Annotated in this window: 101 protein-coding genes (2 of these 101 running past the window's edge); 33 read left to right on the top strand and 68 right to left on the bottom strand. The window is 64.0% G+C overall.

The genetic code is table 11. From position 1 onward, the window contains the following. From V3388_RS08440 to V3388_RS08460, 5 genes are all read right to left on the bottom strand, one after another. Positions 1-458, bottom strand: partial view of a type VI secretion system Vgr family protein gene (locus tag V3388_RS08440; RefSeq protein WP_336367085.1) — the 5' portion only. It extends 1672 nt beyond the left edge of the window; 458 of the gene's 2130 nt are visible here — the first part of the coding sequence; its start codon is at positions 456-458; its stop codon lies beyond the left edge, outside the window. Positions 459-548: 90 nt separating this feature from the next. Next, positions 549-1214, bottom strand: coding sequence for a response regulator transcription factor (locus V3388_RS08445; protein WP_336367086.1), 666 nt, complete (start codon positions 1212-1214; stop codon positions 549-551). A 37-nt stretch (positions 1215-1251) separates the two neighbouring features. Next, positions 1252-3201 carry an acetate--CoA ligase gene (gene acs, locus V3388_RS08450; RefSeq protein ID WP_336367087.1) on the bottom strand — a complete coding sequence of 650 codons (1950 nt, stop codon included), beginning with the start codon at positions 3199-3201 and terminating at the stop codon, positions 1252-1254. Between the two features lie 274 nt (positions 3202-3475). Further along, positions 3476-5014, bottom strand: coding sequence for a fatty acyl-CoA reductase (locus tag V3388_RS08455; protein WP_336367088.1), 1539 nt, complete (start codon positions 5012-5014; stop codon positions 3476-3478). Between the two features lie 224 nt (positions 5015-5238). Then, entirely contained in the window at positions 5239-6576 is a 1338-nt protein-coding gene (locus V3388_RS08460; protein ID WP_336367089.1) for an AAA family ATPase, read from the bottom strand. A gap of 161 nt (positions 6577-6737) precedes the next feature. Here V3388_RS08460 and V3388_RS08465 point away from each other — a divergent pair, with 161 nt between their 5' ends. From V3388_RS08465 to V3388_RS08480, 4 genes are all read left to right on the top strand, one after another. Then, positions 6738-8726, top strand: a complete 1989-nt coding sequence (locus tag V3388_RS08465) for an HDOD domain-containing protein (RefSeq protein WP_336367090.1) — start codon at positions 6738-6740, stop codon at positions 8724-8726. Positions 8727-8750: 24 nt separating this feature from the next. After that, positions 8751-10925 carry an EAL domain-containing response regulator gene (locus V3388_RS08470; RefSeq protein WP_336367091.1) on the top strand — a complete coding sequence of 725 codons (2175 nt, stop codon included), beginning with the start codon at positions 8751-8753 and terminating at the stop codon, positions 10923-10925. Positions 10926-11149: 224 nt separating this feature from the next. Further along, positions 11150-11803, top strand: a complete 654-nt coding sequence (locus tag V3388_RS08475; protein WP_336367092.1) for a class I SAM-dependent methyltransferase — start codon at positions 11150-11152, stop codon at positions 11801-11803. Between the two features lie 28 nt (positions 11804-11831). Continuing rightward, positions 11832-12839 (top strand): DUF2156 domain-containing protein, encoded by a 1008-nt coding sequence (locus V3388_RS08480; protein WP_336367093.1) that lies wholly within the window; start codon positions 11832-11834, stop codon positions 12837-12839. On the opposite strand, the gene murI is transcribed toward V3388_RS08480, so the two are convergent. After that, positions 12817-13683, bottom strand: a complete 867-nt coding sequence (murI, locus tag V3388_RS08485; protein ID WP_336367094.1) for a glutamate racemase — start codon at positions 13681-13683, stop codon at positions 12817-12819. The genes V3388_RS08480 and murI overlap by 23 nt on opposite strands. Continuing rightward, the gene (nudC, locus tag V3388_RS08490) at positions 13676-14494 is read right to left on the bottom strand and encodes an NAD(+) diphosphatase (RefSeq protein WP_336367095.1); all 819 of its coding nucleotides are present in this window, start codon (positions 14492-14494) and stop codon (positions 13676-13678) included. Before nudC ends, murI begins: the two co-directional genes overlap by 8 nt. Before the next feature lie 157 nt (positions 14495-14651). Between nudC and plsB the strand changes: the two genes are divergently transcribed. Beyond that, positions 14652-17123 (top strand): glycerol-3-phosphate 1-O-acyltransferase PlsB, encoded by a 2472-nt coding sequence (plsB, locus tag V3388_RS08495; RefSeq protein ID WP_336367096.1) that lies wholly within the window; start codon positions 14652-14654, stop codon positions 17121-17123. 41 nt (positions 17124-17164) lie between these two features. On the opposite strand, the gene V3388_RS08500 is transcribed toward plsB, so the two are convergent. The 6 genes from V3388_RS08500 to ppc all read right to left on the bottom strand — a co-directional run bounded on the left by V3388_RS08500 (position 17165) and on the right by ppc (position 24177). Further along, complete coding sequence (locus V3388_RS08500) at positions 17165-18058, bottom strand: class I SAM-dependent methyltransferase (RefSeq protein WP_336367097.1); 894 nt, start codon at positions 18056-18058, stop codon at positions 17165-17167. Beyond that, positions 18058-18423 carry a UDP pyrophosphate phosphatase gene (locus V3388_RS08505; protein ID WP_336367098.1) on the bottom strand — a complete coding sequence of 122 codons (366 nt, stop codon included), beginning with the start codon at positions 18421-18423 and terminating at the stop codon, positions 18058-18060. The genes V3388_RS08500 and V3388_RS08505 overlap by 1 nt, the downstream gene beginning before the upstream one ends. Positions 18424-18535: 112 nt before the next feature. After that, positions 18536-19252 (bottom strand): tRNA (adenosine(37)-N6)-threonylcarbamoyltransferase complex dimerization subunit type 1 TsaB, encoded by a 717-nt coding sequence (gene tsaB, locus V3388_RS08510; protein ID WP_336367099.1) that lies wholly within the window; start codon positions 19250-19252, stop codon positions 18536-18538. Between the two features lie 10 nt (positions 19253-19262). After that, positions 19263-19916, bottom strand: coding sequence for an adenylate kinase (gene adk / locus V3388_RS08515; RefSeq protein WP_336367100.1), 654 nt, complete (start codon positions 19914-19916; stop codon positions 19263-19265). 186 nt (positions 19917-20102) lie between these two features. Further along, complete coding sequence (locus V3388_RS08520) at positions 20103-21485, bottom strand: HDOD domain-containing protein (RefSeq protein ID WP_336367101.1); 1383 nt, start codon at positions 21483-21485, stop codon at positions 20103-20105. A gap of 46 nt (positions 21486-21531) precedes the next feature. Next, on the bottom strand, positions 21532-24177 hold the full coding sequence (gene ppc, locus V3388_RS08525; RefSeq protein ID WP_336367102.1) for a phosphoenolpyruvate carboxylase: 2646 nt from the start codon (positions 24175-24177) through the stop codon (positions 21532-21534). A 106-nt stretch (positions 24178-24283) separates the two neighbouring features. Between ppc and V3388_RS08530 the strand changes: the two genes are divergently transcribed. Then, complete coding sequence (locus V3388_RS08530) at positions 24284-24535, top strand: hypothetical protein (RefSeq protein ID WP_336367103.1); 252 nt, start codon at positions 24284-24286, stop codon at positions 24533-24535. A gap of 64 nt (positions 24536-24599) precedes the next feature. Here V3388_RS08530 and V3388_RS08535 read toward each other — a convergent pair whose 3' ends face one another. The 5 genes from V3388_RS08535 to cysM form a co-directional block, all read right to left on the bottom strand. Beyond that, a complete protein-coding gene (locus V3388_RS08535) occupies positions 24600-24944 on the bottom strand; it encodes a pilin assembly protein (protein WP_336367104.1) in 345 nt (114 codons plus the stop codon). Between the two features lie 124 nt (positions 24945-25068). Further along, on the bottom strand, positions 25069-25935 hold the full coding sequence (gene mazG / locus V3388_RS08540) for a nucleoside triphosphate pyrophosphohydrolase (protein WP_336367105.1): 867 nt from the start codon (positions 25933-25935) through the stop codon (positions 25069-25071). After that, the gene (gene relA / locus V3388_RS08545) at positions 25932-28169 is read right to left on the bottom strand and encodes a GTP diphosphokinase (protein ID WP_336367106.1); all 2238 of its coding nucleotides are present in this window, start codon (positions 28167-28169) and stop codon (positions 25932-25934) included. Before relA ends, mazG begins: the two co-directional genes overlap by 4 nt. 56 nt (positions 28170-28225) lie before the next feature. After that, positions 28226-29575, bottom strand: a complete 1350-nt coding sequence (gene rlmD, locus V3388_RS08550; RefSeq protein ID WP_336367107.1) for a 23S rRNA (uracil(1939)-C(5))-methyltransferase RlmD — start codon at positions 29573-29575, stop codon at positions 28226-28228. A 27-nt stretch (positions 29576-29602) separates the two neighbouring features. Then, on the bottom strand, positions 29603-30496 hold the full coding sequence (gene cysM / locus V3388_RS08555) for a cysteine synthase CysM (protein WP_336367108.1): 894 nt from the start codon (positions 30494-30496) through the stop codon (positions 29603-29605). 182 nt (positions 30497-30678) lie between these two features. On the opposite strand from cysM, the gene V3388_RS08560 reads away from it, so the two are divergent. Continuing rightward, a complete protein-coding gene (locus tag V3388_RS08560; RefSeq protein ID WP_336367109.1) occupies positions 30679-33573 on the top strand; it encodes an ATP-binding protein in 2895 nt (964 codons plus the stop codon). Positions 33574-33597: 24 nt separating this feature from the next. Here the strand turns inward: V3388_RS08560 and pdxJ are convergent, their stop codons facing one another. The 13 genes from pdxJ to rpoE form a co-directional block, all read right to left on the bottom strand. Then, positions 33598-34335: a pyridoxine 5'-phosphate synthase gene (gene pdxJ / locus V3388_RS08565; protein WP_336367110.1), complete on the bottom strand. Its 738-nt coding sequence runs from the start codon at positions 34333-34335 to the stop codon at positions 33598-33600. Continuing rightward, positions 34325-35083, bottom strand: coding sequence for a DNA repair protein RecO (recO, locus tag V3388_RS08570; protein WP_336367111.1), 759 nt, complete (start codon positions 35081-35083; stop codon positions 34325-34327). The genes pdxJ and recO overlap by 11 nt, the downstream gene beginning before the upstream one ends. Positions 35084-35091: 8 nt before the next feature. After that, a complete protein-coding gene (era, locus tag V3388_RS08575; RefSeq protein WP_336367112.1) occupies positions 35092-36009 on the bottom strand; it encodes a GTPase Era in 918 nt (305 codons plus the stop codon). Continuing rightward, complete coding sequence (gene rnc, locus V3388_RS08580) at positions 36009-36698, bottom strand: ribonuclease III (protein ID WP_336367113.1); 690 nt, start codon at positions 36696-36698, stop codon at positions 36009-36011. The genes era and rnc overlap by 1 nt, the downstream gene beginning before the upstream one ends. After that, a complete protein-coding gene (locus tag V3388_RS08585) occupies positions 36695-37084 on the bottom strand; it encodes a DUF4845 domain-containing protein (RefSeq protein WP_336367114.1) in 390 nt (129 codons plus the stop codon). The genes rnc and V3388_RS08585 overlap by 4 nt, the downstream gene beginning before the upstream one ends. Positions 37085-37116: 32 nt before the next feature. After that, a complete protein-coding gene (gene lepB, locus V3388_RS08590) occupies positions 37117-37896 on the bottom strand; it encodes a signal peptidase I (RefSeq protein WP_336367115.1) in 780 nt (259 codons plus the stop codon). A gap of 15 nt (positions 37897-37911) precedes the next feature. Then, positions 37912-39714, bottom strand: a complete 1803-nt coding sequence (lepA, locus tag V3388_RS08595) for a translation elongation factor 4 (RefSeq protein WP_336367116.1) — start codon at positions 39712-39714, stop codon at positions 37912-37914. A gap of 141 nt (positions 39715-39855) precedes the next feature. Further along, positions 39856-42582, bottom strand: coding sequence for a bifunctional diguanylate cyclase/phosphodiesterase (locus tag V3388_RS08600; protein ID WP_336367117.1), 2727 nt, complete (start codon positions 42580-42582; stop codon positions 39856-39858). Positions 42583-42715: 133 nt separating this feature from the next. After that, positions 42716-44188 (bottom strand): DegQ family serine endoprotease, encoded by a 1473-nt coding sequence (locus V3388_RS08605; RefSeq protein ID WP_336367118.1) that lies wholly within the window; start codon positions 44186-44188, stop codon positions 42716-42718. 85 nt (positions 44189-44273) lie between these two features. Further along, complete coding sequence (locus V3388_RS08610; RefSeq protein WP_336367119.1) at positions 44274-44723, bottom strand: SoxR reducing system RseC family protein; 450 nt, start codon at positions 44721-44723, stop codon at positions 44274-44276. Next, entirely contained in the window at positions 44720-45766 is a 1047-nt protein-coding gene (locus V3388_RS08615; RefSeq protein WP_336367120.1) for a MucB/RseB C-terminal domain-containing protein, read from the bottom strand. Before V3388_RS08615 ends, V3388_RS08610 begins: the two co-directional genes overlap by 4 nt. Positions 45767-45786: 20 nt before the next feature. Next, complete coding sequence (locus V3388_RS08620; RefSeq protein ID WP_336367121.1) at positions 45787-46314, bottom strand: sigma-E factor negative regulatory protein; 528 nt, start codon at positions 46312-46314, stop codon at positions 45787-45789. 11 nt (positions 46315-46325) lie between these two features. Further along, positions 46326-47018 carry an RNA polymerase sigma factor RpoE gene (gene rpoE / locus V3388_RS08625; protein ID WP_442915622.1) on the bottom strand — a complete coding sequence of 231 codons (693 nt, stop codon included), beginning with the start codon at positions 47016-47018 and terminating at the stop codon, positions 46326-46328. Positions 47019-47158: 140 nt separating this feature from the next. On the opposite strand from rpoE, the gene nadB reads away from it, so the two are divergent. The 5 genes from nadB to V3388_RS08650 all read left to right on the top strand — a co-directional run bounded on the left by nadB (position 47159) and on the right by V3388_RS08650 (position 51442). Continuing rightward, positions 47159-48766, top strand: a complete 1608-nt coding sequence (gene nadB / locus V3388_RS08630) for an L-aspartate oxidase (RefSeq protein WP_336367122.1) — start codon at positions 47159-47161, stop codon at positions 48764-48766. A 30-nt stretch (positions 48767-48796) separates the two neighbouring features. Then, a complete protein-coding gene (locus V3388_RS08635) occupies positions 48797-49066 on the top strand; it encodes an FAD assembly factor SdhE (protein WP_336367123.1) in 270 nt (89 codons plus the stop codon). Beyond that, on the top strand, positions 49050-49538 hold the full coding sequence (locus tag V3388_RS08640) for a hypothetical protein (protein WP_336367124.1): 489 nt from the start codon (positions 49050-49052) through the stop codon (positions 49536-49538). Before V3388_RS08635 ends, V3388_RS08640 begins: the two co-directional genes overlap by 17 nt. Then, positions 49535-50542, top strand: a complete 1008-nt coding sequence (gene ygfZ, locus V3388_RS08645) for a CAF17-like 4Fe-4S cluster assembly/insertion protein YgfZ (RefSeq protein ID WP_336367125.1) — start codon at positions 49535-49537, stop codon at positions 50540-50542. The genes V3388_RS08640 and ygfZ overlap by 4 nt, the downstream gene beginning before the upstream one ends. A gap of 66 nt (positions 50543-50608) precedes the next feature. Then, complete coding sequence (locus V3388_RS08650; RefSeq protein WP_336367126.1) at positions 50609-51442, top strand: HDOD domain-containing protein; 834 nt, start codon at positions 50609-50611, stop codon at positions 51440-51442. A gap of 240 nt (positions 51443-51682) precedes the next feature. On the opposite strand, the gene ung is transcribed toward V3388_RS08650, so the two are convergent. From ung to ffh, 13 genes are all read right to left on the bottom strand, one after another. Beyond that, positions 51683-52414, bottom strand: coding sequence for a uracil-DNA glycosylase (gene ung, locus V3388_RS08655; RefSeq protein WP_336367127.1), 732 nt, complete (start codon positions 52412-52414; stop codon positions 51683-51685). 18 nt (positions 52415-52432) lie between these two features. Then, positions 52433-53968 carry a lysine--tRNA ligase gene (gene lysS / locus V3388_RS08660; protein WP_336367128.1) on the bottom strand — a complete coding sequence of 512 codons (1536 nt, stop codon included), beginning with the start codon at positions 53966-53968 and terminating at the stop codon, positions 52433-52435. Positions 53969-54030: 62 nt separating this feature from the next. After that, positions 54031-55126 (bottom strand): peptide chain release factor 2 gene (prfB, locus tag V3388_RS08665; protein WP_336367129.1). Its coding sequence is split into 2 segments (ribosomal slippage): positions 54031-55053 and positions 55055-55126, totalling 1095 coding nucleotides; the frame shifts between segments, so codons are not numbered across the junction. Between the two features lie 317 nt (positions 55127-55443). Beyond that, positions 55444-57177, bottom strand: a complete 1734-nt coding sequence (gene recJ, locus V3388_RS08670) for a single-stranded-DNA-specific exonuclease RecJ (protein ID WP_336367130.1) — start codon at positions 57175-57177, stop codon at positions 55444-55446. A gap of 6 nt (positions 57178-57183) precedes the next feature. Further along, positions 57184-58584, bottom strand: coding sequence for a threonine synthase (gene thrC / locus V3388_RS08675; protein ID WP_336367131.1), 1401 nt, complete (start codon positions 58582-58584; stop codon positions 57184-57186). Positions 58585-58595: 11 nt separating this feature from the next. Further along, on the bottom strand, positions 58596-59897 hold the full coding sequence (locus V3388_RS08680; RefSeq protein WP_336367132.1) for a homoserine dehydrogenase: 1302 nt from the start codon (positions 59895-59897) through the stop codon (positions 58596-58598). 90 nt (positions 59898-59987) lie between these two features. Further along, a complete protein-coding gene (locus V3388_RS08685) occupies positions 59988-60743 on the bottom strand; it encodes a DsbC family protein (protein ID WP_336367133.1) in 756 nt (251 codons plus the stop codon). Positions 60744-60906: 163 nt separating this feature from the next. Then, positions 60907-61815 (bottom strand): site-specific tyrosine recombinase XerD, encoded by a 909-nt coding sequence (gene xerD / locus V3388_RS08690; protein ID WP_336367134.1) that lies wholly within the window; start codon positions 61813-61815, stop codon positions 60907-60909. Positions 61816-61893: 78 nt separating this feature from the next. Beyond that, positions 61894-62250 carry a 50S ribosomal protein L19 gene (gene rplS, locus V3388_RS08695; RefSeq protein WP_273135089.1) on the bottom strand — a complete coding sequence of 119 codons (357 nt, stop codon included), beginning with the start codon at positions 62248-62250 and terminating at the stop codon, positions 61894-61896. A 37-nt stretch (positions 62251-62287) separates the two neighbouring features. Further along, positions 62288-63034, bottom strand: a complete 747-nt coding sequence (gene trmD / locus V3388_RS08700; RefSeq protein WP_336367135.1) for a tRNA (guanosine(37)-N1)-methyltransferase TrmD — start codon at positions 63032-63034, stop codon at positions 62288-62290. Between the two features lie 3 nt (positions 63035-63037). Beyond that, a complete protein-coding gene (rimM, locus tag V3388_RS08705) occupies positions 63038-63565 on the bottom strand; it encodes a ribosome maturation factor RimM (protein ID WP_336367136.1) in 528 nt (175 codons plus the stop codon). Between the two features lie 26 nt (positions 63566-63591). Continuing rightward, positions 63592-63831, bottom strand: a complete 240-nt coding sequence (gene rpsP, locus V3388_RS08710) for a 30S ribosomal protein S16 (protein ID WP_336367137.1) — start codon at positions 63829-63831, stop codon at positions 63592-63594. A gap of 163 nt (positions 63832-63994) precedes the next feature. Then, a complete protein-coding gene (gene ffh, locus V3388_RS08715) occupies positions 63995-65377 on the bottom strand; it encodes a signal recognition particle protein (protein WP_336367138.1) in 1383 nt (460 codons plus the stop codon). A 259-nt stretch (positions 65378-65636) separates the two neighbouring features. Here ffh and V3388_RS08720 point away from each other — a divergent pair, with 259 nt between their 5' ends. The 4 genes from V3388_RS08720 (at position 65637) to V3388_RS08735 (ending at position 70966) form a co-directional block, all read left to right on the top strand. Further along, positions 65637-66443 (top strand): cytochrome C assembly family protein, encoded by an 807-nt coding sequence (locus V3388_RS08720; RefSeq protein ID WP_336367305.1) that lies wholly within the window; start codon positions 65637-65639, stop codon positions 66441-66443. Positions 66444-66512: 69 nt separating this feature from the next. Beyond that, the gene (locus V3388_RS08725; RefSeq protein ID WP_336367139.1) at positions 66513-67799 is read left to right on the top strand and encodes an HlyC/CorC family transporter; all 1287 of its coding nucleotides are present in this window, start codon (positions 66513-66515) and stop codon (positions 67797-67799) included. Positions 67800-67942: 143 nt separating this feature from the next. Next, on the top strand, positions 67943-70123 hold the full coding sequence (locus V3388_RS08730; protein WP_336367140.1) for a DUF1631 domain-containing protein: 2181 nt from the start codon (positions 67943-67945) through the stop codon (positions 70121-70123). Between the two features lie 6 nt (positions 70124-70129). Then, entirely contained in the window at positions 70130-70966 is an 837-nt protein-coding gene (locus V3388_RS08735; protein WP_336367141.1) for a TonB family protein, read from the top strand. Positions 70967-70979: 13 nt separating this feature from the next. On the opposite strand, the gene grxD is transcribed toward V3388_RS08735, so the two are convergent. Further along, positions 70980-71306, bottom strand: coding sequence for a Grx4 family monothiol glutaredoxin (gene grxD / locus V3388_RS08740; protein ID WP_336367142.1), 327 nt, complete (start codon positions 71304-71306; stop codon positions 70980-70982). A 232-nt stretch (positions 71307-71538) separates the two neighbouring features. On the opposite strand from grxD, the gene argF reads away from it, so the two are divergent. After that, the gene (gene argF, locus V3388_RS08745; protein ID WP_336367143.1) at positions 71539-72453 is read left to right on the top strand and encodes an ornithine carbamoyltransferase; all 915 of its coding nucleotides are present in this window, start codon (positions 71539-71541) and stop codon (positions 72451-72453) included. 46 nt (positions 72454-72499) lie between these two features. On the opposite strand, the gene glpK is transcribed toward argF, so the two are convergent. The 3 genes from glpK to V3388_RS08760 all read right to left on the bottom strand — a co-directional run bounded on the left by glpK (position 72500) and on the right by V3388_RS08760 (position 76669). Further along, positions 72500-73984, bottom strand: coding sequence for a glycerol kinase GlpK (gene glpK, locus V3388_RS08750; protein WP_336367144.1), 1485 nt, complete (start codon positions 73982-73984; stop codon positions 72500-72502). A 296-nt stretch (positions 73985-74280) separates the two neighbouring features. Beyond that, positions 74281-75855 carry an ATP-binding protein gene (locus tag V3388_RS08755; protein ID WP_336367145.1) on the bottom strand — a complete coding sequence of 525 codons (1575 nt, stop codon included), beginning with the start codon at positions 75853-75855 and terminating at the stop codon, positions 74281-74283. Between the two features lie 76 nt (positions 75856-75931). After that, positions 75932-76669 (bottom strand): response regulator, encoded by a 738-nt coding sequence (locus V3388_RS08760; RefSeq protein ID WP_336367146.1) that lies wholly within the window; start codon positions 76667-76669, stop codon positions 75932-75934. Positions 76670-76915: 246 nt separating this feature from the next. Between V3388_RS08760 and V3388_RS08765 the strand changes: the two genes are divergently transcribed. Further along, complete coding sequence (locus tag V3388_RS08765; RefSeq protein WP_336367147.1) at positions 76916-77665, top strand: GNAT family N-acetyltransferase; 750 nt, start codon at positions 76916-76918, stop codon at positions 77663-77665. 3 nt (positions 77666-77668) lie between these two features. Further along, positions 77669-78550, top strand: coding sequence for a lysophospholipid acyltransferase family protein (locus V3388_RS08770; RefSeq protein ID WP_336367148.1), 882 nt, complete (start codon positions 77669-77671; stop codon positions 78548-78550). Here the strand turns inward: V3388_RS08770 and V3388_RS08775 are convergent. From V3388_RS08775 to V3388_RS08790, 4 genes are all read right to left on the bottom strand, one after another. After that, positions 78468-78965: an FKBP-type peptidyl-prolyl cis-trans isomerase gene (locus V3388_RS08775; protein WP_336367149.1), complete on the bottom strand. Its 498-nt coding sequence runs from the start codon at positions 78963-78965 to the stop codon at positions 78468-78470. The two genes, V3388_RS08770 and V3388_RS08775, sit on opposite strands and share 83 nt — an antisense overlap. Continuing rightward, on the bottom strand, positions 78965-81172 hold the full coding sequence (locus V3388_RS08780; protein ID WP_336367150.1) for an acetyl-CoA hydrolase/transferase C-terminal domain-containing protein: 2208 nt from the start codon (positions 81170-81172) through the stop codon (positions 78965-78967). The genes V3388_RS08775 and V3388_RS08780 overlap by 1 nt, the downstream gene beginning before the upstream one ends. Before the next feature lie 196 nt (positions 81173-81368). After that, positions 81369-81695 (bottom strand): hypothetical protein, encoded by a 327-nt coding sequence (locus V3388_RS08785; RefSeq protein ID WP_336367151.1) that lies wholly within the window; start codon positions 81693-81695, stop codon positions 81369-81371. A 298-nt stretch (positions 81696-81993) separates the two neighbouring features. After that, positions 81994-83031 (bottom strand): NADP(H)-dependent aldo-keto reductase, encoded by a 1038-nt coding sequence (locus V3388_RS08790; protein ID WP_336367152.1) that lies wholly within the window; start codon positions 83029-83031, stop codon positions 81994-81996. Between the two features lie 135 nt (positions 83032-83166). Here V3388_RS08790 and V3388_RS08795 point away from each other — a divergent pair, with 135 nt between their 5' ends. Both V3388_RS08795 and V3388_RS08800 read left to right on the top strand, forming a co-directional pair. After that, positions 83167-84384, top strand: coding sequence for a glycosyltransferase family 4 protein (locus V3388_RS08795; RefSeq protein WP_336367153.1), 1218 nt, complete (start codon positions 83167-83169; stop codon positions 84382-84384). Continuing rightward, on the top strand, positions 84341-84901 hold the full coding sequence (locus V3388_RS08800) for a phosphatase PAP2 family protein (protein WP_336367154.1): 561 nt from the start codon (positions 84341-84343) through the stop codon (positions 84899-84901). Before V3388_RS08795 ends, V3388_RS08800 begins: the two co-directional genes overlap by 44 nt. Here V3388_RS08800 and dinB read toward each other — a convergent pair whose 3' ends face one another. Continuing rightward, entirely contained in the window at positions 84902-85966 is a 1065-nt protein-coding gene (gene dinB / locus V3388_RS08805; RefSeq protein ID WP_336367155.1) for a DNA polymerase IV, read from the bottom strand. Positions 85967-86139: 173 nt separating this feature from the next. On the opposite strand from dinB, the gene V3388_RS08810 reads away from it, so the two are divergent. From V3388_RS08810 to V3388_RS08850, 9 genes are all read left to right on the top strand, one after another. Beyond that, a complete protein-coding gene (locus V3388_RS08810; protein WP_336367156.1) occupies positions 86140-86421 on the top strand; it encodes a DUF1244 domain-containing protein in 282 nt (93 codons plus the stop codon). Then, on the top strand, positions 86418-86804 hold the full coding sequence (locus V3388_RS08815; protein WP_336367157.1) for a HopJ type III effector protein: 387 nt from the start codon (positions 86418-86420) through the stop codon (positions 86802-86804). The genes V3388_RS08810 and V3388_RS08815 overlap by 4 nt, the downstream gene beginning before the upstream one ends. Then, positions 86804-87544, top strand: coding sequence for a septum site-determining protein MinC (minC, locus tag V3388_RS08820; protein WP_336367158.1), 741 nt, complete (start codon positions 86804-86806; stop codon positions 87542-87544). Before V3388_RS08815 ends, minC begins: the two co-directional genes overlap by 1 nt. 62 nt (positions 87545-87606) lie before the next feature. Then, positions 87607-88419, top strand: a complete 813-nt coding sequence (minD, locus tag V3388_RS08825; RefSeq protein ID WP_336367159.1) for a septum site-determining protein MinD — start codon at positions 87607-87609, stop codon at positions 88417-88419. Between the two features lie 3 nt (positions 88420-88422). Beyond that, positions 88423-88674, top strand: a complete 252-nt coding sequence (gene minE / locus V3388_RS08830; RefSeq protein ID WP_336367160.1) for a cell division topological specificity factor MinE — start codon at positions 88423-88425, stop codon at positions 88672-88674. A gap of 25 nt (positions 88675-88699) precedes the next feature. Then, a complete protein-coding gene (locus V3388_RS08835) occupies positions 88700-89467 on the top strand; it encodes an START domain-containing protein (protein ID WP_336367161.1) in 768 nt (255 codons plus the stop codon). 40 nt (positions 89468-89507) lie between these two features. Further along, positions 89508-89999, top strand: a complete 492-nt coding sequence (locus tag V3388_RS08840; protein ID WP_336367162.1) for a CBS domain-containing protein — start codon at positions 89508-89510, stop codon at positions 89997-89999. Positions 90000-90023: 24 nt separating this feature from the next. Continuing rightward, positions 90024-91409 (top strand): PhoH family protein, encoded by a 1386-nt coding sequence (locus V3388_RS08845; protein WP_442915623.1) that lies wholly within the window; start codon positions 90024-90026, stop codon positions 91407-91409. A 157-nt stretch (positions 91410-91566) separates the two neighbouring features. Next, entirely contained in the window at positions 91567-93516 is a 1950-nt protein-coding gene (locus V3388_RS08850; protein WP_336367163.1) for an alpha/beta hydrolase, read from the top strand. On the opposite strand, the gene V3388_RS08855 is transcribed toward V3388_RS08850, so the two are convergent. The 5 genes from V3388_RS08855 to V3388_RS08875 all read right to left on the bottom strand — a co-directional run bounded on the left by V3388_RS08855 (position 93497) and on the right by V3388_RS08875 (position 101832). Further along, a complete protein-coding gene (locus V3388_RS08855) occupies positions 93497-95191 on the bottom strand; it encodes a methyl-accepting chemotaxis protein (protein WP_336367164.1) in 1695 nt (564 codons plus the stop codon). The genes V3388_RS08850 and V3388_RS08855 overlap by 20 nt on opposite strands. Before the next feature lie 132 nt (positions 95192-95323). Beyond that, entirely contained in the window at positions 95324-96676 is a 1353-nt protein-coding gene (locus V3388_RS08860; RefSeq protein WP_336367165.1) for a sigma-54-dependent transcriptional regulator, read from the bottom strand. Further along, positions 96673-98487 (bottom strand): sensor histidine kinase, encoded by a 1815-nt coding sequence (locus V3388_RS08865; protein ID WP_336367166.1) that lies wholly within the window; start codon positions 98485-98487, stop codon positions 96673-96675. Before V3388_RS08865 ends, V3388_RS08860 begins: the two co-directional genes overlap by 4 nt. 87 nt (positions 98488-98574) lie before the next feature. Then, positions 98575-100761 carry a TRAP transporter permease gene (locus V3388_RS08870; RefSeq protein WP_336367167.1) on the bottom strand — a complete coding sequence of 729 codons (2187 nt, stop codon included), beginning with the start codon at positions 100759-100761 and terminating at the stop codon, positions 98575-98577. A gap of 93 nt (positions 100762-100854) precedes the next feature. Then, positions 100855-101832, bottom strand: a complete 978-nt coding sequence (locus V3388_RS08875) for a TAXI family TRAP transporter solute-binding subunit (RefSeq protein WP_336367168.1) — start codon at positions 101830-101832, stop codon at positions 100855-100857. Between the two features lie 307 nt (positions 101833-102139). Here V3388_RS08875 and V3388_RS08880 point away from each other — a divergent pair, with 307 nt between their 5' ends. Further along, on the top strand, positions 102140-103192 hold the full coding sequence (locus tag V3388_RS08880) for a threonine aldolase family protein (protein ID WP_336367169.1): 1053 nt from the start codon (positions 102140-102142) through the stop codon (positions 103190-103192). A 3-nt stretch (positions 103193-103195) separates the two neighbouring features. On the opposite strand, the gene V3388_RS08885 is transcribed toward V3388_RS08880, so the two are convergent. Genes V3388_RS08885 through V3388_RS08910 form a run of 6 tightly spaced genes read right to left on the bottom strand, consistent with a single transcriptional unit; the run spans position 103196 to position 107851 of the window. Continuing rightward, entirely contained in the window at positions 103196-103621 is a 426-nt protein-coding gene (locus V3388_RS08885) for a secondary thiamine-phosphate synthase enzyme YjbQ (RefSeq protein WP_336367170.1), read from the bottom strand. A gap of 26 nt (positions 103622-103647) precedes the next feature. Next, positions 103648-104712, bottom strand: coding sequence for a succinylglutamate desuccinylase/aspartoacylase family protein (locus V3388_RS08890; RefSeq protein WP_336367171.1), 1065 nt, complete (start codon positions 104710-104712; stop codon positions 103648-103650). Positions 104713-104714: 2 nt separating this feature from the next. Continuing rightward, positions 104715-105620: a 30S ribosomal protein S6--L-glutamate ligase gene (rimK, locus tag V3388_RS08895; RefSeq protein ID WP_336367172.1), complete on the bottom strand. Its 906-nt coding sequence runs from the start codon at positions 105618-105620 to the stop codon at positions 104715-104717. Then, the gene (locus V3388_RS08900) at positions 105617-106126 is read right to left on the bottom strand and encodes an ATP-dependent zinc protease family protein (RefSeq protein WP_336367173.1); all 510 of its coding nucleotides are present in this window, start codon (positions 106124-106126) and stop codon (positions 105617-105619) included. The genes rimK and V3388_RS08900 overlap by 4 nt, the downstream gene beginning before the upstream one ends. Then, positions 106107-106997 carry a mechanosensitive ion channel family protein gene (locus V3388_RS08905; RefSeq protein ID WP_442915624.1) on the bottom strand — a complete coding sequence of 297 codons (891 nt, stop codon included), beginning with the start codon at positions 106995-106997 and terminating at the stop codon, positions 106107-106109. Before V3388_RS08905 ends, V3388_RS08900 begins: the two co-directional genes overlap by 20 nt. A gap of 41 nt (positions 106998-107038) precedes the next feature. Beyond that, positions 107039-107851: a hypothetical protein gene (locus V3388_RS08910; protein WP_336367174.1), complete on the bottom strand. Its 813-nt coding sequence runs from the start codon at positions 107849-107851 to the stop codon at positions 107039-107041. A 136-nt stretch (positions 107852-107987) separates the two neighbouring features. Here V3388_RS08910 and phrB point away from each other — a divergent pair, with 136 nt between their 5' ends. Beyond that, positions 107988-109388 carry a deoxyribodipyrimidine photo-lyase gene (gene phrB / locus V3388_RS08915; RefSeq protein WP_336367175.1) on the top strand — a complete coding sequence of 467 codons (1401 nt, stop codon included), beginning with the start codon at positions 107988-107990 and terminating at the stop codon, positions 109386-109388. A 191-nt stretch (positions 109389-109579) separates the two neighbouring features. Here phrB and V3388_RS08920 read toward each other — a convergent pair whose 3' ends face one another. Genes V3388_RS08920 through hemA form a run of 4 tightly spaced genes read right to left on the bottom strand, consistent with a single transcriptional unit; the run spans position 109580 to position 113579 of the window. Beyond that, positions 109580-110329 carry a molybdopterin-synthase adenylyltransferase MoeB gene (locus V3388_RS08920; RefSeq protein ID WP_336367176.1) on the bottom strand — a complete coding sequence of 250 codons (750 nt, stop codon included), beginning with the start codon at positions 110327-110329 and terminating at the stop codon, positions 109580-109582. Next, entirely contained in the window at positions 110319-111215 is an 897-nt protein-coding gene (prmC, locus tag V3388_RS08925; protein ID WP_336367177.1) for a peptide chain release factor N(5)-glutamine methyltransferase, read from the bottom strand. Before prmC ends, V3388_RS08920 begins: the two co-directional genes overlap by 11 nt. Beyond that, entirely contained in the window at positions 111205-112293 is a 1089-nt protein-coding gene (prfA, locus tag V3388_RS08930; protein ID WP_336367178.1) for a peptide chain release factor 1, read from the bottom strand. Before prfA ends, prmC begins: the two co-directional genes overlap by 11 nt. Beyond that, entirely contained in the window at positions 112290-113579 is a 1290-nt protein-coding gene (gene hemA / locus V3388_RS08935; protein WP_336367179.1) for a glutamyl-tRNA reductase, read from the bottom strand. Before hemA ends, prfA begins: the two co-directional genes overlap by 4 nt. A gap of 213 nt (positions 113580-113792) precedes the next feature. Here hemA and V3388_RS08940 point away from each other — a divergent pair, with 213 nt between their 5' ends. Beyond that, positions 113793-115343 carry the 5' portion of a tetratricopeptide repeat protein gene (locus V3388_RS08940; RefSeq protein ID WP_336367180.1) on the top strand. Its footprint extends 198 nt past the window's final position, so only the first 1551 of its 1749 coding nucleotides appear in the window; the start codon lies at positions 113793-113795; its stop codon lies off the right edge, out of view.

A 115343-nucleotide genomic window follows, 5' to 3' on the forward strand; every position in this document is an offset into this window, starting at 1 on the left:
GTCTCCCGGTACTGCACGCAATATTCCCTCGATGCCGGCGGACGCTTGAGATCAAAGCGAACGCCGGGGATACCGCGCTCACTGAGCAAGGTGTGCAGGATGGCCTCGGGGGTCTCGCCCTGGAAAATACGGCTGTTGTGCATCAGACCCAGGCGCCACAACGGAGGGGCAAACGTCAGCTCATAACGGGTTCGATGGTGGCCAGTGCCGCCCCGGGTAAAAGCCCGGGCCACGCCGGAGAAACGCCTCTGGCATTCACCGTCCTGCCAGATGGCCAGCTCAACCGGCTGCTCTAGCACATCGCCTGCCGCTACCGATGGCTCGGTGCTGGCCAGCCACAAGCGGCCTTCCGACACGTCGGATAGCGCTTCGGTAACCTGGAATGAGACAACGGAAAAGCTCGACGGGGGAAGTCCGCCAACGCGGACGGTAAACTGCAATCCATTGGCCTGGGGCATGGCTTCAATCCCTGAAGTCTGAAAAACAAAAGCCGCCTCATCCTGAGGCGGCCTGGTACTACTAAGTGTTACCGATCCGGGTTGACGGGGTCAACTGCCGGACAGGGACTGCTCGGAAGGATCAATCTCCATCTGCTGGATGGCGATGACCGCCTGGGTCCGGTTGCGCACCCCCAGCTTGCGGAACACGGCGGTAATGTGGGCCTTGATGGTGGCTTCGGATACATCGAGATCATAAGCGATCTGTTTGTTGAGCAGACCCTCTGCCAGCATGCCCAGAACTCTGAACTGCTGGGGCGTGAGCGAGGCCAGCCGCTCGGAAAAATCCGTTGAATCGGTCTGCATCCGTTCGAGCCGCTCAGCCACCCCTTCCGGCAGCCAGACGTCCCCTTCAAGCACCGCCCGGATGGCTTCCGTAATGGTAGGCAGGGGCGCGGATTTCGGGATGAATCCGGACGCCCCGTAATCGATGGACCGTCGCATCACCTGCAGCTCCTCGGAGCCCGACACCACTACCACCGGCAAACCCGGGTACTGGCCGCGCATGAACACCAGCCCGGAGAAGCCGTGGGCACCCGGCATGTTCAGATCCAGCAGGATCAAGTCCGCGTCCGGGTGCGACTCTACCGCCGCCTGCAGTGACTTGATGCTGTCCACTTCCACGGTTTCGGCATCCGGTACTGCCTGACTGACCGCCTGCTTCAGGGCAGCCCGAAACAGCGGGTGGTCATCAGCAACGATAATGGTTTGTGCCATTCAACAGATTCCTTACAGGTGGGACCAGCCCCGGGCGTTACTTGAACGCCCGGCTGCTGATCAGCTCGTCAACAACGCCCGGATCGGCCAAGGTGGAGGTATCCCCAAGCTGATCGTGCTCATTGGCGGCAATTTTACGCAAAATCCGGCGCATAATCTTGCCGGAGCGGGTTTTTGGCAGGCCTGGCGCCCACTGGATGACATCCGGTGAGGCAATCGGGCCGATTTCCTTACGCACCCACTGGACCAGCTCTTTCTTCAGCTCGTCGCTCGGATCAATACCCTGCACCAGCGTGACGTACACGTAGATGCCCTGGCCCTTGATCTCGTGGGGATAGCCCACCACGGCTGCCTCGGCGACTTTGTCGTGGGCCACCAGCGCGCTTTCCACCTCGGCAGTGCCCAGGCGGTGGCCGGACACGTTGAGCACGTCGTCGACCCGGCCGGTGATCCAGTAGTACCCGTCCTCATCACGACGGGCACCGTCACCGGTGAAGTACATGCCCTTGTAGGTGCTGAAGTAGGTCTGCTTGAAGCGCTCGTGGTCGCCATAGATGGTACGCATCTGGCCCGGCCAGCTGTCGAGGATCACCAGGTTGCCCTCGGTCTTGCCGTCCAGAATGTTGCCCTCGTTATCCACCAGCGCCGGCTGCACACCGAAGAACGGTACCGTCGCCGACCCCGGCTTCAGGTCGATGGCGCCCGGCAGCGGCGAAATCAGGATGCCGCCGGTTTCGGTCTGCCACCAGGTGTCAACGATGGGGCATTTGCCATTGCCGATCACCCGGTGGTACCACTCCCAGGCTTCCGGGTTGATGGGCTCACCCACGGAACCCAGCAACCGCAGGCTGTCACGGGTGGTGCCATCCATGCAGGACTCACCCTGGGCCATCAGCGCGCGGATCGCGGTAGGCGCGGTGTACAGGATGTTGACCTTGTGCTTATCCACCACCTGCCCCATGCGGGAACTGTCTGGGTAGTTGGGCACGCCCTCGAACAGCAGGGTGATGGCGCCGTTGGCCAGAGGGCCATAAAGAATGTAGCTGTGGCCGGTGACCCAGCCAAAGTCGGCGGTGCACCAGTAGACGTCGCCGTCGTGGTAATCGAACACATACTGGTGGGTCATGGAGGCGTACACCAGGTAGCCGCCCGTGGTATGCAGCACGCCTTTGGGAGCGCCGGTGGAACCGGAGGTGTACAGCATAAACAGCGGGTCTTCCGCGCTCATCGGTTCGGGCTTGCACTCAACGGAGGCGGTTTTCATCAGGTCTTCGTAGCGATGGTCGCGGCCGTCGGTCCAGGGCACCTGGTCGTTGCCGGTGCGGGTGACCACCACCACCTTGTCGACGTTCGCCGCGTCTTCGTTCTTCAGCGCCGCATCCACGTTCTTCTTGAGCGGAATCGCGCGGCCGCCGCGCAGCCCCTCATCGGCCGTGATCACGAACCGGCTCTTGCCATTGACAATGCGGGCCGCGAGGGCCTCTGGCGAAAAGCCACCGAACACCACCGAATGAATGGCACCGATGCGCGCGCAGGCCAACATGGCAACGGCGGTCTCCACGATCATCGGCATGTAGATCGTGACCACATCGCCTTTACGAACACCAAGATCTTTGAGCGCGTTGGCGAACTTGCAGGTTTCCTCGTACAGCTCCCGGTAGGTGACCTTACGGGACACGGACGGGTCATCGCCCTCGAAGATGATGGCCGTCTGGTCGCCACGGGTTTCCAGATGGCGGTCCAGGCAGTTGGCGGACGCATTCAGCACCCCATCCTCAAACCACTTGATGGAGAGGTTGTCATAGTCGTAGGTGGTGTTCTTGACCTTGGTGAACGGCTTGATCCAGCTCAGCCGTTTGCCGTGCTCGGCCCAGAAGGCATCCGGATGATCGACGGACTGCCGGTACATTTCCTCGTACTGTTTCCGGTTGACCAGAGCGCGCTTGGCCACCTCGGGTGCCACCGGATATACCTGTTTACCAGTCATTGTGCTCCCCCTACGGTTTAAGAGTCTGTTGTCGTTATCGGTTATTGAAACAGAGCGTTCGGGCGTCGCAGGCCCTGAGGACGGTTACTCGTAGTTCAACACGCGAACCACCAGGCAATGAATTAGACGAATGTCCTACAGCGACCGCTATTGGCGGCAAACGGACGGCAACGCAGAGGGATCGGGCGATAACGTGGGCGATTTGTAGACCATCTCGCCGGGCAGAAACCGGCCCGGCTACCGGAAAGGGTTCCGGCGGCCGGGCGGCGGGCGGTCAGGCCGCCTTACGCTGGGACTTTCGGGCGCGCAGGCTGTGCAGCTTGCGCTCCTTGAGGGCATATCGGTTCAGGCCGGCCAGGTGAATCTTGCGCAGGTAGATGGACCAATCGATACGACGGGCGTCCACCGGGAACAGCATCTGGTCCAGCTCTCCCATGCGGTCGGAGAGCGCCATCAGTCGATCGTTCTGGAACACATAGTCCGGCGCGGTGTAGAAGCCAAATATGGTTGCCAGGGAACGGGTCGTGTCCAGGTTGCGCAGCAGCTTGAGCTCCCGACTGTGTCCCACCAGCTTCAGCAGCCGATCGGCAATACCCAGCGGAATGCGTGCACCGCCCACCAAGGCATCAAACAGTTTTCGATTGATGGCCAGGAACGGCTTGCTCGGGCGCCGGTAGAACAACTGCTCGTAGCTGGCGTGATTGGCCTTGGCCTCGGCCATCAGCAAATCGATAAAGCGGCCCAGTGACACCGGATTGGAACCGCCACTGCAACACTGATAGACGCGATGGTCCGACGCCTCGGCCAGCGCCTCCGCCAGGGACAGAATGATTGAGTTGGCCACCAGGTCCACCGGAATCACATCAATAATGCCGGAGCGCTTGCCTGGGAAAACGGTGACCTTCTCACGGGCGTAGGCCAGAATAATGGCATCAGCGACCTTCACGCCTTCAATCCAGCCCGGCGCTGGCTCTTCCAAGGCGCTTTCGATGATGGAAGGGCGCAGAATGGTCAGCGCCCGGTCTTTGAGCAGCGCCATCAGCCGTTGCTCGCCCAGCCATTTGGTGAACGTGTAAGTGTCGCTCCAGCCATAGCGGTTGGCCTCGCGGATGCCCAGCTCCACCAGCTTTTTCTCCAGCACCTTACCGGAGTAGCGGGCCCGTACATCGGCGATCTTGTCTTCCAGCAGCCGGATCAGGGCATCGGTTTCATAATGGCCATCCGGGTGCCGGGGTACCGGTTCGCCGGCCGGGGCGATGATGGTTTCCTGCACATCACCGGAGTTCATGCCATTCACGTAGCAGGTGGAGACCTGAATCACCGCCAGCCGGGGATTGCAGGCCGCGAGGCCCGCCACGTTATCCAGGCTCAGCGTGTTGATGGCCAGGGCCTTGTCCAGTTCTTCCCGGAAGTTGACGCTCGCGGCCGAATTGATCACCGCATCCAGGGATTGCGCCAGGTCGGCAAATTCGCCCGCATCCAGGCCAAAGGAAGGCTCGGTGACCTCACCGGTCACGCAATGCACTTTTTGTTCGACGAACGCCTCGAAGCCGTCGTTGTCTTCCTCCCGAAGCCGCTCGAAGACGGACGAGGTGACAATTTCCTCGAGGAACCGGGCGCGCGCGTCCGGGTGCCGCTTGTTGCCCCGGATCAGCAGGTGAATGCCGCCGATGTCCGGCACCGTGCGGATGAGTTTTTCCAGCACGACCTTACCGAGAAAACCGGTGGTGCCGGTAATCAACACGTGTTTTCCGCGCAGGGTGCCGAGCACCGATGATCGGGGATTCGTGGCGGACTCTTGGGTGTGTGTCATGACAGAACTCCTTCTCTATTCTGAACCGTTATCCGGAACCCACCGGGGAAGTTGCATAATGCGGGCCAGCTGGATGCTAAAGCGCCCATCGTTACACAGCTTCGGTGACAGCGCGGTGACATACCGCAAAATTACGATACAAACCCTGACAGCCGGGAAACGGCGCTGAACCCCCGGCCGGGGCGGGCGCACACCCTCGCGATCGAGACGCTCCGCCCCGGCACTCAGCCGTTGTCCGGCCCTCGGGTGACCAGGGAGCGGAGCAGTTGATCCAGCGAGATGTCCGCCGGCTGCTCCCGCAGAACCCGCACCAGGCGGTCCTGTTCACCAAAGCGGAAGCGATCGTAGACCGGCTCCTCCCGGGCGTGAGCGGCGGCAGACCCTGGAGCGACGGACGCCGGCGGCACCGCCTCTGAGGGACGGGCGGGTGCCGGCGGAACCACCCGCTGGTCGGCCAGGTCCGTCAAGTGCCGGGCGAAGTGGAGACGGCTCGCTTCCGGCAGTTGTTCCCAGGGTAAGGACGCCAGGCCGGTCTGCAGGATTTCCAGCGCGTCGGCGTCAAACGTGCCTCCGAGCAGTGCAAAAAACCGGTTGAACGCCTCGTAACGAAGCATGGCGTCGTCCGGGGACTGGGCCAGAGCCTCCGCCAACTGATCCACCGCCGCCAGGCCTCGATCCCTGGGCGCCGCCGGCGGCTCTGACGTTGCCGGCCGCACCGCCAGCGCGGACTCCGGCCGGTCACCCTGCCGACGGCTTACCGAGTGCCAGTACGCCGCCAGCCCCGCCTTCCGGGGCGGCAGCTGGGACAGCCGGACGTCAAGCATATCCACCAGCGTGTGGAACTGACGACAGGACGGATCGGACGCCGGCAACAGGGCAACCGGGCGCTGGTTCAGCACCGATTGCCGCAGGGTCTCATCCCGCCAGATCGCGCCCAGATAATGCAGCCCCTCGCCCTGATGCTTTCGGGCCGCCGCATCCAGCCGCTGGTATACGGACCGTGCCTGACTGGCGCCCTGGGCCATGTTCACCAGAATGCTGGGCTGACGGCGATAGCCACGGCGGCGCAGCACTTTGATCAGGGAGAACGCATCGGTCAGGGAAGCCGGATCCGGGGTAACCACCACGCAGGCCAGCTCCGCCGAGGCGATGGTATGCAGTGCCGCTGACTGCAGCCCCGCCGGGGTATCGATGATGACGTAGTCGTAGCGGGCTTCGAGGCGCCCCAAGGCGCGCAAGAGGCCCAGACTCTCCGCCGGAGACATCTCCAGGCATTCCTGAACCCCGGACGCCCCGGGCACAATGTGTACGCCGAACGGCGCCTCCAGCAGGATGTCGTCGATCCGGCAGTCGCCCCGGATCACATCCGCCAGGGTGCGCTGCGGATACAGGCCCATCAGGATACTGACGTTGGCCAGATCCATATCCGCATCCAGCAGCAGTACGCGCTGGCCCTGGCTGCCGAGGCTCAGGGCCAGGTTGAGGGCCACCGATGTCTTGCCGACCCCGCCCTTGCCACCGGTGATGGCGAGCGTGCGCGTGTGGTGTACTGCCTGCGTCATGAATCCTTAACCCGCATTATTTATACACGTATCACAGTATGGATAAGGCTTTGCTTAAAAAATCACCAGTAACTATTTAATAAAGAGCTGTTATTGTCTACTCTGTTGCAACTATAACAAAGGACGACATGTCGCTCTGCGGCGGACCGGTTCGGCGTGCCATGACCATTGCTACGGATCTTCAGTTACCGAGCTTACCGGAAATCACCCTCCGGGCGCTTGAGGCTTGCCATCAGGAGGCCAGCTATCGCCAGATCAGCGACATTGTCAGCGCCGACACGGCCCTGGTGGCCCGCATTCTGGCCCTGGCCAACTCGGCGCTGTACGGCCCGCTGACCCAGGTGCGATCCGTTGACCAGGCCCTCCTGCGCCTGGGCACCCGGCGCTTCCACACCCTGCTGATGACTGTCGCCCTCGGCCAGCTGCTGTTCGAGCTCGGCGCCGAAGAGTGGCAACAGCTGCGGGACTTCTGGCGCCATTCCCTGACCACCGCACTGACCGCCCGGGCCCTGGCCACCCTGACCGCCTACCCCGAGCCGGACGAAGCCTTTCTGCTGGGCATGCTCCACAACATCGGCGAGCTGATGGCGCTTCGGGCCCGGGACGAGGCCGCGCGGGATTACTGCCTGGAACACCCCGCAGACCTGGCCGCCGACCTGGCCCAGAGCTGGGGCCTGGGCCCTCTGGCCGCAGATGCCCTGCGCTACCAGCAGGCCCTGCCCACCGAGCTTCGCGACGCCAGCCACCTGGTCAAAATACTGGGCTTGGCCACCCGGCTCGCACAATCGGACGCCAGTGGCGTCTCCGCTGCATCACAGATCTTTGGCCTGAACGAAGCCCTGACCCGGGAAATCAGCCGTCGGATCGACCACGAGGTTACCGGGGTGGCATCGTCACTGGGCATCACGCTGGACGAACGGTACAACGGCGACAGCGCGACCCTCAAGTTAAAACAGACCATCCTGCGCCAAGCCATGGCGGGCCAGGCTCTGGCCCTGGCAACGCCCGGCGCCGGTCCCGATGCCCTGCTGGCCGAGACCGTCAGCAGCCTGGCTCTGATCACGGGCTGCCCGGCCCTGTGTTTCGGTTACCGCGACGACGCCCTGGTGCTGCTCTCGGGCAGCGCCGGCGAACTGCCGGCCCTGTCGGTCACCGCGGTGCCCGGCGGCAGCGTCTTGACCGACGCCCTGCACCAGCGCGAACCGGTGCTGCTGCGTGGGCGCACCGCCACGGTGCTGGACCGCCAGTTACTGAGCCTGCTGAGGGCGCCGTCCCTGCTGGCGGTGCCGGTTCTGGCGGGCCAGCACTGCCCGGGGCTGTTCGCCCTGGGCACGGATCCGGCCCACCCGGAAGCCACCCTGGCGCTGTCCCGGCTGTTCTGCCAGCAGCTCGGCACGGCGATTGCTTCGGCCCGGGAGGAGCGCAACCGGGAGTCCGCCAGTACCGGGGACCCGACACTCGAGCAGGAGCTCGCCCTGGAAAGTCTGCGCCGGCAGATTCACGAGGTCAGCAACCCCCTGACCATCATCCGCCAGTACCTGCACCAGCTACACAAGCGGCTGGATGACGCCGAGGCCCGCAAAGACCTGGACGTGCTCAGGGAGGAACTGGATCGGGCCGGCCATCTGCTGATGCGGATGAGCCAGCCGGAGGACGCCAGCAGCGATCCCGGGCCGGTGTCCATCAACCGGGAGCTGGAGCGTCTGCGGACGGTGCTTGAGGATACGATGTTCAGGGATGGAGAACGTCAGCTGGTGCTGACGCTCTGCCAGACGCCCACCGACATTCGGGCCAGCGGTGCCCAGTTGCGACAAATCGTGCTGAATCTGGTACGCAATGCGGCCGAAGCCTTGCCGTCGGACGGCGGGGCGGTGACAATCGAGACGTCGTCTCCGGTGTGGCAGCATGGCCGGGCCTGGGTGGAGCTCGAAATCTCCGATACCGGTCCAGGGCTGCCGGACGCGGTGGCGGCACATCTGTTTTCACCGGTTAAAAGCACAAAAGGAGAGGGGCACAGCGGTCTGGGCCTCAGCATTGTGAAGCGGTTGATGGATGACATGGAGGGCATCATCGCCTGTCGCACGGGCAACAGCGGAACCCGGTTCCGTTTGTTAATACCGGCGGCAGAACAGAACAATAACGACGACTGACCCGATCACACACGGACTCGTACCATGACGCCCGACGACGCCATACTGTCCCATCGCGAAACGGCCATCCCGCACCTGCTGGTGGCGGATGACGAACCCCGGCTGCTTGAGACCCTGTGTGCCCTGCTCCGTGCCGAGGGCTATCGGGTGACCGGAGCCTCCGGCGGTCGGCACGCGTGCGAGCTGGTTCAGAGCGCGAGCTTTGATCTGGCGCTGCTGGATCTGCGCATGCCAGAGGTGGATGGCTTCGGCGTCATGGCCGCCCTGGCGGACCATCAGCCCGACTGCGGCATCATTGTCGTGAGCGGCGAGAGCTCTTTTACCGCGGTCAGCCGCGCGCTTCGCCGGGGCGCCCTGGACTACATCCGCAAACCGTTCGATCCCGAGGAGCTTCTGGCGACCGTGCAATCCGTGGTCGGCAAACAGAACCTGCTGCGGGATCACGAGCATATCCAGATGCGCCTGGAAAAATCCGAGGCCCTGCACCGATACATTGTCAACAGCTCGCCGGACATCGTGTTCATGCTCGATGAGGACGGCCACTTCTGTTTTGTGAACAGCAAGGTTGAGGCCCTGCTCGGGTACCAACCCGCCGAGCTGACCGGACAGCACTTCCGGAACATTCTGGATGACCGGGACGTGGCCCGGGGCACCTACGCCCTGAAAGGCCCGAACATCACCGCCGATAACCCCCGAACGCTGGAAGTCCGGCTGAAGACCCGGGGCAGCCGACGCGCCACCCGTCATTTTGAAATCACCGCCTTCCCCATTGATCCGCAGACCTGGCCCCAGGGAAACGGGCTTGCCGGCGACACCAACGGCCGCACGGCCCGCTACTACGGCACCGCTCGGGACGTGACCGAACGCAAGGAAGCGGAGGCGTTTATCAATTTCCAGGCCTACCACGATCTCTTGACCCGGCTGCCGAACCGGGCCCTGTTCAAGGATCGGCTGGAACTGGCCATCACCCAGGCCCGGCGCAGCCAGCAGCAGCTGGCGGTGATGTTCCTGGACCTGGACCGCTTCAAAGTCATCAACGATACCCTCGGCCACGCCATGGGCGATCGCCTGCTCCAGGCGGTCACCCAACGCCTGGAAAAATGCCTTCGCAAGGGCGACACCCTGTCCCGCTTTGGCGGCGACGAATTCACCCTGCTGCTGCCCTCCATTGGCGGCCACGATGACGCCCGGCAGATCTCCCGAAAGCTGATCAACGCCCTGCGCGCGCCCTTCCAGTTGGGTGAGCACGAGGTCTTCGTGGGTGTGAGCATCGGCATCGCGCTGTTCCCGGAAGCCGGCGAATCCCTGGACCAGCTGATCCAGAACGCCGACATCGCCATGTACCACGTCAAGGCCCGGGGCAAGGACGGCTACCGCTTCTTCTCCCCCAGCATGAGCATCGACAGCGCCCAGCGCCTGAACCTTGAGCGGGATCTGCGCCTGGCCCTGGAGCGGGACGAGTTGAAGGTGTACTACCAACCCCAGGTGTGCTCAACCACCGACCGGATTGTGGGGCTGGAGGCGCTGGTGCGCTGGCAGCACCCCGAGCGTGGCCTGCTTTACCCCCGGGATTTCCTGCCACTGGCGGAGGAAACCCGGCTGATCGGTCTGGTCAGCGAACGGGTGCTGGACCAGGCCTGCCAGGACGTCGGCGAGTGGATTCGCGCCGGCCACCCGGACCTGCGGCTGGCGGTGAACCTCTCTCCCGCCCAGGTCGAGCACCCGCGGTTCGTGGAGACCCTCATGCAGCGGGTAGACGCGCATCGGTTCCCGGCCCGGAACCTGGAAATCGAGATCACCGAGAACGTGATCATGTCCGATCTGGAGCAGATCAGTCAGAAGCTGCGGGAACTGGCCACCCTCGGGGTACGTATCGCCATTGACGATTTCGGCACGGGTTACTCGTCGCTGAATTATCTGCACCGCCTGCCCATCCACACGCTGAAAGTCGACCAGTCTTTCGTCAAGGCCATTCGCAGCAATGACGACGGCGCCTGCATCGTCAATGCCATTGTTGCGATGGCCCATGGCCTGAAGCTGGACATCGTGGCAGAAGGCGTGGAAACCGACGAGCAGCTGGACTACCTGCGGGGGCTGGGTTGCCACCAGGTCCAGGGGTTCTTTTACGGCCCCGCGCGGCCGGCCGAAGAGATTGCCCGGGAGCTCTGCGGCCGACGGGAAAAAGCCGCCTCCTTCTAACCACTCCCCGCTCGTGTGTCTTCAGCCGGGCGCGCCTCATCCCTCTCGCTCCCACCAATTGATTATCAATTGTCCGACACTCCAATAACGATTCTTGACCGGGTTTGCAAAGTGTAGCGTTGTGTTACCTTGTGTATCCGGAAATGCGCAGTGCTGCACATAATTCCCGACACCGCTCTCCTAATCTGCCTGACACAACGAACAACAACACAGGCAGACGAGACATGCGTGACAAGTACAAATACATCGGCCCCGTTTACGACCTGCTGAGCAACCTCTACAGCGGCAAGAACATTCACCGCTGCAAGACGGCCATGCTGGATGTCGAAACCGTTCAACCGGGCGATCGCATTCTCTTTGCCGGCGTCGGCCACGGCCGGGACGCCATTCGCGCCGCCGAACTCGGTGCCGACGTGACCGTGGTGGATCTGTCCGAGACCATGCTGCGCAAATTCGGTGAAGCCCAGGCCAAAGAGGCGCCGCACCTGACCATTCGCCGCATCCACAGCGACATCATGAAAGTGGACGAGTTCGAGCAGTACGACATGGTCATCGCCAACTTCTTCCTGAACGTGTTTGACGAAGACATGATGGTGCGGGTGCTGGAGCACCTGATCCGCCTGGGCAAGGCCGACGCCCGCATTGTGGTGGGCGACTTCTGCTACCCCACCGGCAACCCCCTGTCCCGGGCCTTCAAGAAGCTCTACTGGTACATGGCGGTGTTCGTGTTCTGGCTGATGGCGAACAACGCCTTCCACAAGATCTACAACTACCCCGAGCACATGCAGCGTCTCGGCCTGCAGGTGACGGACAAGAAGCACTTCAAACTGCTGAACATGGACTGTTACTGGTCGATTCTCGGCCGCAAACAGGCCTGATCCGTCCCACCCTGCCAGGAGCGGCGCCATGGCTGACCAGATTCTTGCACTTGACCACGCCCTCGGCCTCGAAAGCGGCCACTTCGGGTTTTCCGAGCGGGTGTCCCTGCTCAAACAGTACGGGGTTCATTCCCAGTCGTTCTCAACCCTCCAGCCCGGGATGCAGTATTTCGACCTGCCGGGCATCGGCTACATCGCGTTCATGCGCAAGTGGGGCGGCACCTTCGTGCTGTCCGATCCGGTTTGCGCGCCGGAGAACTTCCCGGTCATCCTCGAGCGCTTCCATCAGCGCTACCCGAACGCCTGTTACATCCAGGTCTCCCGAACGGTGGTGGACATCCTGCACCTGCGCTTCGGCCTCTACGGCACCCAGTTCGGCAGCGAATCCCGCATTGACCTGCAGAACTGGAGCCTCTCCGGCAAGAAGAAGCAGATCCTGCGGACCGCACTGAACCAGGCGGAAAAGACCGGAGTCACGGTGAAGGAACGGTTCAGCGACGATCACACCCGGGAAATCTCCGAGGCCTGGATTCGCACCCGCAAGTGCAAGAGCAATGAAATCCGCTTCCTGATCCGGCCCATGGAAATGGACTACCGGGAGAACGAACGGCACTTCTACGCCTATGAGGATGGCAAAGCGGTTGGTTTTATCTATTTCGATCCGATCTACCGGAACAACGAGATCATCAGCTACGTGCCCAACATCTCCCGGGCCAACGCCGATTTCCGCCAAGGCATTTTCTACACGCTGATGGCCCACGCCATGGACGTCTTCAAGGCCGAGGGCGTGCCCTACCTGGACCTGGGGCTGATCCCCCTGTCGCTGGACGCCAAACTCGAATCCCAGGAAAGCCGGCTGCTCAAACGGCTGATGCACCTGATCTACGAGAAGGGCAATTTCCTTTATAACTTCAAAGGACTGGAGTTCACCAAATCCCGCTTCCGGGGCGAGAACTTCAAGACCTACTGTTGCCACAAACGAGCAATTCCGGCGCTCGAATTTCTGGCGATGTTCAAACTGACCCGGCTGTTGTAACCGGCGCCGGCAGCCCGCCCCACTCGGCGCGGCACTCCGTCACCGCCAGCCCGAGCCCGGCCATGAACGACAGCAGGCCATCGGGCAGCGGGCCGGACAACAACAGCCGGGAGACCGGCTCGTCCGGGTCCGCGTCGCCGGCAGAGGGGCGACCCGGGCCGAGTAACTGGACGACCCGTCGGGCAATGGCGTCACCGGATTCCACCCAGTGCCGCACCGACGGCAACGCCGCCGCCAGCTCCGCTTTCAGCAGCGGGTAGTGGGTGCACCCCAGCACCACCGTGTCCACGCCGGCCCGCGCCAGCGGCGCCAGCGCGCGACCCAAGTCGTCGGCGGGCACGGCCTGCCCTCGGGCTTTATCCTCCGCCCAGCGAACCAGGCGCGCCTCACCTACCAGGGTCAGCTCACAGTCCCCGGCAAACTGGCGGATCAAATCCTGCAGGTAGGGCCGGCGGATGGTCGCCGGTGTCGCCAGCACGCCCAGCCTGCGATTTTCACTCACGGCCGCGGCCGGTTTGATGGCCGGCACCACACCCACCACCGGCACACCCACCTCGGACCGCAGCCGGGGCAGTACCAGCGTGCTGGCGGTGTTGCAGGCCACCACCACCGCGTCGCAGGGCGTCTCCGCCAGAGCCCGGGCGATCAGCCCGCAGCAACTGTCAAGAACCACGGATTCCGGCTGATTGCCGTAGGGAAACCCGGCGTTGTCCGCCAGGTACACAAAGCGAGCGGTGGGCAGTGCCCGATGGATGCAGGCGGCCACGCTCAGCCCGCCGACACCGGAATCGAACACCAGGAGCCGGGGCGGCCGCCCCACCACCGTGGCCACCGCCTCACTCATCGTCGGGCGCACCGCTGAGAATCCGCCGCTCCATGGCCTGAATCAGGGAGCCGGCAATGGTGGTGCCGGGGGGGACCGGCGGCGTGTCTCCGGGGCGGAACCAGCCAGCGTCAGACAGCTCATCCTCCTGAAGGCGCAGGGTGCCGCCCTGGTAATCGGCAAAAAAGCCCATCATCAGTTGGTGGGGAAACGGCCAGGGCTGGGACCCCTGATAGCGAATGTTGCCCACCGTCAGCCCGGTCTCCTCGAGCACTTCCCGTGCCACCGCCGACTCCAGGTTCTCTCCCGCCTCCACGAAGCCGGCAATCAGGCTGTAGAACGGCCGGCGGGCCCGGGCGTTCTTGGCCAGCAGGTAGCGATCGCCGTCGCGGATCACCACGATCACGCAGGGCGCAATACGCGGGTACCAGGGAATCTGGCAGGTCTCGCACCATTTCGCCCGTTCCCGGGCGTGCAGACCGGTGGGCGCGCCGCAGCGGCCGCAGAACCGGTGGTCCCGCCACCACTGGAGCACCTGCAGGCCGGTACCCAGCAATTCCGCCGGGGCATCCTCCCGCGCCAGCAGTGCCTCCCGGAGGTTCACCGCCTCGGCCTCCGCCGGCGCCTCACTGGCCGAGGCGACGTAAACCGATTGCCCGCCCACCTGTCCGAGTGAGACCGGCTCTGACATCAGCACGCCTTGCGCCGATGACAGCGGGTGCAGCCAGCCTTCAGCCGGCTTGAGGATATCGGTGCCAGACACCAGCAACAGGCGGTCAGACGCCTCCGGTGGCCGGGTGGTCCAGCCAGGCGTCCAGTGGGTCTCGATCATCACAGGCATCCTCGGCAAATCGATGGAACGGGAGTGATTCAATGCCAGAGAATGTACCACATTGCCGCCGGTGCCAAGAATGCCGCCCGCGCTTTCCGGCCCCGGCCCAACCAAGTAAACTGGGCGCCTGTTTTTTGTGTCACCGGAGCGACCGAACATGCGACTTTACCGGGGCTTTCGCAGCCTGATACTGGCATTATTCCGAAAGATCCTGTTTCTCTGGGTCCGGACCGACGTCAGCGGCAACACCGCCGAAGCCCTGGGGCTGAACCCGGACAAACCCGTCTGCTACGTACTCCAGTACAGCTCTCTCTCCAGCCGGCTGGTGCTGGAGCAGGAAGTGATCCGGGCCGGCCTGCCTGGTGCGGACCAGTCCCTGCCGGTGAAAAACGGCCCCGCTCACTCGTTCTTTTTCCTGTACCGCCGCATCGGTGGCCTATTCCGGGGCGGCCGGCAGACGCCGGTGCCCACCAACGAATTCAAGGCGCTGGTACGCTTCGGCCTCGAACACCCGGAGCAGGACGTGCAGATTGTACCGGTATCGTTGTTCTGGGGCCGGTCTCCGGACAAGGAAAAATCCCTGGTCAAGCTGCTGCTCTCGGACACCTGGTCCGTGGCCGGCCGACTGCAAAAGTTCCTGATCATCCTGCTTCACGGGCGCAACACCTACGTTCAGTTCAACCAGCCGCTGTCGCTGCGCCAGGTGATCGACGAGTACCGCCACAGCGAAGACCGGGCCAACCGCAAGCTGGCACGCCTGCTGCGCACCCACTTCCGCCGGGTACGCCAAGCCGTGCTCGGGCCGGACCTGTCTCACCGGCGCACCCTGGTGGAGGGCCTGGTACGCACCCAGGCAGTCAAAGAAGCGATCCGTGAAACCGCCGCGGCCGAGGACCTGGCCCCCGAGAAGGTTCGGGCGCGGGCCTACAAGTACGCCGATGAAATCGCCGCCAGCATGTCCATTGTCACCATCCGGTTCCTGGAGGTTGTGCTGTCCTGGCTGTGGAACCGCATCTACAAGGGCATCGCCGTCAACAACATCCGGGTGGTCAAGGAAGTGGCCCAGGACAGCGCCGTGGTCTACGTGCCCTGCCACCGCTCCCACATTGATTACCTGCTGCTGTCCTACGTGCTGTACAAGAACGGCCTGATGCCGCCCCACATTGCCGCGGGCATCAACCTGAACATGCCCATTGTCGGCCCGATCCTGCGCCGGGGCGGCGCCTTCTTCATGCGCCGGTCGTTCCGGGACAACCCGCTGTACGCCACCGTGTTCAACGAATACATGCACGTGATGTTTTCCCGGGGCTACTCGGTGGAATACTTCGTGGAGGGCGGCCGCAGCCGCACCGGCCGGATGCTCAGGCCCAGACCCGGCATGCTCTCAATGACCGTGCGCAGCTTCCTGCGGGACCACCGCAAGCCCATCGTGTTCGTGCCGGTGTACATCGGCTATGAAAAGGTAATGGAAGGCCGCTCCTACCTGGGCGAGCTGCGAGGCAAGAAAAAGCAGAAAGAGAGCGTGTTCGGGCTGGCCAAAACCGCCCGCAAACTGACCAACTCGTTCGGCCGGGTGTCCCTCAACTTTGGTGAGGCAATCCCCCTGGCGGACGTGCTGGACGGGGTCCGCGACAGCTGGCGGGACGAAGCCTACGACGCCGAATACCGGCCGGAGTGGCTGGGCGAGGCGGTGGACGCCCTCGCCATGAAAGTGGCCACCCACATCAACGGGGCGGTGGCGGTCAATCCCATCGGCATGACCGCCACCGTGCTGCTGGGTACCGAACGCCTTGCCATGGACGAGCGCCAGCTGATTCGCCTGATGGACGATTTTGCCGCGCTGCTGCAGGCCTACCCGTACGCCGGCACGGTGACCTTGCCCGAAGGCTCTGGCAAAGACTGGGTGACCTACTGTGAAACCATGGGCCTGGTGACCCGGCAGCCCCAGACCCTCGGGGACATCATCGGCCTGGAAGGCAGCAACGCCATCCTGATGACCTATTACCGCAACAACATCCAGCACCTGTTTGCCCTGCCCTCGCTGATTGCCAGCCTGTTCGAGAACAAGGACAGCCTGCGCCGGGACAAGATCGTGTTTCTCGCCAGCGTCGCTTACCCCTACCTGCAGTCGGAGCTGTTCCTGCGCTTCCCGGAAGCGTCGGTGGAAGGCGTCATCGAGCAGTGGATTGACGTGATGATCCAGCAGGGGCTGCTGATTGCCCTGGACGACGGGCGCATCGGCCGGCCGGAGGAAGGCACCGATGCCATGCTCCGGCTGCGGGTGCTGTCCCGGTTCATCATCCAGACGCTTGAGCGTTACCACATCGCCCTGGCGATTCTGCGGAAATACGGCTCGGGCAAGCTGTCCGCCAAGGAGCTCGAAGAGCAAAGCACCCTGCTGGCGGAGCGGATGTCCATCCTGTTCGGGCTGAACGCGCCGGAGTTCTTCGACAAGAGCCTGTTCCGTAACTTCATCGACACCTTGCGCCGGCAGGACGTTATCCAGATCGACGGCGAGGGCCTGATTCATTACGGCGAGGGCCTGGATGAGGTGGCCGAGGACGCCCGGCTGGTGCTTAGCGTGGAGAAGCGCCAGGTCATCCAGCAGGTCACCATGATGGGCGCCTGAGGGCGCCGGTGACGGCTCAAGTGACGGGGTAAACGGCCGATTCAGGCCGGCGGAAGGGCCCTGAGAGGGTAAAGATCGTAGCGGCTACTCTTGCCTTCCAGGCGCGTGGCCGGCTCCGGGCCCTCGATGGCCGGCGCCTTGCGGGGCCGCTTGACCACCACCCGATACCGGGCCGCCGCCAGCGCCGCTTCCAGCAGGGCGACGGCGTCGTCGTCGTCGCCGACCACCTGCCGGAACACGGCCATTTCCTTTTTCACCCTCGCGCTTTTGTCCCGATGAGGAAACATCGGGTCCAGATAGACCACATCCACCGAGCCGGGGGCTTGCGACCTCAGCCAGTCGATGCTGCTGCCCCGGGGAACCAGGGTCATGCGGGCAATCGTGTCTGCGCACTCGGCGTTCAACGCCGCACGTGCCAACCCATCCGCCAGCACCGCGTGCACCAGCGGGTTCCGCTCCAGCAAAGTTACCTGACAGCCCAACCCCGCCAGCACAAAGGCATCCTGGCCGAGCCCGGCGGTGGCGTCCACCACCGTCAACGGCGCTTTGGTCTTGTGCAGGCCGACCGCCCGCGCCACCAGCTGGCCGGCGCCGCCGCCGTGTTCCCGGCGATAGCCCATACGACCGGACACAAACTCGGCGCGAACGGGCCCCGGCAGCGCGCCCTTTCCAGGAGGCTTGCCCTTTGCCCTGCCCGATGCCCGGTCGGCGTACCGGCCCTCGCCCGTAACCTGCAAGCCAAGGCCGACCTCGTCAAACAGCAGCAACAACGGCACCTGAGTAACAGCAGATGGCTGCACGGTTCCGAGATCCGCCAGGCCAAGCGTCTGGGCCAGCTCCCGTGCCGCGCGGGCATCGCCGAGCGCGGTACGGGCAACCGCCACCGCCGTGGCGTCCGGAGCGGTCCGTGGGAGCGAAGGGCGCGCGTCCGACATCAAACGCGGATATCAATACCGGTGAGCGTGCCGGTGCGGGCGTCGTCGCCGTCCGCATCCGCGGCGGCCACGTTGGCAAAGGTCGAGAGTGCACGGGCGGTGGGCAGGGGCAGATCGCCGTCGCGAAACGATTCCAGCCGGGCATCTTCGGCGGCCCGACGGGCCTCAACGCGCCGTTGCAGCGTGGCTTCGTCGCTGGCCCGCTGGCCGGTGCGGGACCCGACGTTGCGAAGGTCGTCCCGGGGCAGGCTGTTGGGATTGGAGGTATCCGGTGCGCTGGTCCGGCCGGCGTCAACCCGGCCGCGAGCCTGGGGCGAGCCGTTTGGGGTAGGAAGAAGATTGCCCGGGGGCAGGCCAGCCATCATGATCGGAGTCTCTGCTGCTGTTCTCTTGTCGTACGCTTATTGTTCTCGGGTGCAGGTACGCTCGCCACCCAACCACGGGACGAAGCCGGTGGCGTTTACCTGAGCGGTCAGTCTAGCCCCGCCCAGGCAGTTTTTTCCAGGCCACTTCGTCCCGCAGGTACATTGGCTGGGCCTGCTCCGCTGGCACACCTCCGCCCTGTCGCACCATCGCCTCGGCCAGCTCGGCCACCCAAGCCGCCCGCAGCAGCAAATCCGGCTCGGTCACGGACATCGCCTCCCGGACGGCCGCCGGCATCTGCGCCTGCAACGCCCAACCCGGCCCTGCGGCCACCCAGCGGACCGTGCCGTCCAGCTCGTTATCCGAATGGCCCAGGCTGACCGCCTCCGGCGGGCACACCCGTTCGTCACCCAGCAACACCGGCAGGCCCTGGTCGATCCGGTAGCAGCCCCAGTATACCTCGCCCATACGGGCGTCGAACGCTACCGCGACACGGTCTCCATCCCCCAGGGACAGGGACCGGGCCGCACCCAGGGCCACCGCCGCCAGGGACGACACCGGCACCACCGGCAGGTTCAGTCCCCAGGCCAGCCCCTGTACCACACCGGTGGCAATGCGAACGCCGGTGAACGACCCGGGGCCACAGGCAAACGCCAGCGCGTCCAGATCGGACGGCGCCATCCCCTGCTCATCCAGCAGGCTGCGCACCATCGGCATCAGCAGCCGTGTATGGCCGCGGGGCGCCCGCTCGAAACGCTCGGTGACCGCGCCATCCAGCCGCAGGGCGGCGGAACAGCCTTCGGAGGAGGTATCCAGTGCCAGGAGTTTCAAGAGTGACCGCTTACTTCAGTTTGCTGAGAATCTGGTCGCGGATGCTGTCCAGGGACCCGACACCCTCAACCCGCACATACGCCGGCGCCGCATCCGGATCTGCGCTGGCCCAATCGCGGTAGAAGCCAACCAGCGGCTCGGTCTGCTCGTGGTAGATGCTCAGGCGCTTGCGCACGGTGGCTTCCTTGTCGTCTTCGCGCTGAACCAGCGGTTCGCCGGTTTCGTCGTCCTTGCCTTCCACTTTGGGGGGATCGTACTTGACGTGATAGATGCGGCCACTGCCTTCGTGGACACGACGGCCAGACAGCCGGCTGACGATTTCCTCGTCATCCACCGCAATCTCGACCACATAGTCGATAGCAATACCTTGGTCTTTCAGAGCCTCGGCCTGGGGAATGGTGCGGGGAAAACCGTCCAGCAGAAAGCCGTTGCTGCAATCGGGTTGCTGTATGCGCTCTTCAATCAGGGCGATGATGATCTCGTCGGACACCAGGCCGCCAGAGGCCATCACTTCTTTCACCTGGTTACCCAGCTCAGAGCCGGACTTTACGGCAGCACGGAGCATGTCACCGGTGGAGATCTGGGGGATACCAAAGCGCTCGGTGATGAATTGCGCCTGGGTCCCCTTACCCGCGCCTGGCGCGCCTAACATGATGATTCGCATACGTTGTGCTCCCGTTGTCGTCATTATCGTTTGAAAAACTGCGGCAAAAACCGATGCTTTTGCGGCAACCTCTCACAACGGCGGCGGGCACCACGAGGGGCCAACGCCGAGGGCGCATTATACGAACTCGGGTGCTCCAGAGAAAGTCGACCTCCGTCTGATCGGCTCGGGGAGATCGCGCTGGCGCTACGATGCCAGGGAGAGGGCGAGGCTGTCCAGATCGGGCGCGACCCGGTCAGTTTCCTCGTTGAGGGATACCAGAACGTCCGGGGAGAGCTGCAGAGCCCGGACCAGGCCGGGGACATCGTCGGCGTTCAGCTCGTCGCCGATGCCACGCTCCTTGAGCAGCGCATTGGCCAGTTGGACCATCAGCACGAACCGCTCCCCGTCTCCCTGGTAGCCGGCATGCTGGTGCAGGCCGGCCGCCTTGATAACCGGGTCCGGCAGTTGCCAGAGGCGATGCAGGATGCCGCCGATGGCACCGTGCCCGACCGACAGAATGCCGTCCGGATCTTCCCGGCCGAACACCTGCTGTTCCAGCGAGTGCAGGCTGGCGTCCGGGTTACTGTCCCGGAGCTGGTTGAGCTCCTCGAACTCGGCGGGGAACAGGTGGCCCACCAGCAGCAGGCCGAAGTTGTGCAGCAGGCCGCACAGATAGGCCAGGCCCTTGTCGATACTCAATGGCTTCGCGAGGGCCTGGCACATAAAGGCGCAGTAAAGCGAGTGTCGCCAGAACGCATCGAGGCCCAGCGGGCCATTTCGTGGCACATCGAACGCCCGCACAGAGGCGATACCCAAGGCAATGTGGGCCACGCGGTCGAAGCCCAGCACCCGGGTGACGGCGTCCTGCACGGTGTTGATCTGCCCCGGATAGTGGAACAGCGCGGAGCGGGCATAGCGCATGATCTGCGCGGTCAGGCTCGGGTCCAGCTCGATCAGCTCGGACAATTCCCGGGCAGTCGCCTCGCTGTTGGCGGTCAGGCGCAGGATGCGCAGAGCCAGGGCCGGCATCGGCGGCAGGCGGTACAGCTTCTGTAGCCGGTCGGCCACTTCCTCGAGACTGAGCGCCTTGCGCCCGGCCCGGCCTGGGCCGCGAATCACCAGGTGCCCCTTGCGAGCCCCCGCCATGGCCAGCCGGAAGTCCCGGCCAGACATCACGACCACGCCACCAGACCGGCCACCGGAGAATACCACCGGGTCCAGGTCGGCCACGTCGGCATCCAGCAGCACCGGCATATCGAAGGCCGCACCCAGGGGCGGGGTGAAATCCGGATCGCATTCCGGCATCAGGCGGGCTGACTGCTGGCCGCTCAGGGGCTGCAGGCGGCGACCGGTAAGCTGGGCCAGGGCATCCGGGTCCAGCGCAGCGTCAAACCGGTGGACCACCATGACCACACCCTGGATATCCACCATCAGGTTGGCTTCCAGACACTGAGTCTGGGGATAACCGGATGCCATCATCGCGGCTTCCAGCGACGGGGCCGACTCGATGGAACGCACCTCCCAAGCCAACCCCTTGCGCTGGAGAAACGCCTCCAGCGTCGGGGCTATCGGTAACGCCGCTGCCACAATAACGCTCCTGTCTGTTGCCAAGACCGTGCTGCCGATGCCGGGCTTAGCCGGTGTTGCGCATGCCGGCGGAGATGCCCGCCATGGTGACTTTAAGCGCCCGCTCAACTTCCTCGGGCACCACGCCCTTACCTTCCCCGGCGCGGTCCCGCTTGAGCAGTTCCGCCTGCAGGTAGTGCAACGGGTCGGTGTACGGGTTTCGTACCCGCATGGAGTGGGCAAACACCGGCTCGTGCTCCAGCAGCTCGTTCTGTTCCTTCAGTTCCAGCAGCCGCTCGATGCATTGCCCCAGTCGCGCCCGCAGGCTGCGCCCCAGGTCCCGCAGCGGGCCATCATCCACCAGCGTATCCTCGTAATAGGCGGCAATGCGCAGGTCCGCCTTGGCCAGCACCATTTCCAGCATGTCGACATACGTGCGGAAGAACGGCCAGCCGGCCATCATTTCTCTCAGTAGCGGCAGCTTCTGCGCTTTCGCCGCTTCCTCGAGCGCCACGTCGCTGCCCAGCCAGCTTGGCAGCATCAGGCGCATCTGGGTCCAGGCGAAAATCCACGGAATCGCCCGCAAGCTTTCCACGCCGCCGGAGGCTTTGCGACGTGCCGGACGGCTGCCCAGGGCGAGCTTGCCCAGGGCCTGTTCCGGTGTCACCTGCCGGAAGTACGGGACAAAGTCCGGATTCTCCCGAACCACCGCCCGATAGCCCGCCAGGGAATGGCCGGTCAACCAGTCCATGGCCTCGCGCCAAGCAGGCTCCGGTTTGGGGGGCGGCGCCAGGGTGGCCTCGATCACCGCGGTGGTGTAGAGCGTCAGGCTCTGGACCGCCAGCCTCGGTAGACCGAACTTGAAGCGGATCATCTCGCCCTGCTCGGTGATGCGGAAGCTGCCGTTCACTGAGCCAGGGGGCTGGGACAGAATCGCTCGGTTGGCGGGACCACCACCACGACCGACGGTGCCGCCCCGGCCGTGGAACAGGGTCAGGTGCACGCCGTAATCACCGGCCACACGGGTCAGCGCCTCCTGGGCCTGGTACTGGGCCCAGGCGGCCATCAACTGGCCGGCGTCCTTGGACGAGTCCGAATAGCCGATCATCACTTCCTGACGGCCCTGACAGTAGTCCCGGTACCAGGGCACCTCGAACAGCGCTTTCATGGCGTCCGGCGCGCCGGTCAGGTCGTCCAGGGTCTCAAACAGCGGCACCACCCGCATCGGGAACGCCATGCCGGCCTCTCGCAGCAGCAGGATCACGCTCAGCACGTCGGACGGCTTGCTGGCCATGGAGATCACGTAGGAGCCCAGAGCTTCCGGGGTCTGGCGCGCGACCACTTCGCAGGTGGCCAGCACCTCGGCCACGGCCTCCGAGGGCGCCCAGTTCCTGGGCACCAGCGGCCGCCGGCTCTGCAGCTCTTTCACCAGGAATGCCTGGCGCTCGGCCTCGGACCAGCTCAGGTAGTCGCCCAGTTCCAGGAAACTGACCATTTCCGCCACCGCCTCGGCGTGGCGGGACGCCTCCTGGCGGATGTCCAGGCGGATCAGAGGCAGACCAAACGTATGGGCACGGCGCAGGGTATCGAGCAGGGGCCCGTTGGCGATGCTCTCGAGGCCACAGGCCACCAGGGAGCGGTAGCACAGCTCCAGCGGGCCGGTCAGGTCCTGGTTTTCAAACAGGATGCCCCGTGCGTCACCGCCCTCACCGTTCACGCTGGCTTCGGCCCAGTCTCGGGTCCGGATAAGCCGGTCACGCAGGTCACCGAGGATCTGGCGGTAGGGCTCGCGGCTGTCGCCGACCTGCCCGCGCAGCTCCTCGCTGGCCTGCCACATGGAGAGTTCCGCCCGCAGCGCCTGAATGTCCCGCAGGAAAAGGTCAGCCGCCATCCAGCGGCCCAACAAAAAGACTTTACGAGTCACCTCATGGGTCACGTTCGGGTTGCCGTCCCGGTCCCCCCCCATCCAGGAAGCGATGCGGATGGGTGCGGCGTCCACCGGCAACCCTTTACCCGTCGCCTCTTCCAGAGAATGGTCCAGGCTGCGCAGGAAGTCCGGCAACGCCTGCCAGAGGCTGTTCTCAATCACCGCAAAGCCCCACTTGGCCTCGTCCACCGCCGTGGGCCGCTCATGGCGAATTTCGTCGGTGTGCCAGGCTTCCGCCACCAGGCGCGACAGCCGCTCAACGATCTGCTCCCGTTCGGCGGGCATCAGATCGTCGTGGTCGAGGGCCGCCAGGCATTCGGACATGTCGTCGTACTTCATGATCAGGGTGCGGCGGGCCACTTCCGTGGGGTGCGCGGTCAGCACGAACTCGATGCGCAGGTCCGCGACCCGGCGATGCAGCTCCTCCGGGGAAACGTTGCCGGCTTTCAGGCGGCTGAAGACCTCCCCCAGGGACTCCACCATCAAATCGGACTGGTGGCCGCGCTTGCGGCGGATACCGTGGTACTGCTCGGCCAGGTTGGCCAGATTCAGGAACTGGTTGAAAGCGCGGGTGACCGGCAGCAGCTCGCTGTCGTCGAGCTTGCCCAGCAGGTTGACCAGGCGCTGGCCGGAACCGCTTTCCTGCCGGCGATCGGCCTTGGCGGCAGCGCGGATTTCCTCAATCAGGTCAAAGCATCGTTGGCCGGGGGTGTGGCGGATGTTCTGGCCCAGCAGTTCACCGAGAAGCCGTACGTTTTCACGCAGGTCGGGATGTAGCTCAGTCACATTAACGTCCTTTTGAATTGACGGAGACGAAGGAAACTTACGATACTAAGATTTGATTGAGAAAGTCTATCGTCGCGCCCTGCGACCATGGCCGCAAGGAGTTTCCATGAAAGTGACCGACCTGCCCAAACACTGGGCGCAGAAAAAGCAGCCTGTCGAGCGAACCCACGATTACAACCTGCGGTTGCCGCTGGAAGATGCGGCGCGGGTGTCAGCCCTGGCGGAACTCTACCCGGACCGTTCCGAGGCGGACATTCTGAATGACATGATCGCGGCGGCGCTGGACGATCTGGTTCGCCAGTCGCCGATCAAGGATCGCCTGGAGAAGCGGGACAGACAGGGATCTGATCAGGGCTGAAACGCCCTGGGGGAAGGTAAAACAAACGGGCCGCGCCGGAACAACCGGCGCGGCCCGTTTTGCGTCAGGCGACGGACTCGAGCTGCCGTGCCTTGAGGCGCTGGATGTGCTTCTGGCTAAGGCTGATGAACTTCGGCGTCAGACCCTGGTCTTCGTAAATCTCAAAACCGTCCTCATCGTAGGCCACCACCTTGGTGCCCTGCTCGTAGGGGAAACTGGTTTCGAGTTCGTCCAGGGCAGCGGAAATCAGGTCGCGCATGAGGTCCTGGGGCGACTTCATCGGGTAAAGGGCCGCCAGTTTCTCCAGCCGCTTGTGATGCTGGTCGGACAACGCCATGAAGTACGGATCCCGGGTGACCCGGCCCCGTGCGTGCTTGTCCCAGTAGTTGACCAGATCCTTGATTTTCATAGTGCCTTCACTCCTGCATCTTCTCGCTGGCAATCGGTGCGTCCGATACCCGAAGTGTAGACGAAGCCCCCGCATCGGGGGCCAGAAAATTGGTAACGGATTGTACCTACCGGAACCCCCGCGGTTAGCGGCCTGGCGGGGATTTCTCGACGCCCTTGACCGACTGCCAGATGGCGTCCAGCGCCTCCAGGCTTTCTTCATCCATATCCCGGCCCTCGGCCGCCAGATGGGCCTCTATGGCGCGGAACCGCTGCTCAAACTTGTGGTTGGTGCGTTTGAGCGCCTGCTCCGGGTTCTGGCGCAGGAAGCGGGCCAGGTTGACGCAGGCAAACAACACGTCCCCCAACTCGTCTTCCACGTCGTCCTCGCTGCCCTCACCCGTGCCCACTGCCGCGCAGGCGGCCTTCAGCTCGTCGATTTCCTCATGCAGCTTGTCAAATACCGGCGCGATGTCCGGCCAGTCGAACCCATGCCGGGCGGCGCGGCGCTGCAACTTTTCTGCCCGGGCCATCGCGGGCAGGGTCCGGGCAATGCCGTCAAGACGACTGTCCGGGGCATCGGCAGCCGCGGTCGGCTGCGCCGCCTTCTCGGCCCGCTCCTCGGCTTTGATCCGCTCCCAGCTTTCCTTGATCCAGGCTTCGGACGGCCGGTTGTCCGGATCAATCCGACTCTCGAGCGTGCCCTCGGGAAACACGTGGGGGTGGCGTCGCACCAACTTGTGAACGAGATGGTCCACCACGCCGTCAAAATCAAAATAGCCGTCTTCCCGACCCAGTTGGGTGTAGAAGATGACCTGGAACAGCAGGTCCCCCAATTCGTCCTTGAGGTGCGGAAAATCCTCCCGCTCAATGGCGTCAGCCACCTCATAGGCTTCCTCCAGGGTGTGGGGGACGATGGTCTTGTAGGTCTGCTTCGTATCCCACGGGCACCCAATCTCCGGATCCCGCAGCCGGGCCATCAGGGTCTTCAGGTCGTCGATGGTGTAGCTCATCCGCGCTTTCGCCTCACGTCGATGATGTTCGGCAGGTTCCGGATCTGGGCCAGCAACCGGGCCAATTGGTCCAGGCTAGAGATTTCCACCGTCACGGTCATGGTGGCGGTGTTGTCATCCTTGTTACTGAGGGTGTTCAGGGCCAGTACGTCGCTCTTGGACGCCGACAGCACCTGGGTGATGTCCCGCAGCAGGCCGGACCGGTCATAGGCCTCGATTTCCACCTCCACCGGGTACACCGCCGCCGGCTGGCCACCCCAACTGACCTCAATGATGCGGTTGGGCTCGTACTCCCGCAGGTGCAGGAAGGTCAGGCAGTCCTGGCGGTGCACGGTGACGCCCCGACCGACCGTGATGTACCCGCCGATGGGGTCGCCCGGCAGCGGCTTGCAGCAACCCGCCACCTGGGTCTTGAGCTTGCCGACGCCGCGGATCTGGATATCCGTTTCGGTGTCGTAGGGCTTTTTGCGCTGGGCGGTGAGCTTGAGGTCAAGCTGTTCGCTGCGAGGCTCGAGCATCTGCTGGGCCACGTTAGCCACGTGGGTCGGGCGCAAATCGCCGGCGCCCACCGCCGCGAACATGTCCTCGGCCCCCGGGTAGTTGACCTTACGGGCCAGCTCATCCAGGTCCACGTCGTACAGCGACAGCCTCTTGAACTCGTCCTCCAGGATGGCCCGGCCGTCGATGATGTTGCGGCCCCGGTCCTGCTGCTTGAACCAGTGGGTGACCTTGGCCCGGGCCCGGGAGGTCTGGATGTAGCCCAGGCTCGGGTTCAGCCAGTCCCGGCTCGGCGCCGGGTTGTTGGAGGTGAGAATAAATACCTGGTCGCCGGTCTTCAGCGGATACGTCAGCGGCACTATCCGGTTGTTGACCCGGGCACCCCGGCAGGCGTGGCCAATTTCGGTGTGCACCCGGTAGGCAAAATCCACCGCCGTGGCGCCCTGAGGCAGATCCACAACATGGCCTTCGGGGGTGAACACGTACACCCGGTCCGAGGCCACGTCGGATTTCAGATGATCCGCCAGCCCGGACAGGTCCCCCAGCTCTTCCTGCCACTCAAGCACCTGCCGCAGCCAGTTGATCTTGGCCTCGTAGCCGGTGGACTTGTTGTTGCGGTCGGTGCCCTTGTACAGCCAGTGGGCGCAGACCCCCAGTTCCGCTTCGGCGTGCATCTTGTGGGTGCGGATCTGTACCTCCATGACCTTGCCTTCCGGGCCGATCACGGCGGTGTGCAGGGACTGGTAGCCATTTTCCTTGGGGTTGGCGATGTAATCGTCGAACTCGTTCGGGATGTGCCGCCAGAGCGTGTGGACAATGCCGAGGGCGGCATAGCAATCCCGCACTTCCGGCACCAGGATGCGTACGGCACGCACGTCGTAGACCTGGGAAAAATCGATGCCCTTGCGGCGCATCTTCCGCCAGATGCTGTAGATGTGCTTGGCCCGGCCGGACAGCTCGCCTTCAATGCCCGCGTCCTTCAGCTCCGCCTGCAGGCTGGCGATTACCCGCTGGATGTAGCTTTCCCGGTCCAGGCGCTTTTCATCCAGCAGCTTGGCGATTTTCTTGTAGGCGGTTTCGTGAAGGTACCGGAACGACAGGTCTTCCAGCTCCCACTTGATGTGGCCGATGCCAAGGCGGTGGGCCAGCGGGGCATAGATGTCGAACACTTCCCGGGCCACCCGCAGCCGTTTTTCTTCCGGCGCGTTCTTGACCGCGCGAATGGCGCAGGTGCGTTCCGCCAGCTTGATCAGAGCCACCCGGACATCGTCGATCATGGTGACCAGCATCTTACGGACGTTGTCGAGCTGGCCTTCACTCTGGCCCAGCACGTTGCCCTTTAGCGGATGGTGAACAGAGGAAATGGCAGCCATCTGCAGGACGCCCTGAATCAGCGCCGTCACTTCGTCGCCGAATTCCTTCCGGATCTCCTCCAGGGGTACCCGTTCCTCCCGAACGGCGCGGTACAGCACCGCCGCCACCAGGCTGGCCTGGTCCAGGTGCAGTTCCGCAAGCACCTGGGCCATTTCAATGCCGGTGCGGAAACTGCTGGCACCGGGCGCCCACAGGCGATCCTCCCGGAACGCCTGCAAATCGATGCGGGCGGCTTTCTCGCAGGCGCGCCGGAACTGGTCCACGTCCTCGAGGTGGGTCTGCCCGGCGATCAGTTCGACGCACTTCTCGATATCGACTTCACCGGTCCCGGTGACCGCGTAATCTTCCCGTACTTTCACCATAACGATCTTGTTCTTCCTGTTGCGGGTGGCGGCCATCCCTGACCGGCACCAGGCGGTCAGGCGTCGGCGCGCTCAAACAGAGCGATGGACTCCACGTGGGTGGTGTGGGGGAACATGTCCATCACACCAGCGCGCACCAACCGATAACCGTTCTGCACCATCACGCCGGCATCACGGGCCAGGGTGGCGGGGTTGCAGGAAACGTACACAATCCTGCGGGCGCCGAACGCCGTCAGGTATCGGCACACCTCTTCCGCCCCGGACCGGGGCGGGTCAATCAGAATCTTGTCGAAGCCTTCCCGGGCCCAGGCCTGGCCGGTGAAGTCCCCGTGCAGGTCGGCGCCGTGGAAGGCCACGTTGTCGATGCCGTTGAGCGCCGCGTTTTCCCGGCCCCGGACCACCATGGCGTCGTCCCCTTCCACGCCCACCACCTGGCCGGCCTTGCGGGCCAGCGGTAGGGTAAAGTTGCCCAGGCCACAAAACAGGTCCAGCACTCGCTCATCGGGCTGCGGGTCCAGCCAGTCCACCGCCCGGGCGACCATGTCCCGGTTCAGGCCCGCATTCACCTGGGTAAAGTCCATCGGGTGGTACTGGAACGTCAGGTCAAACGCCGGCTGGCGGTAGCTGAGCCGTTCGCTGGCGGGGCCATCGGACGCCGGCCAGATCCGGTGCACCGTGTCCGGGCCTTTCGGCTGCAGATAGATATGCAAGTCGTGGGCCTGACCAAAGGCGATCAGCTTGTCCCGGTCACAGTCGGAGAGAGGGTCCAGGTTCCGGAACACCATCACCGCAACGTCATCGCCGCAGGCGACTTCCACCTGGGCAATGCGGTCATAGGCTTCCAGCCCGTGGAGCAGGTCCCGAAGCGGCCGGATGCGCTCGCCGATGCGGGGATCGAGCACGGCGCAGTGATCAATGTCCGCCAGGAAACTGTTGCGTTTCTCCCGGAACCCCACCAGCACGGACTCCCGGGCCTTGACGTAACGAACCCCGAGGCGGGCCTTGCGGCGGTACCCCAGGCTCGCCTCAGAGCGAAGCGGCGGCTCCCAGTGCTCAGGCTCAATGCCCCCGAAATGGGCAAAGTGCTCCCGCAGGGTGTTTTCCTTGAACCGGATCTGGGCATCCCCATCCATGTGCTGAAGGCTGCAGCCCCCGCACAGGTCGGCGTATTCGCAGGGCGGCGTCTGGCGCTCGGCCACCGGCGCCAGAACCTCGAGGGTTCGCAGTTCGTCAAACTTGCTGCGGGTGGACACCACCTTGGCCATCACCGTCTCGCCCGGCAGCGCGCCGTCCACGAATCCGGTCTTGCCGTTGTTGCGGGCAATGCCCCGGCCGTCGTGGCTCAGGGCAACAATCTCGCAACGCATCGGTTCCTGCGGCAGGGGCTTCCTGCGTCGTCTACTCATAATCGATCTCTAGGTAAAGCCCGGGAATCAGGCCCCGGGGAACACGCCGGTGGAAAGGTACCGGTCGCCTCGGTCACAAATGATGGCCACAATCACCGCGTTTTCAACCTGGCGGGACAGGTCAAGGGCCGCTGCGATGGAACCGCCCGAGGAGACCCCGCAGAAGAGGCCTTCTTCCGAGGCCAGCGCGCGCATGGTGTGCTCCGCCTCGTCCTGGCCAATGTCGATCACCTGGTCCACCCGGGTGGCATCGTAAATTTTCGGCAGGTACGCCTCAGGCCAGCGGCGAATGCCCGGAATGGATGCACCCTCTTTCGGCTGGAGCCCGACAATCTGCACGTCCGGGTTGCGCTCTTTGAGGTAACGGGACACCCCCATGATCGTGCCAGTGGTCCCCATGGAACTGACAAAATGGGTGACCCGGCCGCCGGTCTGTTCCCAGATTTCCGGGCCGGTGGTGCGGTAGTGGGCCAGGGGATTGTCCGGGTTGCTGAACTGGTCCAGCACCGTGCCCCGACCTTCCGCCTGCATTTTCAACGCCAGGTCCCGGGCGGTTTCCATGCCCTCAGCCTGGGTCACCGTGACGATCTGCGCGCCGTAGGCCCGCATGGACGCCCGCCGTTCCTCACTCATGTTCTCCGGCATGATCAGCACCATGCGGTATCCCTTGATGGCCGCGGCCATGGCCAGCGCAATGCCAGTGTTGCCACTGGTGGCCTCGATCAGCGTGTCACCGGGGCGAATGTCTCCCCGACGCTCGGCTTCCTGGATCATGCTCAGGGCCGGGCGATCCTTGACCGAGCCGGCCGGGTTGTTCCCTTCCAGTTTCGCCAGCACCAGGTTGCTGGTTTGACCGGGCAAGCGCTGAAGGCGGACCAGGGGCGTATGGCCCACATAATCTTCAATGGTAGGAAAATGCATATCAGGACCCTGTGGTACACTTTTGGGGCAGAATAATACGCGTTATAGCCGCAGCATCCCAATACGGCTTCTCGCTATATCCATGACGGGGGGCTATATCATCCCCGGATTCCTCGGGGCACGGGTGGCCTACCCAACGACATCCCCGGTGGGCATAGACGCACACAGCACGGACCTATCGTATGCGGCGCTGGGGTATTCGTAAAAAAGTTCTGGTGGTGACGCTGGTCCCCACCCTGCTCACCACGGTGATTCTCGGGCTGTTTTTCACCTACAGCTGGGTGACCAACATCGAGCAACTGCTCCGGGACCGGGGTGAATCCCTGTCACGCCAGCTCGCCGCCGGCGCCGAGTACGGCCTGTTCACCACCAATCGCTCCCTGCTGAGCAACCTGTCCAACGCCCTCCTCGAGGAGCGGGACGTCCGCTCCATTACCTTCTATGGCAGCAACGGCCAGCGCCTGCTTCACACCGGCCCGGGCAGCAGCGAAGCACTCACCGGAGATACCCTGCCCCGGGACGAGGCGGTGCGGGTGACCAACAACGACAGCACCCGTTTCGTCACGCCGGTGTATCTCCAGGACCTGATGATCGAGACCATGCTCGATCCGGAGTTCCGAAACCATCAGGCAAGCCAGAAAGACCCCCTTGGCTGGGTGTCCGTGGAGATGTCCCACGTCCGCACCGAGAAAGAGACCTACAAGGCCATGTTCATCTCCCTGCTCATGGTGCTGGGGGGCGTGCTGGTGAGCCTGGCCATTGCCCTGCGCCTGAGCCGGGCCTTTACCGACCCGATTTTCGACCTGAACGCCGCCGTGGCCAAGTTCAAGGAGGGGCGGCTCGACACCCGGGTGCATACCGAAGCCGGCCCCGAGTTTGAACAGCTGGAATCTGGCCTGAACGACATGGCGGCAGCCCTGAGCAAGGCCCAGGCAGACATGCAGCAGAACATTGACCAGGCCACGGAGGATCTTCGGGAAACCCTGGAGACCATCGAAATCCAGAACATCGAACTGGACTTCGCCCGCAAGGAAGCGTTGGAAGCGAGCCGCATCAAGTCCGAGTTCCTGGCCAACATGTCCCACGAGATCCGCACGCCCCTGAACGGCATCATCGGCTTTACGGACCTACTGCTGAAGAGCCAGCTGCCCCGCCAGCAACGGGACCACCTGAGCACCATCCGAAAATCCTCAGAAATCCTGCTGACCATCATCAATGACATTCTCGATTTCTCGAAGATCGAGGCGGGCAAACTGATCCTCGACCGGATTCCGTTCCAGCTCCGGGATATCATCGAGGAAGTCATGGTGATGCTGGCGCCGGCGGCCCACGCCAAGAACCTGGATCTGGCGCCCCTGGTGTATTCAGACGTGCCGGACAACGTGATGGGGGACCCGCTGCGGGTCAAGCAGATCATCACCAACCTGGTGAACAACGCCATCAAGTTCACCCAGACCGGCGAGGTGGTGCTGCGGGCGAGCCTGGAGGACGAGAATACCGAGCAGAACCGAGTCACCCTGCGTATCAGCATCACTGATTCCGGCGTTGGCCTGTCCCGGGCCCAGCAGCAATCCCTGTTCAACGCCTTCAGCCAAGCCGATGCCTCAACGGCCCGACAGTATGGCGGCACCGGCCTGGGCCTGGCGATATCCAAGCGTCTGGTGGAAGAAATGGGCGGCACCATTGGCCTGGAGAGTGAGCTGGGACGGGGCTCCACCTTCTGGTTCACCCTGACCACGGAACTGGCATCGGCCCAGGAAGGCACGCCACCCAGGGACGCCCTTCGGGGCGAGCGAGTGCTGTACCTGGAACACCAGAAAACCACTGGACTGGCGGTGGAACACATGCTCCGGGACTGGGGCATGGTCGTGGACCGGGTGTCGTCCCCCGGCGCCATGCAGGAGCAGGTGGAGGAAGCCCAGAAGAGCCAGGCCGGGTACGCGGTGGCGATGGTGGGCATCACCCGGCACCTGGTCCACTCCAGCCACTACAGCAGCCTGGTGCGCACCCTGGAGATTGAGCAGGACTGCCGCACCCTGCTGCTCGCCCCCACTCTGGAGGCTCAGGACCCGGCCATTTTCAGCCAGGTCAGCGGCCACCTGGCCAAACCGGTGTGCCGGGACGCGCTTTATGACGAGCTGGTGCTGCTGGTCCACGGCATCCGGACGCCCCACCCGGCCGACAGCCAGAGCCCGATGCCGCGGCCGGTGCTGCGCAACCAGCCGGTGCCCCGGGTGCTGGCGGTGGACGACAACGACGCTAACCTGAAGCTGGTGATGACCCTGCTGCAGGACTGCCAGGTGGATGCCGAGAGCGCGGCCAGCGGGTTTGAGGCGCTGAGCAAGGCCCGCCAGCGCCGGTTTGACCTCATTTTCATGGACCTGCAGATGCCGGGTATGGACGGCGTGGAAACCACCGCGCGGCTGCGGGAGCTGGACACCGAGGGCCAGCGCCGCCCCACCATCATCGCCCTGACCGCCCACGCCCTCGCCGACGAGCAGGAGCGTCTGGCCCGCCAGGGCTTTGACGGCTATATGGGCAAACCCATCAGCAGCAGCGAACTGGTGTCCATTGTCCGGGAATTTACGGGGTTTGAGCGGACGGACCAGCCCGAGCGCCTGAACCGGCCAGCGCTGGAAGAACGTACGTGGGACAACGGCCTGGCCCGTCGTCCGGTTCGCCCTTCAACCCGGACGTTGCAGCGGGACTGCGTCAGCGTGGAGGAAAGCATCGAGCTGGCGGCAGGCAAGGCGGACCTGGCGGAAGAACTGTTCAGCATGCTGATTGAACAGCTACCGGCGGACCTGGCCCAGATTCGGTCGCTCTGGGAACAGCAGGACCTGAACGCCCTGCTGGAATGCGTGCACAAGCTCCACGGCGCCACCCGCTACTGCGGTGTGCCGGAACTGCGCACGGCGGCGAACCAGATGGAAACCGCCCTGAAACGACAATCGGCGGATACCGAGGCTCACAAGGATGAACTCATCGCGGCCCTGGAGCGGCTTCAGGGCTGGAGCGAGCGAACCGACTGGCAGGCCCTGTTCCGGGCCCGGGCGCCAGGCACCCCAGCCCATTGAGGGGCCAGCGTCGGCGCGGTAAACTCAGCCCCGGCGGGCGTTGTCCAGGATCGCCCGCATATCCGCCACCGCCTGTTTGAGGCCGGTGAATACCGCACGGGCGATGATGGCGTGCCCGATGTTGAGCTCGTTGATGCCGGGAAGGGCGGCCACCCGTTCGGTGTTGTGGTAGTTCAGGCCGTGGCCGGCGTTGACCGTCAGCCCCCGCCGGCGAGCGTGCTCCACCGCCTTGCGCAGCACCTCGAACGATGCCTCCACGTCCGCCGGGGTTTGCGCCTCGGCGTACTCCCCCGTGTGCAATTCAATCACCGGTGCGCCACAGCGAACCGCGGCGTCAATCTGGGCCGGGTCCGGATCAATGAACAGGGACACCTCGGCGCCAATGGCCGCAAGCCGCTCGCAGGCCCGGGCCACCCGAGCCTCCTGCCCTTCCACGTCCAGGCCGCCTTCGGTGGTCAGCTCTTCCCGCTTCTCGGGCACCAGGCAGACGCACTCCGGGCGCACCTGCTCGGCGAACGCGAGCATGGCGTCGGTCACCGCCATTTCCAGATTCATCCGGGTCTGCAGCACTTCCTTCAACAACAGCACGTCCCGATCCTGGATGTGCCGGCGATCTTCCCGGGGATGCAGGGTAATACCGTCCGCCCCGGCCTCTTCCGCCAGCAGCGCGGCTTGCACCGGGTCCGGATAACGGGTACCCCGGGCCTGCCGAAGGGTGGCCACGTGGTCGATGTTGACGCCAAGCAACACTCTAGAGCTCATGGGATTCTCCTTGATCGGATTCGCGTCCCGGGGCATCACCCCGCAGATGCATGAAGAGGTGGCGACTGTTGAGCGGACGCCCCTGCAACAGGAAGTCCACCAGCACCCGCATGACCCGTTTGGCGGTCAGCCGGGCATCGGGATCCTCGAGGTTGCCCGCGGCAATGGCCAGCAGGGCATCCCCCGGAAGGTCCCGCAGCCGGGTGTGTTCGCTGGCCCGGGCCAACAGGCCCTCCTGCGGATCGTAACAGTAGCGCCCGGCCGGCTCGATCGCAGCATCGGTGTCGGAGGTGCGATCCCACGGAAAGCCGTAGCCGAGGGCATTGGCGAGGGCCTGCTCGAAGCGGCGCAGCACCGGCTCCAGGGCCTCAACGCCCGCCAGGGATTCCAGCGCCTGGAGGTAGGCGGCAAAGACCGTTGGGTACGGGTCCGCCACCGGCAGCAGGCGCTGCAACAGTTCGTTCAGGTAAAGACCGCTGTACAGCGCCTCGGTTCGGGCCAGTCTGGGGCCGGAGCGGGTTTCGGTCTGGGTCAGGGTTTTCAGATCGCTGCGGCCAGTCCAGTCCACAAGCAGGGGCTGGAAGGGCTGCAGCTGGGCCTTGAGCGGGCTGCGGGGCCGGTTGGCGCCCCGGGCCACGACCGTGATTCGGCCGTGGTTCAGGGTCAACAAATCCACCATCAGGCCGTGCTCCTGGTACGCACGACGGTGCAGCACGTAGGCCGGTTCCTGGTGCTCTGGCCCGCTCATCGCTGGCCTCAGTGGTCGTTCATGCCCAGGCTGCGCAGGGCCCGGTCACTGTCGGCCCAGCCGCGCTTGACCTTGACCCAGAGCTTGAGCATCACCTTGCTGCCAAACAGCCGCTCCATATCCAGCCGGGATTCCTGGCCAATGCGGCGCAGGCGCTCGCCTTTATCACCGATGAGAATTTTCTTCTGGCCTTCCCGCTCCACCAGGATCAGCGCAGCGATGTGCAGCACCTTGCCTTCGGTACGGAACTGCTCGATCTCCACCGCCACCGAATAGGGCAGTTCTGCCCCGAGCTGGCGGGTGATTTTCTCCCGGACCATTTCCGCCGCCATAAACCGCTCGCTGCGATCGGTGATCTGGTCGTCGGGGTAGAAATGCACGCTCTGGGGCAGATAGCGGCCGACGGCCTCTTCCAGGGGTGCCAGATTGGTCTCTTTCAGCGCCGACAGCGGAATGATCTCGGCGAACGACCGCTTTTTGGAGAGCGCGTCCAGGTGAGGCAGCAGCTCATCCCGGCGCTCGATCTTGTCGACCTTGTTGATGGCCAGGATCACCGGGCATTCCAGGCGCGACAGCTTTTCCAGCACCAGTTCGTCGGCCTCGGTCCAGATCGTCCGGTCCACCACGAACACCACCACGTCTACCCCAATCAGGGCGGAGGTGGCGGCCTTGTTCATGTAGCGGTTCAGGGCCCGGGGCTCATCCTCGTGCATGCCCGGGGTGTCCACGTAGATGGCCTGAACCGGCCCCTCGGTCTTGATGCCCAGCACCTGGTGCCGGGTGGTCTGGGGCTTGCGCGAGGTGATGCTCAGTTTCTGCCCCAGCAGGTGGTTCAGCAGCGTAGACTTGCCCACGTTGGGGCGGCCAACAATGGCGACAAAGCCGCAGCGGCTGTTGGGATCATCGGGGCGGGTTATGTCGTTCATCAGGGAGTCTCCACGCCCAGATCCCGCAATGCCTGGCGGGCGGCCTGTTGTTCGGCGATCCGGCGGCTGCTGCCGGTACCGGTGGTTTTACGATCCAGCGAGGGTAGCGCGCACGAGACGTGAAAGGTCTGGTTGTGGGCCTCGCCGTCCACGGAAATCACATCGTAGCGCGGCAGGGGAAACTGGCGCGACTGCAGGTATTCCTGGAGCCGGGTTTTCGGGTCTTTCTGGGTGTCCTGAAGATCCAGGTTCTCAAGGCGGCGTTCAAACCAGCGCAGCACCTGGGCACGGCAGGTATCGAAATCGCTGTCCAGATAGATGGCGCCGATAATGGATTCCACCGCATCCGCCAGAATGGAATCCCGCCGGTAGCCACCGCTCTTGAGCTCCCCGGAGCCGAGGCGCAGGTAGCGCCCCAGATCGAATTCGCGGCCAATCTCGGCCAGGGTGACCCCCTTGACCATGCGAGCCCGCAGCCGGCTGAGCTGCCCTTCCCGGGCCTTCTCGAAATGCTCGTACAGATATTCGGCGATCACCATGTTGACGATGGAATCACCGAGAAACTCCAGGCGCTCGTTGTTCTGGTTGCCAAAGCTCCGATGGGTGAGCGCCAGCAGCAGTCGGTCCGGCGACGCAAAGGTATACCCGATGCGCCGCTGTAGCTGATCCAGGTCGGGTTGAGAACTCACTTGCCCTTCATCTCGTATTCGTGCTTGAAGTGGACCACGGTGTCCACGTTGCTGAACAGGTTGTTGCGGACCTCGTAGTCGACCCGAACGGTGACACGGTCGTCGTTGGTCTCGACGGTGATGTTCTTGGCATCAAAGCCGCGCACGTTGTTCACGCTCAGGCGCTTGTTGATCAGCGTGCGCACTTCGGCGGGCCCCATCTGTGATAGCCCCTCGGTGCCGTCGAGGCTCTCGAGCGCTTCCTGGATGGTCAGGTCGTCCAGGTAGACCGGCCCGAGCTTGAGCACCAGGGTCAGCAGGGCGCCAAAGAACAGCACCATCACCAGGGTTGTGATTGCCGACGCACCGCGCTGGCCGGCCAGAGTGGCCTGTTCAAGTCTCATCATGCTTCCTGTCTCCCGATTCCTGTCCAGGCCGCTCATTGAATGCCGCCCACCCGATCAAAGGATGGCAGGGACGTGAGGGATTTCCAGTGCATCCAGATCGCGAAGGCCTTGCCCACGATCATTTTCTCGGGCACGAATCCCCAGTAACGGCTGTCGTTGCTGTTGTCCCGGTTGTCACCCATCATGAAATACTCGCCCTCGGGCACAACCCATTCCCCCTCACCGCTGCGGCCATCCACCGCCAGGTTCAGGTAAATGTCGTGGTCGACGGTGCCCAGGTGCTCTTCCCGAAGCTCCACCGGCGGCATGCGGGCGATAAAAGTGGTGTCGATTTTCTCGCCGTTGATGAACAGCTGCTTGTCCTGGTACCGGATGTGGTCACCGGGCAGGCCAATCACCCGCTTGATGTAATTGGTCTCGCCATCCTTGGGGTAGCGGAACACCATCACATCCCCCCGCTGGGGCTCGCCCACCGGCACCACCTTGGTGCCCAGCACCGGCAGGCGCAGGCCGTAGGCGAATTTGTTGACGAGGATGAAATCGCCCACTTCCAGGGTAGGCAGCATGGAACCGGACGGGATCTGGAACGGCTCCACCACGAACGAGCGAAGCACCAGCACCACCAGCAATACCGGGAAGAAGGAACGGCTCAGGTCTACCAGATAGGGCTCTTTGGGTGCCTCGTCTCCGGCGTCGCCCCCGGTGTCTGCGTCCGCCAGCCGGCGCTTTCTCAGGAACAGCCTGTCGGCCAGCCAAATCAGGCCGGTGGCCAGGGTGAGCACCACCAGAATCAGGGGAAAATCAATATCCATCCGGACGCCTTCTGTTTATTTGTCGACTTGTAGAACGGCCAGGAACGCTTCCTGGGGCACTTCCACGTTGCCCAGCTGCTTCATCCGCTTCTTGCCTTCCTTCTGCTTCTGCAGCAGCTTTTTCTTACGGCTGACGTCGCCACCGTAGCACTTGGCCGTGACGTTCTTGCGAAGCGCCTTGACCGTGACCCGGGACACCACCTGGTTGCCAATGGCCGCCTGGATGGCAATATCAAACATCTGTCGGGGGATCAGTTCTTTCATCTTCTCGATCAGCGCACGGCCCCGATAATGAGCCTGGTCCCGGTGCACGATCAGCGCGAGGGCGTCAATCCGGTCGCCGTTGATCAGCACGTCAAGACGCACGAGGTTGGCCGCCTGGAACCGGACGAAATGGTAATCCAGCGAGGCAAAGCCGCGGCTGGCGGACTTGATGCGGTCGAAAAAGTCCATGACCACCTCGGCCATGGGCAGCTCATAGGTCAACTGCACCTGGGTGGACATGAAGTGCATGTTCTTCTGAACGCCGCGCTTTTCCTCACACAGGGCAATCACGTTGCCCAGGTGCTCCTGGGGCACCAGGATATTGGCCTCGACAATCGGCTCGCGCATTTCCTCGATGGAACCAATGTCCGGCAGGCGGGACGGGTTGTCCACGGACACCGTCTCACCGCGCTTGGTGACCACCTCGTAGATCACGGTGGGCGCGGTGGTGATCAGGTCAATGTCGTATTCCCGCTCCAGCCGCTCCTGGATGATTTCCATGTGCAGCATGCCGAGAAAGCCGCAGCGGAAGCCAAAGCCCAGGGCGTCCGAGTTCTCCGGCTCGAAGAACAGCGAGGCGTCGTTCAGGGTCAGCTTTTCGAGAGCGTCCCGGAAGTCGTCATAGTCGTCCGCGCTGACCGGGAACAGACCGGCGTAGACCTGGGGTTTGACCTTCTTGAAACCCGGCAACATCGGCGTCTGGTCGGCAAACTTCTGATGCACGATGGTGTCGCCCACCGGCGCACCGTGGATGTCCTTGATGCCGGCCACCACAAAGCCAACGTCGCCGGCTTCCAGAATGTCGGTGTCGGTGGGCTTGGGATTGAAAATACCCACCTTGTCCGCGTTCCAGGCTTTCTTGGTGGATTTGATCACGATTTTGTCACCCTTACGCAGGGTGCCCTCGGTCACCCGCACAAGAGAGACCACGCCCAGGTAATTATCGAACCAGGAATCGATGATCAGCGCTTGCAAAGGCGCGTCCCGGTCGCCCTTGGGGGGCGGGATCCTGCGGATCAGGTCCTCAAGAACGTCTTCCACACCCATGCCGCTTTTGGCGCTGCAGCGTACCGCGTCACCGGCCTCAATGCCGATGATGTCCTCGATCTCCGCGGCCACCCGCTCCGGCTCGGCCTGGGGCAGGTCCATCTTGTTCAGGACCGGCACCACTTCCAGGCCCTGTTCGATGGCGGTGTAGCAGTTGGCCACGGACTGGGCTTCAACGCCCTGCCCCGCATCCACCACCAGCAGCGCGCCCTCACAGGCGTAAAGGGACCGGGATACCTCATAGGAAAAATCCACGTGACCCGGTGTGTCGATGAAATTCAGTTTGTAGGTCTGCCCGTCCCGGGCGGTGTAGTGGAGAGTGACGCTCTGGGCCTTGATGGTAATGCCTCGCTCGCGTTCCAGGTCCATGGAATCCAGCACCTGTTCGGCCATTTCCCGGTCCGACAGGCCGCCACAGATCTGGATGAAACGATCCGCGAGGGTCGACTTGCCGTGATCAATGTGGGCGATGATGGAGAAGTTACGGATTCGGCTCAGTTCAGTCACAGACGATGAGTACTCACAGATTGACGAAGGATCGAGCCCGGAGAAACCGCAGCCGGGATCCGGGGACGGCGTGATTTTACCGGTAACCGGGCGCCATTGCCATGACCGTACGGCGCCCGGAGCCCTCGGAAAACCGGCCCATCAGGAAATCAGCGGTTTCTCGTACTGCCGGATCAGGAAGCCAATCAGCGCATCCTCGTCGAGCGGGTAGCTGAACAGGTTGCCCTGGCACAGGGTGCAGCCGGCGGACGTCAGGAAGTTCAGTTGCTGGGTGGTCTCCACGCCTTCGGCCACCACCGTCAGGTGCAGCTCGCGGGCAAGTGCCAGCACGGCAGAGGCCACATCGGTGGCGCTGACGTTGTAGGGAATGTCCCGGATGAAGCCGTGGTCAATCTTGATCACATCCAGCGGCAGCTGCCGCAGGGTCACCAGCGAACAGGCGCTGGTGCCGAAATCGTCCAGGATCAGCCGCACCCCGAGGTCACTCAGGGCGACCAGCAGCTCCCGCACGGCGCGTGGTTCTTCGTTGAGCAGGGCCGCTGGCAGCTCCAGCTCGAGGCGATCCGGACTGACGCCGGTTTCGGTCATGATCCGGCGCACCCGGTCGAGAAAGCCCGGTTCCATCATCTGCCGCACGGACAGGTTAACCGCCATGGTCAGGGCGTCGAATCCGGCCCGTTCCAGGGCCTGTACCTGAATGCAGGCCTGGCGCAGGGCATACTCCCCCATACGCACGATCAGCCCCGTTTCCTCCGCGAGACCGATGAACTGCTGGGCCGACACCAGGCCACGATCAGGATGGTGCCAGCGCAGCAGCGCCTCTACGCCGGTCACCCGCTGCGTCTCAAGGCACACCTTTGGCTGGTAGTGCAGGACAAACCGCTCCTCATCAACCGCAGTCGCCAGTTCCTCCTGTTGCAGCAGCCTGCGCGCCGCCTTGATGTTCATGGCCGGGGTGAAAAACCGGAAGGTGTTGCGGCCGGCATCCTTGGCCCGATACATGGCCAGGTCGGCGTATTTCATCAACGTGCCGGGATCGTCGCTGTCCTGGGGAATCAAGGTAACGCCAATGCTGACGGTGACTCCAACGTCGTGATCACTCAGCCGGAGGCGCTGGCACAGCCGTCGAAGCAGCGCCTCGGCCACCTGCCCCGCCGCGTCCGGGCCGCTGACGTGGGACAGCAGCACGACGAATTCGTCGCCTCCCAGGCGGGCCACCGAATCGTCCTCCCGGACGCTGCCGTTCAGCCACTGGGCCACCTGCTGCAACAGCGCATCGCCGGCGTCATGGCCCAGCGTGTCGTTGATGCGCTTGAAACCATCCAGGTCCAGAAACATCAACGCTGCCGGTTCGCCGGAGCGGCGGCAGCGTCGCACGACGGCGTCCAGACGGTCCCGGAACAACTGACGGTTCGCCAGCCCGGTGAGGGGGTCATAGAACGCCAGGCGATGCAACTCGGATTGCGCCGCCTTGAGCTGGGTCAGATCCCGCAGGCTCAGCACCACGCCGTTGACGCCGGGCACGTCCAGCATGGCGGTAAACGAGCCCTCCATGTCCCGCCATCGGCCGTCCGCATCGCGGATGCGGGCGTGCAGGATCGGCAGTTGTTCCCCCGGCTGTCGCAGGGCAGCCTCGAAACCCCGTTGCAGGGACGGCCAGTCGTCGCCGTGCACGAGGGGCTGCAGATCGAGGTCTGGGACCCGTTCCGGATCGAACCCCAGGATGTCCTGGCTGGACGGGCTGGCGTAGCGGGCCCGGCCATCCCGGCCGAGAACCAGGGTTACGTTGGCGGCCCCTTCGGTGATGGCACGGTAATGCCCGGCGGTGCGCTGGGCCATGAGCCGGGAGCGAATCAGCGCCAGCACAAACAGGAACATCAGCAGGCTGATGGCCAGGCCACTGGCCAGGACGATGGGCGGTCGGGGGTCTGACGCCAGGTAATCAAACGCGGGGGTCGAGCGGGTCTGGATCAGCCACTGCCGGCCACCGTGCTCCAGCACCTGGCTCATGGTAAAGCTGAAATCGTTGTCCAGGGAGCCGAGGTTGGAGCCGTACATCAGGCGCTCCCGGCTGGTTTCGTTGCCGTCGTAGATTCGGACATCCAGGAACGGGGCAATCAGCCCGACAATGCCGTCGATCAGGTTGTTCATGCGAAAGGCGCTGAACACGTAGCCGTTGAGCAATACCCGCCGCGCGGCTTTCAACTCAGGTACGTCGCCGCCCCGAAAAACCGGGTAGTACATCAGAAAGCTCGCCTGGTCCTCGTCCACTTCCTCCTGAACCAGAATCACCTTGGCGGTGATGGCGGCTTCAGCCTCGTCCCGGGCCCGCTCCATGGCAACGCGATGGACCGGATCGTTGACCGCGTTGTAACCCAGCGCCCGACGGTTGAGATCGGTGTCCGGCTCCAGATACACGATCGGATAGTAATCCGGTCCCGCGCCAAGAGGTTTGACCCGATAGTGTCGCACGCCTTCGGCCCGCACTGACGCGATGTGGTCGGCCATATCCCGGACGTCAATTCGCCGAACGAAACCAATGCCCTGGATGCCGGGGTAGTAACGGTTCAGGTCAACCTTGGTGATGTAGTCCCGCCACTGTTCGCGGGAGACGTCTCCAGCCACGGAAAACAGCCCTGCGCTGCCTGCCAGCACCTGCTCGTAGTTGAGCAGGCGTTCTTCAATCGCGGTTTTCAGTTGCAGGGACTGGGTTTTGAATCGGGCTTCGGTACGGTCAGAGACGAGCCGGATGGAGACCTGCCAGAGCAGAACCGTCACCAGCAGTGCCAACAGGAGCGTGAGCCAGGCTGACCAGCCGTTGCGGGGCCGAAGCAGCTCGGAGAGGGAGAGTTCCGTCTTGTCCATCATCGGGGCGGTCCTGTCCTTGACCTGTCGTTATTGTAGACGGCGGAGTATAGCAAAAGGCCCCCGGCGTGTCTGCGCACCCCGGGGGCCTTGGATTCCGGGCCAGGGGCCCGGGCGTGTCGGGTTCAGCGCCCGGTCAGGGCTTGATCACAAGGTACAGCGGATGACCTTCCCGGATGATCCGGGCCGACACCGCTTTACCCTTTTTCAGGTCCTTGACCACGTTGGTGTAGTCGTCCACGGACCGGATCGGCTTGCGGTCGATCTCGGTGATCACATCCCTCGGCTGAATGCCGGCCTCAAGTGCGGCGCCAGCACCAATACCGGTGACCACGACACCCCCCTTGATATCCAGGGAGTCCGCCATGCCGGACGGCAGCGGCTGTACGCTCAGGCCCAGTGGCGCGTTGGACGGGCCGGCGCTGTTACCGGGCGCGGCACTGCCCTGGTTGCTGTCTTCGGCGGGCAGTTGGCCAATGGTGACGTCGATGGTTTTCTCATCGCCGCCCCGCAGCACGGTCAGCTCGGCGGTTTCGCCCACGGCGGTGCGGCCCACCAGCGGCGGCAGGTCCGAGGAGAACTGGATCTCCTCACCGTTGTAGGCCAGAACGATGTCACCGGACTGGAGACCGGCCTTGGCCGCGGGCGACCCATCCATGACTTCGGCAATCAGCGCGCCGCGGGGGCGCTTCAAGCCAAAGGACTCCGCCAGATCCCGGTTAACCTCCTGGATCAGCACGCCCAGCCAGCCCCGGGAAACGGTCCCCTTCTCGCGGATCTGCTTGAACACGTTCATGGCGTCATCAATGGGAATGGAGAACGACACCCCCATGAAGCCGCCGGAGCGGGTATAGATCTGGGAGTTGATGCCGACCACCTCACCGTCCATGTTGAACAGCGGACCACCGGAGTTGCCCGGATTGATCGCCACGTCGGTCTGGATGAACGGCACATAGTTCTCGGTCGGCAGCGACCGACCAACCGCACTGACGATGCCTGCGGTCACGGTGTGGTCAAAGCCGAACGGCGAGCCAATGGCAAACACCCACTCACCCACTTTCAGGTCTTTGGATTTGCCGATATCCACCACCGGCAGGTCCTTCGCATCCACCTTGAGAACCGCGATGTCCGAACGGGCGTCCGTGCCGATCACCTTGGCCGGCAGTTCCCGCCGGTCACTCAGGCGAACGATGATCTTGTCGGCGCCGTCCACCACGTGGTTGTTGGTCAGCACGTAGCCGTCCTTGGAGACGATAAAGCCCGACCCGATAGACCGGCGCGGCTCGGCGTTACCCTGGCCCCCGTTGAACGGCGACTGGGGCCCACCGAAGAAGCGTTTGAAAAACTCCGGCATCTGCTCAATCTGGTCCTGGGAGAACGGCATACCCTGCACGCCAGGGCCTCCCTTGGGCTCAGTGGTGGTGCTGATGTTCACCACCGCGTCGGAGTTTTCTTCCACCAGATCGGTGAAATCCGGCAGGCTCCGGGCCGATGCGGCCTGGCTCCAGAGCACCACCAGAAGGCAGCTCAGAAACGCCACCCACCCCGCGCTCCGGACGGACCGGAACGCGGGTGTGCGCTGGCTCTCGATGACATTGGATTCACTCATGATCAACCCCCTGTTCTTTTTGATGAACTCGTCTACAGAGTGTTTCGGTGCAGACGGGGCTTTTCAACTTACGAAACGGTAGGATTTATCGACAGATTACAGGCCCGACAGACTCCACGGCCATCAACACCGGGGCCGCCCGCAAACCCGCACTACGCTGGGCCCGGCGGCTGACGGCGAAGCCCCCGGCCAGCCCCGCCAAGGCCCCGATCAGGGCTCCAGAATCGCCCCCGGGCGCAAGCGCGTTTCCGGCCAGCGTGCCTAACAGCATCGTAATCAGCGGCAGGGCATACACCACCGCCGAGGCCTTCAATACGGCCGACTCTTCGATCCCCAGGGTGACCCGATCGCCAACGGCCGCCGACAACGCGTTGGCCACCCTGACCTGGTTTGCCCGCCCGGCAGACAGCCGCGCCAGCGAGCGCTGACCGCAGCCGCTGCGGGCGGCACAGCTCTGGCAGGCGCTGGTGCGGATGGTCTGCACCCACACATCATCGCCCTGCACGGCCACGACCAGGCCCTGTTCGGTAATCATGATCCACCCGGGCCCCGCATGGTCACCGCCTCGGCGATGCGCCGGGCCGCTTCCGGCGGAATTTCACCGACCACGGTGATGCGGTAACGGTGGTCCTGACTGTCCCTCACACGGCCAAACACCGTGGTGGCCCCGATGCGGGAGACGCCCTCCGGCATGTCCCGCGCCCGGGCCGGTTCAACAAACACGGAGAACGAGGCCAGGCCGTCAGAGTAGGCAACCGCATGCTGGCGAGCACTGGGCGGCGTCGCCGCCGGCTCAAAACCGTCGGGCCGCCAGCCCAGGCGCCAGTCGTCCATCCGGGTCGTCGCGCCGGGACTGCTCTCCCCCGGTGCTGCCGCAGGGCCCGGCACCGCGTTCGTGCCGTCGGTCGGCATCCGACGGGTTTCACGGCCCTTGCCCGGGAGGGTGAAGGCGTCTTCCGGAAAATCGTCGGTCAGTGTCAGGCTGGTGAACTGGAAATGCTCAAGCACTCGGCCGTCGGCGTCCTGAACCTGGCTCTTGACCAGCAGGCCGGTGTCGGATTCCAGCCAGAGTTCGTGGCTGTAGCGGTATCGGTCCCGGGCCGCCAGGGTGATGCGCACGGCCTTGTGCCCGGCGACTCTGTCATGCCCCATCAGGCGGGTATCGTACCAGCGGTCCCCCGGCATGAAAGAGCGGTTCACCGCCTCGGCGAAGGGCCCGGACGGTACCACCTGGTCCAGGCGAACACGCCCTTGGTCCGGCAGCACGCACACCACGTCGGCGCCCCGGCGGACAATCTCGGCGGCGCCGCCGTCCTGCATCACCAGGCGCTCTTCCACCATGCCGTCGCGAAACCGGTGGGCAATCTGCATGGACTGCACCTGATCACCCCGGGCGTAGACAAACACCCCCCGATAGCTGGTGGTGTTCAGGGCCGGGCCAAGCCGCGCCAGCCACTCGGCGGCGGTGCGCGCTCCTTCCGCCCGGGCGCTGACCGGCAGCGCCAGGCACAGAAGCGTTAGCATCAGGGTCGCCAGGGTGGCGCGGGAACGGCAGGGCATCAGCAGCGGGTACGGCATGGTGCGATCAGGCTCCGACGTCAATAGGCATGGCCGGCCACGCTGACCAGGCGGGCATAGCCCATGGAACCACGGCCCGCACCGACGCTGTTGTGTTGGGCGTGCTCCAGCAGGTAGCGATTCATCTGGGCCCACTGTTCCTGGTCCAGGCCTTTCAGGGCAACGTCCTGCACCACAGGATCATCGCCGGATTCCCAGCCGGCACCGGCGCCAAAGCCGACCCCCAGGGACAGCATCACGAGCGCCGCCGCCGACCAGCGCCAGCGGTGCCTTGCCGGTGCCGGCGCGTCCGAGGCGGCGGCCGAAGCCCGGTCCAGGGCGGCGCCGTCCAGAGCTTCCCGAACCCCGGCAATGACGTCCAGCCCATGGGCATCCACGCGGCCGGATGACGCTGGACCGGGGTGCATGACGTCACGGATCTGCTGCCAGCGGCGCCACTGTTCCTGCACCTGATGCTGGTCCGGGTGAGACAGCAGTCGACGAACCGACAGTTCGTCGGCTTCGTCGTCCATCATGGCAGACAGCGTTTCTCTGAGTCGGTCATCCATCGGGTGCCACCTCACATTGACTCGGTGTGATTGAGCAGGGGCCCGAGGTGCCGGTCCACGGCGTCCCGCGCGCGGAAAATCCGGGATCGGACCGTACCGATCGGGCAATCCAGAATTCGGGCAATGTCTTCGTAACTGAGGCCATCGTACTCCCGCAGGAGGAAGGCCGAGCGCAGCTCCTCGGGCAACCCCGCAATGGCCTGGGACAACGCCTGCTGCAGTTGTTCTCGCTGGAGCAGGCGCTCCGGTGACGCCGGGTCCCGCAGCCGCGCGCCTTCCTCGAACGCCTCAGCTTCAGCCACGTCGGCGCTGCCCTGGGGCCGCCGGCCCCGGGCATCGAGATAGTTCTTGGCGGTGTTGACGGCAATCCGGTACAGCCAGGTGTAGAAGGCGCTGTCGCCCCGGAAGCGGCCGATGGCGCGATACGCCTTCACGAACGTTTCCTGGGTGAGGTCCAGCACTTCCTGGCTGTCGTACACATAGCGACTGATGATTCCGGCCACCCGGGACTGATATTTGAGCACCAGCAGATCAAACGCCGAACGGTCGCCGTTCCGCACCTTGCGGACCAGCTGTAGATCGGTCTGGCTGTCGCTCTGTTCTCCCGGGTACTGCGTCTGTTCAGGCGTCATGGACCATGGGCCGGTGCGGGTTCCTTCGGTGTCGGCCAGGGGAATGGCCGGTGCGAGACCTGTCTGTGTCATAGCGGCTGCCCATTGTCCAATGAGATTGCCGGAGCCGCGCCCCAAGCGGGCTGCAGCACCGGCGTTGTCAGGCCAAATAGACAGCAGCAGTAAAGTTTAGTTCAATACACGACCACATTATGGCCTGCGATATCCACCCAATGCCACAGTCTCACGAATTCGATGTGCTCATCATCGGCAGCGGCGCCGCCGGCCTGACGGTCGCCCTTACCCTCCCCGCCCACCTGTCGATCGGCGTCATCAGCAAGACCGACATCAGCAGCGGTGCCACCCTCTGGGCGCAAGGTGGCATTGCGGCAGTTCTGGACGACCAGGACTCGGTGGACAATCACATTGAGGACACCCTCAACGCCGGTGCCGGGCTGTGCCACGAGGACGCCGTTCGCTTCACCGTGGAGCACAGCCGGGAGAGCATCGACTGGCTGATCCGCTCGGGGGTGGACTTCACGCGGGAGACCGACAGCGAGCACTACCACCTGACCCGGGAAGGCGGCCACAGCCACCGGCGGATTATCCATGCGGCGGACGCCACCGGTCACGCGGTGTCCACCACCCTGACCCAGCAGGCCCAGGCCCGGGAAAACGTCCACCTGATGTCCAACCGGGTGGCGGTGGATCTGATCACCAACCGCAAACTGTCCCTGCCGGGCAACCGCTGCGTAGGCGCCTATATCCTGAACCTGGATACCGGCCACGTAGAGCTGTTCCGGGCGCGGTTTACCGTGGTGGCCACCGGCGGCGCTTCCAAGGCCTACCGCTACACCACCAACCCGGACGGCGCTTCCGGCGACGGCATTGCCATGGCCTGGCGGGCCGGCTGCCGGGTCGCCAATATGGAGTTCAACCAGTTCCATCCAACCTGCCTGTACCATCCTCACGCCAAGTCATTCCTGATCACCGAGGCGGTACGGGGCGAAGGCGGGCTGTTGAAACTACCTGACGGTAGCCGGTTCATGGACCGGTTTGATGACCGCGGGGAGCTTGCCCCCCGGGACATCGTCGCCCGCGCCATCGACCATGAAATGAAGCGCCTGGGTATCGATCACGTGTACCTGGACATCAGCCACCAGCCGGCCGACTTCATCCGGCAGCACTTCCCCACCATCTACGAGAAGTGCCTGGGCTACGGCATCGACATCACCCGGGAGCCGATTCCGGTGGTGCCGGCCGCCCATTATACCTGCGGCGGCATTATGACCGACGAGCGCGCCCGCACCGACATCAGCCAGCTCTACGCCGTTGGAGAAGCCGCTTTCACCGGACTGCACGGCGCCAACCGCATGGCCAGCAACTCGCTGCTGGAGTGCCTGGTATACGGACGGGCCGCCGCCGAAGACATTACCCGGCTGGCAACCACCATTCCTGCGCCGCCGGCGGCACCGGACTGGGATGAGAGCCAGGTGCGGGACTCTGATGAGGACGTGGTGATTTCCCACAACTGGGATGAGCTGCGCCACTTCATGTGGGACTATGTCGGCATTGTGCGCACTACCAAGCGGCTACAGCGCGCCAAGCACCGGGTCGATCTTTTGTCCCGTGAGATTGCCGAGTTCTATTCGAACTACCGGGTTTCCAACGATCTGCTGGAGCTGCGCAACCTGGTAACCGTGGCCGACCTGATCATTTGCTCGGCCCTCCAACGCAAAGAGAGCCGGGGCCTGCACTACACCCTGGACTATCCGGGCCTGCAACCGGACGCCCGTGATACCATTCTGGTTCCGACGAGCTACCAGACGCCGTCGTCCTGACCGATTCATCCGATTATTGGCGGAGAAACCATGACCAGCCTGATTCCCTCTGACGACATTGAATCCAAGAAGCTCTGGTGGCACAGCCGCCGAGGCATGCTGGAGCTGGACGTGCTGCTGGTGCCGTTCGTTGAGCAGGTCTACCCGACGCTCGGGGTGGACGACAAGGCCCGCTACAAAAAGCTGCTGAGCTGCGAGGACACCGACATGTTCGAGTGGTTCATGCAGCGCAGCCGTCCCCAGGACCCGGACCTTCAGCGCATCGTCGATATGATCCTCAACCGTGTCCAGCCGGATTGAGCTGACCCTGACACCCTGCCCGGCCGCTGGCTGGCTGGCCGGTCTGCCCTGGCTGGCCCTGGCGGTGACTCTGGCCGCCGCCCTGTTTCCCAACGCTTCCATGGCCGTTGCGGCGCTGCCGCTGGCGGCAGGTCTGCGCCAATACTGGCGAGTTGGCCGGCTGTCCGGCCCGAGCGCCGTGGTTGGACTTTCCGTTCGCGCGGATCAGGTGGAGGCTACCCTGGCCGATGGGCGAGTGCTGCCGGTCGATCCAGCCCCGGACAGCCGCATCGGCCCCTGGCTGGTCGCCTTGAAACTGCGGCCGTCCGGCACAACACTCTCACGTATTCCCGTTGTTCTTCTGGCTCCGTCCCGCGGGTGCCCTGGTAACGTAACCGCGCCGGACCAGCTCAGGCGCCTGCGCCAGTGGCTGCGCCTGGGCCCGCGCCGGACCGAACAACGGCCTTTGTTTCCGGACCAGGAGCCGTCATGACCGATACCAACGAAGCCGGGGCAACACCGGCCAATTCGCCGGTGGACAAGCCCGGCAATGCGATTCTGCCACGGCCAAGTATCGGCGTCGCCCGTTTGGCCAGCCGCACCCTGCTGCGGGTAACCGGGCCCGGCACCGTGGCCTTTTTGCAGGGCCAGTTCAGCCAGCACCTGGACGACGTCAGCGAGACCCGGGCCCCCCGGGCCGCGGCCAGCACTCCCAAGGGACGAGCCTACGCCCTGGCCCGTCTTTACCGCCTTGGCGACGATGTGCTGGTGGACCTGCCGACCGCGCTGGCCGATGACGTGCTCGGCCGCCTGCGCAAGTATCTGATGCTGTTTCGTGGTACCACCATGGCGCCTGTGGACGGCGCCATGGTCTGGGGTCTGATTGGCGAAGACGCTGCCCGCGCACTGGACGCAGCAGCCACCGAGGCACTGGCAGCGCCGGGGGATGCCCGGACACTGGCGGCCGGGGTTCTCATTCGGGTTGAACCGGATGACCGCGGCGTATCCCGCTATCAGTTCTGGCAGTTGCCAGCGGCGGGGGCCGACGCCCCCAACTGGGGCGCATTACCCAGGCTGGAGGAGGCCGACTGGGCCGCCAGCGAGATTGCGGCGGGCATTCCGGAGCTATCGCCCCGCACCCAGGAGGCGTTTGTGCCGCAGATGCTCAACTGGCAGCACCTCGGTGGGGTACACTTCCGCAAGGGGTGCTACACAGGCCAGGAAGTGATCGCACGCATGCACTTTCTGGGGCAGTTGAAGAAGAGCCTGGCGCGGTTTTCTGCGCCGATGCCCGTGGACCCGGAAGCCCCGATCCAGTCCGGCGACCGGACGGTGGGCGACCTGATCACCCAGGTCCGATTTGCCGATGGCAGTGCAGAGCTGTTGGCCGTGATCCGCCACGATGCCCTGGACCAGTCGCTGGCCATCGCAGGAACTTCGCTAACCCGGCAACCGCTGCCCTACGCTGTGCCGGAGCAAGCGGCGGCCGATACATAAGTTGACAGGCAAAGCCGGCAGAATTTGTTATAACGTCTTTAAAGTTACCCGTGGAATACACCGATTATGCCGACCATTATCGAGACCATCAAAACGGATCTGATCGCGGCCATTGAGGCCGATAAACTGGTGCTGCCGACGCTGCCGGAAGTCGCCCTTCAGGTGCGGGATATTGCCGAATCCGAGGATTCCGCCATTGCCGATCTGGTGAAGGTAATCAGCAATGATACGGCGCTTTCTGCCCGCATCATCCGGGTGTGTAACAGCCCACTTTTCCGGGGCGCCCGGGCGATTGAGAACCTGAACATGGCAGTGAGTCGTCTGGGGATGGCCTACACCAGCAATCTGGCGATGGGGCTGGCCATGGAGCAGATGTTCCAGGCGACGTCGGACATGATTGATAAGCGGCTGCGGGCAACCTGGCAGACAAGCACGGAGGTCGCGGGTGTGTGCCACGTTCTGGCACAGCACTATACGAAGTTGAAGCCGGATCAGGCGACGCTGGCGGGCCTGGTGCATCTGATCGGGGTTTTGCCGATCCTGCGGTACGTTGAGGATCAGGACATTCAGATCAGCAGTATCATGCTGGATAATGTGATCGATGAGCTGCACCCGCGCATCGGGTCGCTGATTCTGAAGAAATGGGACTTCCCGAAGGAATTGCAGGACGTGCCGCTGGAGTACGCCAACTTTGGTCGCAAGGCGCCGGCGGCGGATTACGCGGATCTGGTGATGGTGGCCAATCTGCAACTGGTGGCTGGCAGCGAGCACCCGTGGGCGGAAATGGACTGGACGACAATATCGGCTTTCGACCGCGTGGGGCTGGACCCGAACATCGACATGAGCGAGGAGGAGGATCTCAACGCTCAGATGGAAGCGGCGATGGCGTTGCTGCAGTAATCATGCCTGGCTTTTGAGTTTTGGGAGTAAGGCGCCCGCCTTCTCGGCGGGCGTCTTACTCCCAGAACCGCTATAGACACGTTGCGCTGCCTGTCCGTCTTCGAGGCGGGACCGGCTCCCAAAACACGCTGTAAATACATCCTTGTACGCTCGGCTCCGCCATCCATGGCTCCGCACGGTTTTGGGAGCCGGTCCCGCCTCGAAGACTACGTTTCAGTTGCCTTCAAAACCCCGTAACACCTACTTTTTATACCGCTCCAACAACTCCGCCTTGCTCGGCAACGCCCAGTTCACCGGCGCCCTTCCCTGTTGCTCCAGCCACTGGTTTGCCCTTGAGAAATGGCGGCAGCCGAAGAAGCCGCGGTAGGCGCTCAGAGGCGACGGGTGCGGGCCGTCGAGGACGAAGTGGCAGTTGCGGTCGATGCGCTGGCCTTTCTTTTTGGCGTAGCTGCCCCAGAGCAGGAACACCACGCCCTCCCGCTCCCGGTTGATCACGTCGATGACGGCGTCGGTGAAGGTTTCCCAGCCTTTGCCCTGGTGGGCGCCGGCGTTGCCCTGCTCCACAGTGAGCACGCTGTTGAGCAGCAGAACGCCCTGCTCTGCCCAGGGCTGCAGGCAGCCATGGTCCGGGGGCGCGATGCCGAGGTCGGTTTCGATTTCCTTGAAGATGTTGACCAGGGACGGGGGCGGCGGGACGTTCGGGCGTACCGAGAAGCACAGGCCGTGGGCCTGGCCAGGCCCGTGGTAAGGGTCCTGGCCGAGGATGACCACGTTCACCTGGTCCAGCGGGGTGCTGTTCAGGGCGTTAAAGCAGTGGGTGCTGGGCGGGTAAAGCACTTTACCCGACTGCTCCTCGCTCGCCAGGAAGGCGGCGAGCTGTTGCAGGTACGGCTGCTGGAATTCGCCGGCCAGGTGGCTATCCCACCCACGACCGGATTTGAGTTGGCCGGCGAGAATCTCAGCGGGAGTCATGGCCGTATCGGGCTCCGTTCAGTCCTTGTCTGCGTGGGCGTCTGCCTTGTGCTCCGGGCGCATGGCCGGGAACAGGATGACGTCGCGGATGGACGGCGAGTCGGTCAGCAACATCGCCAGGCGGTCGATGCCGATGCCTTCGCCGGCGGTGGGCGGCAGGCCGTATTCCAGGGCCATGACGTAGTCGTCGTCGTAGAACATGGCTTCGTCGTCGCCGGCGTCCTTTTCCGCCACCTGGGCCTGGAAGCGTTCGGCCTGGTCTTCGGCGTCGTTGAGCTCGGAGAAGCCGTTGGCAATTTCACGGCCGCCCACGAAGAACTCAAAGCGCTCGGTGACGAACGGGTCGCTGTCTTTGCAGCGGGCCAGGGGCGAGACTTCCTTCGGGTATTCGGTGATGAAGGTCGGCTGCATCAGGCGATGCTCGGCGGTGGCTTCGAAGATTTCGATCTGGACCTTGCCCAGGCCCCAGCCGTTTTTGATGTAGATGCCCAGGCTCTTGGCAATAGCGCGGGCCTGTTCCGGGTCCGCGATCTGTTCCCGGGTGACGTCCGGATTGTGGCGGAGGATGGCGTCCACCACGGTCAGCCGCTCAAACGGTTTGCCAAAGTCGTAGTCGATGGTCTCTTCGCTGCCGTCCTTGAGCACCCGGGTGTTGGTGACGGTGGTCGTACCCAGAACCGTCCGGGCGATGGTGCGCAGCATGTCCTCGGTCAGGTCCATCAGGTCGTTGTAGTCGGCGTAGGCCTGGTAGAACTCGACCATGGTGAACTCGGGGTTGTGCCGGGTGGACAGCCCTTCGTTGCGGAAGTTGCGGTTGATCTCGAACACCCGCTCAAACCCCCCGACCACCAGGCGTTTGAGGAACAGCTCCGGCGCGATGCGCAGGTACATGTCGATGCCCAAGGCGTTGTGGTGGGTTACGAACGGACGGGCGGTGGCGCCGCCGGGGATCACCTGGAGCATGGGGGTTTCCACCTCCATGAAGTCCCGCTCGGTGAAGTACTGGCGCATGGCGTTGATGATCTTCGAGCGGGCTTGGAACACGCGGCGGCTGTCTTCGTTGACCATCAGGTCAACGTACCGGTGCCGGTAACGGGCTTCGGTGTCGGTGAGACCCTTGTGCTTCTCCGGCAGCGGGCGCAGGGATTTGGTGAGCAGCACGTACTCGTCCATGTTCACGTACAGATCGCCCTTGCCGGACTTGGAAAGGGTGCCGCGCACGCCCACGATGTCACCCAAATCCCAGTGCCGGGAGTCTTTCTGGACGTCTTTGGAGGCGTAAATCTGGATGCGCCCGGTCATGTCCTGGACCACCTTGAACGCCTTTCGATCGAGCATCATGCGGCCAGCGATGGCCACCTGGATGCCGAGGGACTCCAGCTCTTCCTTGCTCTTGTCACCGTACTGTTCCTGCAGCTCGGCGGCGGTGGCGTCGCGGCGGAAGTCGTTGGGAAAGGCATTGCCCTGCTCGCGCAGCGCCGCCAGTTTGGCGCGGCGTTCGGCAATCAGCTTGTTGTCCTCGTGCGTTGCGGCGTTCTGGGTCTGGTCAGTCATCTTGGCTCACTGGAGAGTCGGTTGCTCTGGGTTGGGTTCGAGTGCCGGGTGCAATGGCGCCGTTACAGCGCCATCTTCAGACTGGCTTCAATGAATTTGTCGATATCACCGTCCAACACCGATTGGGTGTTGCTGGTTTCGACCTTGGTGCGCAGGTCCTTCACGCGGCTGTCGTCAAGCACGTAGGAGCGAATCTGGCTGCCCCAACCGATGTCGGACTTGGCGTCTTCCTGCTTCTGCTTCTCGGCGTTGCGCAGCTGCATTTCCCGCTCAAAGAGCTTGGCCTTGAGCTGTTTCATGGCCTGATCTTTGTTCTGGTGCTGGCTTCGGCCGGCCTGGCAGGCCACCACAATGCCGGTGGGGTTGTGGGTCAGCCGCACGGCGGATTCGGTCCGGTTAACGTGCTGACCGCCGGCGCCGGAGGCACGGTACACATCCACCCGCAGGTCCGCCGGGTTAATCTCGATCTCGAAGCTGTCGTCCACTTCCGGGGATACAAACACGGAGGAGAACGAGGTATGGCGGCGGTTGCCGGAATCGAACGGGGATTTGCGCACCAGGCGGTGCACGCCGGTTTCGGTGCGCAGCCAGCCGTAGGCGTAGTCGCCCTGGACGTGGATGGTCGCGCTCTTGATGCCGGCCACTTCCCCTTCCTGCAGCTCGACGATTTCCGCCTTGAACCCGCGGCGTTCCGCCCAGCGCAGGTACATACGCAGCAGCATGTTGCCCCAGTCCTGAGCCTCGGTACCGCCGGAGCCGGCCTGGATGTCCAGGTAGGCGTTGTTGGCGTCCATCTCGCCGGAGAACATGCGGCGGAATTCGAGCTTCTCCAGCTCGCCGTCAAGGCTTTCGAGGTCCCGGACGATGTCCTGGACAGTGCCCTCATCGTCCTCTTCCACGGCCATATCCAGCAGGCTTTCGGCGTCGGCCAGGCCGTTGGTAAGCGTGTCGATGGTGTTGACGATCAGCTCAAGGTCGGAGCGTTCCTTGCCCAGGGCCTGGGCCCGCTCAGGGTCGTCCCAGACGGTGGGGAGTTCGAGTTCGCGCTCTACTTCAACCAGGCGCTCGCTGCGCTGATCGTAGTCAAAGATACCCCCTAAGCGCTTCGGTGCGCTCGCGGAGTTCTTTGATTTTGGTCACGATGGGATTGATTTCCATGAATCCGGGTCTCGCTCTGACGTTTGGGTGCGATAAACAGGGGGCGGATTCTAACCGATTCCGGGTGTTAAATCAGCTATTGCTGACCGGAGGGTGGCCTGCTTCCGGAACTCCGGAGCACGCTCCGGGTGGGGTAACGCTGTCCGGAAGACGCGGTGAATACGTCCCTGTACGCTTGACGAAAACATCCCTGTTTTCGACACTTCCGGACAGCGTTACCCCACCAGGCGCCCAGACTTTTCTCGGGACTTCCAGCGCGTGACCCCAAGGGGTCTGACCCCCTGGGGTCAGACCCCCGCTTTTCTCCCACCTGCCGCCTAGCCCAGCGGCTCCAAATAATCCACCAGCAGTTGCAGGTTGGTCCGCCCCCGGAAGCTGTTGGCGTCGGGTTTGTACACCACCCTTGCCCCACTTCGAGTGTAGTCTGGCACTTCCGGCCCCGTGTTGAAGGCGATGCCGTCAATAATGCCGCCGCCCTCCACCGGCTGGAGTACCAGCTTCAGGTGGTTTTCGCCCACAATCCGCTGGCTTACCACGCGGAACTCGCCGTCGAACACCGGCTCGGGAAAGTGCTGCCCCCAGGGACCGGCGCGCTTGAGCAGGTAGGCGGTGTCCAGGTTCAGTTCGTTCAACGCCAGCGGGCCGTCGGTGACAATAGCGGCTTCCAGGTCGTCCGCGGTCAGGGTATCCCGGACGGCCCGGTCGAAGGCGGCGGTGAAGGCGTCCAGATCCGCTTTGGCGATGGTCATGCCGGCGGCCATGGCATGGCCCCCGTACTTCTTCATCAGGCCCGGGTGCTTGGCGTCCACCACGGCCAGGGCGTCGCGGATGTGCAGGCCGGGAATCGAGCGGGCCGAGCCTTTGAGGTGCTCGCCGTCGTCGTCCGGGGCGAAGGCGATGGTGGGCCGATGGGTCTGCTCCCGAATGCGGGCGGCGAGGATGCCGATCACGCCCTGGTGCCAGTCCGGATCGAACAGCGCGAGGCCCCAGGGCAGGCCGTCGATGTCCAGGGACATGGACGCCAGCAATTCCTGGGCCTGGGCTTTCATGTCCTTTTCTATGCTCCGGCGTTCCCGGTTGAAGGTATCCAGCTCCCGGGCCAGCCGCAGGGCGTCGTCCGGGTCGTCCGCCAGCAGGCAGGCAATGCCGATGCTCATGTCGTCCAGGCGGCCGGCGGCGTTCAGCCGGGGGCCAACGACAAAGCCGAGATCGGTGGCGCTGATCTCCGTGTGATCCCGCCCCGCCACGTTCAGCAGCGCCAGGATGCCCGGGCGCGCTTCGCCCTTTCGGATGCGGCGGATACCCTGCTCCACGAAGATACGGTTGTTGTGGTCCAGGGGCACCACGTCTGCCACTGTGCCCAGGGCGACCAGGTCCAGCAGGGTGCCGAGATTGGGCTCAGGGTCCGGCAGCCGGTTGTGGTCTCGAAGGTATTTTCGCAGGGCGGTGAGCACATAGAACATCACCCCGACGCCGGCCGCATTCTTGCTCAGAAATGGGCAGCCCGGCTGGTTGGGGTTGACGATCGCATCGGCATCCGGGAGTTGGTCGCCCGCCAGGTGGTGATCGGTGACGACCACCCTTACCCCGAGCTCTTTGGCGACACGGACGCCCTCAATCGCCGAGATGCCATTATCAACGGTCACCAGCACGTCCGGCAGGTCGCCGTCGTCCCGGAGGCGGTGGATGATGCCCGGCGTGAGGCCATAGCCATCGGCGAACCGGCTGGGCACCCGAAAATCGATAGCAGCAACCCCGAGCATTGACAGGCCCAGCATGGCCACCGCCGTGCTGGTGGCGCCGTCGGCGTCGAAGTCCCCCAGCACCATCACCCGCTGCCGGCGCTCAATGGCCTCAGCCAGGATCTCGACCGCCCGGTCGATCCCGCGCAGCTGCATCGGCGAAGCCAGGTGTTTCAGGGTGTACTGGAGCTGGTCATCGGACCGCACGCCGCGGGCGGCGTACAGGCGGCGGAGGATCGGGGGCAGATTGTGCCCCCAGCCAGACAGATCAGCAGGCTGGGGGCGGCGCAGGATCTTTTTCGGAACCATGCCGGATCAGGCGTTTTTCCAGTGCTTGGCAATAAAGCCCTGCACCTCGGCCACGTTGTTGTCGAGCACGGTGTAACGCTCTTCCCGCTCGAACAGGTCCGCCATATGGGCGGGCAGTTGGGGCTTAACGCTCAGGCCGGATTCAGCGATCGCGTCCGGGAACTTGGCCGGGTGAGCCGTCCCCAGGGTAATCATCGGCACCGCCGGATCCCGGCGGCAGTTACGGGCCGCGCGCACGCCGATGGCGGTGTGCGGGTCCAGCAGGTACTCGTTACGCTGGTAGATCTCGCGGATGGTGTCGCAGGTGGTCTTGTCGTCCACCGCATCGCTGTCGAACAGTTTCCGGGCGTGCTTCCAGCGGTAGTCCTCGATGCTGACCGGACCCTTGGCGGCGTTTTCTAGCAGGGCTTTGACCGCGGCACCGTCCCGACCGTGCAGGTCAAACAGCAGGCGTTCGAAGTTGCTGGACACCATGATGTCCATGCTCGGCGACAGAGTGTGCTCGAGCTGGTGCTGCTCGTATTTATTGCCGCTCATGAATCGGTGCAGGATGTCGTTGCGGTTGGTGGCAATCACCAGTTGGCTGATGGGCAGGCCCATTTTCCGGGCCAGATAGCCGGCGAAAATATCGCCGAAATTGCCCGTGGGAACGGAGAACGCCATGCTGCGATCCGGCCCGCCCAGCGCCAGGGAGGCCTGAAAGTAGTAAACGATCTGGGCCATGATCCGGGCCCAGTTGATGGAATTCACCGCCGCCAACTGGGTTTTGCCGCCCAGGAAGCCCTGGTTGCCAAAGCTCTCCTTGACCATGCGCTGACAGTCGTCAAAGTTGCCCTTCACCGCGATGTTGTGGATGTTGTCTCCCATCACCGTGGTCATCTGGCGTCGCTGGACCTCCGATACCCGCTGATACGGGTGCAGGATGAAAATGTCCACGTGCTCGCAACGACGACAGCCTTCGATGGCCGCCGAGCCGGTATCGCCGGAGGTGGCGCCCATGATCACCACGTGCTGGTTGCGCTTCTCCAGCACATAGTCCAGCAAGCGGCCGAGCAGCTGCAGGGCAAAGTCCTTGAACGCCAGGGTCGGGCCGCGGAACAGTTCCAGCACCCACTCGTTGCTGTCCAGCTGGACCAGCGGCGCGACCGCATCGTGGCTGAACACCTTGTAAGTGTCGTGGAGCATGGTGCGGAAATCGTCGGCCGGAATGGCGTCCTCCACAAACGGGTACATGACGTTAAAGGCCAGGTCCGCATACGGCAGCCCGCGCCAGCTGCGAATCTCTTCCAGGCTGAAATGCGGCAGGGATTCGGGCACGTACAGGCCGCCGTCGGTGGCCAGGCCGGTCAGAAGAACGTCTTCAAAGCCCAGGGCCGGGGCGTCACCCCGAGTGCTGATGTATCTCACGTCGTTACCTGTCAGTTGAAGTTTTCAGCGCGAATGCGGACGACTTTGCCATCGATCTCGCTCAGGGCTTCCATATCCTCCATGGCGAGGTTCATCTGGCGCTCCTGAACGGTGTGAGTGAGGATGATCACCGGAATCCGGCCATCTTTGAACTCGGATTCCTTCTGCATGATCGACTCGATGTTGATGCCGTGTTCGCTCAGGATGGCGGCAATCTTGGCCAGCACCCCGGGGTGATCAAAGGCCTGGATACGCAGGTAGTAGGCGGACTGCACATCGTCCATGGGCAGCACCGGCAGGTCTTCCATGGACTCCGGCCGGAAGCCAAGATACGGAATGCGCATCTGGCTGTTGATGCTGACCACCCGGGCCACGTCAACGATGTCGGCAATGACGGCAGAGGCGGTGGCTTCGTCACCGGCGCCGGGACCGTAGTACATGGTCTGGCCAACGGCGTCGCCGTCCACCAGGATGGCATTGAGCACGCCGTCCACCTGGGCAATCAGGTGGCTCTGGGGCACCAGCGTCGGGTGCACCCGCAGCTCGATGCCCTCGTCCCGGCGCCGGGCGATACCCAAGTGCTTGACCCGGTAGCCCAGCAGCTCAGCGTGGGCGATGTCGTAGGGTGTGATGGCAGAAATGCCTTCGGTGTAGGCTTTCTCGAACTGAAGCGGCACGCCGAAACCGGAGGATGCAAGGATGGTCAGCTTGTGGGCGGCATCAATGCCTTCTACGTCAAAGGTCGGGTCCGCCTCGGCGTAGCCCAGGGCCTGAGCTTCCTTCAGCACTTCCCCGAACTCCCGGCCGGCACGCATCTCGGTGAGGATGTAGTTGCCGGTGCCGTTGATGATGCCGGCGATCCAGTCGATCCGGTTGGCGGCCATGCCTTCACGAACCGCTTTGATCACCGGGATGCCGCCGGCGACGCCGGCCTCGTAGGCCACCACAACGCCGGCCTTTTCCGCCGCCTCGAAGATCTCATTGCCGTGTACCGCGATCAGCGCCTTGTTGGCGGTGACCACGTGCTTGCCCTGGGCAATCGCGGCCAACACCAGCTCCTTGGCGGCGTCGTAACCGCCAATGAGCTCAACCACTATGTCGATGTCCGGATCGTTGATGACGTCATAAATGTCGGTACTGAACGGCACATCCCCCAGGTCCAGATCGTCCCGATGGCGGCGACTGGCCACCCGGGCAATGCGGATGTTGCAGCCGGCACGGCCGGCAATCAGCCCGGCGTTGCGCGTCAACACAGTGAATGTACCGCCGCCGACGGTTCCCAGTCCGCAGATTCCGACACTGACGTCTTTCAAACTCTCACCTCTGATTCCAATGGGTGCTGGTGGATGGTCCGATGTGGCCGCCTAGTATACCGATTCAGCAGCGCCGTAATAAGTCCCGGATCACAGGAGGCCAAGGCCCCGGGCCAGGGTTTTGGCGGGCACGTAGCCCCGGATCATATTGCCATCCTCCAGGATGATGGCCGGCGTACCGGTGACGCCGACTTTTCCGCCAAGCTCATACTGGGCGCGCACCGGGTTCTCGCAGGTGGCGGAGGGCACGTCCTTGCCATCTTTGGCGCGGGTCATCGCGGCGCGGGAATCGTCGGCGCACCAGACGGACACGTACTTGAAGAACGATGGCGTATCCGGGCCAGAGCGCGGGAAAGCGTAATAGTGCACGGTGATGCCGTAATCGTTGATCTGCTTGATTTCGTGGTGCAGCTTCCGGCAGTAAGGGCAGTCAATGTCGGTAAACACGCTGATTTCCGCTTTCTGCTCGCCGTTGGCCGGGAACGTGATCGCGGCGTCGGTGCCGTAATCGTCGAGCAGTTGCTTGCGCTGGTCCGCACGCGCCTGCTCGGAAACGTTGGCAATACCCGAATCGGTGATCTTGAGCAGGTCACCGGTGAGCAGGTACTGGCCATCGGCGGTGGTGTAGATGATTTCACCGGCGCGGCTGCGTACCTCATAGAGAGCGTCGGTCTCGGTCGGCCGGACCGATTCAACCTGAAACTGCGGCACGGCATCCGCCAGACGTTTGGCGATCCGGTCCTCAACCTCTCCGGCGCTTGCCGGCGCGGCCAGGGCACACAACAGACAGACAGCGGCCAGGACGGCCGCCACAGTGGCGTGTTTGATAGGGGTGGTCTGGGTCATGAAGGACTTCCGTTCGGTAAGTGAAGCCGGGGCACGGGCCCGGCGATACATCAGGTGTTCGCGCAACGCATCAGGGTACACCGGCGATGTTACGATCCGACATCCGTCGCGGATGGAAGTTCAGCAGGATATCACAAGCTCGCCGACCGGCGAGCAGTGCGGGTCAACCTCGGGGATGGTGGGCCTGATGCAGGCTCTGCAGGCGCTGCCGGGCAACGTGGGTATAGATCTGGGTGGTGGAGAGATCGGCGTGCCCCAACAGCATCTGCACCACCCGCAGGTCCGCCCCGTGATTGAGCAGATGGGTGGCGAACGCGTGCCGAAGGGTATGGGGCGACAGCGGCTTGGCGATACCGGCCCGATTAGCGTACTGGCGGATGCGGTGCCAGAAGGTCTGGCGGGTCATGGCGGTGGCGCGGTTGCCAGGGAACAGGGCGTCGCTGGCCTGCCCTTTGAGCAACACGGCCCGGCCCTCTTTCATATAGCGGAGCAACCAATCGACCGCCTCCTCGCCCAGGGGCACCAGACGCTCCTTGTTGCCCTTGCCCACAATGCGAATCACACCCTGGCGCAGGTTCACCTGGTCCACTCTCAGGCCGGTGAGCTCGGACACTCGCAGCCCACAACCATACAACACCTCCAGCATCGCGCGGTCCCGCAGTTCCAGCGGGATAGACGGGTCGGGCGCGGCCAGCAGATCGTCAACCTCGGCTTCGGTGAGCGCATCCGGCAGCCGACGGGGCAGACTCGGGCTGTCGATCCGCAGAGTCGGGTCTTCTGCGATCAGGTTTTCCCGCTTGAGATACCGGTAAAAACGGCGAACACCGGACAGACGGCGGGCGGCCGTTGAGGTTTTCACCCCTTGCGTAAACCCGTGGGACAGCCAGGCTAGCAGCTCCATGCGCCCGGCACCGGTGAGCGTGGGCTCGCCGGGACGTTGAGCCAACCAGCCGGACAGTCGGGCCAGGTCGCCCCGATAGGCTGAGCGGGTCTGCTCGCTCAAACCATCCTCCAGCCAGAGCGCATCGAGGAAACGGGACAGAACCGCTTCATCCTCGGGACGGAGGGTCACTGGCCGGCCACCGGTTCGTCACCGACAAAAAAGGCAGCCCTCAGGCTGCCTCTTTCAGACCAGATCGACACCGGTCGATCAGCCCAGCTTTTCCTTGATGCGAGCCGCCTTGCCGGACAGGTCGCGCAGGTAGTAGAGCTTGGCCTGGCGAACGTCACCGCGACGCTTCACGCTGACGCTATCGATCAACTTGGAGAAGGTCTGGAACGTACGTTCAACGCCCACACCGTAGGAGATCTTGCGCACGGTGAAGGAGGAGTTCATGCCCCGGTTACGCTTGCCGATAACCACGCCCTCGAACGCCTGAAGACGCTCGCGGTTGCCTTCGGTAACACGTACCTGAACGACCACGGTGTCACCCGGCGCGAACGCGGGGATTTCCTTGGTCATCTGTTCTGCTTCGATCTGACTGATGATGTTGTTCTTGCCGCTCATCGTAATGCTCCTGATACCCAATCTTTCTGTGTTCCGGTCAACCGGAGACACCCGGTTCGTTCAAAATTTCTTCCAGCAGCTCCCGCTCTTCGTCCGACAGAGCCCGATGTTCGAGCAAGTCTGGACGTCGCGCCCGGGTACGCCTCAGCGCCTCTTTCAAACGCCAGCGCCGAATCTGTTCGTGGTGGCCACCCAAAAGCACTTCCGGCACCGCCTGACCTTCGTAAACCTCGGGCCGGGTATAGTGCGGGCAGTCCAGCAAACCATCCGCGAACGAATCCTGCTCGGCGGACTGGGCATGGCCCAGCGCGCCCGGGATGAGCCGCGTGACCGCATCCACGACGGCCATCGCCGCCAGCTCGCCGCCGGACAGGACAAAATCGCCCAGCGACACCTCCCGATCCACTTCCGTCGCGATCAGGCGCTCATCGACGCCTTCGTACCGACCCGACACCAGGATCAGGTGTCCGGCCTCCGCCAGCGACTCCACGACCTCCTGGGTCAACGGCTCGCCCTGGGGCGAGAGGTAGACCACACAGGCCTTACCCGGTGACGCTTCCCTTGCGGCGTGGATGGCGTCCCGCAGCGGCTGGATTTTCATCAGCATGCCCGGGCCGCCGCCGTAGGGCCGGTCGTCCACGGTGCGATGGCGATCGTGCGTGTAATCCCGCGGATTCCAGCACTCGAACGTCAGCAGACCCTCACGAACCGCCCGGCCGGTAATACCAAACTCGGTCACCGCCCGGAACATGTCGGGAAACAGACTGACTGCGCCAATCCACACCCGTCAGAACTCCGGGTCCCAGTCCACCACCAGCTTGCCTGCAGCCAGATCCACCGACTGGACCACCTGGTCCGGCAGATACGGGATCAACCGCTCCCGCTGATCAATAGACTGTTCCGTGGCGCGCACAACGAGCACGTCGTTAGCGCCGGTCTCCAGCATGTGATGCACCCTGCCGAGGCACTCACCGTCCGGCGTAAACACCGCCAGACCCTCAAGCTGGAACCAGTAGTACTCCCCTTCCGGCAACTCCGGCAGGGCGCGGGTCGGCACCAGGATGTCCGCGCCCGCGTAGGTGCGGGCAACGTCGCGATCATCGATACCCTTGAGCCTGACGACGATCCCCTGGCCTTGCCGGCGACCTTCCTCAACCTTGACCGGGATACGCTGCCCGTTGAGCGAGAGCGTCCAGTCCGGGTACTCCAGAATGCCTTCCCTGGGGTCTGTGTAGGAGTAGATTTTCAGCCACCCCTTGACCCCGAACACCGAGGTTATCTGGCCAATCACAGTTTCCTGCGACGTTGCTGTCATGCCATGAACCCCGGGTGTTGCGTAATTCAGCCGGCCGCCTTCAGCAGCTGGGCAACGCGATCAGACGCCTGGGCGCCGTTCTGCAGCCAGAAGTTGACGCGGTCACGATCAACGCGCAGACGCTCTTCCTGGCCACGGGCGATCGGGTTGAAGAAACCAACACGCTCAATGAAACGACCGTCACGGGCGTTACGGCTGTCAGTGACTGTCAGATGGTAGAACGGGCGCTTCTTGGAGCCGCCGCGAGCCAAACGGATTGTTACCATTTCGACCAATATCCTGTTCTGTTGTACGAACTTTGTACGATTCGCGCCGCCATACACCGGATGGCGCGAAGACCCATACTCGAAAGGGGCGCTATTCTATGCCAAAACCGCGCCGAAGAAAACAGCAAAACCGGAGCTTTGTCCGTTTTCCCCATACGGCTTTTTACATACGCCCGAACGGAGGCACGCCGCCACCACCAGGTGGCATCATGCCACCCATTCCCCGCATCATGTTGGCCATACCGCCTTTCTTGCCAAACTTCTTCATCATCTTGGACATCTGCTTGTGCTGCTTGAGCAGACGGTTCACATCCTGGATCTGGGTGCCGGAGCCGGCCGCGATGCGACGCTTGCGGGAGTTATTGATCACATCCGGGTAGCGACGCTCTTTCGACGTCATCGAGCAGATAATCGCTTCCATCTGCCCCAGGGACTTGTCGTTGACCTGTTTCTGGGCCATCTGCGCCATCTGCCCCATACCCGGCAGCTTGTCCAGCAGGCCAGCGATCCCGCCCATATTTTTCATCTGCTGAAGCTGATCGCGGAAATCCTCAAGATCAAAGCTCTTGCCCTTCTTGATCTTCTTGGTGAGTTTTTCCGCCTTCTTTTGATCCAGCTTGCGCTCGGCTTCCTCGATCAGGGACAGCACATCGCCCATGCCCAGAATGCGGGACGCCACCCGGTCCGGGTAGAACGGCTCCAGCGCGTCAGTTTTCTCACCAACACCGAGGAACTTGATGGGTTTGCCGGTGATGTGCCGCACAGACAGCGCGGCACCGCCCCGGGCATCGCCGTCGGTCTTGGTGAGCACCACGCCGGTCAGCGGCAGGGCATCGTTGAACGCCTTGGCGGTGTTGGCGGCGTCCTGACCGGTCATCGCATCGACGACAAACAGGGTTTCCACCGGCTTGACGGCGTTATGCAGCCGGCCGATTTCACCCATCATCTGCTCGTCCACGTGCAGGCGGCCGGCGGTGTCCAGAATCACCACATCCAGATGCTTGCGTCGGGCCGCGTCGATGGCGCCTTCGGCAATAGCCACCGGGTCCTGATCCGCCGAGCTCGGGAAGAACTCAACGCCCACGTCTGCCGCCAGGGTCTCCAGTTGCTTGATCGCCGCGGGACGGTAGATGTCAGCACTGACCACCATCACCGACTTTTTCTCCCGTTCTTTCAGGAAGCGGGACAACTTGGCGACGGTCGTTGTCTTACCGGCGCCCTGCAGGCCCGCCATCATGATCACTGCCGGCGGCTGGGCAGCCAGGTTCAGCGACGAATTCGCCTTGCCCATCACCCGCTCCAGCTCCTGCTGGACAACCTTGACGAACACCTGGCCCGGGGTCAGGCTGCGCTGCACCTCCTGGCCCACGGCCCGGGCGCGCACGCCCTCCACGAAATCCTTCACCACCGGCAAGGCAACGTCCGCCTCGAGCAGCGCCATGCGCACCTCGCGCAGAGTTTCCTTGATGTTGTCGTCGGTCAGCCTCGCTTGGCCGGTGATCTTGCGCAAGCTGCCGGATAGCCGGTCCTGGAGATTCTCAAACATGCGTACCTTCCGTACTCCGGGAATACTCTGAGTGCCAATCAGGAAGCCGCGTGGCTCCTTGATTCCTGTTGCATAATCGCGACATTATACCCAGACTAACGCCCTGAAACGACCAACCTGGCCAAATCGACCGCACTTCCGGCCCACAGCCTCGTCGTGGCGACCGCCAGGCACGACCTGGACGGCAGGGGCACCGCCCGATCGCGTTCAGGACCGTTCGGACCCAGACCATTTACGCCCAGGACACGTCAGGATAATGATGGGAACGCTGATCCTCGCGGTCACCTCTCTGCTCTTTTACAGCGTTGGCACCGCACTGCATGCGCTCCATTTCCGTCGCCGCCTCGAGGCCAACCAGGCCATCACCACCCTGATCGGCGTGCTGGCGCTGATCGCCCACGGTCTGCTGATTTTCAAAACGGTGTTCCAGGATGGCAACATCGACCTGAGCTTTTTCAAAAGCGCAATGGTGATCTCCTGGATCATTCTGCTGCTCTTGCTCGCCCTGAATCTCAAGAAGCCACTGCAGAGTCTGTTTCTGGCGGTTTACCCGCTGGCCATACTGACCATCGTGCTGGCGCTGATTACCCATACGCCGTCGCGGCTGGTATCGGAGCAGAGCTACGGCATGCTGGCCCACGTCTCGCTCTCGGTCACCGCCTACAGCCTGTTCAGTCTCGCCGGCCTTCAAGCCATTTTGCTGTACCTGCAGAACCGCCAACTCAAGCACAACTATAACAGCCTGCTGGTGCGCAACCTGCCGCCGCTGCAAACCATGGAATCCGTGCTGTTCGAACTGGTCTGGGCCGGCGTATTCCTGCTGGTGCTGGCCATTAGCACCGGAGCGCTGTTCGTCAAAGACCTGTTCGCCCAGGACCTGGCCCACAAAACCGTCTTCTCGCTGCTGTCGCTGGCCGTATTCGTAGGGCTGCTGATCGGCCGATACACCCGGGGCTGGCGCGGCCTCACCGCCAGCCGCTGGACCCTGGTCGGATGCGTACTGCTGATGATTGCCTTTTACGGCACCAAGTTCGTGCTGGAACTGCTCTTCCATCGGGGCGGCTGAACCGCCCTTGACACCCGGCCCAGCCCGGCCCTATGTTCCCCATTCGTCCGCGATATAAGGATTGCCCCGTTGAACGAAACATCGCTGAGCGCGCTGTTTACTGTCCTGGTCCTGCTGATTCTCCTGTCCGCTTTCTTCTCCAGTTCCGAGACCGGCATGATGTCCCTGAACCGGTATCGGCTGAAGCATCTGGCCAAAACTGGCCATAAGGGTGCTCGCCGGGCCCAGGGCCTGCTCCAGCGGACGGACCAGTTGATCGGCGTGATCCTGATCGGCAACAACTTCGTGAACATCCTGGCGTCCTCCATCGCCACCGTGATTGCCATCCGGCTGTGGGGCGATGCCGGCATTGCCATCGCCACCGTCCTCCTTACCATCGTCATCCTGATTTTTGCCGAGGTCACGCCCAAAAGCCTCGCCGCCCTGTTCCCTGAAAAAGTCGCGTTCCCGGCCAGCCACGTTCTCGGCCCGTTGCTGAAAGTGATGTACCCGGTGGTGTGGGCCGTCAACCTGTTCACCGGCGCCATCCTCAAGGTCCTCAAGGTCTCCCCCGAGGACGCCGCCAGTGACCACCTGAGCCGGGAGGAACTGCGCACCCTGGTGAACGAAGCCGGCGCCCTGATCCCCTCCAAGCACAAGGACATGCTGGTGGGCATCCTGGACCTGGAAAAGGTCACCGTTAACGACATCATGGTGCCCCGAAACGACGTCGTGGGCATCGACCTGGACGACGACGTGGACACCATCCTGCGCCAGCTCCGCAGCAGCCAGCATACCCGGCTGCCCATTTTCCGGGGCGACATCAACAACATCCAGGGTGTGCTCCATTTACGCAGCGCGGCGCGCTTGCTGCAGCAGGAAGAGGTCAACAAGGCGATGATCATGCAGCTGTGCCAGGAGCCCTACTTCGTGCCCGAGAGCACGCCCCTGAACACACAGCTGATCAACTTCCAGAAGGGCCGGCGTCGCTTCGGTATTGTGGTGGACGAGTATGGCGATGTATTGGGCCTGGCCACGCTGGAGGACATCCTCGAAGAGATCGTCGGCGAGTTCACCACCGATTACGCCGCCACCAGCCCGGACATCATTCCCCAGGACGACGGCACCTACATTATCGATGGCACGGCGGCGGTTCGAACCATCAACAAGACCCTGGGGTGGAAGCTGCCCACCGATGGCCCGAAGACCCTGAACGGCCTTATCACCGAGGCCCTGGAAAACATTCCGGACACCAACGTATGCCTGAAAGTCGGCGGCCACCGTGTCGAGGTTCTGCAAATCAAGGATAATGTGGTCAAGGCGGCCATCGTCCACCCCCGAAAACGCAAGAAAAAGGCGGCCCCTGAGCGCAGATAGGCGCACAGCGGGGAATGCCCGAAAAGACTCCCGCGTGAGCATTTATTCATGTTACCTTGGCTGAAAATGGGTTAAATTTAACCAATAAAAAGGAAAGCAGCGCTCGGTTATGTATCCGGTTACGGCAGAGACAGGAGACCGCCATGAACAAGCAGTCCGGCATACATTACCTTCACGGGCACAAGGACGCGGCCAACAGCCTGCCGGTGCCCGCTGAGGTTACCCGCATCCGGGACACGGTGGTGGCCGGGCTCAGCGACCTTTTGCAGGGCGCTTTTGACGCCGTTGATGATTCGCTGTTTGAGCTGGCCAACAACGCCCGCTCCAACAATGAACAGAACCGCTATTTTGAGGCCATGCGGGAGATCCGCATCAAGCGTAAGGGTGTGGAGCGCCAGTTCCAGACCGAAGTTGCCCGCCTGTTCGCACAACCTCCTGTACCTGGGCAGCCCCGGGAAGAGGTCGCCGGCGGCAATCCGGACACCCTGTCTCTGGTGGGCAACGACGACCTTGAAGAACAGGTCGCCCTGAACGCCATGATCACCAAGGCCCGCGCTCACTTCCAGGGCCCGTTGATTCAGCTACAGGCCCGCTTCAGCCAGGTGTATCCGGGCGCCAGCGACGAGGCCCCCGTTAATCCCCTCGCACCTGATGCCCTGTGCCGGGCCTTTACCGACGCCATCCAGACCCTTGAGATCCAGATTCGCGAACGGCTTATCCTGTTGAAGCAGTTCGACCGCTACGTGGTCTCCAACCTGGGCATGCTGCTGGACGAGGCCAACCGCATCCTGATCCAGGCCGGCGTCATTCCGAATTTCCGCTACCACGGCAAGGCGTCGGCAAGCCGGGAAAGCAGCTCCAGCACTTCAGCCACGGGCGCCCAAACCGCGCAGGCCTCGGCAACCGATGCCGATTCCCGGGGCGATAACAGCGCCATTTTCGAACAGATCCATCAACTGCTTGCCCGGCAGCGAGCCAATGCCGGACTGCCGCCGCGCCAGGCCGACCCTGCGTTGCAAGTGATTGGCGACCGGGAACTGCTGAGCCTGCTGGCCAACCTGCCGGCGCCGGCGCCAGCAGCCGGCAACCTCAGTGACGGCGAACCGTTAGTGGTGGACCTGTCCGCGCTGGTCCAGCAGGTTCTGGCCCAGGCGCCGGCACCCAAAGGTAAGACGCCGGCCCTGAGGGAGGTCGACGAGGACCTGATTAACCTCGTGTCCATGCTGTTCGAGTTCATCCTGGACGACTACAACCTGTCGCCGCCGGTGCAGGTTCTGATCAGCCGCCTGCAGATCCCCATCCTCAAGGTGGTGATCAAGGACCGCAGTTTTTTCAGCAAATCCGCCCACCCGGCCCGCAAGCTCCTGAACAATTTGGCCCGCGCGGGTATCGGCTGGAGCAAGAGCGACGATCAGGCCCGGGACAAACTCTACGCCCGCATCCACGGCATCGTGCAGCGCATACTGGAAGAGTTCGACGGAGATGTGTCCCTGTTCGAAACCCTCAACGAGGAGTTTGAACAGTACCTGGCCCGGGAAACCCGCAAAGCCTCGCTGGTTGAGCAGCGCACCCGGGAATCCGAGCGGGGCCGCATCAAATCCCAGAAAGCGCAGGAAACCGTCGACCGGCTGCTGCGGGAGAAACTCGCCCGCCACCCGCTGCCGGAGCCGGTGCGGGACATCCTCCTGAATGGCTGGAGCCGGGTCCTGTTCCTGGCTTACCTCCGGGACGACGTGGAACATCGCTGGCAGGAAGCCACCCGGGTGGTCGACGACCTGATCTGGTGCCTGCACCCGCACCAGGAGGACGACGAGCGGGACCAGTGGGTTCGGGTGGTGCCGGGCCTGCTGAAAACCCTGCGGGCCGGCCTGGAGGAAGTGTCCTACAACGCTGCCAAGCTCGATGACATGATGGGCGAGGTCAAACATGAACTCGCCGAAGCCTTCCGGGCCCGACCGAACCAGGAAGTCCCTGCGCAGCCGGCATCGGCTGACGCCAGCCCGTCTGAGCCGGCGCTGGCCCGGGAGCCGGAGGACGCCGCCGTGGCCGAGTACATTGCCCAGATCGACACCCTGGAAATCGGTGATTGGGTCGAGTTCCGCCTTGTTAACGGCGCGAGTTTCCGGTGCAAGCTGTCCGCCGTCATTGAAGAGGCGGACTGCTTCGTGTTCGTGAACCGCATGGGGCTGAAGGTAATCGAGAAAACCCGCCTGGAACTGGCCCATGAGATGCGCCGCGGCCGGCTGACCCTGCTGGAACAGGGCGCGCTGATCGACCGGGCGCTGGACGCCGTGGTCGGCTCGTTGCGCACCAAGACCGCCTGAGCGTGAATGACTGAAACGGCACACTCTCCGGGCCTGCCTGCACCCTACCGCCTGATACTGGCACTGTCCTCGGCCGTGGCTATCCACCTTGTGGCGTTGTCCCTGTGGTCGTACACGCCGCCGGAGCAAGCGCCCCAGTCCCGGCTGACGGTAGCGCTGGTATCACCGCCGGCGGCACCGTCCCAGCCGGAACCGGCCCACGCCTCCACGGCGGTGCCGGCGCGCACCACCGAGCCCGCCAAAACGCAACCACCCAAAGCCCAGCCCGAGCAGGTGCACGTACCGGCACCCAACGCAACGTTCACCAAGGACCATTCACCGGCGGAAGCCGCCAACGCCCCACAGCCGGCACTCGGCTCGGCCTCGCAGGCGCCGCCTGCCCCGAGCACCCGGCGCGCGCCCCGGGCATCGGACGTGAACAGCGCAGCCGAGGCAACGCAGATTGCAGCCGAGCCCGCGCCGGAAAGTACCGCATCACCGGCGGAGGCGGCCACACCGGTCAATGGCGCGCCGGACGATCTCACCCGGATCACACACGCCCCCGCCGAACAGGATGACTATCTGGTGTCACTGGCCGCGCACCTGGCCCGACAATTGAAATCGTTGCACGCACCAGCGGTGGAGGATCTCAAAGCCCCGAGGCGAATGACCGTGGTGTTGAGACTGATGGAGAATGGCACCCTGACCCGGGCCATCGTTGGCGAGTCAACGGGGCTGCCTGCCCTGGACCGGGCGGTCTACCGGGCGGCGCTAGCGGCGAGTCCGTATCCGGAGCCGCCGGCAGGCCATAAATCGGAAGGCCGCTTCGAAATCGAACTGGTGTTCTCCCCGAAGCGGTTATAGTGGAAAGACTGGCTCAGGCCTCAGCCGACTTGGACGCGCCCTTGATCATCTTGGCCAGCTCGCCGCTTTCGGCCATTTCCAGCACGATATCGCAGCCGCCCACCAGCTCGCCGTCGATATAAAGCTGCGGGAAGGTCGGCCAGCTTGAGTACACTTTCAAACCCTCGCGCAGCTCCTGGTTCTCCAGGATGTTGACAAAGGCGAACCGCTCGCCGCAGGCCATGACCGCCTGCACGGTGCGGGCAGAGAAGCCACACTGAGGCGCCTGAGGTGTACCCTTCATGTACAGGATGATCGGGTTTTCTTCGAGCTGGCTCTTGATGGTTTCGTTGATATCCATGGACACCTACCTCTTGAAGGAAACGGAGTTGCGGGCCAACCGGAGCCGGCCTGCAACCGGATGCGCCTATTGTACACGGGGGACCAACCGCCCAACAAACGGTGAACGTGGCACGTCGTTGTCTTCAATGCGCCGACGGGCTAGACTTGATGGCCTTTTTTCTCAGGTCCGCAGGCGTCGGCAGACACCGCCGCTGGCCGGCCCCAGACACGAATGAGGTAGGTCCATTACCATGGCCCCGAGACACTTTCTGACCCTGAACGACCTGTCCACCGACGAGCTGGAAGCCCTGGTCGACCACGCCAGCTTCCTGCGCCGTGACTGGCGCGCAGGCAACGTTCGCGACACCCTGAAAAACCGCGTGTTGGCGATGATTTTCGAAAAATCGTCCACCCGCACCCGAGTGTCGTTCGAGGCCGGAATGACCCAGCTCGGCGGTTCGGCCATGTTCCTGTCGCCCCGGGACACCCAGCTCGGGCGCGGTGAGCCCATTGAAGACTCCGCCATCGTCATCTCCAGCATGGTGGACGCGGTGATGATCCGCACCTTCGCCCATGACACGGTGGAGCGGTTTGCCGCCGCCTCCCGGGTCCCGGTGATCAATGCCCTGACCGACGAATACCACCCGTGCCAGCTGCTGGCCGATATGCAGACCTACCGGGAACACCGAGGCAGCATCCGCGGCGCAACGGTGGCGTGGATTGGCGACGGCAATAATATGTGCCATTCGTACATCAACGCCGCCGCACAGTTCGACTTTCACCTGAATGTGGCCTGCCCGGAGGGCTATGAGCCGGATGCAGCGCTGATGGAAACCTATGGAGACCGGGTTACGGTGATGCGGGATCCAGCCGACGCGGCCCGCGGTGCCCAACTGCTGGTGACCGACGTGTGGGCGTCCATGGGCCAGGAAGACGAGCAGAAGGCCCGTCAGCGGGCCTTTGCCAGCTACCAGATCAGCCCGTCGTTGATGTCCGTGGCCAACCCGGATGCGCTGTTCATGCACTGCCTGCCGGCCCACCGGGGTGAGGAAATCTCGGTGGACATGATGGAGCACCCGTCGTCCGTGGTGTGGCACGAGGCGGAAAACCGCCTGCACGCCCAGAAAGCCCTGCTGGAATTCCTCATTCTGAACCGCCTGGGCTAAACCAGGCGGTTTCTTCTCACCGGCGGCTCTCCGGCCGCCGGGCGTCTCAGGTGCGGTGGCACACCCGCTCCACCGCGTCCAGCCAGCCGTCGTACAGCGTCTCCCGCACCGCCGGGCGCATGTCCGGCTGGAACTGCCGTTCGCACTGCCAGAGCCGGGCAATGTCATCGAGGCCGGACCAGACACCGGTCTGCAGACCGGCCAGATAGGCCGCGCCCAGAGCCGTGGTTTCGGTGATACGCGGCCGGTCCACGGTGACGTTCAGGATATCGGCCAGGAACTGCATGACCCAATCGTTGACGGCCATGCCCCCATCCACCCGGAGCGTGCCCAACCGGGCGCCGTCGTTCTGTATGGCCCGTACCAGATCCTTGGTCTGGTAGCAGACCGACTGCAGGCCGGCCGTCACGATCTCCGCGATGCCGGTGTCCCGGGTCAGGCCCATAATGGCGCCTCGGGCGTGAGGGTCCCAGTGGGGCGCTCCCAGACCGGTGAACGCCGGCACCAGATACACCGGATTATTCACCCCCACCTGCTCCGCCAGCGCCAGGGATTCGCCGGCGTTGCGAATCAGGCCCAGACCATCCCGCAGCCACTGCATGGCAGCGCCCGCCACAAAAATACTGCCTTCCACCGCGTAGGTGGGCTTGCCGTTGAGCCGGTAGGCCATGGTGGTGAGCAATCGGTTCTCCGAGCGCACCGCCTGATCGCCGGTGTTGACCATCAAAAAGCAGCCGGTGCCATAGGTGCTCTTGGCCATGCCCCGCTCGAAACACGCCTGCCCCACCAGCGCCGCCTGCTGGTCACCTGCGATACCCGCCACCGGAATCTCCGCCCCCAGCCACCGGGCCTCTGCCCGGCCGTAATCGGCGGCGCAATCGAGCACCTCCGGCAGCAGCGCCCGGGGCACCCGGAACAGGTTCAGCAAGTGCTCGTCCCAATCCTGGGTGTGCAGGTTGAACAGCGCGGTGCGGGAGGCGTTGGTGGCGTCGGTGCAGTGGCGACGGCCGCCGGTCAGGTGCCACAGCAACCAGCTATCGACGGTGCCAAAGGCCAGTTCGCCGCGCTCGGCCCGGCTCCGGGCACCGTCCACATGGTCCAGAATCCAGGCGATCTTGGTGGCGGAAAAATAAGGGTCGATCAGCAATCCGGTGCGGTCAACCACCTCGTCTTCGTGACCGTCGGATTTGAGCTTGGTGCAGACTGATGCGGTGCGACGGTCCTGCCAGACAATGGCGTGGTGGATTGGCTCGCCGGTGGCCCGGTCCCACAGGATGGTGGTTTCCCGCTGGTTGGTGATGCCGATGCCTTCAACCTCCCGCCCTTCGATACCGGCCTTTTCCAGGGCCGAGCGGCACACCGCCAGGGTGGACTCCCAGATCTCCCGGGCGTCGTGCTCTACCCAGCCGTCCTTCGGGAAAAACTGGTGAAACTCCTGCTGCGCGAGCGCCACGATACTCCCGGTGTCGTCAAAGACAATCGCTCGGGAGCTGGTGGTTCCCTGGTCAATGGCAAGCAAGTAGCGGGGCATCGGGCGGTCTCCTCTGGTGTTTTTTTCAGTGTACCAGCGAAACGGAGAGCGGCGCAGACAGGGTGCACAGGGCATAAAAAAAGGGCTGGAAATTCCAGCCCTTAAATGACGAATGAAACAAGGAAAGTTCGTAAGAACTACAACCTCAAAAGTCATCCCTTACGCTTTGCAGTATGCGCCCGCCTCGCCGGCACTTCCGTTGGCGTTGTGTATGGCCTCTGTTACAACAGGTGAGGCAGTGAGCACTGGGTCACAGACGGGAACGAACCGGTTCTCATCGCGGCCATTCCGCCTGACTAAGCGCTGGCTTCGGGCGCTTTCCGGCGGGGCCACACCAGGCTGAAGCGGGCACCGCCCAGATCATCGCTGCGGCAAACAAACGCCTGCCCGCCGTGCCAGTACAGGATGCGACGGACTATGGACAGCCCCAGGCCGTAGCCGCCGGACGTCCGGGTCCGGCTGTCGTCCAGGCGGGCAAAGGCAGTGAACACTTTTTCCCAGTCCACCTCGGGAATGCCCGGGCCGTCGTCCTCCACATCAATCCGGCAGGTGTCTTCATCCATACGGCAGCGGACCCGCACCCTGGATTGGGCATAACGGCCGGCGTTACCCACCAGATTCTGGATGGCCCGGTGAATGTACCGCGGCTCAATGTCGGCCTGGGGCCAGCGGTCGGACGCCTCATCGATATCGGCGGACAGCGTCAGATTCGGGCGCAGGATCTGCTGTTCAGACACCACCTGGCGCACCAGGGCCGGCACCGAGGCTTCCGTGAGAGAGAACACCGGGCCGCCCTGCTCCAGCCGGGCGTAGGTGAGGATTTCGTCGATCAGCTCGTCCAGCTCCTGGATATCGCCATCAATGCCGTCGAGTTGCTTGCGCAAGGCGGCGTCGCTCTCGCAGTCCTCAATCATCTGCACCCCGAATCGGATCCGGGCTACCGGCGTACGCAGCTCATGGGATACCGCGTGAATCATTTCCCGCTGGATCTGGACCAGCCGCTGAATGTGCTCGGCCATGCCATTGAAGGCGGCCGCCAGGCGCCCAACCACGGTGCCGGCACTGGCCTCCACCCGGGCCCCCATGTCGCCACGGGCAATCCGCACGGCAACCGATTCCACCTGCCTCAGGCTGTTGTCGGTTTCCCTCAGGGCCAGAAACAGCGCCAACGCCAGTACGCCCCCCACCATCAGGACCAGCAGGATGACCACGGGCCAGGCCCAGGGTGAGAAGGGGGGGGCAAAGCTCAGGCGGACCAGCGTGCCGTCGGAGAGTTTGAGTATGGCGTGTTCGTAGCTCTGGCCGTGATCGCGGTAGAGCGCCAAACCCCGGTCGGAGACCAACTGCAGGGCTGCAGGTGGCGGCAGGTCGCCGGCCTGCTCGGGCGGATCGATCGCGACCCCCAGATCCTGGGCCAAGCGGGCAGCCACAGCCTCACGGCGATCGGCCGGTGTGGCGTCCAGGTGCCAGCGGACGATGGCCGCCAATGCCCAGGTGACGTCCTGGTATGGCTCGGCCAGGTTCAGCGACAGCACCGCTCCGGCCGGCGTTTCGGCCATCAAACGGTATCCGACGGGCGTGGATCGGGACACCACCTGGCCATAACCAAGGCGCTCGAGCGTGACATCCGAAAGGTGTTCGTCCTCGGCGGCCGTAGTGGCCAGACCAAACCGGGCCACCAGCCAGGGGTACTGTTGCTGCGGCGCCGGCGCCATGACCAGCCAGCGCATCAGCGGTTCCGGGAAACGCTCAAGCCAGAACTGGTACCGCACCGCGTTCAGCCCCTGGAAACTGAGTACGCAGGCCAGCAGCACCAGCGCGCACAGGCCGGCCAGGCGGAGATAGAGTTTGAGAAAGTGTGTCGTGGGCATTGAGGGAGTCCCGGCGGATCGTGACCCCAGCCACCCGAAGGTCGGGCGGCTGGCACAGCCAGTGGCGCGATGGCGCTCAGGCTTCCTTGACGAAGAGATAGCCCTTGCTGCGAACGGTCTTGATGCGACGGGGGTGAATCGGATCGTCGCCGATCTTCGGTCGGATGCGGGAGACCCGAACGTCGATGGAGCGGTCCTGGCCGTCGTACTCGATACCCCGCAGCGCCGTAAAGATCTCTTCCCGGCTCAGCACGCGGCCGGCGTTGCTGGCCAGCAGCCAGAGCAGATCAAACTCGGCGCTGGTCAGGTCGATACTCTGTTCGTTCAACCAGGCCTCGCGCATGGAGCGGTCCACCACCAGGTCGTTGAACTGCAGGCGCACCGGTTCTTCGCCGTTAGCTTCGGAGGCCCCGGACTGAGCGGTATCGGACAGCCGCCGCAGCAGGGCGCGAATCCGGGCCAGCAACACCCGGGGCTTGACCGGCTTGCTGATGTAGTCGTCGGCCCCCATTTCCAGGCCAAGCACCTGGTCCAGATCGTCGGTGCGGGCCGTCAGCATGATGATGGGGCCATGGTAGAAGGGGCGGGCCCGGCGGCAGATCGACAGACCGTCTTCCCCCGGGAGCATCAGGTCCAGCACCACCAGGTCCGGCTGCTCGTTGCGGATGCGCTCGACGGCAGCAGCGCCATTGCCCTCCACCGTTACCGTCAGGCCGTTGCTTTCCAGATACTCACGGGTCAGCTCGGCCAGCCGCTCATCGTCCTCTACGATCAGAATTCGCCAACTTTCGTTCGTCTGTTCCACGCCATCCATCTCTGGTCTTGTTATTCCGATTGGGGTCAATGCCACCTGACGATACAGGCAACCTGTTGTAACAGCAATTATACATGCCACTCGGAAATATACATGGAACACCCCTGTGGTTACAGCATGTCACAGGGCGAGTCCGTTGGCCTCGGCGGACAGGGAGCGTCACCGGACCGTCACGGGCCGGTCACCGGACTGTCACAGGGCCTTCCTAGATTGGTCAGGGAACGCACAAGGACAAGAGAGTGAGCCATGACCGCATCCATCGCACGCGCCCGCCAGCTGAGCACGCAGATCACCCGTGATCCCCGACGGATTGAGCAGGCCCAGCGCCTTCGTTATAACGTCTTCTCCGCCGAGTACGGCAGCGACCTCGGGGCGACCACCCCGGGGGTAGACGCGGACGCCTTCGACGCCCTCTGCGACCACCTGATGGTGATGGACCAGTCCACCGGTTTGCCCGTGGCGACCACCCGGGTACTGCACCAGGACCGCGTTGCAGGGCTCTCCGAGTTTTACTCCGCCGGCGAATTTGATCTGTCGGAGATGGCCCGCGTACCGGGCCGCTTTGCCGAACTGGGGCGCACCTGCGTGCACCCGGACTACCGCAACGGCGCCACCCTCAGCCTGCTCTGGGCGGAACTGGCGGCCTATCTGGTGGCGCAGAAGGTGGACTACGTGATTGGCTGCGCCAGCATCAGTATGGCGGACGGCGGCCACAAGGCCTGGCGCATTGCCCGCCACCTGCAGGACACTCACCTGGCCGAGCCCCCGTTCCGGGCCACGCCGCGCAAGGCGCTGCCCCACCTCAGCGGCGTCCCCGCGCCGGAGAAAGCCCCCGCATTGCCACCGCTGATCCGCACCTACATGCGCCTGGGCGCCCGGGTGTGCGGCGAGCCCTGCTGGGACCCGGACTTCCGCTGCGCCGATGTGCTGGTGCTACTGGCGGTCGACCAGCTGGCCGGGCGCTACAGCCGACACTTCCTGCAGCGGGCGGGCTAATTCGTGGCCACCACCCTGCCCCGGGCCGGCGTGCTGGGGCCGCTCCGGCTCACCGTTCGACTGCCGCTGTTCTGTCTGTTCCTGCTGGGGGTTTCGGGGCTGGTCATCGCCCTGAAGCTGACGGATGGCGTGCTGGGACGGACCGTTGACCGCACGCCCTGGGCCGGACGCTGCTTCCGGATCGGCTGCGGCGTGCTGGGTCTGCGCCTGACCGTTGAGGGACGCCCAACGACGGCGCCGGCGTTGATCGCGGCCAACCATATCAGCTGGTGTGATATCCCCGTACTTGGCGCATTGGCGCCGGCGCGGTTCCTCTCCAAGGCGGAAGTGGGCCGATGGCCATTGATCGGCTGGCTGGCCCGGGAAGCGGGCACGCTGTTTATCCGGCGCGGCGGCGGGGAAACCGGCACCGTCAGCGAGCAGATTGCCCGTCGCCTCGGCGCGGGAGAATCCATCCTGTTGTTTCCGGAGGGCACCACCAGTGACGGACAATACGTGCTGCCCTGCCACGGGCGACTGCTGATGGCCGCCGCCGCAACCGACACCCCCGTGCAACCCGTGACCATTCGCTATCTGCGTGACGGCTGCCCCGACCCGGTGGCGCCGTTCATCGGCGACGACACCTTCCAGGGGCACCTGGTGAGACTGCTGTGGTACCCGTCGGCGACGGTCCAGGTGGTCTTCCATCCCACGCTGACGGTAGACGATGGCGACACGGCCCAGATCCTGGGTCGGCGCCTTCGGGCGGCGCTACTGGAGGGCTTTCCCGCGGCCGGTGAGGCGCCGGCAGCGGGCACGGGCATCAGAACAGCGGCTGCCCCTGGGCAATCTCATCGTCCGTCGCTTCCCGCCGACCCACAATTTCCAGATCAAAGTAGAGCGTAAAGCCGGCAAGGGGGTGATTGGCATCAACGCGCACCAGGTTGCCATCGATGCCGATCACCTTGACCACCTGCGCTTCCTCGCCCGTGTTGGTCTGGAACGTCATGCCGACTTTGAGGCTTTCGACCCCTTCAAACAGAGTGCGAGGCACCTTGCGGACCAGATCGTCCCGATATTCGCCGTAGGCCATTTCCGGCGGCACCGTGACTTCGAGGCAGTCACCCACCTTGCGATCGCGGACGGCCTTCTGAATGCCTTCAATGATGTGCGGGCTGCCGTAGACAAAGTGCAGCGGCTCGCCCCCTTCTGAGGTGTCGACCAGCTCGCCAGCCCGGTTCTTCAGAACATAGTGGACGGTAAAAACGTCGGGGCGGTCGGCGGAGGCGCCACCCCCTGCGGGTATGTCAGATTGTTGCATCAGGATTCCGTGTTGGTTGCGTCTGAGCGGGAACGATCTTCCGGCAGATCCAGGCGATTCAGTGCCAGGATCACCAGGCGCCGGTCAAGCCGGTTGCGGGGCGTTCTCGCCCGGTCCAGCCCCATGCGCTTCAGGTAAGGCTGGTAACGCTCCGGCGCCTCGCCGGCCCGAAGGGCCTGCCAGAAAGTTGCCAGTTTACCACGACGGGTGGCCGTTGCCGCCTTCAGCCCGTTAAGGGCTTTCCCCAACGTCAGTTCTTCGTCGGTCAGGTCCCGGCCAAACGGAAACGCCGGGAAGCTGCCGTCTCCGGCCGCAGCCAGGGCGTCACGGACCGACTCCGGCGTGTTGCGCTGCCAATCGTCCGGCAGACGGAACGCCGGGTCCACCTTGCCCGCTTTCTGGGCTTGGCCGAGCAGCTCGGCCTGGAACCGGCTGTCGGCGATGCGGATCAAACGCAGGTACACCTGCTCGTCCGGCTGACCGCGAAGATCGGCGATGCCGTACTCGGTGATCACCAGATCCCGGAGGTGCCGGGGGATGGTGCAGTGGCCGTAGTTGAAGACAATATTGGACACGGTGCGACCGCCGGACTCGCGACAGGCTCGCAGGGTCAGGATCGAGCGGGCGCCGGGCAGCTCATGGGCCATGGCCACAAAGTTGTACTGGCCACCCACACCACTGACCACCCGGCCGTCCTCCAGGCCGTCGGAGACGGCCGCCCCGCTCAAGGTGTGCATCATCGCCGAGTTGATAAAGCGCCCATGCCGGCGCTGGGCCACTTTCAGGGCCTGGCGGCCAAAGCGATGGTCATACAGGTGGTTGATAAAATTCACGCTGGTCATGCAGATACGCTCGCGCTGGACATCGGTCAAGTCCCGGAGTGCCTGATAGAAGGCCGCCGGGCCCAGATAGAACCCACCGTGAAGGACCCTCCCCCCCGCCAGGCGCTGTCCCAGGCAGTGCCGGGCGACGGCCGCGCGGGACCCGTCGTCGTCCAGGTCGCCGTCCAGGCCAATCTCGCCGACCGCGAGGCGCCCGCCCCGCAGGACCACATCGTCCCGGAACACGCCATACTGGACCAGCCACTGGACATCCCGCGCTCTCAGGGGCGAATCGATCACGCCCGCCTCCCGCAAGGCATCCAGGGCCTCCAGGGAGGGGGTCATGCCTACTCTGCCCTCGTTGACCAGGCGCTGGAGATCCTCGTCCTCGAATACCTCCCGGGTGAGTACGCCTGCGGCCATCAGGTGCAAGAAGCCGTCCACCATCATTTCGCTGCAGCCGTAAAGCCCGTGTTCGAAGGGCCCATCGCCGCCCAGGGCGGTCGTCACCGGAAATCGCTCCGCCAGCCGCAGGCGCTGCTGCACGGCCCGCCAGGCGTCCGTGCGCTTGTGGCGCAGAATGGTGCTGTGAACCAGCGCGGCCCCAAGGGAGCCAATGCCCACCTGCAAGGTGCCACCGTCCTTCAACAGGCTGCTGGCGTAAAAGCCGATCAGGTGGTCTTCCGGGCTGATGGCCATTTGTGGCGCAGAGAACAGCGGATAGTCACTCGCGGGGTGTTCATACACCAGGTCAAACGCCGATGCCGGCACCGCCGCATGGTGCCCCAGGAATGGCAACTGCCGGTTGATCTCGGCCACCAGCGCCACCGGCTCCCCTTCTGCTTCCCGCTCCCGTAACAGGGGCAACAGGTCGAGGGTGAGATCCGGGTTACAGCTCAGGCTTAGCTGGTCGCCGTCCCCGGGGGCCACCATCTGGCCGATGACATTGACCCCTAGCGCCATCAGATCCCGGACCGCGTGGGTGTAGTTGGTGCACACGTAATGACGCTGCTGGCTCTGGTTGTTCAGGAACGCGCCGGCCTTGAAGAAAAACTCGGACACGGTAACGTTCGGCGGCAGCCGCCCGGCGGAGACATCCCGGGCGTAGGCCAGCTCGGGGATGTCCCCGTAGAGACGTTTGACGAAAGGCTCAAGGAACCGCCGTTCCAGCGAGGAGCTGCCCCTGGGCACCTGCAGGGACAAAGCCGTAACGATGTGGAGCTGGAGGCTGCTGTCGTGCCGGGCGCGCTCATACAGGGCATTCACAAACCGGACCGGCTTGCCCAACCCGAGGGGCAGCCCCAGCGTTATTCGCTTGCCTACCCGATCAATAACCGCATCAACGCAGGCCTCTAGGTCCTGAATCCGGCGGGTCGTCTCCGACATCACTCCACTCCTTGTGTGTACGCGGTATAGGTGAGGTACGCCGGCCAACGGTATCCGGCGACACGATGATCACACGGCGAGGACGCCCAGACAATGCGGCGGCTCAGGTTCGGACCCTGTCGGGAGTGATTGAATAGATCGGGAGCGTGCCAGAGGGGGGGGGGGCAAATCCGCGGGGCAAGGGCTCCAGGGGGGGTCAGAACTTCCAGCGCAGCCGAAGGCAGGCGCCGTTTTCCAGCAGCGCAATGCCGTGATCGGCCTGGGTGGATTCGTAGGCGTACCGCTTGCTGCGGTCGTGGCTGCGGAACAGAGTCAGGCTCAGCAGTCGGGAGCCAAGTTCCGCGGCGGCGCTGGTGTCGTCTTCATCGAACTCTCCGGACACGCGGCGCTGCATTTGATGGAGCTGCTCAACCGTGTCCAGGGCTTCCAGACTGCCTTCCACATCCAGATCGGCGGCATCGGCACGAAACGCCATGGCCAACAGGTTCAGGGTCAGGAGGATCAGGAACAGGCGAAAAACCATAGCGCCACCCTAGGAAAAGACGGTTACACGGACACACGCTCTAGGATGAAAGTCTAATGACTGCGACTGAAAAAGATGTGAAATCGCACACAGTGGGCGCGGTGGATTTGTCGGGTTTTGAATCAGAATGTGTCAAAAAGTTAACGGCGCTAGAACAAAGGGTCAGGTCAAGGGGTCAGAAAAAACTCATCTGACCCCGGTTGTACGGGGAGCAAGGGGTCAGATGAGTCTCATCTGACCCCAGGGTTTACTGGGAGTAAGGGGTCAGATGAGTTTCATCTGACCCCAGCTTTACCCCTCATGGGCAGGGATAGGTAAACTCCTGATGGATCGCTTCAATCGCCTCCAGCACCGCGGGGCTCAGGGTCAGGTCGGCGGAACCGAGGTTTTCCCGGAGTTGCTCCATGGAGGTGGCGCCAATGATGTTGCTGGTGACGAAACTGCGGCTGTTTACATAGGCCAGCGCCATCTGGCTGGGTGACAGGCCGTGCTGCCGGGCGAGTTCAACGTAGGCGCGGGTGGCTTCCACGCCCTGATGGCCCTTATACCGGCTGAAACGCTCGTACAGGGTCATTCGACCTTTCTCCGGCCACTTTTCCCCCAGGTACTTGCCGGAGAGCATGCCAAAAGCCAGCGGTGAATACGCCAGCAGGCCGGTCTGCTCCCGGTGGGCAAATTCCGCCAGGCCCACTTCGAACGAGCGGTTCAGCAGGTTGTACGGGTTCTGGATGCTCACTGGGCGCGGCCAGCCGTGGCGTTCCGCCAGGGCCAGGTACTGGGCGGTGCCCCAGGGGGTCTCGTTGGACAGGCCAATGTGCCGGATCTTGCCTTGCTGGACCAGCTCGTTCAGGGCCGACAGGGTGTCCTCGATCGGCGTCGCCTGTTCGTCCGCGTTGTGCTCATAGCCCAACGTGCCGAAGAAATTGGTGTTCCGATCCGGCCAGTGCACCTGGTACAGATCGATGTAATCGGTCTGGAGCCGCTTGAGGCTGTCTTCACAGGCCTGGCGGATGTGGTCCCGGGTGAGGCGCGGGCCATTGCGCAGGTAGGTCAGGCCGTTGCCCGGGCCGGCTACCTTGGAGGCAATGATCAGGTCATCCCGGCGGCCACGGCGGGCCAGCCAGTTGCCCAGATACGTCTCGGTCAGCCCCTGGGTTTCGGCCCGGGGCGGCACCGGATACATTTCGGCGGCATCGATAAAATTGATGCCCTGAGACGTCGCATAGTCCAGTTGCTCAAACGCTTCCTGCTCCGTGTTCTGTTCGCCCCAGGTCATGGTGCCGAGGCAGATCAGGCTCACCTCGAGATCGGTCTTACCCAGTTGTCGCGTTTGCATAGTGTCTCCGCAGTGTTGAGGTCACGGGTCAAAGGAATGTCACGGCGGTGTCTCGGGACTGTCACACCGGCTTTCCATAGTGAAACAAGCGTACCGGAAGACGGGAAACGACAGAGGACAACGGGAACCGCCGTGATGGAAACCAAACAGGCCGCTTGGCGCCCGCAACACATTACCATTGTTTCCGAGACGTTTCCGCCGGAAATCAATGGGGTGGCTAATACCTTGGGCTATCTTTGCCGCGGCCTGGTGGACCGTGGTCATCAGGTGACGGTCATCCGCCCGCGCCAGCCCAATCGCCCCAAAGGTACCGAGGCCTCCGCCCTGGACGTCGACACCGTCCGGGTGCCAGGCCTGCCCCTGCCGGGTTATCCGGATCTGCGTTTCGGGTTGGCGCTGCCCTGCCTGCTCCGACGGCGCTGGTCTGAGGACCCACCGGACGTTATCTACGTGGCAACACAAGGCCCGCTGGGAGTCGCGGCTGTTCGGGCCGCCCGGTCTCTCGGGCTGTACGTGATCTCCGGCTTTCACACCCGATTTGACCAGTACAGCCGCTATTACGGCGCTGGGGCCCTTGAGCCGCTGCTCAAACGCTACGGGCGCTGGTTCCACAACCAGACACGAACCACGCTGGTGCCCACCGAACGCATGGTGGCTACGGTCCGTGCCCTGGGCATTCCCTCAGCCACGCTCTGGAGCCGGGGCGTGGACGGCCAGCGGTTCCATCCGCGGCAACGGGACGACGCTCTCAGGGAGAGCTGGGGCCTCGCGCCCTCGGACCTGGCGGTGCTCTACGTCGGTCGTCTGGCAAAGGAAAAAAACCTGTGCCTGGCCCTGGCCTGCTTCGAACGCCTTCGAGCCCTCCATCCCCGCGCCCGGCTGGTGCTGGTGGGCAGCGGCCCTTTGCGCCCCTGGCTGGAGCAGCGCTATCCGCACGCACAGTTGTGCGGCGTGCAGCGCGGTGACGACCTGGCTCGCCACTACGCCTCGGCGGACCTGTTCCTGTTTCCCAGCAAAACCGACACATTCGGGAATGTGGTGCTTGAGGCCATGGCCAGCGCCCTGGCGGTGGTGGCGTTTGACGACGGGGCCGCCGGCGAGCATCTGCGCACCGAGGCCAACGGCATCAAAGTGGCGCTGGACGACGACCAGGGCTTCATCGACGCGGCCCTGCGGCTGGCGGACCAGCCAAGTCTGCTCGAGCGCCTGCGCCGGCGGGCCCGGCAGGATGCCCTGGACGTGACCTGGCCAACCCAGATTGAACGATTCGAACACCTGATGTTCCACCCCGACCCAGAGGTACACCGCCATGGACTCCACCAGCAAAGCGTTACGTCTGTTCGACCGGGTTGACCAGCGGGAATACCGCTTCTGCCGCGCCATCAACCAGCATACCCGCCGGCCTCTGCTGCGGGGTTACTTCCGCCTGATCAGCCGCCTGGGCGACGGCTGGTTCTGGTACGCGCTGATTCTCGCGCTGCCGGCGCTGACACCGTCTAACGGGCTTGACCACGCCCTGGCCATGACCGCCACCGGGTTGTGCTGTACCCTGGCCTACAAGGCGCTCAAGCACCGGCTGGTCCGGGAACGGCCGTTCATTTCCTTTCCGGCCATCGAGTGCGGCACGCCGCCCCTGGATCGGTACAGTTTTCCCTCCGGCCATACCCTGCACGCCGCCTGTTTCCAGACCATGCTGTGCCTGACGTTCCCCGGGCTTGCCCTGTGGGTGCTTCCGTTTACCCTCAGTGTCGCCGCCTCCCGGGTGGTGCTCGGTCTGCATTACCCCAGCGACGTGATCGCCGGTGCGGTGATTGGCGCGGTGATGGGAGCATTGTCCGTGGCCTGGTTTCCGGCGGTGATTGCCGGCTGATCAGTCGAACAGGCGCAACTGTGTGACCGGGGCGTCGTCGTTGCGAAAGCGCACGCCCACCCCGAGCAGCCGCACCGCCCGATCCGGGTTCGCCATCAGCTCGTCCAGCAGCGGCCGGTAATCCGCCTCAGCCGGCTCTGCCACCGACTCGCGCACCCGCTCCAGGGTGTGGGTGGAAAAATCGCTGTAGCGGATTTTCACAAACAGCTTGTGAATGGGTTTCCGGCCCGCCTTGCGGGCCAGACGGGAGGCCAGGTCCGTCACCAGTGCGGGCAGCACCGCCTCGCAGGCGCGCTTGTCCGGCAGGTCCTGGGAAAAGGTCCGCTCCACGCTCACCGATTTGGCCACCCGGGACACCACCACCGACCGTTCGTCCCGGCCGTGGGCCATCTCATGGAGCCGGTAGCCCTGCTTACCGAAGCGCTCGACCAGCACCTCCGCGCCCAGGGCCTGAAGGTCCCCACAGGTCTGGGCGCCCATCTGATGCAGCTTTTCGGCGGTGACCCGCCCCACGCCAAACAGCTTCTCCACCGGCAATGTCTTCACGAAGGACCCCACCTGGTCCGGCGTGATCACGAACAGGCCGTCGGGCTTTTCCCAGTCGCTGGCAATCTTGGCGAGGAACTTGTTGGGGGCCACGCCGGCGGAAATGGTGATGCCCACTTCACGGTAGACGCGCTCCCGCAACGCCTTCGCCATCAGTGTGGCGCTGCCGTGGTGGTCGCTGACGTCGGTAACGTCCAGGAAGGCTTCGTCCAGGGACAGCGGCTCCACCAGATCCGTGAGTTCCCGCAGAATCGTCATCACCTGGCGGGAGACGATGCGGTACTTCGCCATATCCGGCGGTACCGTGACCAGCCCCGGGCACAGGCGGCGGGCTTCGCTGCCCGGCATGGCGGACCGCACCCCGAACGCCCGGGCCCGGTAGTTGCAGGTGGTGACCACGCCCCGCCCCCCGGCACCGCCGACGGCCAGCGGCACGTCCCGAAGGCTCGGATCGTCCCGCATTTCCACGGCAGCGTAGAAGCAGTCACAATCCACGTGGATGATCTTGCGTTGGGGCATGGCGGTTTGGCGGGGATGATGGGTTAGCGATCTGTACGTTTATACAGCCTTGTATCTTACGGTACTATCTAGAGAATGTCAGTTTGCTAGAGAATGTCAGTTTGGCTCGAAAATGTCAGGCTGGCCTGAGAACGTCAGGCAGCCCAAACCACCGTCGCACCCTGCGAGGCACCATGACCAATCCGATTCCCGACGCTGATCGCACCGACATCGAAGCCGCCGCTTTCCGCCGACTGGTTGCCCACCTGCAGAAGCGCACCGATGTGCAGAACATCGATCTGATGAATCTGGCCGGTTTCTGCCGTAACTGCCTGTCCAAATGGTACCGGGCCGAAGCCCAGGAACGGGGGTTTGACCTGGATGATCCCTCCGCCCGAGAGATCATCTACGGCATGCCCTACGATCAGTGGAAGGCGGAGCACCAAAGTGGGCCAAAGCAGGACCACAATCCATGACCGTATGCGAGGCCGTGCGCATTCATCTGGCATCCCTGAAAGGCGGACACGCCCGCTTCCAGGACACACTGGCCCTGATTGATCGGTATTTTGACTATCAGCCGGCCGGGTTCCACAACGGTCCGATCTACAACGCCGCCGGCGACAACGCAGGCTCCTGCCGCGTATTGGCGCTCGGGCAACACTGCAACCTGAACGACACCGACACGCTGCGGCTGTTCGCCGAGCATCATCAACAGGTGCTCGGCGATCCGACAGGCGACAGCCACGCCAACATTCGCCAATTCATGGCAACCGGCTGGTCCGGCGTGCGCTTTGACCAGCCACCCCTGCGGGCCAGAGCCGGCCAGGACACCCATAACAACACGGAAGAAACGCCGTAATGAGCGATACCGCAACATCCGGAGTGACCCATAGCTTTCAATTGAAAAGCGCCAACGTGTCACTGACCGCGCTGGAACTGTACTTTTTCGACGACGCGCAGTTCGAGGCAGACCTGCGAGACAAGATCAGCCAGGCCCCCGGCTTTTTCAAAGACATTCCGCTGGTCATTACCCTCGACCGCTACGAGGGCATCGACAGCGAACTGGATTTCTTCAAGCTCATCGGCACCTGCCGGCGGCACCACATTCACGTGATTGGCGTGCGCGGCGGCACCGATGACCAGCGCCGGCTGGCCCGGGGCGCGTCGCTGGCGCTGTTCCCCGGTCAGGGTCAGCGCGGTGCTCCGCAAGCTGCCGCCGAACCGGACACGGCGACGGCCGAAGCCGAGGCGGTCAGTACCACGGCGCCGGCCCGCGTGATCAGCCAGCCGGTGCGATCAGGCCAACAGATTCACTGCCCGGACGGCGACGTCGTGGTGCTCGGGCCGGTCCAGGCCGGGGCCGAAATCCTGGCCGCCGGCAACATCCACGTCTACGGCCCGCTGCGGGGACGCGCGCTGGCGGGCATCCAGGGGAATGAAGCAGCCCGCATTTTCTGTCAGTCTCTGGAAGCGGAGCTTGTGTCCGTTGCCGGACACTATAAAATCTCCGAAGACTTGCAGGGCAACGGCTGGAAAGAGGCGGTACAGATCCAGCTTTCGGAGGACCTGCTGGTGGTCACGCCACTGAACCGGGGATGAACACCCGGGTGACAACAGGCGCTGGAAACACGACGAATCCACTGTGAAACAGGAATTGAACCTTGGCTAGAATCATTGTCGTAACCTCAGGAAAGGGCGGCGTTGGCAAGACCACCACCAGCGCCTCAATCAGTACCGGCCTGGCCAAGCGTGGCCACAGGACCGTGGTCATCGATTTTGACGTGGGCCTGCGCAACCTGGATCTGATCATGAACTGCGAACGCCGGGTGGTGTACGACTTCGTCAACGTCATCCAGGGCGAAGCCTCACTCAACCAGGCCCTGATCCGGGACAAGCGCGTCGACACCCTCTACATCCTGCCGGCGTCCCAGACCCGGGAGAAAGAAGCCCTCACCAAGGAGGGCGTTGAGCGAGTCATCAACGAACTGTCCCAGACCTTCGACTACATTGTCTGCGACTCCCCCGCCGGCATCGAACACGGCGCGCTCATGGCCCTGTACTACGCCGACGAAGCCGTGGTGGTGACCAACCCCGAAGTCTCCTCCGTCAGGGACTCTGATCGTATCCTCGGCATCCTGCAGAGCAAATCCCGGCGCGCGGAAATGGGCCAGGATCCGGTCCGCGAACACCTGCTGCTGACCCGCTACAACCCGTCCCGGGTCGAGAAAGGCGAGATGCTCTCGGTAGCGGACGTCGAAGAAATCCTGGCCATCCCCCTGCTGGGCGTGATCCCGGAAAGTCAGGTGGTTCTGAACGCCTCCAACCAGGGGGTTCCGGTGATTCTGGAAGAGCAGAGCGATGCCGGCCAGGCCTACGACGACGCCGTCGCCCGCCTGCTGGGTGAGGAGCGCGAGCACCGGTTCATGAGCGCGCAGAAGAAAGGCTTCTTCTCTCGCATGTTCAAGGGGGGCTGAGGGATGAGCTTTCTGGATTACTTTCGCAGCAAGAAAAACGCCAGCGCGAGCGTCGCCAAGGAGCGCCTGCAGATCATCGTGGCCCACGAGCGCGGGCAGCGGGACCAGCCGGACTACCTGCCCCAGCTCCAGCAGGAACTTCTGGCGGTAATTCGCAAGTACGTGCAGATCTCAGACGACATGGTGCAGGTGGAAGTCGACCGTAACGACAACTGCTCGGTGCTGGAACTGAACGTGACGCTCCCGGAGCGTTGATGCCGTTTTCTCAGGGATGAAACCTATGACCGCTCCCACCTGGGCCGCTGCCCAACCGTGGCTGTTCCGCCTCACCCGCACCGCCCTCGCCAGCATGGCCGCCATTTTCCTGGTGTCAGGCGGCCTGGCCAGGGCCGGGGATCTGCCCGCCGAGAACAACCCGGACTGGGCCCTTCAAACCGAATCCGGCAACATCCGCATCTACACCGTGGCCCAACCCGGCTCCAGCTTCGAGGCGTTTAAGGCGGTGGCCGTCCTGGACGCCCCGCTGGAGAATGTCATGGCGGTGATGGCCAACCCGCGCTCCTGCGTCGACTGGGTCTACAACTGCAGCGAATCCTACGGTTTCGGTGGCGGCGAGTTCCGTGACCGCTACGCCTACTCGGTGAACGATATGCCCTGGCCGGTGACAGACCGGGACTATGTGCTGCACATCCGCACCCGCGCGGACCGGGCCACCGGTGAAGTCGTCATGGACCTGAACGCTACCCCTGATCAGCGGGCGGAAGTGGACGGCCGTGTGCGGGTGGACCAGTCGGACACCCTGTACCGGTTTACCCCCGAGGGCGACAAGACCCGCATGGTGTGGGTGCAGCACACCGATCCGAACGGCGCCCTGCCCGGCTGGCTGGTCAACAACCTCCTGGTGGATATTCCGGTGCGCTCCATGGAAGCCCTGGAGACCCTGGCACAGAAGCCCGAGTACCAGGGATTTCATCTGGTCTGGGACGATCAGGACCGGCTCGCGGGTGTGGCGAAATCCGGGGATGACGCTCCGGCAAAGTCACGCTAAGCTTTCAGCAACGACCACCCACTGAGGACCGCCCGGCCTGATGACCGTTCTCGCCCATGAGATCATGACCCCCAGCGTCAAGGCGGTGCCCCAGAACTGGACCATGGAGCGGCTCGCCCGCTTCCTGACCGACAACGAAATCACGGGCAGTCCGGTGGTGGACGACCGCGGTGAGATCATCGGCATCGTCACCCTCAAGGACATCACCGAGTTCCGCTGGAACGCCTCCCGGGGCAAACCGGACGATCAGCTCACCCGGGAGGAAGCCGCCGAGGCCCGGCGCCTGCGCATGGCCATTTTCGAGGAAATGGGCAAGGTGCCGGTGGAAGTTCGGGACATCATGACCCCGGGCGTGCTCTCCGTGAGCGAAACCACGCCGGTGCGGGACATTGCGGATACCATGATGCGCGAGCACCTGCACCGGATCTTTGTCACACGGGGGGAAAAGATTACCGGCATCATCACCACCTACGACATGCTCAAACTGATCTCCCAACCGGACCTGACGCAACGCTGCGCCGGAAGCACCTGAGCCACCAGAGAGGTAGCGCACCCTATGCCCAGAGCACCGCAAGCTCGCAAAAAGATGTACGTCCTCGACACCAACGTCCTGATCCACGATCCCAACGCCCTCCTGAACTTTGAAGAACACGACGTCATCATCCCGATGACGGTCCTCGAAGAACTCGACAGCCTCAAATCCGGCAAACAGTCGGTGGCGGCCGATTGCCGCCAGGCCATCCGTAACATCGACAAATTGCTGGGGGACGCTAGCCCGAAGGACATCGAAAAAGGCGTGCCCATCGTGCGCGGCAAAAAGGCCATCCCCCTGGGCCGGCTGCTGATTCTGATGACCGCCGAGCTGCCGGACGGCCATTCCCTGCCCCAGCACCTGAACGACAACAAGATCATCAACACCCTGGCGGCCCTGCAGAACCGGCATAAATCCCGGGACATCATTCTGGTCAGCAAAGACATCAACATGCGGCTGAAAGCCCGTGGCTTTGGCGTGGAGGCCCAGGACTACCACAACGACCAGTTGCTGGACGACATCGACCTGCTGCCCAAGGGCTACCACGAGTTCGAGAATTCGTTCTGGGACACCATCGAGAAGGTGGAGACTGTCCAGCGCTCCGGCGCCACGGAGCACCTGCTCAAGCGCGAAGGCCGGCTCGCGAAGATCAACATCAACGAGTTCGTGATTGACCAGCTCGGCTTTGTCGGCAAGGTGGTGGACCTGGACGAGCAGCGCATCGTCATCCGCGATCTGCACCAGCACGACCTGATGAACGAGGAAGTCTGGGGCCTGGTGCCACGGGACATTTACCAGGCCATGGCCCTGAACCTCCTGCTGGACCCGGACATCCACCTGGTCAACCTGACCGGGTCCGCCGGCTCCGGCAAGACCATCCTGGCGCTGGCGGCGTGCATTGAAATGACCGTGGCCAGCAAGCTGTACAAGCGTATCATCGCCACCCGCTCCACCCAGGGGCTGGACGAAGACATCGGTTTCCTGCCCGGCACCGAGGCGGAGAAAATGGAGCCCTGGCTCGGGGCCATCGTGGACAACCTGGAAGCCCTGCACGAGGACGATGAGAACATGACCGCGTCCGTGGACTACATCCTCAGCAAGGTGCCCATTCACTTCAAATCCCTGAACTACATCCGCGGCCGCAGCTTCCAGCACAGCCTGATCATCATCGATGAGTCCCAGAACCTGACCCCGCACCAGATCAAGACCATCATCACCCGGGCGGGCAACGGCTCCAAAGTGATCTGCCTCGGCAACCTGGCCCAGATTGACACCCCCTATCTGAGCGCCCTCAGCTCCGGCCTGACCTACATGACCGAGCGCTTCAAGGACTTCCGCCACGGCGCCCATGTGCACCTGCAGGGCGTGCCCCGCTCGCCCCTGGCCGAGTACGCCGAAGCCCACCTGTAAACCGCTGCACCACCGGTCAGCGGCAGGGCCTTCGCACCCTGCCGTTGACCGTCGTGCCCGACCCCGCGGTCGGGCGCGCCATCGCCTGCTTCGTTGCCTGCCGATACTGTGACTCTCGTCACATACCGTTACAAAAAACAACAAAGCAGGCACAACCATGAACCACATCAGCTCTGTCTTGCTCGCGGGCGCGTGCGCCCTCACCCTCAGCGCCTGCGGCGGCGGAGGTGGCGGCAGCTCCGCCACGGCCCCCACCGCGCAGGATGCCACGTCCACCCGCACCGCGCCGCCGGAGAGCGCCGTTGAAGGCGACGTTCAGGTAGCGCGCCCCCTGCCCGCCAGCGACAGCGAACAGGTGGCCGCATCCTGCCAGAAGGGGACCAACCTGGAAGGCGGCCGCAGCTACCGGGTACAGATGCCCTCCCGCGTGGACGGCGCCGCCATTGTGTTCCAGGTGTTTGAGCCAACCCTGTTCGACTGCCAGACCCGCCATCCTCTGATCCTGCAGGGCCACGGTTTCAGCGGTTCCCGGACCACCGAGGCCGGCAACGATCCGCTGGCGCCGATCAAGCCGCTGATCGATGCGGGCTACGCGGTGATCAGTATCGATCAGCGGGGCCACGGCGAAAGCGGCGGCACGGTGCGGGTGATGGACCCGGACTACGCCGGCCAGGATCTGGTGCAGATTGTGGACTGGGCGGAAGCCAACCTGGATTACCTGAAATACAACAACGGCAACCTGCTGCTGGGTGCGGTGGGCGGCAGCTACGGCGGTGGGTTCCAGTACCTGCTGTACAACGTCGATCCGGACCGTCGGATGGACGCGATGGTGCCGCAAATCACCTGGCACGACCTCACCTACAGCCTGAACCCCGGCAACGTCACCAAGAACTACTGGCTGGCGGCCCTGTCGGTCATGGGCGACGCCCGTACCGGGGGTTCCATGGACCCCTATCTGCGGGCCTCCCTGCTGGACGGCATCACCACCGGCTATTTCCCGGAGGACGCACTGGGCTTCTTCAGCTACCACAGTCCGACTTATTTCTGGCAAAACGAGCGCGGGCTGTCCCTGCTGGACAGCGGCAACACCGATGACTATCTGCTGGACCCGGCCCTCAGCCTACTGCCCATCACCAGCGACGGCCGGTTCGTGGTGAAAACCCCGACGCGCTCGCCCTACCCGGTGGACGTGCTGATGTTCCAGGGCATGCGGGATAACCTGTTCCCGTTCAACGAGGCGGCGGAGAACTATCGCATCCTCAAGCAGGCGGGCGGCGACGTGCGCTTGCTCACCTACCCGTTCGGCCACCATTACCTGGCGCCGAACGTGGGGCTGATCGAGGAAACCCTGCAGAACCTGGGCGTTTACGCCGACGCGCTGCCCGAGCTGGCCCAGGGTGACCTGAACGCCCTGAGCAACTGCGGTGACATCAACGTGACCCGGGCCACCGTGGCCTGGTTCAACGAGAAGCTGCTGGGCAAGGGGGACGCGAATAACGTGATCACCACCGGTCAGCAGGTGTGCTACAGCCTGTCACCGGACGATGCCGTCTCGGCGCCGGCCGTCACCTACGGCGGTACAAGCTACCCGGTCGGGTTCCAGGTGGCGGGCCTTGAGACCCCGGCTACGGTTCTCATCGGCGCGGCGGGCGTTGCGCCCACGCTGGTACCGCTGACCACCCTGGACCAGGACGGCGTGATTGCCGGCATTCCGGAAGCCACGCTGACCGTCAGCACCGGCCTGCCCGCGCTGGACGATCAATGTCTGGCCGAAAGCGACCCGCTGCTGCACCTGGGTACCTGCGATTCGATCTTCTTCGTGGGGGTGGGCGTCATCCGCAGCGGCCAACTGGTGCCGGAGCTGATCGACGAGCAGGTCCAGCCGGTGCGAGGGCTGGGGCAACATTCGCTCGACATGACCGGCATCGCCGAGCGGCTGCACGCGGGCGACCGTCTGGTGCTGATGCTCTATGGCCAGCACCCGACCTTTGCCGGCGCTTTCTCCCGGGATCTGGCGGTGCCGCAGGTGCAGGTCAGCGGCACGGTTGCCCTGCCGCTGCTGTCCTCAGACGGCCAGTCGCCGCTGGTTACACCCGATAACGGCTGACCTGGTCGGCCAGTTCGGCCGCCAGGGTCTGCATCCGCTGGGTCACGTCACCGGCCCGGCGGGTGCCACCGGCGGTCTGCTCGATGATCGCCACAATCTCATGAACGTTCTGGTTGATGGTCTCGGAGACGCTGGTCTGCTCTTCCGCGGCGCTGGCAATCTGAGTGTTCATGTCGGTAATCGTGCTCACCGCCTCACCAATCCGCTTGAGGGCCTCGCTCACCTGGCGGGTCTCGTCCACGGTGGCCTCGCTGCGTTCGCTGATGGCACCGATGATCCGCACCGCGTCGTCCGCACCGGTCTGAACCTGTTCGATGGTCTTCTGGATTTCCTGCGTGCTCTGCTGGGTCCGGCTGGCCAGGGTGCGCACCTCATCGGCCACCACCGCAAACCCACGGCCCGCTTCGCCGGCCCGGGCCGCCTCGATGGCGGCGTTCAGGGCCAGCAGGTTGGTCTGGTCGGCGATCTCCCGGATCACCTCCAGCACGCTGTCGATCTTGCGGGAGTCCGCTCCGAGCCGTTCGATCACGCCAACGCCCTGGCTGACCTGATCGGACAGGCCGGCGATGACGTCCGTCGCCTGATACACCAGCCCCTGGGCATCGTTGACCTGGGCATTGGCCCGGCCAGCGGCGTCGGACGCGGCGCTGGCGTTGCCGGCCACTTCCTGGGCAGCGGCGGTCATTTCATTCATGGCAGTGGCCACCTGATCGCTCTCTGAGGTCTGGCGCTCGACGCCCTGCTCCGCCTCGATCATCACCTGCTTGAGCTCCCCGGTGGCCTCATTGAGGGTGCCGGCGGAGGCGCGGATGCGCTCTACCAGCCCGTGTACCTGGTCAGCAAAGCTGTTGAAGGCGCCGGCCAGTTGCCCCAGCTCGTCCCGGGAGTCGACGTCCAGGCGCCGGGTCAGGTCGCCGTCGCCGCTGGCAATGTCGTGCATCGCCGAGACCGCCTGCTTCAGCGGCCGCACGATGGTGCGGACGACAAACAGGGCCAGCAGCACAATCAGGATAAGGGCAATCACCGAGGTGGTGATGGAGCCCATGATCGCCTCGTTCAGGGAGTTACCGACGGTCTGGTCCATGTCTGCCACCTGCCCTTCCAGGCCGTCCACCCAGAAACCGGTGCCGATCATGAGGTTCCACTTGGGCAGCATCTCGGCGTAGCCCAGCTTGGGCGCCACCTTACCGGTCTTGCCGTTTTCCCAGCCGTAGGCCACGTAGCCGCCGCCGTTTTTGGCCGCCTGGATCAGCTCACGAATCAGGTATTTGCCGTTAGGGTCCTTGAAATCCCACAGGTTCTTGCCTTCCAGCTGTGGCTTCACCCCGTGCATCACGTTCACGCCCTGGGTGTCGTAGGCAAAGAGATACCCCTCGCTGCCGGAATCGTTGAACCGGAGGTTGCGCAGAATATCCATGGCCTTGCGGCGAATCTCGGGGTCGTCCGCCGAGCCCGGTTGGTTGTATAGGTCGGAAATGGCGGTTCTGGCCAGTTGCAGGTAGTTCTTCAGCTCATCCCGCTTGCTCGCTTCCATGTCGGCGGCAAACTTGTCCACCGCCGCGCTGCCAATGTGGCTCGCCTGGTTCAGGTTATAGGTGGTGAGAAAGGCGGTCAGGGCCAGCACCGGCACCAGGGCCAGCAAAAGCACTCGGGCTTGGATGGTGAGATTCTTCATGGATTACCGTCGTCTGCGTCTGGAGTGATTCTGGGTATGTCGAAACGAGCGGCAATCCTAGCGGAAAGCCCCCGCCGTTATTATTAGGAAAACGGCCTAGTTTGTATGACAAGTGTTAACGGACGGCCCGGTTCAGTCCTTGAACTGGGCTTTATCGAGACCGTGCTTTTTCATTTTGTCGTACAGGGTTTTTCGGGCGATGCCCAACTGCACCATGGTGTCCTTGATGCTGCCATGGCAGGCGTCCAGCGCGCTGACGATGGCCGAACGCTCGAACCCGTCCACCATTTCCGAGAGCGTTCGGCGCCCGGAAATGTCAGCGGCCTGGCCGGCACCGGCGTCGTCCAGGGCCGCCGGCCCCAACAGCACGTAACGCTCCGCCAGGTTACGCAGCTCCCGCACGTTGCCCGGCCAGTCCCGCTGCATCAGGGCGGCCGCCTGTCCGGCGTCCAGGGGTACGCTCTCCCGGTCGTAGCGGGCGGCGGCAATCAGGACGAAGTGGTGAAACAGCAGCGGGATGTCTTCCTTGCGCTCCCGCAGCGGCGGAATGTCCACCTTCACCACGTTCAGCCGGTAGTACAGGTCCGGCCGGAATCGGCCGTCATCGCTCAGCGTTTTGAGGTCTTCCTTGGTGGCGGCAATCAACCGGACATCCACCTCGCGCACGTCGTTGCTGCCCAGGCGCTCCACCTTCTGCTCCTCCAACACCCGCAACAGCTTCACCTGCAGGGCCATGGGCATGCTTTCCACTTCGTCCAGGAACAGGGTGCCCCGGTGGGCGTGTTCGATCTTGCCGATGCGCTGGCGCTCAGCGCCGGTGAAGGCACCGGCCTCATGGCCGAACAGCTCGCTCTCGATCAGGTTCTCCGGCACCGCGCCGCAGTTAATGGCAACAAAGTTGTGGCTGCGCCGCTCGCTGCTCTCATGGATGTAACGGGCCAGGGCATCCTTGCCGGAACCGGTCTCCCCGTGCAGCAGGATGTTGGCGGAGATGTCGATGATCGGGTTCACCATGGCCATCACCCGCTGCATGGCGGGGGAGTCCCCCAGGATGCGGGGGCCGGGCTTGGCCATCTGCCGCAGCTGAGCCTTCAGGCGCCGGTTCTCCAGGGCCAGGTGGCGCTTTTCCAGGGCGTGGCGGAGCAGCTCGATCAGCTCCTCGTGATCAAACGGCTTTTCGATGAAATCGTAGGCCCCCTGCTGCATGGCGGACACCGCGGTGCTGATGTCGCCATGGCCGGTCAGGATGATCACCGGGATAGCGTCGTCCAGCGCCCGGATCCGGGCCATCAGTTCCAGGCCGTCCATCCCCGGCATGGTGTAATCGCACAGCACCACGCCGGCGAACTCCGGCCCCAGGTCTTTCAGGGCCGACGCACCGTCGGCGTAGCAGGCCACCGGCAGGTCTTCCAGGGAGAGGGTCTGGGCCATGGCCTGGCGGATGTGGGCGTCGTCGTCGACAAACACGACCGAAGGTTGGGTCATTCGGAGGCCTCCCGCCTGGGTAGAGTGATGATGAATTCCGCGCCGAGGCCGTCCCGCCGGTTGTGGCCGGTCAGGCGACCGCCGAGGGCGTCGACAATCTGCCGGGAGATCGACAGGCCAAGGCCAAGGCCCTGCTTGACGGATTTGGTGGTAAAAAATGGCTCGAACACCTGCTCGCTGTCCGCCGGCAGCCCCGGCCCGTTGTCCCGGACCCGGCAACGCCACTCGGCGGGATCGCCGTCGATGTCGATGCACACGGTGGGGGCTTCCACCCCCTCCACCGCCTGCAGGGCGTTGGTGAGCAGGTTCACCAGCACCTGCTCGATGCGCAGGATATCGCCGTGGCAGTTGACCGGGGTATCCGGCCGGTGCCAGCGCAGGTCCAGCGCGTCGTTGCCCTTCTGGGCAGTGACAATCTTGAGAGCCGCATCCACCGCCAGCCGCAAATCCACGGTGGCCGGCGGTCCCTCGGACTTGCGGGCAAACACCTTGAACTGGCGGATCAACTCCGCCATGTTGTCGCACAGGCCGATGATCTCGGCCAGATTGGCATCCACGGTCTCAGTGGCGCCCTTCTCCAGGAACCGCCGGCTGTTGCGGGCGTAGGCCTGGATGGCGGTCAGGGGCTGGTTCATCTCGTGGTTGAGCCCGGCGGACATCTGCCCGAGCACCGCGAGCTTGGCGGCCTGGATCAGTTCCTGCTGGGTTTCCCGCAGCTCTTCCTGGGCCCGCTCCCGTTCCCGCACCTCATCTTTCAACTGCCGGTTGGAGCGCTCCAGGTCGGCGGTGCGCTCCGCTACCCGGCGCTCCAGCTGTTCGCCCCGCTGAGCCAGCTCCGCCTCCCGGCGATAGCGCTCCCGCAGGTACAGCCAGGCCAGCAACAGCGCCAGGAACAGGGCCGCGCCGCCGGCCACAAAGCCCAGGCGGGTCCAGAGCACCCGGTCCGTGGAGACCATCACCCGCAGGGACCAGTCCAGGCGGGGCAGATCGGTGGTCACGCTCAGGTATTGCCGGGTGCCGGCCTTGTCCGCGATACGCAGGGTTTCGGAAGAGCCGGTGACGCCCCAGGGGCGTCCCAACCAGGCCATGTTCATGGGCGTGAGGTCTCGGTCCGGATAGCGCTGGCGCACTTCCAGCGGCAGCGCGCCCTGTTCGTTGCCGGAGAAATCCCGGTACAGCCAGTCCGGCCGGCTGGCCAGGAAACTGACGCCGGCGTCGTCCAGCACCACCATATCCGCGCCACCGAGCGCGGCAGGGCGATGCCACTGGGACTCCAGATCATCCACCTGCACCTTGACGGCAATCACCCCAATGATGCCACCGTTGCGGTCCCCCACCGCGTGGGAAAAATACAGCCCCCGCACACCGGAGGTTGACCCGAGGGCGAAATACACCGCGGAGCCGCCGGTTTCCAGCGCATCCCGGAAGTACGGGCGAAAATCAAAACGCCGGCCCACAAAACTGTCCCGTCGCTGGAAGTTGTTGGCCGCAATGGTCATGCCGGTGGTATCCATCAGATACACATCCGAGCTGCCCACGATCGTCGCCATGCGCTGCATCTGCCGGTTTGCCTGAAGTATCAGGGCCGGGTCGTCGGGGTTCTTCAGGGTCTGCAGCATCAGCGGGTGTTCGGCCATGAGCTCGGGGATGGGCAGGTAACGGCTGAGCTCGTTCGCTACCAACTGACGGTAGCGGAAGGATTGTTCGAGGCTTTCCTGCTCCACCTGGCGATAGCCCACCCAGCCACCCAGACTCCAGGAGGCGGCCAGGGTGACCAGCAGTAGCAGAACAACGCCAACGCGTGCAGACATGAGGTGCGCCCGGGAAAAACCGCTAGCCTAACGAGCCCGCCGGCACGGCACAACTGCCGTTGCCGGGCCGACGGGCTCCGGGCCGGATCAGGACGCTGACGGCGCCAGCTTCAGCCGGCGCTGACGCTGGAGGGCGTAGAGCACGCCACCCAGGACGATGCCGGCCAGATCGGTCCAGCCACCGCCTTCGATCATCAGCAACGCCGCGACGATCAGCAGGATGCGCACCAGCCAGTTGGCCCGGATATCCGCAAACCAGCCCATCACGCCCGCCGACAGCAGGTACACGCCCACGGTGGCGGTGATCAGCGCGCGGCCAATGTCGAACCAGGGCGCGTCCATCAGCAGCGCGCTGTTGTAGAAGAACATGAACGGCACGATGAACGCGGCAATGCCGATGCGGAACGAGGCCACCGAGGTTTCCATGGCGTTGGCCCCGGAGATCCCGGCCGCCGCGTAGGAGGCCAGCGCCACCGGCGGGGTGATCGCAGACACCACGGCAAAGTAGAACACGAAGAAGTGCGCCGTCAGCGGCTCAATCCCCAGGTCCACCAGGCCCGGCGCCACCACAGAGGCGGCCACCGCGTAGGCGGCGGTGGTCGGCATGCCCATACCCAGCAGAATGGAAATGAACATGGCGAAGATCAGCGCCAGCAGGTCACTCTGGGCGGCAATGTCCAACAGCATGGAGGAGAAACGCGCGCCCACGCCGGTCAGCGAAATCACGCCCACGATGACGCCGGCGGCGGCGCACACTACGATGATCTGGATCGCCATGATAGAGGCAATGTCCAACGCCTTGAGCACCCCTCGTGGCCCCATCTTGTTGGGGGACAGCCAGCTCACCACGGTGGAGGCCACCAGCGCCAGGGTGCCGGCCCGGATTACCGAATAGCCCAGGAACAGGGCCACGATCAGAATGATGATGGGGATAAACAGGTAGCACTGTTTGATGAGCTTGGACATCTTCGGCAGCTCATCCTCGCGCATACCCCGCATGCCGGTCTTGGCGGCTTCCAGGTCCACCATGAAGTAGACCGACGCGAAGTACAGGATCGCCGGAATCACCGCTGCGATGGCGATTTCCGTGTAGGGAATGCCGGTGATTTCCGACATGATGAACGCGCCCGCGCCCATGATCGGCGGCATGATCTGGCCACCGGTGGAGGCGGCGGCTTCCACCGCGCCGGCGGTCTGCTTCTTGTAGCCCACTTTCTTCATCAGCGGGATGGTGAGCGAGCCGGTGGACACCACGTTACCCGCGCTGGTGCCGTTGATCATACCCATCAGGCCGGAGGCAAAAATCGCCACCTTGGCGGGACCGCCCCGGGAGCGGCCAGCGGCCGCAAAGGCAAAGTTCACAAAATAGTCCCCCACCTTGGACGCCTGCAGGAAGGCGGCAAAGATGATGAACAGAATGATGTAGGTGGACGACACCGCGGTGGTGGGCCCCAGTATGCCGGCGTCGGTGTAGACCTGGCTGAAGAACCGCTGCACCGACAGCCCCGGATAGCCCAGGAAACCCGGCAGGTACTTGCCCATAAACACGTAGGCCAGGAACACCAGCCCGATGATCACCAGCGCCATACCGGCCACCCGGCGGGTCATCTCCAGAATCAGCGCGGTGCCGGCGACGGCGGCAAACGAAATGCCGATGGGCGCGAACGAGGTGCCCGTGGACATGCGCAGCGGCGTGTTATAGACCGCCAGCAGATAGGTGGCGACGGACAGGGAGCAGACAATCAGCAGCAGGTCCGGCACGCTGAACCGCGACCGGCCGCGCTGGTGGAACCAGCTCACCACAATGCCCAGGGACGTGGCCGCAATCACCGGCCAGCCAAACTGCCACGTCTCCACGGCCGGATCGATGCGCATGGTGCCGCTGTTCAGCAGTTGGTAAAAGTGGAAACCCTGGTACAGGGAATACAACGCCGGCAACAGGCCAATGGCCGCCAGCCAGGTGGTCCAGCGGTGGCGAATACCGCCGCTTTCCTCGGACGCGAACTGCGCGCCGGTGTACAGCAGGAACCCCAGAATCAGCGCGCCCGCCACGTGCACGATGCGGAACGACCAGGTTTCCATGGGTTCAATGTTCAGGGAATACAGGTGGAACGACGAGTAACCAATCGTCAGCACCGTAATCAGTTTCAGTAGCCAGCCCTCATACAGGCGGCGATTCGGCTCTACCGGCTCCTCGTCCACGTTGTGGGCCAGAATGTGATCGTCGTCCTCGGTGACCCGGGGCGCGTTAGGCGAAGTGTATTCAGTGGTCATGATGCAACCTGCTCGAAAAGAACCGGTACCGGCCTGTCATGGAAGGAGCCGGCAACGAAAGGAGGCCCCGAAGGGCCTCCCGATCAACACGGCTTACTGCTTGATCTGGTCAGCGGGAATGGTAAAGCCATTCTCGTTGAACCAGCGCGCCGCGCCCGGGTGCCAGGGCAGCACGTTGTTCTTGCTGTAGTTCTCCGGCACGGAGTTACGGGCGGCCTTGTGGATGGAGACCATCTTCTTGTTGTTCTCCATGGTCAGCTTGGTCATTTCATACACCAGGCTGTCCGGCACGTCGCAGTTGGCCACGGCGAAGTTCCACATGGACACCACGTTGGACGGCTTGTCCAGGGACTTGTAGGTGGATGCCGGAATGGTGAACTTGGCCACCGGCAGCGCGTCCGTCACCTTCTTCAGCTGGGCGTCGGTCATGCCGATGATGTTGATGTCCGCCTGCACTTCCAGCTGGCTCACCGCCGGAATCGGAATGCCCGCCGCGAACGCGACCACGTCGATCAAGCCGTCCTGGAGCTGGCCGGCCAGATCAGACCAGCTGCCGTTGCGGCGCTCGTACTTCACGCCCAGGATGTCCATCATCTTCGGGAAGTAGGTATCGGAGGTGGAACCGGCCGGGCCGAAGCCGATGGTGGCGCCGTCCGGAATGTCCTCAATGCTCTTGATGCCGGAGCTGCTCAGGGTGGTGATGGAGAACGGCGTCTCGTACATCGGGAACATCGCACACACGTTATCCATCTTCAGGCCCGGCGCCAGCGGGCTGTTGCCGTCCATGGACTCCTTGGCGGGGCCAAGGGTGGTGAGGCCGAAGCGGACTTCGCCGGTCTGCACCAGCGCCATGTTCTGCATCGGGCCACCGGTGATTTCCGCGCCGCCAGACAGGCCCAGCTCGTCGGCCATGTAGTTGGCCCAGCCGGCGCCATAGGCGTAGTAGGTTCCGCCCTGGCTGGCGGTGCCCACGGTGAAGGCATCCGGCCAGCCGGCGCGGTCCTGGGCCATGGCCGGGCTGGCAACGGTCAGAGTGGTGGCAACAGCGGCCAGAATCAGTTTCAGTTTCATGGAAGGGGCTCCCTGATATCGTTTTGTTTGTCGGGTGCTTCCGTGGCCGGAGGGCCACAGTGAGCAAAAACGGGAGCAAGGGCCGGGCCAGTTTCGGTAACTACTTACAAAACGGCGACTTAGCAAAAAACGTCTTAAACATTCCCCGGAGAATGGGTGAAAACGTAGACGCGCCCACGCCGGCAATGGGTAGAAATCCACCCATCTGAACACCACCCTGTCGCCCGAGTTGCGCGCGCCTGGAAGGCGGCGGTAGATTGTTGGATTAATCCGGCCAGACACCACCACCCGCACAAGGAGCCAGCCCGTGCCAGACGCCGCGCCCGATTCAGAACAGTTCGCCAGCGACAACTACAGCGGCATCTGCCCCCAGGCGTGGCAGGCCATGGAACGGGCCAACCGAATGGACGAACCCGCCTACGGCGAGGACGCCTGGACCGCTAGGGCCGCCGACCAGCTCCGGGCCCTGTTCGATACCGACTGCGACGTGTACTTCGTGTTCAACGGCACCGCCGCCAACTCCCTGGCCCTGGCCTCCATCGGGCAATCGTTCCACAGCGTGATCTGCCACGAGCTGGCCCACATCGAAACCGACGAATGCGGCGGCCCGGAGTACGCCTCCAACGGCGCCAAGCTGCTGCTGGGCACCGGCGACAACGGCAAGCTCACACCGGACAGCGTCGAACACTTGGTGACCAAACGCAGTGACATTCACTACCCCAAACCCAAGGCCCTGAGCCTGACCCAGGCCACGGAAGTGGGTACCGTGTATTCACCAGACGAGCTGAGGGCCTTGCGGGAGGTGGCCACCCGCCACCGGCTGAACATCCACATGGACGGCGCCCGCTTTGCCAACGCCGTCGCCGCGCTGGACGTTCACCCCGCCGAGATCACCTGGAAGGCCGGCGTGGACGTGCTCTGCTTCTCCGGCACCAAGAACGGCCTGGCCCTGGGCGAGGCGGTGATTTTCTTCAACCGGGCGCTGGCGGAGGACTTCGAATGGCGCTGCAAACAGGCGGGCCAACTCGCCTCCAAGATGCGCTACATCTCCGCGCCCTGGTGCGGCCTGCTGGACAACGACACCTGGCTGGCCAACGCCCGCCACGCCAACGCCTGCGCCGAACGCCTGGAGCGCGGCCTGGCCGGCATTCCCGGCGTCTCCCTGCGCTACCCGCGCCAGGTGAACGGCGTGTTTGTAGACCTGCCGGAACCCATGCAAGCGGCCCTGCGGGCCAAAGGCTGGCGCTTTTACAACTTTATCGGCGGATGTTCCCGGCTGATGTGCTCTTGGTCCACCACTGAGGCGCAGGTGGATCGGTTTCTGGGGGATGTGCGGGGGCTGGTAGCGCAGCGCCAGTAGGCTCTACCACCGCCCCTGTAAAGTCGCCACCACCCGCCGGCTGCCGGCATTATCCCGGTGTTCACACAGGTAAATCCCCTGCCAGGTGCCCAGGGCAAGCTGGCCGTGGGTTACCGGGATCATCAGTGACGGGCCGATCAGCACGCTCTTGATGTGGGCGGGCATGTCGTCCGGGCCTTCGAGGGTGTGTTCGTAGTGGGGCGCGTTTTCCGGAACCATTACGTTGAAGTGACGTTCCAGGTCACCGCGCACGTCCGGATCGGCGTTTTCGTTGATGGCCAGGGAGGCGGAGGTGTGTTGCAGGAACAGGTGCAGCAGGCCCACTTCGCAGTTGGTCAGCTCCGGGGCCTGGGCGAGGATCTGGTCCGTGACCAGATGAAAGCCCCGGGATGCCGGGGCCAGTTCGATGGTGTTCTGGTGCCAGATCATGGCGGGTCCTCAGGCCTGGCGGCCGCTTATTTTTGCAGTTCGTCCCAGGGGTGCACGGGCACCACCGCTTCGCTGGCTTCGGTGTCCAGGGTGCTGCGGAAGTAGTCCATCGCCTTTTCCGCCTCGCTCAGTTCGTCAAACCGGGCGATGTGGTAAATCGCCTCGCCCTCGTTCACCAGCGGCAGGTTGTTCACGCAGATGACGATGCCGGAGCACGGCGAGACAATGGCGGTTTCGGATTCGCCGAACGGGTCCGCCACCATGGCCAGGCGCTGGCCCTTGCGCACCTTCTGCCCGAGGTGGGCCACCGGGCGCATGATGCCGTCGATGTCCGCCCTCACCCACTGGGAGTTGGCGGCGGTTTCCGAGCGCTTGCGTGGGGCTTTCGGGCCTTTCTTGGCGGGCACCATGTCCAGGGAGCGCATCACCCGGATCACGCCTTTCACGCCGCTGCTGATCACCACGTCGTCAAAGCGCAGGGCCTCGCCGCCCTCGAAGGTGATCACCGGAATATCGAGGGAATCGGCGTAGGCCCGCAGGCTGCCCTCCCGCAGACCGGCGTTAATGATGATGGGTGCGCCGAAGGCTTCCGCCATGCGCGCGGTGTCCGGGTTTTTCAGCTCGGCACGGATCTGGGGCAGGTTGAACCGATGGATGGCCCCGGTGTGCAGGTCGATGATATGGGTGACGTTTTCCATGATCTGGGTGCGCAGCAGGTAGGCAATGCGCCCGCCCAGGGAGCCGCTTTCGCTGCCCGGAAAGCAGCGGTTCAGATCCCGCCGGTCCGGCAGATAGCGGGTGCGCTGCACAAAACCGAACACGTTAACGATGGGCACCGCCACCAGGGTGCCCCGCAGGTAACGCAGGGCGGAGTTGGTGAGCACCCGGCGAACAATTTCCACGCCGTTGATTTCGTCGCCGTGAATGGCGCCGCACACCATCAACACCGGGCCGTCGCGGCGACCATGCACCACTTCCACGGGGATGTGCAGCGGGGTGTGGGTGTAGAGTTTGGCAACCGGGACTTCCACGGTCTGGCGGGTGCCGGCCTTCACTTCCACGCCGGCGATGGTGAACGGGGCTCGGGCCACGCTTAACCTCTCCCTTTGGTTCGGGTTTTCCAGGGTTTGTAGTTTTTCTCGGTCCATTGGACGATCAGACTGGCCACGTTCTTGCCGGTGGCGGCCTCAATGCCTTCCAGGCCCGGTGAGGAGTTCACTTCCATCACCAGTGGCCCGCGACTGGAGCGCAGCAGGTCCACGCCGGCCACGTTCAGGCCCATGGCCTTGGCGGCGGAGATGGCGGTGCGCCGCTCTTCCGGGGTAATGCGGATCAGCGAGGCGGTGCCGCCCCGGTGCAGGTTGGAGCGAAATTCACCTTCGGCGGCCTGGCGCTTCATGGCGGCAATGACCTTGTCGCCGATCACGAAGCAGCGAATATCGGCGCCGCCGGCTTCCTTGATGAACTCCTGCACCAGGATGTCCGCCTTCAGGCCCATGAACGCCTCGATCACGCTCTCGGCGGCCTTGCGGGTTTCCGCCAGCACCACGCCAATACCCTGGGTGCCCTGCAGCAGTTTGATCACCACCGGCGCGCCGCCCACCATCTTGAGCAGCTCCGGCACGCTGTCCGGCTTGTTGGCGAAGCCGGTCACCGGCATGCCCACGCCTTTGCGGGCCAGCAGCTGCAGGGAACGCAGTTTGTCCCGGGAGCGGGTGATGGCCACGGATTCATTCAGCGGAAACACGCCCATCATCTCGAACTGGCGGAGCACGGCTGTACCGTAGAAGGTGACCGAGGCACCGATCCGAGGAATGACCACGTCGAATTCCCCAAGGATTTCCTCGTGGTAGTGGATCTGGGGATCGGCGGAGGTGATGTTCATGGAGCAGTGCAGGCAGTCAATCACGTGCACTTCATGGCCGCGATTGATCCCTTCCTCCACCAGGCGCCGGGTGGAGTAGAGGTTCTTGTTCCGCGACAGTACCGCAATCTTCATCGTTCAGTCCTTAAGACCGGCTCGCCGGCAAGATAGGAAGCTTCAGGGTAGACCACGGAGCGGCCCGCCATGGCGGTGCGGCCCAGCAGCATCCGGAATCGCATGGAGTCCCGGTTGGTCAACGTCATTTCAATGGGCCACGCCTGCTGGCCGATCACCACGGTGGTCTCGATCACCAGGCGCAGCTCCCGGTGGCCGCCGGAATCGGACACGCTGCGCTCATCCAACACCCGGGCGTCGCATTCCACCACCTGGGTCAGATCGTGTTGCACCGGATGCACCCAGAAGCGCACCCGGCGCTCGCCGTTTTCGGTGTAGGGCTCGGTACGGAAGGTGTGCAGGCAGGACGTTCGCGCACCTGTGTCGATCTTGGCCTTGATGCGGGCAATGTCCAGGTCCGGCAACCCCACCCACTCCCGCCAGCCGAGTGCAGCTCTCCCAGCAGTTGCGGGCTTTGCCGCAGGCGTTGGCGCGCGTGTGATCGTGTCAGGAGTCTTGCTCGACATCCGATGCGTCCTTTTTATTGTTTGGCGATTCCGGAGCCAGCAACTGCACCCGGAACGGTTCGGAGTGAGAACCCGCATACACGCTGGTGTGCGGGTAAGGAATTTCGATGCCGGCCTCGTCCAGGGCCCGCTTGGCGCTGATCATCAGACGGCTGCGGCCCTCCAGCAGGTTTTCCCGGGCGACCCAGCAGGAGAACTGCATGTCCACCGAGGAAGGCCCGAAGCCGGTCACCTGGATAAACGGCCGGGGCTCCTCGAGGCACAGCGGCTCGCGCTCCGCCACCTCCAGCAGCAGAGCGCTGACTGCCTCGATGTCCTCAGCGTAAGCAATTCCGATCACCAGGTCGAGCCGGCGGATGGGAAAGCGGGACCGGTTGACCACCTGGGTCTTGATCAGCGTTTCGTTGGGAATGCGCACGTACAGGTTGTCCGGGGTACGCAGCTTCACGCTGAGCATATCGATGCCGACCACCTCGCCGATGGTGGCATCCACCTCAATAAAGTCGCCGATTTCAAACGGTTTCTCGACCAGCAGGAACAAGCCGCTGATCATGTTGGACGCGGACGTCTGGGAGGCAAAACCAATGGCCACCGTCAGGATGCCGGCGGCGCCCAGCAGCACGTCCAGGGAGAACCCCACCTCGCGCATGGCGGCCACCACAAACACCGTCACCACCACGTAAAAGACCAGCCGGCGCACCATCACGGTATGGTGACGGGAGGTCCGTTCGGCCATCAGCCGGCCCACGCTTCTGGCCGCAATGGACCCCAGTATCAGCCCCATCACCAGCAGAAACAGCGAGCTGAACCACTGCGCCCAGGGGATACCGGCCAAAACGCCGGTCAGGCCTTGTTCAATGTCGTTGAGCAAAACGGTAATCCTTCAGATCCGCGACCGGCCAGCAACGGCGGTCAGCCAAAGATTCGATCGAACGCCCGCACCAGACGGCCCCGGGACAGGCTTTCCCGGGCCTCAGCCACTTTCCGGCAGGTGCCGGCGGCCGGCGACAACTTGGCGTCTACCCGCAGGCTGGCGGCGTTCATGTCGGTTTCACATTCCACCGTGACGCCAGGCGTCCACAGCTGACCGCGTTCGTTCAAATGCAGTGACAGCAACGGCGTGGGCAGGCTGAAACGCTCCAGCAGCAGAGGCCCGGTGCCACGGTTGATCAGGGTCACCGGGGTGACCGCCCGCCAGGGCCGCTTGGGTACCGCCTCCAACACCAGGCGGGCCACCGTGGATGAGGAGTAGCACAATTCGCCCTCCATCGTGTTGCGGCCGACCCAGGTTTGCAGCGGCGTAGACAGCGGTACTTCCGTCAGAACCCGCCGCTCGGGGCCCACGCAGATCTTCATCCAGATCAGCGTACCGACGTAGATCAGGCAGCGCTGACCCGCCGGAATGGTCAGTGGCTGGAACGGGCGGATTACCGTGGGCCGGTCCGCCACCGCCGGCAGAAAGGTCAGTTGGCCGCCGTCGTCGCTGGAGCGGATGAACCGCTGCAGCGGAACGTCCTGCCCCGGCAACACGTGGCCGACCCGCTCAATCCAGCTGAACGGGTCGCCCTCGGCTTCCAGGTTGCGCACCCGCACCTGCCACTCCATGTCCAGCATGGTGACCCAGAGCTGCACGTGGCCGAGCTCGTGGAACTGGGTTTCCCCGGAGCCAAGCCCGTAAGGCTGGGCCCATACACCGTCCCGCTGGCTCTCGGATTCCTGCTCCATCCCCCTGTCTGCTCCTGTGCTGTATTCGGGCTGCAAAAGTGCGTTAACTATAATCCAAACCTCCGGGCCCCGCGAATACACAAGTCAGTGATTTTATTAGCCCACTGCCCGGTATTTACCCGTACAAGGACACGTCATGACACAACTGGTCTGGTTTCGAAACGATCTCCGCCTGGCGGATAATCCGGCCCTGACGGCGGCCTGCCAATCCGGCGAGCCGGTGCGGGCCTGTTTCATCGTGACGCCAGCGCAGTGGCGACAGCACGACTGGTCTCCGGCGCGGGCGCAGTTTGTGGTGGACCACGCCAACGCCCTGGCGCGATCGCTGGCGGAGCTGGGCATCGCCCTGAGCTTCCTGCAAGCGGACGACTTCACCAAAAGCCTGGTCGAGCTTGAGGCCTTCTGCCGGAAACACGACATCCAGCGGGTGCACTTCAACGAGGAATACGGCGTCAACGAGCGCCGCCGGGACAAGGCCTTCAAGGCCCGGGCCGACGAGCTGGGGCTGGCAGTGAGCAAATACCGGGACCAGACGGTGGCGCCGGTGGGGGAGATTCTCACCGGCCAGAACGAGCCCTACTCCGTATTCACCCCGTTTTCCCGCCGCTGGCGCCAGTGGATCGACGACACCTCCCCCAGCCTGTTTCCCGCGCCCGGCGCCCAGGGCGACCCGGTAACCGCCGAGCAGTTGTCGTCGATGCCGGAGGGCTTTGCCGACGCTCCGCCGCCACTGGTCCCAACCGGTGAGGCAGCCGCCCATGACCAGCTCGAGCGCTTCCTGGCCGAGCGCGGCGGCGACTACAAGGCCCAGCGGGACTTCCCGGCGGTAGACGGCACCAGCCAGCTCTCGCCGTACCTGGCCAACGGCGTGCTCTCCGGCCGCCAGTGCCTGATTGCCGCCCGCCAGGCCCAGGGCCAAGGCGGCAACCAGGAGGGCCTGGGCACCTGGGTTACCGAGATCGCCTGGCGGGACTTCTATGTGAACATTCTGTATCACTACCCGAGGGTGAGCATGCACCGGGCGTTCAAACCGGAAACCGAAGCCCTGCGCTGGAACGAGCCCGGTGAACAGTTTGACGCCTGGAAAGAAGGACGGACCGGCGTGCCCATCGTCGATGCCGCCATGCGCCAACTCAACGCCACCGGCTGGATGCACAACCGCCTGCGGATGATCACCGCCATGTTCCTGACCAAGAATCTGTTCATCGACTGGCGCCTGGGCGAGGCCTATTTCATGTCCCGGCTGGTGGACGGGTTTCTGGCGTCCAACAACGGCGGCTGGCAGTGGAGCGCCTCCACCGGCACCGATGCGGCGCCCTATTTCCGGGTGTTTAACCCGGTCACCCAGAGCGAGCGTTTTGATCCGGAGGGCACGTTCATCCGCCAGTGGGTGCCGGAATTGGCCAAGCTGGACGCCAAGCGCATCCACGATCCGGGCAAAGGCGGGGTGATTCCGGGCGGCTATCCACGCCCGATAGTGGATCTGAAAGAAAGCCGAAAGGAAGCGATTGCCCGGTTTCAGGCGTTGAAGGACTGACCACTCTCCCCAAGTCCGAGGCACGCAGATAGCAGCCCTGCCGGTGGATTTGGCCCCCGAAACCCTGCGGAGCCATGGATGGCGGAGCGGAGCCTACAGGGACGTATTCACGGCGTGTTTCGGGGGCCAAATCCCCCGGCAGGGCGGCCAGGCCAACACTAAGGCTGGTAATACAGCTTTCGGGATGGCCGCTACTGACCACCACACACCGGGCAGGCCGGGTCCCGGGCCAGCCCCATTTCCCGCCACTGCATTTGCCAGGCATCCAGTAACAACAAACGGCCCACCAGCGGTGTGCCGATGCCGCTGATGACCTTGATGGCCTCCATGGCCTGGGTGGCGCCGATCATGCCGACCAGCGGCGCGATCACGCCGGCTTCCGAGCAGGTCAGATCCTCATTGCCCTGCTCCGGGTAGAGGCAGTGGTAGCAGGGGCTGTCGTCGCGGCGGGGATCAAACACGGAGATCTGCCCTTCCCCGCGGATGGCGGCACCGGACACCAGCGGCACGCCAGCGGCCACGCAGGCGCGGTTGACCGCAAACCGGGTATTGAAGTTGTCGCTGCCGTCCACCACCAGGCTCGCCGCCTCAACCGCTCGCATCAGGGCATCGCCTTCCAGGCGGGCCTGGAGCGCCTCCACCTGCACCAACGGGTTGATGCGGCGGACACGATCCGCTAACGCTTCGGCTTTGGATTGGCCAAGCTGGCCGTTGTCAAAGGCGATCTGGCGCTGGAGGTTGGCCAACTCCACGGTGTCGTCGTCCGCGACGGTCAGGTGGCCGACGCCGGCGGCGCCCAGGTAGAGGGCCACGGGACACCCCAGCCCCCCAGCACCCACCACCAGCACCCGGGCGGATTTGAGCGCGGCCTGGCCGGCAATATCGAATCGTGGAAGCAGAATCTGCCGGCTGTAGCGGAGCAGTTCTTCGTCACTGAGCATGGTCAATGTCCTCAGGAGCCGCCGGCCTGGTGGGCCAGCGGCCGAGTGTCATTCGGTCCCGGCGGCCATAGTCCTGCCGGGTATCCACGGTGTCAAAGCCGCGCGCTTGCAGCAAGCCCCGCACCGCCGCGCCCTGATCGTAGCCGTGCTCCAACAGCAGCCACCCGCCCGGGGCCAGCCAGGCCGGCGCGCGTTCTACGATGTGGCGCAGGTCCGCCAGCCCGTCGGGGCCGGCCACCAGCGCGGAGGCGGGCTCAAAGCGCACGTCGCCCTCCACAAGGTGATGGTCGTTCTCCCGGATGTACGGAGGGTTGGCCACGATCAGGTCAAAGCGGGACGCCGGCAGCCCGGAGAACCAGTCGCTGACATGGACCGCGATCGCCAGCTTCAGCCTCCGGGCGTTGTCCCGGGCCAGCTCGACGGCGGCCGGCACCCGGTCGCAGGCGGTCACCCGCCAGGCGGGATGTTCGGAGGCCAGGGCGAGGGCAATGGCCCCGGTGCCGGTGCCCAGGTCCAGCACCTGGGCGCGGTGCGGCAGAGACAGAGTCAGCGCCGTTTCGACCAGGCATTCGGTGTCCGGGCGGGGAATCAGGGTGGCGTCGCTCACCCGCAGCGGCAGGGACCAGAACTCCTGTTCGCCCAGTAAGTGGGCAATCGGGTGGCCTGCTTCACGCCGGGCCACCAACGCGTCAAACGCGCGCGCCTGTTCGGGGGGAACCGGGTGCTCGGGCCAGGCCCGGAATTGAGTGCGGTTGCGGCCGGTCACGTGGGCCAGCAGCAGCTCGGCGTCCAGTCGAGGGGTATCCCCACCCAGCGCAGCCGCAGCCAGGCGGGCAGACGCTGACTGCAGGAGGCCGTCCACCGTGTCTCTGGGATCAGTGGTCATTGGATAGGGCGGCCAGAAGCTCGGCCTGGTGTTCCTGCTGGAGCGGCACCACCACGGCATCCAGGTCGCCGCCAATCACTTCATCCAGCTTGTACAGCGTGAGGTTAATGCGGTGATCGGTCACCCGGCCCTGCGGAAAATTGTAGGTCCGGATACGCTCTGAGCGGTCGCCGCTGCCCACCAGGCTCTTGCGGGTTTCCGCCATGGCCTTCTGCTGGCGTTCGGTTTCGGCGTTCTGCAGGCGCGAGGCCAACAGGCTCATGGCCTTGGCCCGATTCTTGTGCTGGGAGCGCTCTTCCTGGCATTCCACCACCAACCCGGTGGGCAAGTGGGTGATCCGGATGGCGGAGTCGGTCTTGTTGACGTGCTGGCCGCCGGCGCCGGAGGCCCGGAAGGTATCCACCCGCAGATCGGCCTTGTTGATGTCCACCGCTTCGGTTTCGTCCGCCTCCGGCATCACCGCCACCGTGCAGGCGGAGGTGTGAATCCGGCCCTGGGATTCGGTTTCCGGCACCCGCTGAACCCGGTGTGCCCCGGATTCGAACTTGAGCGCGCCGTAGACGCCGGCGCCGCTGACCAGGGCAATGATTTCCTTGTAACCGCCGTGCTCGCCCTCGCTGGCGCTAAGCACCTCAATCTGCCAGCGGCGCTGCTCCGCATAGCGGCTGTACATCCGGAACAGGTCGCCAGCGAAGATCGCGGCTTCGTCGCCGCCGGTGCCGGCGCGGATTTCCAGGAACACGTTTTTGCCGTCGTTCGGGTCTTTCGGCAGCATCAGGCGCTGCAGTTCCTCATCGAGAGCTTCGCTGCTGCGGCGGGCGCTGACCAGCTCTTCTTCCGCCATGTCCCGCATGTCTGCGTCGCCGTCCCGGGCCAGCTCCTCGGCGGTGTCAATGTCGGCCAGAGACTGCTGCCAGCGCCGAAAGCACTGCACCACCGGCTCGATCTCGGCGAACTCCCGGGACAGATTGCGGAACCGTTCCTGATCGTTGATGGTGCCGGCGTCGCCCAATAGCGCGCTGACCTCCTCGAACCGTTCAACCAACCGTTCGAGGCGGGCTTGTATCGATGGCTTCATAGGGTTTCCGATGTGGTGGCAGAATCGGCTTCCGGGGCGTCGAGCTGGTGCAGCTCGCGAAGCCAGTCGGTCACCTCGGCGCGGCCTTCAACGGTGGCCTTGCGGACCTGAACCGAGGGCTCGTGCAGGAGTTTGTTGGTGAGCCCGCGAGCCAGTCCCCGCAGCACGGTTTCCGGATCGCCGCCGTTGCGCAGGGCCCGCAGGGCTTTCGCAGTCTCCTGATCCCTCAGGTCTTCGGCCCGCTGGCGGAACTGTTTGAGGGTAGACACCGCATCCAGCGCCCGGAGCTGGCGCAGGAAATCCTGCACGCCGTCGGTCACGAGATTCTCGGCTTCCCGGGCAGCGCCTTCCCGGGAGCGAATATTCTCTTCAATCACGTGGTGCATGTCGTCCACGGTGTACAGGTAGACATCGTCCAGGGCGGCCACTTCCGGCTCGATGTCCCGGGGCACGGCGATGTCCACCATAAAGTAGGGCCGACGCTTGCGCTGTTTCAGAGCCCGCTCCACCGCACCCTTGCCCAGAATCGGCAGCGGGCTGGCGGTGGAGGAGATAATAATGTCAACGTCCGCGAGGTAAGCGGGAATGTCCGAGAGCACGATACCCTTGCCGCCGTGAGCGGCCGCCAGGCCCTGGGCCCGGTCCAGGGTGCGGTTGGCCACCACAAATTTCTTCACGCCGGCTTCGGACAGATGCTGGGCCACCAGTTCAATGGTTTTGCCAGCCCCGATCAGCAGGGCCCGGTTCCGGGAAAGATCGGAAAAGATATGGTGCGCCATGGAGACGGCGGCGTAGGCGACGGACACCGGGTTCTCACCAATGGCGGTCTGGGTGCGTATGCGTTTGGCCACGGAAAACGTGTGTTCAAACAGGCGGGTGAGGAACGAGCCGGTGGTGCCGTGCTCCCGGGCCATGGCATAGGCGTCTTTTAACTGCCCGAAAATCTGGGGTTCGCCCAGAACCATGGAATCCAGGCCCGCGGCCACCCGCATCATATGACGAACGGCATCGGCATCCCGATGCACATAGAGGGCTTCTTCCAGCTCCGTCGGGGCCATGCCGTGGAAGCCCGCCAGCCAGCGAAGCACGTGGGGCGCGCAGTCGTCATTCCCCGCCAGGTACAACTCGGTGCGGTTGCAGGTGGAGAGAATGGCCACCTCGTCCGCGCCAGACGCCGCCCGCAGCCCGGCCAGGGCCTCCGGCAGACGCTCCGGCGTGAACGCCACGCGCTCCCGGAGTTCCAGGGGCGCGGTGCGATGGTTAATTCCCAGTGTGACCAGTGCCATCTCGGACAACAAAACCCCACAGTGAAAAAGGTTAAACTTCCGCCATTTTAACGGCGCATCCTCGCCGCTGCCACCCGAACCGCGCGGGCTTTCGGCAAGTGCGGACGCCCCGAGCCGGGATTGGGCAAGATCAGGCGCATATGCCATTATAGGCGGGTGCCCTGACCGCCGTGCCGGTGGGCCGACCGACAGAGACCAGCCACAGGAAGTTGCATGCCCAAGTCCGCACCGTTTTTGGTCACCTGCCTGCTGGGTGCCGCCACCGTCACGTTCTCCGGCTGCGCCAGCCTGAACCCGTCTTCCAATCAGGACAACGCTCACGCCCAGGCGGCCAAGGCTGCGCCTGCCGAACCTGCCATTGAGTACGCCGATTTCCAGCCAGAAGTTCTCTATCTGCTCACCAGCGCTGAAATCGCGGCCCAACGGGGCCGGTATGATGTCACCCTGGTGAACTACCTCAAAGCCGCCAAGCAGTCCCGGGATAAGGGCGTGATCGCCCGGGCCATGCGCATTGCCCAGTCGCTGAACGCGGACAACGCCCAGACCCAGCTGGCGGACCTTTGGCTGGACGTTGAGCCCGACAACCTCCAGGCCCATCGGGTCGCGGCGATTCAGGCCGTCAAACGCAACGACCTGGAAGCAGCCCTCGGCCACATGGAACACATCCTGAACCAGGGTGCCGATGCGGATTTCGACAGCCTGGCGGCCATGGCAGGCAACCTGCCCAAGGAACAACAACAGGAACTGCTGTCGCTCTACCAGAAAATGGCGGAACGCCACCCGAACAATCCGGAGCTGGAGTACAGCATCGCCCTGCTGCTGAAACTGAATGGCCAATCCGGCATGGCCCTGAAACGGCTGGACGCGCTTCTGGAGGCGCACGACAACTTCCAGCCAGCCATCGTGCTGAGGGGTGAGCTTCTTTATGAAGCCGGGCGTAAGGAAGACGCACTCGACTACTTGATGACCAACACCCGGCGGTTCCCGGACAGCCGTCAGATGGGCACCCTCTACGCCCGCATGCTGATCGATGAGGGCGACCTGCAGGCCGCCCAGGACGAGTTTCAGCGCCTGGTTGAGCGCTACCCGGACAACGCCGGACTGCTCCTGTCCCACGCCCTCGTCGCCCTCGAAAACGGGGAAAAAGACACCGCCCGCGATGAGCTGACCTCCCTGGTGGAGCGAGGTCACCACAGCAACGAAGCCAGCTACTACCTGGGCCGGATTGCCGAAAGCGATGGGAACAAGGATGGCGCTATCGGCTTTTACCAGAGCGTTGAGCAGGGCAGTTTCTATTTTCCGGCACTGGCCCGGGCCAGTGCCCTGCTGGTTGAGCAGGGCAGAGCCGATGAAGCCCTGGCCCAGGTCCGGACGCTCCGGGACAGCCATCCCAAGCAGGCCGAAAACTTCTGGCTGCTGGAGGTGAACCTGCTGCTGGATGCCAAGCGCCCGGACGAAGCCCTCGCGAGCGCCACCAAGGCCCTGGACGCCTACCCGGACAATGCCCAGATCCTCTACGCCCGGGGCATGCTCTACGACAGCCTCGATCAGCCCGAAAAGGCCGAGGCGGATCTGACGCGGATCGTGGAACGGGAACCAAACAACGCCGTGGCCCTGAACGCTCTGGGGTACATCCTCACGACCCGCACCGACCGGCTCGAGGAAGCCCGGGGGTACATTACTCGCGCCCTGAAACTGGACCCGAACAACCCAGCCATCCTCGACAGCATGGGCTGGGTGCTTTACCAGGAGGGCCGGCTGGAT

Source organism: Marinobacter sp. C2H3, from assembly GCF_037080155.1.
GTDB lineage: Bacteria > Pseudomonadota > Gammaproteobacteria > Pseudomonadales > Oleiphilaceae > Marinobacter.

Excerpts from the sequence above, each read along its gene's own strand:
- rplS (WP_273135089.1), bottom strand. The coding sequence starts at position 62,250 with ATGAGCGGCAAGAACAACATCATCAGTCAGATCGAAGCAGAACAGATG.
- lysS (WP_336367128.1), bottom strand. The coding sequence starts at position 53,968 with ATGACTGACCAGACCCAGAACGCCGCAACGCACGAGGACAACAAGCTG.
- cysM (WP_336367108.1), bottom strand. The coding sequence starts at position 30,496 with ATGCATTTTCCTACCATTGAAGATTATGTGGGCCATACGCCCCTGGTC.
- grxD (WP_336367142.1), bottom strand. The coding sequence starts at position 71,306 with ATGGATATCAACGAAACCATCAAGAGCCAGCTCGAAGAAAACCCGATC.
- V3388_RS08720 (WP_336367305.1), top strand. The coding sequence starts at position 65,637 with ATGGGAACGCTGATCCTCGCGGTCACCTCTCTGCTCTTTTACAGCGTT.
- V3388_RS08755 (WP_336367145.1), bottom strand. The coding sequence starts at position 75,855 with ATGCCCACGACACACTTTCTCAAACTCTATCTCCGCCTGGCCGGCCTG.
- V3388_RS08860 (WP_336367165.1), bottom strand. The coding sequence starts at position 96,676 with ATGACCCAACCTTCGGTCGTGTTTGTCGACGACGACGCCCACATCCGC.
- relA (WP_336367106.1), bottom strand. The coding sequence starts at position 28,169 with ATGGTGAAAGTACGGGAAGATTACGCGGTCACCGGGACCGGTGAAGTC.
- V3388_RS08465 (WP_336367090.1), top strand. The coding sequence starts at position 6,738 with ATGACCATTGCTACGGATCTTCAGTTACCGAGCTTACCGGAAATCACC.
- V3388_RS08615 (WP_336367120.1), bottom strand. The coding sequence starts at position 45,766 with ATGCCGTACCCGCTGCTGATGCCCTGCCGTTCCCGCGCCACCCTGGCG.
- V3388_RS08760 (WP_336367146.1), bottom strand. The coding sequence starts at position 76,669 with ATGGATGGCGTGGAACAGACGAACGAAAGTTGGCGAATTCTGATCGTA.
- ygfZ (WP_336367125.1), top strand. The coding sequence starts at position 49,535 with ATGACCGATACCAACGAAGCCGGGGCAACACCGGCCAATTCGCCGGTG.
- V3388_RS08815 (WP_336367157.1), top strand. The coding sequence starts at position 86,418 with ATGACCGTATGCGAGGCCGTGCGCATTCATCTGGCATCCCTGAAAGGC.
- hemA (WP_336367179.1), bottom strand. The coding sequence starts at position 113,579 with ATGGCACTGGTCACACTGGGAATTAACCATCGCACCGCGCCCCTGGAA.
- V3388_RS08840 (WP_336367162.1), top strand. The coding sequence starts at position 89,508 with ATGACCGTTCTCGCCCATGAGATCATGACCCCCAGCGTCAAGGCGGTG.
- V3388_RS08600 (WP_336367117.1), bottom strand. The coding sequence starts at position 42,582 with ATGATGGACAAGACGGAACTCTCCCTCTCCGAGCTGCTTCGGCCCCGC.
- V3388_RS08480 (WP_336367093.1), top strand. The coding sequence starts at position 11,832 with ATGGCTGACCAGATTCTTGCACTTGACCACGCCCTCGGCCTCGAAAGC.
- V3388_RS08610 (WP_336367119.1), bottom strand. The coding sequence starts at position 44,723 with ATGATTACCGAACAGGGCCTGGTCGTGGCCGTGCAGGGCGATGATGTG.
- V3388_RS08785 (WP_336367151.1), bottom strand. The coding sequence starts at position 81,695 with ATGGTTTTTCGCCTGTTCCTGATCCTCCTGACCCTGAACCTGTTGGCC.
- V3388_RS08835 (WP_336367161.1), top strand. The coding sequence starts at position 88,700 with ATGACCGCTCCCACCTGGGCCGCTGCCCAACCGTGGCTGTTCCGCCTC.
- V3388_RS08605 (WP_336367118.1), bottom strand. The coding sequence starts at position 44,188 with ATGAGTGAATCCAATGTCATCGAGAGCCAGCGCACACCCGCGTTCCGG.
- nadB (WP_336367122.1), top strand. The coding sequence starts at position 47,159 with ATGCCACAGTCTCACGAATTCGATGTGCTCATCATCGGCAGCGGCGCC.
- V3388_RS08535 (WP_336367104.1), bottom strand. The coding sequence starts at position 24,944 with ATGAAAATCAAGGATCTGGTCAACTACTGGGACAAGCACGCACGGGGC.
- recO (WP_336367111.1), bottom strand. The coding sequence starts at position 35,083 with ATGAGCGGGCCAGAGCACCAGGAACCGGCCTACGTGCTGCACCGTCGT.
- ung (WP_336367127.1), bottom strand. The coding sequence starts at position 52,414 with ATGACTCCCGCTGAGATTCTCGCCGGCCAACTCAAATCCGGTCGTGGG.
- V3388_RS08850 (WP_336367163.1), top strand. The coding sequence starts at position 91,567 with ATGAACCACATCAGCTCTGTCTTGCTCGCGGGCGCGTGCGCCCTCACC.
- lepB (WP_336367115.1), bottom strand. The coding sequence starts at position 37,896 with ATGGATATTGATTTTCCCCTGATTCTGGTGGTGCTCACCCTGGCCACC.
- minE (WP_336367160.1), top strand. The coding sequence starts at position 88,423 with ATGAGCTTTCTGGATTACTTTCGCAGCAAGAAAAACGCCAGCGCGAGC.
- V3388_RS08870 (WP_336367167.1), bottom strand. The coding sequence starts at position 100,761 with ATGACCACTGAATACACTTCGCCTAACGCGCCCCGGGTCACCGAGGAC.
- V3388_RS08790 (WP_336367152.1), bottom strand. The coding sequence starts at position 83,031 with ATGCAAACGCGACAACTGGGTAAGACCGATCTCGAGGTGAGCCTGATC.
- V3388_RS08460 (WP_336367089.1), bottom strand. The coding sequence starts at position 6,576 with ATGACGCAGGCAGTACACCACACGCGCACGCTCGCCATCACCGGTGGC.
- rpsP (WP_336367137.1), bottom strand. The coding sequence starts at position 63,831 with ATGGTAACAATCCGTTTGGCTCGCGGCGGCTCCAAGAAGCGCCCGTTC.
- rlmD (WP_336367107.1), bottom strand. The coding sequence starts at position 29,575 with ATGAGTAGACGACGCAGGAAGCCCCTGCCGCAGGAACCGATGCGTTGC.
- prfA (WP_336367178.1), bottom strand. The coding sequence starts at position 112,293 with ATGAAGCCATCGATACAAGCCCGCCTCGAACGGTTGGTTGAACGGTTC.
- V3388_RS08900 (WP_336367173.1), bottom strand. The coding sequence starts at position 106,126 with ATGTCGAGCAAGACTCCTGACACGATCACACGCGCGCCAACGCCTGCG.
- V3388_RS08475 (WP_336367092.1), top strand. The coding sequence starts at position 11,150 with ATGCGTGACAAGTACAAATACATCGGCCCCGTTTACGACCTGCTGAGC.
- era (WP_336367112.1), bottom strand. The coding sequence starts at position 36,009 with ATGAACGACATAACCCGCCCCGATGATCCCAACAGCCGCTGCGGCTTT.
- V3388_RS08470 (WP_336367091.1), top strand. The coding sequence starts at position 8,751 with ATGACGCCCGACGACGCCATACTGTCCCATCGCGAAACGGCCATCCCG.
- murI (WP_336367094.1), bottom strand. The coding sequence starts at position 13,683 with ATGAGTGAGGCGGTGGCCACGGTGGTGGGGCGGCCGCCCCGGCTCCTG.
- V3388_RS08730 (WP_336367140.1), top strand. The coding sequence starts at position 67,943 with ATGAACAAGCAGTCCGGCATACATTACCTTCACGGGCACAAGGACGCG.
- rimK (WP_336367172.1), bottom strand. The coding sequence starts at position 105,620 with ATGAAGATTGCGGTACTGTCGCGGAACAAGAACCTCTACTCCACCCGG.
- V3388_RS08585 (WP_336367114.1), bottom strand. The coding sequence starts at position 37,084 with ATGATGAGACTTGAACAGGCCACTCTGGCCGGCCAGCGCGGTGCGTCG.
- V3388_RS08685 (WP_336367133.1), bottom strand. The coding sequence starts at position 60,743 with ATGACCCAGACCACCCCTATCAAACACGCCACTGTGGCGGCCGTCCTG.
- V3388_RS08800 (WP_336367154.1), top strand. The coding sequence starts at position 84,341 with ATGGACTCCACCAGCAAAGCGTTACGTCTGTTCGACCGGGTTGACCAG.
- V3388_RS08920 (WP_336367176.1), bottom strand. The coding sequence starts at position 110,329 with ATGCTCAGTGACGAAGAACTGCTCCGCTACAGCCGGCAGATTCTGCTT.
- V3388_RS08795 (WP_336367153.1), top strand. The coding sequence starts at position 83,167 with ATGGAAACCAAACAGGCCGCTTGGCGCCCGCAACACATTACCATTGTT.
- V3388_RS08780 (WP_336367150.1), bottom strand. The coding sequence starts at position 81,172 with ATGTCGGAGACGACCCGCCGGATTCAGGACCTAGAGGCCTGCGTTGAT.
- V3388_RS08500 (WP_336367097.1), bottom strand. The coding sequence starts at position 18,058 with ATGTCGGACGCGCGCCCTTCGCTCCCACGGACCGCTCCGGACGCCACG.
- argF (WP_336367143.1), top strand. The coding sequence starts at position 71,539 with ATGGCCCCGAGACACTTTCTGACCCTGAACGACCTGTCCACCGACGAG.
- V3388_RS08910 (WP_336367174.1), bottom strand. The coding sequence starts at position 107,851 with ATGGAGCAGGAATCCGAGAGCCAGCGGGACGGTGTATGGGCCCAGCCT.
- V3388_RS08865 (WP_336367166.1), bottom strand. The coding sequence starts at position 98,487 with ATGTCTGCACGCGTTGGCGTTGTTCTGCTACTGCTGGTCACCCTGGCC.
- V3388_RS08735 (WP_336367141.1), top strand. The coding sequence starts at position 70,130 with ATGACTGAAACGGCACACTCTCCGGGCCTGCCTGCACCCTACCGCCTG.
- V3388_RS08445 (WP_336367086.1), bottom strand. The coding sequence starts at position 1,214 with ATGGCACAAACCATTATCGTTGCTGATGACCACCCGCTGTTTCGGGCT.
- ffh (WP_336367138.1), bottom strand. The coding sequence starts at position 65,377 with ATGTTTGAGAATCTCCAGGACCGGCTATCCGGCAGCTTGCGCAAGATC.
- V3388_RS08560 (WP_336367109.1), top strand. The coding sequence starts at position 30,679 with ATGCGGCGCTGGGGTATTCGTAAAAAAGTTCTGGTGGTGACGCTGGTC.
- dinB (WP_336367155.1), bottom strand. The coding sequence starts at position 85,966 with ATGCCCCAACGCAAGATCATCCACGTGGATTGTGACTGCTTCTACGCT.
- glpK (WP_336367144.1), bottom strand. The coding sequence starts at position 73,984 with ATGCCCCGCTACTTGCTTGCCATTGACCAGGGAACCACCAGCTCCCGA.
- V3388_RS08530 (WP_336367103.1), top strand. The coding sequence starts at position 24,284 with ATGAAAGTGACCGACCTGCCCAAACACTGGGCGCAGAAAAAGCAGCCT.
- pdxJ (WP_336367110.1), bottom strand. The coding sequence starts at position 34,335 with ATGAGCTCTAGAGTGTTGCTTGGCGTCAACATCGACCACGTGGCCACC.
- recJ (WP_336367130.1), bottom strand. The coding sequence starts at position 57,177 with ATGGTTCCGAAAAAGATCCTGCGCCGCCCCCAGCCTGCTGATCTGTCT.
- rpoE (WP_442915622.1), bottom strand. The coding sequence starts at position 47,018 with ATGACACAGACAGGTCTCGCACCGGCCATTCCCCTGGCCGACACCGAA.
- prmC (WP_336367177.1), bottom strand. The coding sequence starts at position 111,215 with ATGACCACTGATCCCAGAGACACGGTGGACGGCCTCCTGCAGTCAGCG.
- adk (WP_336367100.1), bottom strand. The coding sequence starts at position 19,916 with ATGCGAATCATCATGTTAGGCGCGCCAGGCGCGGGTAAGGGGACCCAG.
- plsB (WP_336367096.1), top strand. The coding sequence starts at position 14,652 with ATGCGACTTTACCGGGGCTTTCGCAGCCTGATACTGGCATTATTCCGA.
- V3388_RS08635 (WP_336367123.1), top strand. The coding sequence starts at position 48,797 with ATGACCAGCCTGATTCCCTCTGACGACATTGAATCCAAGAAGCTCTGG.
- V3388_RS08765 (WP_336367147.1), top strand. The coding sequence starts at position 76,916 with ATGACCGCATCCATCGCACGCGCCCGCCAGCTGAGCACGCAGATCACC.
- V3388_RS08855 (WP_336367164.1), bottom strand. The coding sequence starts at position 95,191 with ATGAAGAATCTCACCATCCAAGCCCGAGTGCTTTTGCTGGCCCTGGTG.
- phrB (WP_336367175.1), top strand. The coding sequence starts at position 107,988 with ATGACACAACTGGTCTGGTTTCGAAACGATCTCCGCCTGGCGGATAAT.
- V3388_RS08845 (WP_442915623.1), top strand. The coding sequence starts at position 90,024 with ATGCCCAGAGCACCGCAAGCTCGCAAAAAGATGTACGTCCTCGACACC.
- V3388_RS08875 (WP_336367168.1), bottom strand. The coding sequence starts at position 101,832 with ATGAAACTGAAACTGATTCTGGCCGCTGTTGCCACCACTCTGACCGTT.
- rimM (WP_336367136.1), bottom strand. The coding sequence starts at position 63,565 with ATGACAGCAACGTCGCAGGAAACTGTGATTGGCCAGATAACCTCGGTG.
- V3388_RS08650 (WP_336367126.1), top strand. The coding sequence starts at position 50,609 with ATGCCGACCATTATCGAGACCATCAAAACGGATCTGATCGCGGCCATT.
- mazG (WP_336367105.1), bottom strand. The coding sequence starts at position 25,935 with ATGAGCTACACCATCGACGACCTGAAGACCCTGATGGCCCGGCTGCGG.
- V3388_RS08775 (WP_336367149.1), bottom strand. The coding sequence starts at position 78,965 with ATGCAACAATCTGACATACCCGCAGGGGGTGGCGCCTCCGCCGACCGC.
- V3388_RS08505 (WP_336367098.1), bottom strand. The coding sequence starts at position 18,423 with ATGATGGCTGGCCTGCCCCCGGGCAATCTTCTTCCTACCCCAAACGGC.
- V3388_RS08885 (WP_336367170.1), bottom strand. The coding sequence starts at position 103,621 with ATGATCTGGCACCAGAACACCATCGAACTGGCCCCGGCATCCCGGGGC.
- minC (WP_336367158.1), top strand. The coding sequence starts at position 86,804 with ATGAGCGATACCGCAACATCCGGAGTGACCCATAGCTTTCAATTGAAA.
- V3388_RS08810 (WP_336367156.1), top strand. The coding sequence starts at position 86,140 with ATGACCAATCCGATTCCCGACGCTGATCGCACCGACATCGAAGCCGCC.
- nudC (WP_336367095.1), bottom strand. The coding sequence starts at position 14,494 with ATGATCGAGACCCACTGGACGCCTGGCTGGACCACCCGGCCACCGGAG.
- acs (WP_336367087.1), bottom strand. The coding sequence starts at position 3,201 with ATGACTGGTAAACAGGTATATCCGGTGGCACCCGAGGTGGCCAAGCGC.
- V3388_RS08620 (WP_336367121.1), bottom strand. The coding sequence starts at position 46,314 with ATGGATGACCGACTCAGAGAAACGCTGTCTGCCATGATGGACGACGAA.
- V3388_RS08455 (WP_336367088.1), bottom strand. The coding sequence starts at position 5,014 with ATGACACACACCCAAGAGTCCGCCACGAATCCCCGATCATCGGTGCTC.